Genomic DNA, 114,230 nt, shown 5'->3' on the forward strand with positions numbered 1-114,230 from the left:
ACCGCAAGATCGGCAAGCAGCTCGACCTGTACCACATGCAGGAAGAAGCGCCGGGCATGGTGTTCTGGCACAACGATGGTTGGACCATTTTCCGCGAGCTGGAAACCTTCATCCGCGGCAAGCTCAAAGAGTACGACTATCAGGAAGTGAAAGGCCCCTTCATGATGGATCGCGTGCTGTGGGAGCGTTCAGGTCACTGGGAGAAATACGCCCAGGCCATGTTCACCACCCAGTCCGAAAACCGCGAGTACGCCATCAAGCCGATGAACTGCCCGGGTCACGTGCAGATTTTCAACCAGGGTCTGAAATCCTACCGCGATCTGCCGCTGCGCATGGCCGAGTTCGGCTCCTGCCACCGCAACGAGCCGTCAGGCTCCCTGCACGGCCTGATGCGGGTTCGGGGTTTCACCCAGGATGACGCCCACATCTTCTGTACCGAAGAGCAGATCATGGAAGAGGTGTCTGCGTGCATCCGCATGGTCTATGACGTCTACGGTACCTTCGGTTTCGAAAACATCGTGGTCAAGCTCTCGACCCGTCCGGAGCAGCGTATCGGCTCTGATGAAGCCTGGGATCGTGCCGAGGCTGCGCTGGCCGAGGCGCTGGAACTCAACGGCCTGAAGTACGACCTGCAACCGGGCGAGGGGGCTTTCTACGGTCCCAAGATCGAGTTCACCCTGCACGATTGCCTTGATCGTGCCTGGCAGTGTGGTACCGTGCAGCTCGACTTTGCCCTGCCGGGCCGTCTTGGCGCCACCTATGTGGGCGAAGACAACGAGCGCCACATCCCCGTGATGATCCACCGCGCCATTCTGGGCTCGCTGGAGCGCTTCATCGGGATCCTGACGGAAGAGTACGCCGGTCTGTTCCCGACCTGGCTGGCTCCGACCCAGGCCGTGGTCATGAATATCACGGATAACCAGGCCGATTATGCTGTGAAAGTTGCCAAGGCATTGAATGATGCGGGCCTTCGCGCAAAAGCGGACTTGAGAAATGAGAAGATTGGCTTTAAAATCCGCGAGCATACTTTGAAGCGAGTACCCTTCATGCTGGTCTGCGGCGACAAAGAAGTAGAAGCCGGCAAGATTGCAGTGCGTACTCGTAAAGGGGCTGACCTGGGCTCTTATCCTGTTGAAGAGCTGATTGCTCTGTTGACCCAGGAAGTTCAGACCCGCGGACAAAAGAAAGTGGAGGAATAAGCTATAAAAGGCGGAAAAAAACTGGGCAAGCAACCGCAAGCCCGCGCTCACCGGATCAATGAAGAGATCCGTCTGAAAGAAGTTCGTCTGACTGGTCTGGATGGTGAAGCCATTGGCATCACCTCCATTCAGGATGCGCTGAACTTGGCCCTTGAGGCAGGAGTGGATCTGGTCGAGATCAGTCCGAACGCTGAGCCGCCCGTTTGCCGGATCATGGATTACGGCAAATTCCTCTACGAAAAGAGCAAGACCACCAAAGAACAGAAGAAAAAGCAGAAAGTCGTCCAGGTCAAGGAAATCAAATTCCGTCCTGGCACCGACGAAGGCGACTATCAGGTAAAACTACGCAACCTGGTTCGCTTTCTGGAAGACGGGGACAAGGCAAAGGTCACCCTGCGCTTCCGTGGTCGTGAAATGGCCCACCAGGATCTTGGTATCAAGGTTCTCGAGCGCGTCAAGAACGATCTGGAAGAGCTGGCCGTAGTCGAATCGTTCCCGAAAGTCGAAGGTCGTCAAGCTGTGATGGTCCTCGCACCCAAGAAGAAATCTTAAGGCCCACAAGAAATTGACTCATGGGGCTGGCCCCATGAGTCGGTTCGCCTTGCGATTTTGTTGTCACTCACAATGCGGAGTATGAAATGCCGAAGATGAAAACCAACCGGGGCGCCGCAAAGCGCTTCAAGAAGACTGGCTCAGGTCGCTTCAAGTGCAAGCACAACCACCTGCGTCACATCCTGACCAAGAAGAGCAGTAAGCGTAAGCGTCAGCTGGGACCGAAGTTCTTTGTTTCCGCTGCCGACCACAAACGTGTTGTCGCTTGTCTGCCGTACGCATAAGGGGGGATGTGAAAAATGCCAAGAGTTAAACGTGGTGTGACCGCTCGCGCTCGTCACAAGAAAGTAATGAAAGCCGCCAAGGGTTACTACGGCGCCCGTTCCCGTGTCTACCGCGTAGCGGTACAAGCGGTAACCAAAGCTGGTCAGTATGCCTACCGTGACCGTCGCCAGAAGAAGCGTCAGTTCCGTCAACTGTGGATTGCGCGTATCAACGCTGCAGCCCGTCAGAACGGTCTGTCCTACAGCCGTCTGATCGACGGTCTGAAGAAGGCTTCCATCGAGATCGATCGCAAGATCCTGTCCGATATCGCCGTTCACGACAAGCTGGCTTTCACCGCCCTGGTTGAAAAAGCTAAAGCAGCTCTGGTCTAATCCAGCTCTGTTATAAAAATAAAGGAGGCTCAGGCCTCCTTTTTTGTTGCTCATTTTTGAGCGTTGGCAGGCAGCATGCCACGTTCATGAATGCTTTATCCTTCCATATGCCAACAAACTAGAACAAACAACGCTTGCCTCAATCCTGTTGCATCTGGCTTGTGGCTTTCTCCATATAACAAAATGATTTGCAGGGAGAAAAGCCCGTCATAACTATGGTCAGCCAAGGGGCTTTTTTTGTATTATTCCCCTCTTGACCTTATTTAGCCTAAAGGCTCCTGTTCCGGGAGTGGTGACGAGGAAGACATGCAACAGCTTGAAGAAGTAGTCGGCCAGGCCAAGGCCGAAATTGAGGGCGTAAGCGACATCGCCGCCCTTGACGAAATCCGGGTCAAATATCTGGGTAAAAAGGGCTTTTTTACCGAGCAGATGAAGGGCCTGGGCGCCCTGTCCGCTGAAGAGCGTCCCGCCGCGGGCGCCGTGATCAACCAGGCCAAACAGCAGGTTCAGGATGCCCTGAACGCGCGTCGTGAAGCCCTCGAAGTCGCCGTGCTGAACCAGAAGCTGGCCGCCGAGACCATCGACGTCAGCCTGCCGGGCCGCCGCATCGAGAATGGAGGTCTGCACCCGGTGACCCGTACCATCGAGCGCATCGAGCGCCTGTTTGGCGAGATGGGCTTCAAGGTTGCCCGTGGTCCCGAGATTGAAGATGGCTTCCACAACTTCGATGCGCTGAATATCCCGGCTCACCACCCGGCGCGTACCGATCACGACACCTTCTACTTCAATCCTGATCTGATGCTGCGTACCCACACCTCCGGTGTGCAGATCCGCACCATGGAACATCAGCAGCCGCCGATCCGCATCATCGCGCCGGGCCGCGTCTATCGTAACGACTACGACATGACCCACACCCCGATGTTCCACCAGGTCGAAGGCCTGCTGGTCGACGAGCATGCCAGCTTCACCGAGCTGAAAGGCATCCTGCACGACTTCCTGCGCAACTACTTCGAGGAAGACTTGACCATTCGCTTCCGTCCTTCCTATTTCCCGTTCACCGAGCCGAGCGCCGAAGTGGACGTGATGGGCAAGAACGGCAAGTGGCTGGAAGTGCTGGGCTGCGGCATGGTGCACCCGAACGTGCTGCGTTCGGTCGGCATCGATCCGGAAAAATACTCCGGCTTTGCCTTCGGCATGGGCGTTGAGCGCCTGACCATGCTGCGTTACGGGGTCAACGACCTGCGTGCCTTCTTCGAAAACGACCTGCGCTTCCTCAAGCAGTTCAAGTAAGGGCGAGAGAACATGAAATTCAGTAAATCCTGGGTGATGGAGTGGGTCCGCACCGAGTTGAGTGACAATGCACTGGCCGAGCAGATCACCATGGCCGGTCTGGAAGTGGACGCCGTGGAAGCGGTGGCCGGCCAGTTCAACAATGTGGTGGTGGGTGAAGTGGTCGAGTGCGCCCAGCACCCGGACGCCGACAAGCTGAGGGTGACCAAGGTCAACGTGGGCGAGGCCGAGCTGCTGGACATCGTCTGCGGTGCACCGAACTGCCGTGCCGGCCTCAAAGTGTGCGTGGCCAAGGTCGGGGCGACCCTGCCGGGTGATTTCACCATCAAGAAAGCCAAGCTGCGCGGCCAGCCGTCCCACGGCATGCTCTGCTCCTTCAGCGAGCTGGGCATCGACGTCGAGGCTGATGGCATCATCGAGCTGCCGCTGGATGCCCCCATCGGGACCGATATCCGTGAATACCTCGCGCTCAACGACGTCAGCATCGATGTGGATCTGACCCCAAACCGTGCCGACTGCCTAGGCATCGCGGGTCTGGCCCGTGAAATCGGCGTGCTCAACAGCGTGGACGTGGTCGAGCCGACCTGGGCGCCGGCTGTTGCCACTATCGATGCTACCTTCCCGATCCGGGTTGAAGCGCCGGCAGATTGCCCCCGTTATCTGGGCCGTGTCATCAAGGGGCTGAACCTGCACGCCCAGAGCCCGCTCTGGATGCAGGAGAAGCTGCGCCGTGGCGGTATTCGTTCCATCGACGCCATCGTTGACATCACCAACTACCTGCTGCTGGAATACGGTCAGCCGATGCACGCCTTCGACCTGGCGACGCTTGAAGGGGAACTGGTGGTGCGCCGCGCCAAGGCCGACGAGCCGATGACTCTGCTCGATGGCAACGAAGTGAAGCTCAAAGAGACCACGCTCGTGATTGCCGATGCCAAAGGCCCTGCCTGCATGGCCGGCATCTTCGGCGGCGATCGCACCGGTGTCTCCGAGACCACCACCGACATCCTGCTGGAGTGTGCCTTCTTCGCGCCGCTCTCCATCACCGGCCGTGCCCGTGCCTACGGTCTGCACACCGACTCCTCCCACCGCTTCGAGCGCGGGGTGGATCCCGAGCTGCAGGCCAAGGTGATGGATCGTGCCACCCGTCTGCTGCTGGATATCTGCGGCGGCGAAGCGGGCCCGGTTATCGAGGTCAAATCAGATGCCCATCTGCCCAAGGCTGCCCCCATCAAGCTGCGTCGCACCAAGCTCGACAAGGTGATCGGCATCAGCGTGGCGGATGCGCAGGTGGTCGAGATCCTGACTCGCCTTGGCATGCAGGTCACTGTGGACGCCGACGGCTGGACCGCGCTGGCACCCTCCTGGCGTTTCGACATCGCCATCGAGGAAGACCTCATTGAGGAAGTGGCCCGCATCTACGGCTACAACAACATCCCGAACCTCAAACCCGCCGCCTCTCTGGCGATGGTGGAGCAGGCAGAAGGGCAGGTGACCCTGAAGCGGGTGCGCGACCTGCTGGTTGATCGCGGCTTCCAGGAAGCGATCACCTACAGCTTCGTCGATCCCAAGGCTCAGCAGACCCTGTTCCCGCAGAGCGATGCCATCGTGCTGCCGAACCCGATCTCCGTCGAGATGTCCGCCATGCGCGTCTCTCTGTTCCCGGGTCTGGTGCAGGCGGTGGTCTACAACCAGAACCGTCAGCAGCCGCGCGTGCGCCTGTTCGAGCAGGGCCTGCGTTTCATCAAGGACGAGAATGCCGAGAACGGCATCCGTCAGGAGCCCATGCTGGCCGGCATCATCACCGGCAACCAGGGGGACGAGCACTGGGATGTCAAGGCCCGTCCCGTCGACTTCTTCGATTTGAAGGGTGACCTGGAAGCGGTGTTGGATCTGACTGCCGAAGGGGCTACCTTCACCTTCGAGCGCACCGAGCACAGTGCCCTGCATCCGGGCCAGAGCGCAGCCATTCTGCGCAATGGCGTCGTGATCGGCCACATCGGCGTGATCCATCCGAGCCTCGAGAAGAAGCTGGGGCTCAAGAGCCGCGCTGTCATGTTCGAGCTGGAGCTGGACAAACTGACGCCGGCCAAGGTGCCGGTTGCTGCCGAAGTATCCAAGTTCCCGGCCAACCGTCGCGATATCGCCGTGGTGGTTGACAGACAGATCCTGGCAGGCGACGTTCTGGCAGTAATTAAAAAAGTTGGCGGAAATCAGTTAGTTGGAATAAACTTGTTCGACGTATACCAGGGCGCTGGTATGGCAGAGGACAAGAAGAGCCTGGCCATCAGCCTGGTGTTGCAAGACACCCAGCGCACCCTGGAGGAGAAAGAGATCGCCGAGACCGTGGACAATGTCGTGCGGGCCCTCGGTGAAGAGTTGAATGCATCCTTGAGGGATTGATCTATGGCGCTTACCAAAGCCGACATTGCAGAGCACCTGTTCACCCAGCTCGGGATGAGCAAGCGTGAAGCCAAAGATATGGTGGAAGCCTTCTTTGAGGAGATCAGACAGGCGCTCGAGCGTGGCGAACAGGTCAAGATTTCCGGCTTCGGTAACTTCGATCTTCGCGAGAAGAACCAGCGTCCCGGACGCAACCCCAAGACGGGGGAGGATATTCCCATCAGCGCCCGTCGCGTGGTGACCTTCCGGCCCGGCCAGAAGCTCAAGGCCAGGGTAGAAAATGTTGAACCCAACGAGTGACAAAAAGCCAGGCAATCGCCTGGCTTTTCCATTCCGATGATAAAAATCCTTCTGTTGTCCGGCGCGCTGCTGACCTTGCCACTGCGTGCCGCCATACTCCCGCTGTCACCGGATGCCCAGGCTTATGCCGATTCGCTCACCGGACTGACCTTCTGTTACCCGGCCCTGCAACGTCCTCCCTATCTGGAGGCGGAGGGGGGCTTGCTTATCGATCGCATGACGCGGTTGGCAGAGCTGTTGCCGGTACCGGTACATGTCGAGAAGCGGCCGAGCTGGGCAGCCATGACGCAGGATCTGCTGAACGGGCGCTGCGATCTCATTCCTCACGTCGGGCCTGCCCGGTCGAACTCGAGCAATACCGTCTTGAGCCGCGCCATGCTGGAAGCGGAGTCTGCCATCCTCTATCGGGGTGAGCTCGATCAGGCGCAGTTTCTGGTGTCACCCATCTGGCAGGCCCAGGAGGCACTGAAGCGTCTCTATCCTGGTTCATCCCAGCAACTACTGACCGATGCCGAGAACTGGTATGGCGCCCTGGTGGCCGGCAAGGGCAGCGCCTATCTCGGTGATTATCTGCAACTGCGCTACCTGATGCGGGAGTACCCGGATGAAGGGCTGCGCCTTCGTCGTCTTCGCAGCGACGATCTGGTCATCAGCTACCGGCTGATGATGCGCAACCAGCCCGAGTTGCTGGAGCTGGTGGATACGGCCATCCGCTATTTGCCGCCGGGCAGTCTCTACCGGGATCTGGGCAAGTATCTGCCTCAGGGTGAGCAGGATGTGAATCCCCTGCATTTTACCGACAAGGAGCAGGCCTGGCTGGTCGGCAAGGCCCACACCATCAAGATGGTGGCGGATCCCGGTTTCATGCCATACAGCGGCGTCAACCAGCAGGGAGAGCTCATCGGCTGGAGTGCGGATGTCTTGCGGGAAGTGAGTCGGCAGACGGGACTGCGCTTCGAGCTGGTGCCCGCCGCCAGCCGGGAGGAGGCGTTGGCATTGCTGCGCAGTGGCGATGCCGCCATGATGGTCGGACTGATGGAGTCTGCCGCCCTGAACAAGGAGTTCGACTTCACCAGGATGGTGGCGACCAGCCGCTATGCCCTGGTCAGTCGCAGCAAGAGGGGGCCTGTCTCCCTCGCGGACGTGAGTGGCAAGGTGGTGGTCCCGAGAATGCTCTATGATCCCGGCCTGCTTGCCCGGTTCGGCCAGCATGAGTGGGAGGTCACCGACAACCTGCTGCAGGGATTGGCGGCGGTGCGGCATGGGGATGCCCAGGCCATGCTGGCGGAGTTGTACCAGCTCCAATATCCCATTCGAAACAACCAGTTGAGCGAGCTGACCATCACCGAATTGCCGGAGCGTTTCGGCCTCGGCTTTGCCATCCGGCCGGAACAGACCAGCCTGGCGGGGGTGCTGGATCAGAGCCTGATGACCCTCAATGATCGGCAGGTGGACGATCTGGTGCAACGTTGGCGCCGCCTGGTGGTCAACCAGCAGAAGGGCGTTAGCTACGGTTTCTGGCTTGGCTCCGTGTTGCTGGCACTGCTGATCAGCATGGCGGTGATCTGGTCAGTCTGGCGATCCCGCCAGCAACTGGCCCAGGAGGCCCGCGAGCGTCACAAGGTGGAGCAGGCGCTGGCGCTGGAAAGCAAGTTCAGGGAGTCTCTCTTCCAGGCGCTCCCCGTTCCCGTGTTCTTGCGCAATGACAAAGGGGAGGTGATCAAGCGCAACAAGCGGGCCAAGCGCATGGAGGCGCGCTACGCCGCCGATCTGGTGCTGCCCGCGCCTCAGTTGCAGGGCGCCGAAGGAGAGCTGGCGCTGCACGAGCAGGTCTACTCCTATGCCCAGATCCCCTTGCGACTGGGGCCCCAGGCACCGGCAGGGGATCTTATCGCCCTCTCCGACATCAGCGCCCTGCGCGAGCGTACCCGCCTGCTGCGTCAGGCAGAGCGGCGCCTGCGCGCCCTCACCAATACGGTGCCCGGTGTGGTGTTGCAATTCACCCTGCTGGGGGGAGCCATCACCCGGGTGGAGTTTGTGAGCCGGGGCAGTCACGAGCTGCTGGGGCTGGCGAGCCAGCAGATCCGGGTCAATCCCAACGAGACCCTGACCCGTATCTCCCATCAGGACAGGCGCGAGATGCGAGCTCCCATGCTGGCCATGCTGCAAGCCGGACGACCGTTCTCCTATCTGCTGCGCTATGAGCACCCCGCCAAGGGAACCCGCTGGCTGCAATTTTCCGGCAGGGGGCGCCGTCAGGGGGAGGGGTGGCGGATCTACGGGGTGGTGCAGGATGTGACGGCCAGGGTGGAGCAGGAGCACTCCCTGCAACTTTCCCACGAGCAGGCCCAGCAGGCCGTGCTTGCCAAGGGGCGCTTCCTGGCCGCCGTGAGCCACGAGATCCGTACCCCCATGAACGCCATGCTCGGCCTGCTGGAGTGGCTCGAGCAGACCGAACTCAATGCAGAGCAGGCCTCGGTTCTGGCCCATGTCAGACAGGCGGGCAATGAACTGCTCGGACTGCTCAATGACGTGCTCGACTTCAGCCGCAACGAGACGCGCCAGTTGCGCCTTTCCGTGCAGCCCACGGATCTGGTGGAGCTGTGCGAGCACGTGGCGGCGGTGCACTGGTCCAAGGCGCGATCCCGCCATCTGCAGCTGCGCCTGGCGCTCGACCCGGCGCTGCCCGCCTTGATGGAACTCGATCCCCACCGGGTGCAACAGGTGCTGCACAACCTGCTCTCCAACGCCATCAAGTTCAGCGAGCGGGGAGAGGTGGTGCTCTGGGCCCGGCGGCAAGGGGAGTGGATTTTGTGCGGGGTGGATGACGAGGGGCCCGGGATCAGTGCCGAACTGTTGCCCCGGTTGTTCCAGCCCTTCGAGCAAGGGGAGGAGCCTAGCCAGCCCAGAGCCCAGGGGACCGGGCTTGGGCTGGCCATCTGCCGTCAGCTGATGGAACAGATGGGGGGCGAGCTCCGGGTTGAACCTCTGGCTCGCGGGGGCAGCCGTTTCCTCTGTTCCTTGCCCCTCAGGCATGCGCAGGAGAAGGCGCCCTGGCAACCGCGCGTCAAGACGGTCTCCCTGCAACTGTTGCCCGGGGAGCTCGAATATATGCGGGCCTGGCTCGCAGCGTTTGGCGTGGCCGAGGATCCGGCTGCACCTTGCCTTGGGGCCATGCAGGACGATGGGGGCTTGCGCGCCTGGTACTGGCAGGGGGAACCCTGGATTCCGGGCTCCGTGGTCAGCCTGCTGCAACCCAGACTCGTCCGTGGCGCCGAGGAGATCACGGATCTGCCGGGGGCAGGCAGGCGGGTGCTGCTGGTGGAAGATCACGAAGTGAACAGAATGCTGATCAGCATGCAGCTGGGTCAGCTGGGTGCCCGGGTATTGAGCGCGGCCAATGGCCGTCTGGCACTGGAGATCCTGCAATCGGAGTCGGTGGATCTGGTGCTGACGGACCTGCAGATGCCGGTGATGGACGGCGCCGAGCTCTGCAGGCAATTGCACGCCGATGAACGCTGGCAGCATCTGCCCGTCTACGTCATCACCGCCGATCTCAGCGAGCAGGCGGCGCAGCGACTGGCGGAATGCGGCTGTCAGGGCCATCTGGACAAACCCGTCTTGCTCAGGGATCTGGCCGTGTTGCTGCGTACCGTCTTTGGCCCCCATGACGGGGGGAAGGCACCGCAGCCAACGGCAGCCCTTTCCCTGCCCGTGTCCCTCAGCCCGGCCCTCGTTGACATCTATCTGGCATCGGTTCACCAGGATCTGGCCGACATTGAGCGGTGTGTCACACAAGGGGACGAGAAGGCCCTCAATACGGCTTTACACAAGATGAAGGGGGCCGCCAAAATGGTGGGGGCTACCCCCCTGGTAGAGGTGATCGACCGTTGGCAGGAGGCCCCCGGACATCCCCTTGCAGCCGCCCTGAGGCAGTGCGTGGAAGAGGTCTGCCGACAACTGGGCGAGAGAGCATGACATGATCATCACAGATGAAGAGTTGATGGCCTTGCTGGAGTCTGATGACAGCCAGGAGCCAACGTTTTACCCGGTTAGCGTCTATGCCCTGGACGCCGTCTCCCATCAGGCGGTTAAGGGGGCGGGCCTGCCGGCCTATGCCAATCTGCACCGCACCCGACCCGATGCCGGCTGGCAATGGGAAGGGCTGTTTGCCGCCGGGGCCATCGCCCTGTTTGATCCTGCCTCTCATCAGGGGGCCGACTATCTGCCTCATCTGCTGGCTCCCGGGGCGGGGATCTATCGCCTCAGCGATCCCTGGCTCGAGGGGTTGCAGGCACGGGAGCAGGGGTGGCGTGCCTGGCTCGCCCAGTGCCAGATCCTGCTGCTCGAAGATCACCCCTTCCAGGGAGCCTGCATTCAGCAGGAGATCCAGGGACTGGGGTTGCCCTGCCATTGGGTTCAGGATGGCGAAGGGTGCCTCAAGGCGCTGGAAGAGGGGGGCGTGAGATTGCTTATCTGTGATCTCAGTCTGGCGGAGCAGGATGCCATCAGCCTGCTGATGAGCCATCCCCAGTATCGCCACAGCGGTCTGCCCATCATCCTGCTTTCCGCTCATGATCAAACCCTGATAGACGGCGCCCGGCGTCTCCTGCACGATGCGGGTTTCAATGTGCTGGCCGCCCTGGCCAAGCCGCTGCAAAGCGACGATCTGCTGCGTCTGCTCAAGATGCTCTATCTTGGCCCCCAGCGTCAGCGCAGGCTGGGCGGGCTCAAGCGCACCGTGCGTAGCTGGCAGGGAGAGGCGAGAGGACAGCTTGGGCTGCTGGCAGATGCGGCCTCCTGCACGCTGCCGATCTGGCTGAGCCTGAGCGGCCTTTCCCCTCACTGGGAGCCGCTCAAGCTCTGGCTCGAGCAGCATGGACGAGAAGCAAGCGAGCTGACCCTGGTCATCCACCGACGGGATCACCTGCTGAGCCAGGCAGACCGTTTCGCCCTTGTGCTGCAGGCGAGCCTCGCAGGGGCCAGACTCGCGCTGCTGCTCGATCATGCCCAGCACCTGCCGTTTGATCTCATCGAGCGTCTGCCGTTGCAATCCCTGCTGCTCGGGCAACACCTGCTGCCCGAGCTGGAGGCGATGGCTGCCGACTCCTTGCTGGCCCGCTTCATCCAGCGTTCCCGGGAGCTTGGCATCGCGCTCTACCTCGACGACCCCTTCAACCTGCAGGATGCCGCCCAGTGGCAGGATCGCGGCGTGGCAGGGCGCTGGTGAATGGCTCGCTATCTTTGCTGGCCGCTCGATGAGACGCGCTTGTGGCAGGGGATGACGGGTTGGACGGCTCCCGCCTCACGGGGCGACCTGCCGATGACGATGGTAGTGGGGGGGCTGATTTGCCGCTTGCAGGAGCTGGCGGGCAGCGACCCGAAGCGAATAAGCGCGGCTTATGACGCCCTGAGCGAGCAGAGCGTCTATTTGCGCTTCATGCGGGCCAAGCAGCCTGCGACGACCGAGCAGCTCGCCTTCTTTCTCGACTACCCCAGAGAATCCCAGATAGGATTGCTGCTGACCGACGAGCAGGGGGCGCCGCTTGCCATGGCCCAGTCCGTTCGCCGGCGCCTGCACCCGGACAGGGCCGAGTTCTCCTGCATTGTCGCGGATCATTTTCAGCATCGCGGCGCCGGGCGTCGCATCCTGCTGGCGCTTGCGCGGCTGGCATACGGGGAGGGGATCCGGGAGTGGACGGCGGAAGTGCTCGGCCAGAATCGCCCCATGCTGGCCCTGCTCAAGGGGCTCGGGTTGCCGCTTACCCTGGTGACAGGACGGGAGATGGTCTTTGCCAGGCTGGATCTCGCGCCCATGGCGAGCTTTGTGCTCCCATCGGCCTAAGACCAAGGGCGAATGGGCCGCTTCTTGCTCCTGTGCTAAGGTCAGCCTGTTACCCGTTGGAGGAGAACAACCATGGTGCAGTCAGCCAAACATATCGTGATCCTCACCGGTGCCGGCATCTCGGCCGAATCCGGTATCAAGACCTTCCGGGCCTGTGATGGCCTGTGGGAAGAGCACAGAGTGGAGGACGTGGCCACCCCTGAAGGCTATGCGCGGGATCCCGAACTGGTACAACGTTTCTACAATGCGCGGCGCCATCAGTTGCAGCGCGCCGAGATCCACCCCAATCCGGCCCACTATGCATTGGCCCGTCTGGAGCGCCTGCTGCCGGGGCGCGTCACCCTGGTCACCCAGAACATCGACAACCTGCACGAGAGTGCCGGCAGCAAGAACCTCATCCACATGCACGGCGAGTTGCTCAAGGCCCGCTGCCCGGGCTCGGGTCAGGTGATCGAGTGGCGCGGGAATCTCCATCAGGAAGAGCTGTGTTCCTGCTGCCAGTTTCCCCACCCGCTGCGCCCCCATGTGGTCTGGTTCGGGGAGATGCCCCTCGGGCTTGACCGCATTTACTCGGCCCTGGCCCAGTGCGATCTCTTCATCTCCATCGGGACCTCCGGGGCGGTCTACCCTGCCGCCGGATTCGTCCATGAGGCCGGCCTGAACGGTGCCCATACGGTGGAGCTCAATCTGGAGCCGAGCGAAGTGGGCAGCCAGTTCGATGAAAAACGTTATGGTCCGGCTTCCTTGCTGGTGCCCGCTTTTGTGGATGAACTCCTGCAAAGTTGCGGTGTGCATCAGCCTCTCACCGTCGAGGGACATAACTGGATGGAGATGCGGGGCCCATAATTATTGATTTTTCACACAGTTGCATTGACCCACTGAAATCGCCACACTGACACCTAACTTCAAGATGCAGCTGGCACAACATGTCATGAACTTTCCAATGCGCGGGATGGCCTCTCTCCTGCTGGTGCTTTTCTCGTTCGGTACCCAGGCTTCCTCCTCTTCGCTATTGCAACTGATCCTGCCGGACAAGCGGGAAATCACCCTGGATGAGGCGGCGTTGGCCGCCTTGCCACAAGTGGAGTTCGAGACGGCGACGCCCTGGACCCTCGGCACTCACCGCTATCGTGGCCCGACCCTGAAGAGCGTGCTGGCGGCGCAGCAGGTGGATAGTGCCAGCGCCATCGATGTTGCCGCACTCAATGGCTACCAGCAGCGGGTTGATCTCTCCCTGTTTGCCAAGGTACCGCTGACCCTGGTGCGTTACCAGGATGACAAACCGCTCACCCGTCGCAATAAAGGGCCGCTCTGGCTGCTGGTCCCCCTCTCGGCCCATCCCGACATGGATGTGTCCGCCATCCACAACAACATGGTCTGGCAGGTGATCCGCATCGAGGTTGTCCCGTGACGCGACGACAGCGAGATAACCTGCTGCTTGCAGCCATTTCCCTGCTGTTTCTCTTCTCGTCCCTCTGGGGGCTGCTGCTGCAGAGTCGGCACGAGCAGCTCGTTGACATGTTCTACCGCAACACCCACTGGAACATCAGCCAGGTAATGCAGGAGTCCCAGCGATTTCTCTATGATGTGCGCCTCTACCGTGCCGGTGCGCTCGACATGGCCGCCCTGAGCCTGGATTACGACCTGCTGTGGAACCGGCTGGATGTGTTCCTGATCAGTACCGAGACCGCCGATGCGCGAGCGAGGCATGGGTTGGGGGAGGTGCTTGAACGGCTCTTTGACGAACTCAAGGCGCTGGATCCCCAGATGCAGTCCGGAGAGCTGAAGAGGGGGAAAGCCCTCGATCTTGCCCTCGTCCGGCTGACCGGCTTGACCCATCAGGTGGAGCAGATTGGAGATCAGATCCTCTCCGGCCAGGAGCGGGAAGCCTCCCTCAACCAGTTGCGCCAGAGCCTGTTCTGGATCCAGATCTGGCAGTTGATCCTGCTGGTGATGGGCTGTGTGCTGGTCTTTGCCCTCATTCGAACCAATCTGCAGAATCGTCGCCTCTCCCTGCTCGATCCCATGACCCGGCTTGGCAACCGTCGGGCCTTGCAGGGGCAGCTCAGGCAATCCCTGCTGCAAGATCGGGTCCAGGCGCTGGCGGTGCTGGATCTGAAGCGGTTCAAGCAGGTCAATGATCTGCTCGGATACCAGGTTGGTGATCGTCTGTTGCAGGCGGTCGCGGCCCGGTTGCGTCAGGCATGCCCCGGCCGGGCGTACCGGTTGGGGGGCGATGAGTTCGCCGTGGTGCTGGACGACGAAGAGGGAGATCTCGATGCCCGCATGGCGGCCATGGTGAGCCTGTTGCAGTTTGAGTTCGTGACCCGGGAAAGCAGCTTTGATCTGGCGTGTCGCTTCGGAGTGGCCAGGCGCGAGGGTGGCGAGGATGCCGATGAGCTATTGGAGCAGGCCATATTGGCATTGAACGAGGCCAAGCGTGAGGGGACCATCCTGGTGTGGTATCAGAGTGCGATGAAGGCTGACCTCCACATGGCCCAGCGGCAGCTGCACCAACTGCGGGAATGGCTGGCGGGGGCAGCCCCTTCCCCCCTGAAGACCCTCTGCGAGGCGATGAGAGACGAGCAGGGCGTGCCGGTGACGGCGGTCAGCCTGCGCTGGCGGGTGAGCCAGCAGCCCTGTGACGTGGGCTGGATGCAGGAGCGTGGTGTCCTTGGGCCCGTGATGGCACGATGGCTGACAGAAGAGCCATGCAGTGGCACCTTGCTGGTAAGGCTTCATCAGCCTGCCCAGCTGGCCCCTCTGCTGGCGAGCCTGCCCCCCTTGCCACAGGGAAGGCTGATCCTGGCATTGCCTGCGCTGATACCGGATGCCACCCTGCTTGAGAAGATGCGCGAGTGTGGCTGCATGCTGGCGCTGAGCGAGCTTGGCAGCAGCGCCCCCGAACTGCTGCAGGCGGGCTGGCCAATTCGCTACTGGCTGCCAGCACCCTCCGGGTACGAGGCGCTGCTCCAGCCGTTGGCAACGGCGCTGGGGCTGCTGCGCCTGGCTCCCCGGGGAGAGGCGCAGCAAGAGGATGATCTCAAGCTGAGTTGAGTGGTGGCTTATGCAGTCTCGGGGCCGATACCAAGGAGACAATACACAGAAGGGCGGCTCATGGCCGCCCTTCTGCTGCTTGCTGGCACTTAAACTGGTTTGCTGTCCGGTGAGGAAAAGGGAGCGCAGGAGTGTCTGATCACCAGGTCCGGATCCACGGTGATCATGCGGTTTGCGATGGGCTCGCCGTTGATGCGCGCCAGCAGCCGGGTGACGGCGAGGCGGCCCAGCTCCTCTTTCGGTTGATTGACCGTGGTGAGCGGGGGGGACATGAACTGGGCCAGCGCCACGTTGTCATAGCCGACGATGGAGAGATCGCGGGGGATCACCAGCCCCGCCTGATGGGCGGCACTGATGACCCCCATGGCCATCATGTCGTTGCAGACAAACAGCGCGGTTGGACGCTCTGGCAGTGCCAGCAGGCGGGTCATGGCGGCGGCACCGCTGGCGCAGTCAAAGTCTCCCTCCTGGATCCAGCCCGGATTGACGGTGAGCCCGGCCTCCTGCATCGCCTGCTCGAAACCCGCCTGGCGCTGGTTGGCCGGGGCGCGGCTGTGGGGGCCCGTGATGCAACCGATGGCAGTGTGACCCAGCCCCAGCAGATGGCGGGTTGCCAGGTAGCCGCCGCGATGGGAGTTGTCGGCGATGAGATCCACCTCGCCGTTCTCCATGCCCCAGTCCATCACCACGACCGGCAGGCTCTTGAGCCAGTCGAGCTGGTTGAACACCTCCTGCTGCCCTTCACTGCACATGATGAGCAGGCCGTCGACCCGTTTCCTGAGCATCATCTTGAGGTAGGAGAGCGCCGTCTCGGCCTGTCCTTCGGTGTTGCCCAGCATCAGGTTGTAACCCTGCTCGAAGCAGTAGCGCTCCACCCCGCGCACCACCTCGGCGAAGAAGGGGTTGCTGGAGGTGGTGACCAGCATGCCGATGCTGTTGGTCTCCTTTACCTTGAGGCTGCGGGCCACCAGGCTCGGGGCATAGTTGAGATCGCGCATGGCGGCGAAGACCCGCTCACGGGTCTCCTCGGCGACGAAGCGGGTCTCGTTGATGACGTGGGAGACAGTGGTGGTCGACACCCCCGCCAGCGCGGCCACCTCCTTGATATTGGCCATCAGTGCCCCTGCGCAGTCTGTTCAAGGAGGAAGGCATCGACCTCCTGCTTGCTCGGGATGGAGCTCTGGGCACCAAACCGGGTGACGGAGAGTGCCGCCGCCCCGTGGGCAAAGCGTACGGCCGCGTCAAAGTCGGCGCCGGCGAGCTCGGCCGCCAGGAAGGCGCCGTTGAAGGTATCCCCGGCCGCCGTGGTATCCATCGCCTTGACCCGAAAACCCGGCATGAGCGCCTGTTGCTGCCCCTTGCTGCAATAGACCCCCTGCGACCCCAGGGTGATCATCACCTCACCGATGCCCATCTGGTGGAAGCGGGCGGCAGCCTCCCGGGCGCTCGCTTCGTCGGTCACCTTGACGCCGGTCAGCAGCTCGGCCTCGGTCTGGTTGGGGGTGATGAGATCCACCAGCGCCAGCAGATCCCTTGAGAGCGGGCGCGCGGGGGCGGGGTTGAGTACCACCCGGGTGCCGTGGGCACGGGCCAGACGGGCCGCTTCCTCCACGCTCTCGAGCGGCACTTCCAGTTGCAGCAGCAGGGTGTGGGCGGCGGCGATCATCGCCTCGTGACCTTGCACCACAGTCGGGGTGAGGGCGCCATTGGCTTCGGCGGAGATGCCGATGCTGTTCTCCCCCTCGTCGCTCACATAGATGATGGCGATGCCGGTGGGGAGCCTGGGGTCGAGTTCGACGGCGCTGACATCGATGCCGTCGTTGGCAAACCCGGTTTTCATCTGGTGGCCGATGGCATCATCACCGATGCGGGCGATGAAGGAGACAGGGGCGCCGAGGCGGGCGGCGGCCACCGCCTGGTTGGCGCCCTTGCCGCCGGGCACCACCTGATAGCTGTGGCCGGTCAGAGTTTCACCGGGGCGGGGAAAGTGGGGGACGCGCAGCACATGATCCGCATTCACGCTGCCGAGGACTACGAGACGATTCATTCCTATCACCCTTGGTTGAGTACATCCTGGTCTGGGTGGGCCCAGACCAGGGGGCACTGGCGGAAAAAGAGAGGGGAGGCGAACCTCCCCCAACAACTTACTTGTTGACGATTTGCAGCGGTACCGGGATGGATTTTTCCACCGGTTGACCCTTGAGCACCTTGTCGGCGGTTTCCACGCCGATGGCGCCGATGAGGGCGGGCTGCTGGGCCACGGTGGCGGCCAGTTTACCCTTGGCCACGGCGGCTTTGCCATCGTCGGTGCCGTCAAAGCCCACGATCATCACCTCTTTGCCAGCGGCCTGCACGGCGCGGATGGCACCCAGCGCCATCTCGTCGTTCTGGGCGAACACTGCCTGCACGGTCGGATGGGCGGCCAGCAGGTTCTCCATGACGTTCAGACCCTTGGTGCGATCAAAGTCGGCGGGCTGGGAGGCCAGCACCTGCAGCTTGTTGGCGGTGACCGCCAGGGCGAAGCCTTCGCCGCGATCACGGGCGGCGGAGGTACCTGCGATCCCTTCCAGCTGGATCACCTTGGCACCGCTGCCCAGCTTCTCGGCGATGAAGTCGCCAGCCAGCTTGCCACCAGCCACGTTGTCGGAGGCGATGTGAGCCTTGACGTCACCCTGGGCTGCGCCGCGGTCCAGGGTCAGCACCGGGATGTTCGCCTTGTTGGCCAGGCGAATGGCGTTGCCCACCGCTTCGGAGTCGGTCGGGTTGATCAGGATGGCGTTGACCTTGCGCACGGTGAGATCTTCCACGTTGGAGAGCTCCTTGGCCGGGTCGTTCTGGGAGTCAAGCACCACCAGCTCGTAGCCAAGCTCCTTGGCCTTGGCTTCGGCGCCCTCCTTCATGGTGACGAAGAAGGGGTTGTTGAGGGTGGAGACCACCATCGCCAGGGTGTGATCCGCGGCTTGGGCGGTGCCCAGCACGGACATGATGGCGGCAGCGAGCAGGGTATTGAGCTTTTTCATCATTTCATTCCTTGTGTGTGGCGTGGCTTGTTAACGGTTGCTTTTGTTATCGATCATCACGGCAAGCAAAATCACGCTGGCCTTGGCGATCATCTGGTAATAGGAGCTGACGTCGAGCAGGTTGAGGGCATTGTTGAGGAAGCCGATGATGAGGGCACCGATCAGGGTTCCCATGATGCGGCCCTTGCCCCCCATCAGGCTGGTGCCCCCCAGCACCACGGCGGCGATGGCATCCAGCTCGTACCCCATGCCGGCAGTGGGCTGGGCGGACGAGAGGCGGGATGTGACGATGAGCCCGGCCAGTGCCGACAGCATGCCGCACAGACCATACACCGCGAGCTTGACCCGATCCACATTGATACCGGAGAGGCGGGTGGCCGATTCGTTGCCGCCGAGGGCATAGATGTAGCGGCCCAGGCGAGTGTGGTTGAGCAGGTACCAGGCCAGCAGGAAGACGATGGCCATCAGCCAGATGGGCACCGGCAGACCCAGCAGGTAGCCGGTCCCGAGCCAGGCGAAGTGATCGGCGCCGTCACTGAAGCCGGTGGAGATGGGGCGCCCCTCGGTGTAGACCATGGTGACGCCGCGCAGGGCGGTCATGGTGACCAGGGTGGCGATGAACGCCTGTACCTTGCCCTTGGCGATGATGAGGCCGCTGATGCTGCCAAGCAGGGCGCCGGCACCCAGGGTGAGGGGGATCACCAGGCCGATGGGCAGCTCCATGGCCACCATGGTGGCGGCCAGGGCGCCGCACAGGGCCAGTACCGAGCCGACCGACAGATCGATGCCGGCGGTCAGGATGACCAGCGTCATGCCGACCGCCATGATGGCGTTGACCGATGTCTGGCGCAGGATGTTGAGCAGGTTGTCGGCGGTGAAGAAGTTGGGGCTCAGGAAAGAGACCACGCCGATCAGCACCAGCAGCGCGACCAGGGACTTGTTCTCGATCCACCAGGCCTTGCTCATGACGCCGCGGCGGGAAAGGGTTTGGGTTGTCATTGTGCTGCCTCTTGCTCTGCTTGCCACTGTTTACCGACTGCCGCTGCCATCAGCTTCTCCTGATTGGCATCGCGGGTGTTGAATTCTGCGCTGATGCGCCCTTCGTGCATCACCATGATGCGATCACTCATGCCGAGCACTTCCGGCATCTCGGAGGAGACCAGGATGATGCTCATCCCCTCCTTCTTGAACTGGTTGATCAGCTGATAAATTTCCTTCTTCGCCCCCACGTCGACGCCGCGGGTCGGCTCATCCAGGATCAGCACCTTGGGCCGGGTCAGCAGCCCCTTGGCGATGGCCACCTTCTGCTGGTTGCCGCCGGAGAGCAGTTTTATCAGCTGATCCTGACTCGGGGTCTTGATGTTGAACAGACGCACATAGTCCCCTACCGCCTGGCGCTCGGCCTTGCCGTCAATCTTGCCGCCACGAATGAACTCGCCGAGGGCGCACAGGCTCATGTTTTCGCGCACCGACAGCTCCAGCACCAGGCCGTCGCCCTTGCGATCCTCGGAGATATAGGCGATGCCGGCGGCCAGACCATCGGCCGGGCTTCTGGGTACCAGGGCGTGGCCATCCACCGTCACCTGGCCAGCGCTGATGGGGCTGGCGCCATAGATAAGCTTCATCAGCTCGGTGCGGCCGGAGCCCATCAGGCCGCTAAAGCCCAGAATTTCCCCCTGACGCAGGGAGAAACTCACCCCGCGCACGCCGGGGCCAGCCAGATCCTTCACCTGCAGGCTGACCGGGCCAAGCTCGCGGGCGAGGCGCGGGTACTGCTCCTCCAGCCGGCGACCCACCATCATCTCGATGATCCTGTCTTCATCCAGATCGCTCACCGCCTGCTCGCCGATCCACTTGCCATCCCGCAGCACGGTGACCCGATCGCAGATTTCGAAGATCTCCTTCAAGCGATGGGAGATGTAGACGATGCCGCACCCCTGCTCGCGCAGTTCACGAATGACGGTGAAGAGCTGCTCGGTCTCGGTGTCGGTGAGGGCATCGGTGGGCTCGTCCATGATGATGACGCTGGCATCGAACGACAGCGCCTTGGCTATCTCCACCATCTGCTGTTCACCGATGGAGAGACTTCCGAGTCGGGTATCCGGGCCGTGTTTGACGCCAAGCCGTGCCAGCAGGGTGTTGGCCCGTTCGCGCAGCTGCTTGTGGTCGATGCTGCCAAAACGGGTGCGCGGTTCGCGGCCGAGGAAGATGTTGGCGGCAATCGACAGCTCCGGCAGCAGGTTCAGCTCCTGGTGGATAATGCTGATCCCCTGATCCTGGGAGTCGCGGGGGCCCTTGAAGTGAACCGGCTGTCCGCGATAGCTGATGCTGCCCGCATCGGCCTGGTAGATGCCGGTCAGCACCTTCATCAGGGTCGACTTGCCAGCGCCATTTTCGCCGAGCAGGGCCATCACCTGGCCCGGATAGACCCGAAGACCCGCTTCGTCGAGGGCGCGTACCCCGGGGAAGGTCTTGACGATCCCGGTCAGCTCCAGAATGGGTGAGAGGGGGGAGGTTGTGCTCATTTGCAGCTTCCTTGAAGAGGCCTTCTTTGAAGAATTCAGAACGCCACACCGGCGCAGAGGATCAGGTTGGCGTAGGGAGTCACCTCGCCGCTGCGCACGATAGCCTTGCTCTGGCGGGAGCGAGCCTTGAACGCTTCGTGCAGGCAGTACTCGATGGTGATGGGCTTGCCTTGAGCCGCGGCGTGGGCCTCCAGCTGATCCACCAGCGCCTGATGGGCGGCGGGACTGATCTGCTTGATCTCTGTTGCCATGATCACCTTCTCCACCACCAGATCGGTGAGCAGGGCGGTCAGTACGGTTTCAAGGCTAGGGGTGCCCGCCATCAGCGCCAGATCGATGCGCTCGGGGCCTGCCGGAATGGGCAGGCCAGCGTCGCAGACGGTGATCTCGTCGGTGTGGCCCATCTGCGCGACCAGCGCGCTTAAGGGAGCATTGAGCAGCTTGCCTCGTTTCATACAGCACCTCGGCGGCCTGGGACCGCATATGGATATTGAGTTGGGCAATCGGTTACGCAACCGGTTGCGTCATTAGGGCGAAAGATAGGTGTTAACCGTTAACGGGTCTAGGCAGTGATGACGAAAATGTGAAAACGATCTCAGTGACAGGGCAATTTCAGAAGAAACGGGTGCCAGAAGAGCACCCGTCTGAGAGGCGTCGCCGGATGTTGCCCGTACAAAAAGGCGTACCCGGCGCGAGGAGATCAGAGGGCGAGCGCCGCCTGGACTGCGGGGCGGGCCAGCATGCGCTGATAGTGATCCGCCACCTTGGGAAACTCGCTGATGGCAACCCCGTCGCTCTCGAGCCAGCCTGCAATCACGAAGAGGTAGATGTCGGCCAGGCTGAAGCGCTCCCCCAGTACCCAGGGGCCGGCCAGATAGTGGCGCTCAATCTGGTCAAAGCCATCGCGCATGTTCTGGGGCATCTTGGCTTGCATGGCAGCCATGGCCTGTTCATCGTCGGCCCAGCGGCCGGGACGGCGTCCATGGGCATGGGCGACATGGACGGTGGAGACGAGGAAACTGTGTACCTCCTGCATCCTGGCCAGGAGGAAGGGGTCATCCAATGGGGCCAGCCCGGCGTTAGGAAAACGCTGGGCCACGTAGAGCAGCAGAGCCGGTGTTTCGGTCAGCACGCCATGCTCCGTCACCAGTGCCGGGACTCGCCCCTTGGGATTGATGGCGAGGTAGTCGGGGCTGCGCTGTTCACCAGCGGCCAGATCCAGGCGCTTGACAAGGTGAGGGGCACCGGCCTCCACCAGAGCGATGCGCACCGCCATGGCACAGGTACCCGGGGCAAGATAGAGCGTCAGTTCGGACATGACCGTTTTCCTTGTGTGAGAGAGAAGAGCCAGTGGACATCTCGTCCGCCAGCGCGCGCCATCATCCTACTCCCGTTGGACAGAGGGGCCAAGGGTGAGGGGAACTTCATCAAGAAGGGCTGCAAGGCCTTTGGTATCAATGGCTTTCTGAACGGAAGATAACAGGAAAAACGGCTACGCATGCCGGTTCAAACCGCTATAATGTGCCACCTTGGATCAGTCGTCAGTGAATGTTGGACAGTCAATTGAGTAATAGAATGCGGATCGGTGGAACCCTCGAACAGTCCCTCAGCCAGGGATATCGTCTGGACCTGCAAGGGGTGTTGAAAGAGGGGTGGCAACAGACTCGTCGCACCGGTTTCGGATTGGCGCTGGCCATCGCCGGGGTCATGGCAATCTGGATCCTGCTGAGCAATACCTTGCTGACGCCCTATGTCGCCCGTGAAGGAGGGGATATGGATATGGCCCTGATCCTGAGCCTGCTGGTCACGGTGATCATGTCACCCATGACCTCCTCCCTCGACATGCTGGGGTTGCAGCAGTCGGTGGGGGTGCGCGCCCGGCCGAGCCAGGTGTTCGACTTCTTTCGCCACTTCCTGCGCCTGGGCAGCCTGAGTCTGCTTGGCAGCCTCATCACCAGCCTGTTTGGCCCCCTGTTCGAGCTGCTGGGCGTGCCGGTGATGCTGGCCTTCATCCCTTCCGCCCTGGTGGGCATGGGGCTGGTGTTTACCGTGCCCCTGGTGCTGGAGCGCGGTCTTTCCCCGGCTCAGGCCATTCTGGTCTCCCTCAAGCTCTTTGCCCGGGGCTGGCTCAGCATAGTGCTGCTGCACGGGGTCATGCTGGCACTCTTCTTCCTGGCGCTCATCCCCATGGGGCTGGGACTTATCTGGGTGGCGCCGCTCTACTTCAACTGCAAGGGCATTCTCTACCGGGATCTGTGTGGGGTGGCAGTCGAAGTGACCGAGGTTGCCAGTGGCAACGACGGGCAGGGCCCGGATCATTTCAACGCATAACGGGATACCAGGGGTCAGCCGGTGTCGACCCGCCGGGAGCATGATGCAAAAGGATGGCATATGAACAAGCGATACGGGATGGCGGCGCTTCTGCTGGTACCCATGCTGGGACAGGCTGAGCCGTCCCTTGAACTCGACTACGGCACCTTCTACAGCCAGATGAAGACCTTCGCCAAGGGGGAGTTCGGCCACGCCAGACTGGGCTTTTATCTGGCCAGTCAACAGAACGGTCGGCGCTGCGGTCTCACCTCGGCCCGGGTCTCGACCCCGGACAGGGATGTGCCCGCCGAGGTCACGGTGGATGGCGAACTGCGTCTGCCCTATGACGATGATCTCAACCTCGACAAGGCGATCGTGGTGGTGGGGCTCACCGAGGCCCACGCCGCCTGCGATCTGTCGGTACAGGTGATGGCCGACGCCCCCGCCACACCCGAGGTGCCGCTGGCCGAGCTCGTCTCGCGCCAGCAGCAGATGCAGCGATTGCTCGACAAGATGGCCGGCATGGTCGGCCAGTATTTCCTGCCCAAGATGGAAGGGGTGCGGATCTCCATGGTGGCGCCCGCAGGCACAGCCTACCTTGTGGAGGGTGCCCGTCAGGAGGCCGTCTCCTGGCAGCAGGGGCAACTGCTGCTCAGCAATGCGCAGCTGAAGGGGTTTGCCCAGGGCAAGCTGCAACTGCAAGGGGAGATCCTGCGCCTGACCCCCTGGCTGCACAAGGGGTAGCGACCCGAGTCCGCAGATTGCCAGAATGAAAAAAGGAGCGCCTGGCGCTCCTTTTCTGTGGGTGACGGGGCTTAGCGCACCTCAATCACGTCCAGCATGTCCATCTCGTCGATGTCCAGCAGCGGCGCCTTGGGCAGCTCGGGCGGATCAAATGCCTTGTCGCCACCGTCGATGATGCCGGAGTCGCGGTTGATGCTCTTGAAGTCAAACAGCTGGTGATCGAGCAGGTGGCTCGGGATCACGTCCTGAATGGCGGTGAACATGGTCTCGAGACGACCCGGGAAGCGGCGATCCCACTCCTGCATCATCTGTTTGATGGCCTGGCGCTGCAGGTTCTCCTGGGAGCCGCACAGGTTGCAGGGGATGATGGGGAAGGCCTTGACCTCGGCATAGCGCACCAGATCTTTCTCCTTGCAGTAGGCCAGGGGGCGGATCACCACGTTCTTGCCATCGTCGCTCACCAGCTTGGGGGGCATGGATTTGAGCTTGCCACCGTAAAACATGTTGAGGAACAGGGTCTCGAGGATGTCGTCACGGTGATGGCCAAGGGCGATCTTGGTGCAGCCCAGCTCCTGGGCGGTGCGATACAGAATGCCGCGGCGCAGGCGGGAGCAGAGCGCGCAGGTGGTCTTGCCCTCCGGTACTTTCTCCTTGACGATGGAGTAGGTATCTTCTTCCACGATCTTGAAGTCGATGCCGAGAGTGCTCAGGTATTCGGGCAGCACGTGCTCGGGGAAGCCGGGTTGCTTCTGATCCAGATTGACGGCCACCAGATCGAAATGGATGGGGGCGCTGGCCTTCAGGCTCATCAGGATGTCGAGCATGGCAAAGCTGTCCTTGCCGCCAGACAGGCAGACCATGATCTTGTCACCCTCTTCAATCATGTTGAAGTCGGCGATGGCCTGGCCCACGTTGCGTCGCAGGCGTTTCTGCAGCTTGTTGAAACTGTATTTCTCTTTGGCGTTAAGCTCTTCTAGCATGGCCTCAAACCCGGGACAAAAATAAGCGGCTTATTATAGCCATGTCCCGGGGGAGGGCAAGAAACGCTTATGCAGGATGACGCCTGTCATCCACAGGGCAGCTGTAATCGTCGGGTTTGAGGATGAGAATGTCGCAGTTGAGCCTGTCCACCACGTGCTCGGCGGTGTTGCCAAGCAGGGCGGCAGAGAGGCCGGTACGGCCGACGCATCCCATGATCATCAGGGTGGCATTCAGATCGTCCGCCATGTCCGGCAGCACCTCCTCCGGCAAGCCTTCCGCCACCTTGGTCCACATGTGGTTGATGCCGAACTGATCGGCATGTTCCCGCAGCAGATCTTCATGGTGTTTGCGAATGGCATCGTTGTAGGCGTTGGGATCGAACTCTGGCAGTTCGATGGCGACATTGACAGGAGTGCCCGGGTAGGTGTTGACCAGATAGAGACTGGCACCAAGCAGCTCGGCGATGGCGATCCCCTCGCGGGTGATCCGCTCGTTGAGCACCTTCTGCTCCTTGTCATCGCTCGAGCAGTTGATGGCGGCAATCAGGTTGCCCCCCCGTTGCCAGTGCCCTTCTTTTACCAGCAGAACCGGACAGGGGCATTTGCGCAGCAGGTGCCAGTCGGTGGGGGTGAAGATGAAAGTTTGCAGGAAGGAGTGCTTGTGAGTCGCCTTGACGACCAGATCGTGACGCTGCTCCAGCACTTCCTGAATGACGCACTCGAAGGGACGGTTGTGCCAGAGCACTTTCACTTCGCATTCCAGCCCTCTGGCCCGATAGGGAGTGAGGATCTCGTCGAGCCACTCCCGACGTTGGGCGATGACACCATGGCGCATCTCTTCCCGCTCGTCTGCCGAGAGCATGGCGGTCATCTCGTAAGAGAAGTCGTAAATCGTCAGGAGCAGGGTCAGCTGGGCGCCCTCATCCAGCTCGGCGACCTTGACCGCGCGCTCGAGCGCGATCTGGCGCTCCTCCTCGGGATTGATCACCACCAGAATGTTTCGGTACTTGACCATGTTCTCCTCCTTGGCAAAAAGGCCAATGATGGCAACTCTTTAGCTATTACAGCTTAGTCCAAGGGGGGAGGCGGGAAGGTGTGCCGGATCAAATTTCAGGGTGCTCCGATCCGGCAAAAGAGGAAATAAACGGGGATTAACCGCAGGGAGGACGAGTGGCTCCGGCCATGACGCCCAAAGCAACGTTGTCCAGTACAGTAATGTATTTGCCTTTGACGCTGATGAGACCGGATTTCTGGAAACGACCCAGCAGGCGGCTGATGGTCTCGACAGTGAGACCGAGGTAGTTGCCGATGTCCCCACGGGTCATGGAGAGGCGGAACTCCTTGGCGGAGAAGCCGCGCTCGGAGAAACGAACCGAGAGATTGTGCAGGAAGGCAGCGAGGCGCTCTTCGGCGTTCTTTTTGGAGAGCAGCAGTATCATCTCCTGGTCGCCCATGATCTCGTTGCTCATCAGCCGCATGATCTGCTGGCGCAGTTTGGGCATCTTGCCAGAGAGGTCGTCGAGCACATCGAACGGTATTTCACACACCATGGCGGTTTCCAGCGCCTGGGCGAAGGAGGGGTGGGCCTGCTTGTGGATGGCATCGAAACCGACCAGATCACCGGCGAGGTGGAAGGCGGTGATCTGTTCGTCACCCTGTTCGGTGATGGTGTATGACTTGATGGTCCCGGAACGTATGGCATAGAGCGACTTGAGCTCATCGCCGGCCTTGAACAACTCTTCACCCTTCTGGATCGGCTTTTTGCGCTCGATGATGCTGTCCAGCTGATCAAGCTCGTTGTCGTTCAGAGTGAAGGGGATGCAGAGCTGGCTGATGCTGCAATCCTGGCAATGAATTGCACAGCCACCGCTCTGAATACGTCTGCCAGGTTTCTTGTCCGGGATCATAGGCTCAAATGAATAATTGATTTATATCAAACAAGTTTACCACCATCTCATCCATTTTGGATAGGGTTTCAAAAGGACGCCATCCCGATCCAGAGGGTGTGGATCCCGTAGGCAATAAGCAGCAAGGCGCCCCCAAGGCGCAGGCTGCGCAGGGTGAGCCAGTAGCGCAATCGGTCTGCCAGCCCCCCCAGCGCAAACAGGGTCGGCAGCGTGCCGAGGCCGAAAAAGAGCATGATGAGTGCCCCGCCACTCGCGGAGCCTGCGGCAGCGCTCCAGGTCAGCATGGAGTAGACGAGGCCGCAAGGGAGCCAGCCCCATATCATGCCAAAGGGGAGAGCCTGCCAGGCTGATGTAAACGGGAGAAACCTGCCTGCCAGCGGCTTGATGAGAGGCCAGAACTTCGCACCGATGCGCTCGAGCAGCAAGACGCCATGCCACCAGCCAGCCAAGTAGAGGCCGAGCGCTATCATCAGCAGGGCGGCGATGAGGCGAAGCCCTGCCAGGGCGTGTTTGCCAGCGCCTATCTCCGTGGTGGTGGCGAGCAAGCCGCCCACAAGCGCGCCCGCCAGCACATAGCTCAGGATGCGCCCCAGGTTGTAGTTGAGCAGATAACCGAGCCTGCCCAAAAAATGCTGCTTCTCGGTAGGTATGGCCATGGAGAGCGCTGCGGACACGCCGCCGCACATGCCGATACAGTGGCCGGCACCGGCAAGCCCGACCAGCAGGGCGCCCATGAGGTCAAGGCTGCTGGTCATGGGGCCTGCTTTCCTGTTCTGCTTGTTGTTCAGGGGGGGGCAAGGGGCGTTGCTCCTCGTCAAACAGGATGTTGGAGCCCTGCCTGTCGAGATCCTCGAACTGCTCGGAGCGGATGGCCCAGAAGAAGACGGCGCCGGCGATGACAACGAACAGGATGGCGATGGGGATGAGGACGAAGATGATGTTCAAGGTGCGGACCCTGTGGTGAAAGGGGGATGATAACCCGGCGAGGCAAGAGGTGCCGCCACCCGGGAGGATGCCAGACGGCTGCTCACCGGTTGAGCCGCATGGAGTTGGTGACCACGATGAGGGAGCTCAGGGACATGCCTGCCGCCGCCAGATAAGGGGGGAGCCAGCCACTGGCCGCCAGCGGCAGCACCAGCAGGTTGTAGCCGATGGACCAGGCAAAGTTCTCCTTGATGATCTTGCGAGTGCGCAGGGCCAGGGCCCGGGCGGCCAGCAGACGGGAGAGATCGTCGGCCAGCAGGATGGCGTCGGCACTGTTTTTGGCCAGATCCGTGCCCCCCGCCATGGCAAAGGACGCGTGGGCGCCGGCCAGCACAGGGGCGTCGTTGATGCCATCTCCCACCATGATGCTGATATCCCCGGCCGCTTCCCGGGCCTTGAGATAGGCCAGCTTGCCATCCGGGGTGACCCCTTTTACCAGCTCATCGACCCCCAGCTCGCGGGCCAGCATGTCCGCCTGGTCCGAACCGTCGCCGGTGAGGATGGTGGTTTGCAGGCCGGCCGTCTTGAAGGCCTGGATCAGTGCCTTCGCATCGGGGCGCAGTGTGTCGGCCAGGATGAAACGGGCCAGCAGGCCGTGTTCATCGGCCAGATAGATGGCCAGCCCTTGAACGGCATTCTCTTCTTGCGCCAGTTCGAGCCAGCGTGCACTGCCGATGCGGTAATGCTTGCCCTCAATCACTCCCTGCACGCCGTGGCCGATGACGGGGGTGACGTCGCTGGCGGTGAGCTGCACCCCGTCCGCCAGTGGTTTGCTTCGAAACGCACGGGCGATGGGATGCTCGGAGTAGGTTTCCAGGGCATGGGCGAGTGCGAGGCAGCGGGCTGCGTCGAGCTCGCCGAGGGGCTGGGTGCTCACCAGGCTGATGTTGCCCGTGGTCAGGGTTCCCGTCTTGTCCATCACGATGCGGTTGGCCCGGGTTAGAATGTCCAGCACGTGGCCGCGGCGCAGCAGGATGCCGCTGCGGGTCAGGTTGGCAGTGGCCGAGGTCAGTGCGGTCGGGGTGGCCAGCGAGAGGGCGCAGGGACAGGTCGCCACCAGCACCGCCAGGGTGACCCAGAAGGCCCGCTCGGGCTGATGAAAATGCCAGAAGGTCCAGACCGCAGCCGCAATGATCAGGAGCACCAGGATAAAGTGGCGCGACAGCACGTCCGCCAGTTGGGCTATGGCGGGCTTGTCGTCCAGAGCATGATCCTGCAGGCGCATGATCTGGGCCAGGCGCGACTCTTCAATGGAATGGCTGACCCGGATCTCCAGGGGGGCATCGGTGTTGATGGTGCCTGCATAGACGGGATCCCCGGCCTGCTTGAGCAGAGGCAACTGTTCGCCAGTCAGCATGGATTCGTTGAGGCTGGCCTGGCCCAGGGTGACGATGCCGTCGGCTGGCAGAGTGGCCCCTGCGAGTACCCGCACCCTGTCTCCAACTCGCAGCGTCTTGGCGGCCACCTCGTGTTCGCCGTCATCATCGATGCGGGTTGCCATGATGGGTACCAGGCGCGCCAGGTTGGAGCTCGACTCCGACGCCTTGCGCCTCGCTCGCAGTTCCAGCAGACGGCCCAACAGCAGGAAGAAGACGAACATGGTGATGGAGTCGTAATAGACCTCACCTGTGTTGAAGACCGTGGCCCAGATGGAGGCGACGAAGGCGCCGATCAGTGCCAGCGACACCGAGACATCCATGGAGAGGTGCCCCTGCTTCAGGCTGCGCCATGCCCCCACGTAAAAAGGCTGGGCCGAGTAGATCATGATGGGGGTGGAGAGCAGGAGGCTTATCCACTTGAAGTAGATCATGAACTCCTCTTCCACGCTGATGAAGAGGTCCATGTAGAGTGCCACGGCGCACATCATCACCTGCATGGATCCAAGCCCGGCCAGCGCCATGCGGAACATGTAGCTGCGCACCTCTTTGGCGTAGAGTGCTTCCTGCTGATGAGTCTGGAAGGGATAGGCGCGATAGCCGACCCTGGCAAAGCCCTTGAGAATGTCGCTCAAAGAGAGTTGGGCCGGATCCCACTTGATGCGGGCGCGATGGGTGGTGGTATTGACGTTGATGTAACGCAGACCGCGCAGGGTCATCAGGTGCCGCTCGATGAGCCAGGCACAGGCGGCGCAGGTCAAGCCTTCCACCGTCAGCTGGATCTCGCGCGTCGTTTCGCGACCCGTACCGGTGTCGGTGACGAACTCCTGCTGCACCTCCGCCAGATCGTAGTGGGTGAGGGCGGCGAGCTCTTCGGGCACCAGCTCCCCCTTGATGCCGGGAGCGGTGCGGTGTTCGTAATAACTGGCGAGGCCGCATTCGAGAATGGTCTGTGCCACGGCCTGGCAGCCAGGGCAGCACATCGGCTGAACGATGCCTTTGATCTCGAGAGTAAAGTTACTGCCAGTGGGAACCGGTTCACCACAGTGAAAACAGCCGGTCATGGTGATCATCCCTCTTTGATGCAGCCCTGCAGGCCGGGTCGGGGAGAAGGGCGGCTGACCGGCGTGCCGATCACCCTGCCTTCGTGATTCAACGTCCCTTGGGATCGAGCTCAATCGCTGCCTGAGTCGGCAGTTGTGCCGTCTCCTGGAGGCGCCATTCATGGTTGAAGGCATCGACCCGCACGTGCCACTTGCCGGTGAGGGGCTTGTCCAGCATCAGGCGATAGACTCCCTTGCCATCGGCCGTCAGCAGATGTTCGCTGTCCAGGCCCGCCAACGTGGGATGAAACAGGGAGAGGTGCAGTGCTTGTCCTGGTGGGATCTTCCCTGCCAGGGGAGTCAAGGTCAGCTCCTTGTCGCTGACATTGAGGGCGATACGGATGCCGAGCGCCTCGGCGCGATCGAACTTGCTGAGATCCTGGTTAATCTCCTTGCCCTGCTTGTAGTAGTCCTCCGCCACCAGGTTGACCCCATCCTTGCTGGCAATGATGGCGGTGGCGATGCTGCCTACCACGGCGGCACAGGGGAGGGCGATGATGAACCAGGGCCAGAATTGGCGATACCAGGGTTGGGTCATGATGCTACCGAAACAAATGGTTAACGAAATGGCGGTAATTCAGCCAACACAAGATAACAAAAAGCCTCGAAGAGTCGAGGCTTTTTGCTGATTAATCACGTGCTTATCACATGTTACTGCTGATTTTGCCGATCGTTGTGGGACAAGCTGTAAACGTAGGAGGCGAGCAGGTGTACCTTGTCTTCCCCCAGAATGTCCTTCCAGGCCGGCATCACGCCGTGGCGCCCGTGGGTGATGGTCTGTTCGACCACCTGACGGGAGCCGCCATAGAGCCAGATGTTGTTGGTGAGATCCGGTGCGCCGAAGGCGATGCCGCCCTTGGCATCCGGGCCGTGGCAGGCGGCGCACATGGCAAAGCGTGCTTCCCCTTTCTTGGCTTCCACCAGATCAACCTTGCGACCGGAGAGGCTCAGCACATAGGAGGCCACCTCCTTCACCCCGTCCTGACCCAGGATCTCGCCCCAGGCGGCCATGATCCCCTGACGACCGCCCATGATGGTGGTCTTGATCTGGTCGGGTGCGCCGCCCCACTGCCATTCGCTGTCGGTCAGGTTCGGGAAACCGCGGCCACCGCGGGCATCGGAGCCATGACACTGGGAACAGTTTTGCAGGAACAGGCGCTGACCCACCTTCAGGGCTTCCGGATCCTTGGCGATCTCGGTGATCTCCTTGTAGCTCTTGCCGTCAGCCTGATAGGTCAGCTCGCGGAACTTGGCGCCGTAGATCTCGTCGGCCTTGGCAAGTTCCCGGTCGTATTCCACCGCGCGTCCTTCGGCCTTGGCGGAAGCCGCCGCTGCCTTGGACTCGGCCAGGGAACGCACATCCTGGTTGGAGCTCTGCCAGCCCAGCAGACCCTTGAAGTTGCCAAGGCCCGGGAAGGCGAGCAGGTAGATGAGCCCGGTGACGATGAAGAAGAGGAACATATAGGACCACCACTTCGGCAGGGGATTGTTGATCTCCTCGATGCCGTCGAAGGTGTGACCCATGGGTTTGCCCTCGTCGGCCCCCATCTTGTCCTTCATGCACCAGGCCAGCAGCAGGAAGCAGCCGAGAATGGTGCCAAGGCTTATGACGGTCACAAAAATGCTAAACAGAGTGCTCATTATTGCTTCGCTCCTGCGTTCTTGTTATCAGCACTGGGTTGCTCGTCATCGGCAAAAACCAGGTTGGCGGCCTCGTCGAAAGAAGCCTTGCGGCGCTTGCTGTAGGCCCAGACGATGATGCCAATCATGATGACCATCAGCAGCAGGGTGTACAGGCCGCGAAATGTGCCGTAATCCATATCCCGACTCCTTATTTCAGGGCATGGCCCAGTGATTGCAGATAGGCGATCAGCGCATCCAGCTCGGTCTTGCCCTTGACGGCCTCACCGGCACCGGCGATGTCGGCATCGGTATAGGGCACGCCGAAGTGATCCCGGAACAGAGCCAGCTTCTTGCCGGTCAGCTCGCCGCTCAGCACATTGGTCTCGAGCCAGGGGAAGGCCGGCATGTTGGACTCGGGCACCACGTCGCGCGGGTTGATGAGGTGGGCGCGATGCCAGTCATCGGAGTAGCGGCCGCCGACCCGGGCCAGATCCGGACCGGTACGCTTGGAGCCCCACAGGAAGGGGTGCTCCCACACGCTCTCGCCGGCAACCGAGTAGTGGCCGTAGCGTTCGGTCTCGGCGCGGAACGGGCGGATCATTTGGCTGTGGCAGACGGTGCAGCCTTCGCGGATGTAGATGTCGCGTCCTTCCATCTGCAGGGCGGTGTAGGGCTTGAGGCCCTCCACCGGCTCGTTGGTCTGCTTCTGGAAGAACAGGGGGGTGATTTCCACCAGGCCCCCCAGGCTGATGGCGAAGATGATGCCAATGACCAGCATGGGGACGCTTTTTTCAAAAATCTCGTGACGGTTGTTGTTGCTCATGCTTTAAACCCCTTCAAATCAGGCTGGCTGTGCGACGGGTTCCAGGGAACCCTTGGGCGCAGTGACGGTGCGGTAGGCGTTGTAGGCCATCAGCAGCATGCCGGTGACGAAGAAGCAGCCACCCAGGAAGCGCACGAAGTAGAAGGGATAGGAAGCTTGCAGCGCCTCCACGAAGCTGTAGGTCAGGGTGCCGTCGTCGTTGACCGCACGCCACATCAGGCCCTGCATCACACCGGAAATCCACATGGCGACGATATAGAGCACGGTGCCCACGGTGGCCAGCCAGAAGTGGACGTTGATGAGTTTGATGCTGTACATGCGCCCCTGCCCGAACAGGTTCGGGATCAGGTGGTAGACGGCGCCAATGGACACCATGGCAACCCAGCCCAGGGCACCGGAGTGAACGTGACCGATAGTCCAGTCGGTGTAGTGGGAGAGGGCGTTGACGGTTTTGATCGCCATCATGGGGCCTTCAAAGGTCGACATGCCGTAGAACGACAGGGAGACGATCAGGAAGCGCAGAATGGGGTCATAACGCAGCTTGTGCCAGGCACCAGAGAGAGTCATGATGCCGTTGATCATGCCGCCCCAGGAGGGCACGAACAGGATGAGGGACATCACCATGCCCAGCGACTGGGCCCAGTCAGGCAGGGCGGTATAGTGCAGGTGGTGCGGACCGGCCCAGATATAGAGGGAGATCAGCGCCCAGAAGTGCACGATGGAGAGGCGGTAGGAGTAGACGGGGCGACCCGCCTGCTTGGGCACGAAGTAGTACATCATGCCAAGGAAGCCCGCCGTCAGCAGGAAGCCCACCGCGTTGTGGCCATACCACCACTGCACCATGGCATCCATGGCGCCGGAGTACATGGAGTAGGACTTCATGCCGGAGAGGGGCACTTCCATGTTGTTGACGATGTGCAGCACGGCAACCGTGATGATGAAGGCACCGAAGAACCAGTTCGCCACATAGATGTGGGAGGTGGTGCGCTTGACCAGGGTGCCGAAGAAGACGATGGCGTAACTCACCCAGACCACGGCGATGGCGATGTCGATGGGCCACTCCAGCTCGGCGTACTCTTTGGAGGTGGTGTACCCCAGCGGCAGCGAGATGGCTGCAGAGAGAATGATCGCCTGCCAGCCCCAGAACACGAAGGAGGCGAGGGGACCACCAAACAGCCGGACCTGACAGGTGCGTTGCACCACGTAGAAGGAGGTGGCCATCAGGGCGCTGCAACCAAATGCGAAGATGACCGCATTGGTATGCAGGGGACGCAGACGGCTGTACGTCAGCCAGGGGGTGTCGAAGTTGAGGGCAGGCCAGATCAGCTGGGCTGCAATCAATACACCCACCGACATGCCGACGATACCCCAGACAATCGTCATGACGGTGAACTGGCGCACAACGGTGTAGTTGTACTCAGGGTGGTTTGTTGTATGGCTCATCGTTGTATTCCGCTTCCGATGCTGTTGTTTGTGTTGCCCGGTGTCCTGGGCCATTTTCACCCCGGTTTTGCAAAATCCTCTCGTTAACATCTGTTAATAAAAGGAAAAGCAAAAGGTGGTTAAATGAAAATCCATTGAGAATGATACTGAAGTGACCGGTAAAATAACAGTACAAACAGTGATATATTTGGCTTCAGCGGGTCTCATGTCCGCCAGTTTTTACCTTGCGCCAGATCACGAAAATTACATTTTCAAAGTACCTTACAGAGCTGTTTTTTCATGAAAGAGAGACTCACTTCACGCAAAATCGTCCACCTGTCCATGGTGCTGGTCATTTTGCTCTCCCTGATGGCCTATCGAACCTGGTTTTCAGGCACTGGAAGCGACCATGAAGAGGGCACCAATGTTCAGATTTGTGATCTGTCCCACAGCCCCTGCCGCCTCATCGTCGGGGATCGCCCGCTGACGGTCAGCATCGATGGCTTGCCGATCCGCCCTGAACATGACTTTGTCCTGCGCCTTCAAGGGGGTGTGCCGACCATCACGCCGGTCAAGGCCTGGTTCGAGGGCAAGGAGATGTTCATGGGGCTCATCCCCGTGCTGTTTGAACCCAGCCAAACGGGGTGGCGAGGGGTGACCCAGGTGGGAAGTTGTACGACCGAGGCGATGGACTGGCTCCTGACCATCGAGTGGAGCAATGGCCAGCGCCATCAACTGACGTTGGGCGCGGCACGTTGAACGGACTCTCATCGGGCCCCAGGAGGGGGGATAATTGAAAATTGATTTGAAATTTTCAGGCAGGACGGTACCTTGCATTGATTATCAAGGAGTGAAGTTCATTTAATCATGATTGAAAAACAAGCATTTTATCGCACGCTCAACCAGCAGGCCCAAGCATTGCTGGAGGGCGAACCCGACATGATCGCCACCCTGGCCAACCTGTCTGCCCTGCTCAATCAGGAACTGGCTGACATCAACTGGGTTGGTTTCTACCTGCTGCAGGGCGAGACCCTGGTGCTCGGCCCGTTCCAGGGCAAGCCGGCCTGTGTGCGCATCCCGGTCGGGCGCGGCGTCTGTGGCACTGCGGTTGCCGAGGGCAAGACCCAGCTGGTGGACGACGTGCACCAGTTCGCGGGGCACATTGCGTGCGACGGTGCCAGCAACTCGGAAATCGTGATCCCGCTGCGCCGTGGCGGGGAGATCATCGGGGTGCTGGACATCGACAGTCCAATTTTTAACCGCTTTGAGGAGCAGGACCGGATTGGCCTCGAAGAAACGGTGCAAATTTTGGAAAGCATGCTCTAAGTCATTGCTAGATGGTTCGCAAAAGGTCCCAAGCTCTCTATAATGGGGCCTTTGTTGTGTTCGGGCATGCCCGTGCGTCTATATGAAAGCCAAGGTTATACATGGAAAACACTGAAAAGCTGAAGAACAGTAAAGAGATCGTCGCCTACCTGGTCGAGAAATTCCCGGCCTGCTTCATCGCTGAAGGAGAGGCCAAGCCACTCAAGATTGGCATCTTCCAGGATCTGGCCGCGCGTCTTGCTGATGACGAGAGAGTCTCCAAGACCATGCTGCGCTCTGCTCTGCGTCAATACACCTCCAGCTGGCGTTACCTGCATGGCCTCAAGGCTGGCCAGGCCCGTGTCGATCTGGACGGCAACCCGGGCGAGCTGCTCACCGAAGAGCACATCGAGCATGCCAAACAGGCGCTCAAGGAGAGCAAGGAACGTGTCTTTGCCAGCCGCCGCACCAACACCAAGGAGAAGGAAGACAAGCCCAAGCAGCCGCGTCGCAACGCGCCGCGCAAGGCTGACGCTCCCCGCTCCGACAAGCCCAAGTCCGCCCCTGCTCCCAAGGCTGCACCGGTCGCCGATGCGCCGCTGGTGAAAGTGGATGCCGCTACTCTGAAAGTCGAGCAGGGCGTGCGCGTCGTGCTGGGCAAGTCCCCCGTGCCTGCGACCATCAAGGAAGTGACCAAGGATGACGTACAGGTTCAATTGCAGACCGGCATGATGTTGCGGGTCAAGTTCGAGCATCTGGTTCTCTAAGGAGACGAATGTTGAAGCATGGCGTGATTCGTTTTTCACTCGTTGCCTGTAGCCTGGCGCTTGCCGGGCTCGCACAGGCCATCGAGCCGGTGCTCAAGGAAAGTGATTTGCCTGTGTTGGCTCAAGAGAGCCAACATGCTACGGCCAGCAAGCGAATTGCCAATCTGTTTACCCGCTCCCACTACAAACAGTTCAAGCTGGACGACGCCTTTTCCTCCGTGATCTTTGACAAGTATCTGGAGAATCTGGACTACAGCCGCAACCTGTTTTTGGCCTCTGACATCAGCCGTTTTGAGAAATATCGTACCGGTTTTGACACCGACCTCGAGCGAGGGCGACTGGCTCCGGCCTACGAGATGTTCAACCTGAGTCAGCAGCGGCGGTACGAGCGGTTCGAATACGCCCTCAAACTGCTCGACACTCCCTTCGATTTTACCCAGAAAGACAATTACGTCTTCGATCGGGAAGGGGCTCCCTGGCCCAAGGATGAAGCCGAGCTCAACGAGCTGTGGCGTCAGCGGGTCAAGTTCGATGCCCTGAGCCTCAAGCTCAGCGGCAAGGAGTGGCCCGAGATCAAGGAGCTGCTTGGCAAGCGTTACAACAACGCCATCAAGCGGATGTCCCAGACCGAGAGCGAGGACGTGTTCCAGCTCTTCATGAACTCCTTCGCCCGCGCCATCGAACCGCACACCAGCTATCTGTCTCCGCGCAGTGCCGATCGGTTCAACACCGAGATGAACCTCTCGCTGGAGGGGATTGGGGCCGTGCTGCAGGCGGAAGATGACTTTACCGTCATCCGCTCCCTGGTGCCAGGCGGCCCGGCGGCCAAGTCCAATCACCTGAAACCCGATGACAAAATCACCGGGGTGGGGCAGGACGACGGCAAGATTGTGGATGTCATAGGCTGGCGTCTTGACGACGTGGTCGAGCTCATCAAGGGGCCCAAGGGCAGCAAGGTGAAGCTGGAGATCCAGCGCGGCAAGGGTGCGACTGCCAAGACAGAGCTGGTGGAGCTGGTGCGTGACAAGGTGCGTCTGGAAGACAGAGCCGCCAAGTCCAAGGTGATCACCGCCGAGGGCAAGAAGATCGGCGTGCTCGAGATCCCGAGCTTCTACGTCAACCTGCACGACGACGTGATCAAGGAGATCTCCAGCCTCAACAAGCAGAAGATCGACGGCCTCATCGTCGATCTGCGCGGCAACGGCGGCGGTGCCCTGACGGAAGCCTCCGCCCTGAGCGGTCTCTTCTTCGCCAGCGGCCCCGTGGTGCAGATCCGTGATCACATGGGTCGCATCACCGTCAACGGCGACGACGACGGCAATGTCTACTACGGTGGCCCCATGTCGGTGATGATCGACCGCTACAGCGCTTCGGCCTCCGAGATCTTCGCCGCCGCCATGCAGGACTATGGTCGTGCGCTGATCCTCGGCGAAAACTCGTTCGGCAAGGGGACGGTGCAGCAGCATCGAAGTCTCGCAAAGGTCTATGACTTCTACGAGCAGCCGCTGGGTCACGTGCAGTACACCATCGCCAAGTTCTACCGTATCGATGGCGGCAGTACCCAGAACAAAGGGGTTGCACCCGATATCGCCTTCCCGACCGCAGTGGCGCCGGGTGAGACGGGGGAGAGCCGCGAGTTCAACGCCTTGCCTTGGGACAAGATTGCCTCGGCCAGCTACGAGCGACTGGGGGACTTCTCCAGCCTGCTGCCCAAGCTGAAAGCGGCCCACGAGGCACGGATCACCAAGGATCCGGAATTTGCCTATGTGCTGCAGGACATCAAGGAGTATCAGGCGGACAAGGACAAGAAGTCGGTCTCCCTGAACGAAGCCGAGCGGCTGGCTGAACAGGCCAAACAGGACGAAAAGGCGCTGGCGCGAGCCAACGAGCGGCTGACCCGTCTTGGCAAGCCGACGGTGAAGAGCCTGGATGAACTGCCGACCGATTTCGAGGCACCTGACGAATACCAGGTGGAAGCGGCCAACATCACGGCGGATCTGGCCACCCTCAGCAAGAAGAGCTGATGCTGGCAACGAAATGACAAGGGCGACTCGGGTCGCCCTTTCTTTTGCCTGAATGCAAACTATTTGACCCTGTCCGAGCCTTGTGACAGCCTCTGACACGTCAATAACAAAGCGTGGAAGCACACAATAATGACTGAACAACCTCAGGCCATGACGGCCAAATATCGCCAGGATTACCAGGCTCCCCTCTATTGGTGTGACAGCCTGGATCTCGATTTTCAGCTGCAAGAGCCCCTGACCCGGGTCACCGCCATCTCCCGTTTGCGTCGCAGCGGCGATCACAACGAGCCCCTGGTGCTGGACGGCGAGGGGCTTGACCTTGTCAGTGTCAGTGTGGATGGCGTGCCCTATCAGCAATCCGAGCAGGGAGAGAGCAGCCTGACTCTGTTCAACCTGCCGGCCGAGTGCGTGCTGACCGTGGTCACCGACATTGATCCCGCCGCCAACACGGCACTGGAGGGGCTCTACAAATCCGGCGATGCCTATTGCACCCAGTGCGAGGCCGAGGGATTTCGTCGTATCACCTATTACATGGACAGGCCGGACATCCTGGCCCGTTACAGTACCCGCATCACCGCCGACAAGGCCAAGTACCCCTATCTGCTCTCCAATGGCAACAAGGTCGCGAGCGGCGATCTGGACGACGGTCGCCACTTCGTGCAGTGGCAGGATCCCTTCCCCAAACCGAGTTACCTGTTTGCCCTGGTGGCCGGTGACTTCGATGTGGAACGCAACCACTTCATTACCAAAAGCGGCCGCCAGGTAGCGCTCGAGATCTTCGTGGACAAGGGCAACCTGGACCGCGCCGGTTTCGCCATGGAGAGCCTCATCAACTCCATGCGCTGGGACGAGCAGCGTTTCGGCCTCGAGTATGACCTCGACATCTACATGATCGTGGCGGTGGACTTCTTCAACATGGGAGCCATGGAGAACAAGGGGCTCAACATCTTCAACTCCAAGTTCGTGTTGGCCAACCCGGCCACTGCCACCGATGCGGACTACCACGGCATCGAGCGGGTGATCGGCCACGAATACTTCCACAACTGGACCGGCAACCGTGTCACCTGCCGCGACTGGTTCCAGTTAAGCCTCAAGGAGGGGCTGACGGTGTTCCGGGATCAGGAGTTCTCTTCCGATCTGGGGTCGCGCGGCGTCAACCGCATCAACAACGTGCGCACCGTGCGCGGTCCGCAGTTTGCCGAAGATGCCGGCCCCATGGCCCACCCCATCCGCCCGGATGTGGTGATTGAGATGAACAACTTCTACACCCTGACCGTCTACGAGAAGGGCTCTGAAGTGATCCGAATGATGCACACCCTGCTGGGGGAGGACGCCTTCCAGGCGGGCATGCGCCTCTACTTCGAGCGTCACGACGGCTCTGCCGCCACCTGCGACGACTTCGTGCAGGCGATGGAGGATGCCTCCGGGGTGGGTCTCGCTCGCTTCCGCCGCTGGTACAGCCAGTCCGGCACCCCCGAGCTCACCGTGACCGACGAATACGATGCCGAAAGCGGTGTCTATCGTCTGCACGTGAGCCAGCACACCCCGCCGACCCAGGATCAGCCACAAAAGCTGCCGCTGCATATCCCCCTCGACATCGAGCTCTACGATGAGCAGGGGGCCGTCATTACGCTGCAATATCAGGGCAAGGCCATCGGCAATGTGCTGGACGTGCTGGAAGCACAGCAGACTTTCGAATTCGATCGGGTGCCGGTCAGACCGGTCCCCTCCCTGCTGCGGGACTTCTCCGCCCCGGTCAAGCTGCACTATGACTACAGCGACGAGGCCCTGGCCTTCCTGATGCGCCATGCCCGCAACGAGTTTGCCCGCTGGGATGCTGCCCAGATGCTGATCAACAAGGCGGTGATCGACGGGGTTGCCCGGGTCCAGCACGGGCAGGGGATTGAACTCTCCCACACCCTGCTGGCGGCCTTTGTCGCCATTCTGGACGAGGCTGCACTGGATCCTGCCCTCAAGGCAGAGATCCTGGCCCTGCCGGGGGAGGCGACCCTGGCCGAGCTGTTTGAGGTGGCCGACATCGACGCCATCCACCAGGTGCGCAACGGCATTCAGACCGCATTGGCCCACGCCTTTGGCGACCGCCTGCTGGCGTGCTACGAGAGCCTGCGTCTGCCGGCTTATCAGGTGGTCCATGCCGACATGGCCAAGCGGGCCCTCAAGGGCGTGGTACTGGGTTATCTGGCGGCGCTGGATGCCGCGAAGGCCGATACCCTGGTGCGCGAGCAGTACGGGGCTGCCGACAACATGACCGACACCCTGGCGGCGCTCCAGGTGGCCAACAGCCATCTGCTGCCGTGCCGCGCCGCGCTCTTGGCCGACTTCGAAGGCAAGTGGGCCCATGATGGCCTGGTACTGGACAACTGGCTGCGGCTGGTGGGGGCCAAGCCGGCCAAGGATGTGCTCGATGACGTGAAGCAGGCGATGGCGCACCCGACCTTCAGCATCCGCAACCCGAACCGGCTGCGGGCGCTCATCGGCAGCTTCGCCATGAACAACCAGGTGCAGTTCCACGCTGCCGATGGCAGCGGCTATCGCTTCCTGACCGATCTCTTGATCGAGCTCAACGAGGTCAATCCCCAGGTGGCGTCCCGCCTCATCACCCCGCTTATCCAGTTCAAGCGGCTCGATGAGGGGCGCAAGGCGCTGGTTCGCGCCGAGCTGACCCGCCTGGCCAACCTGGACGGGCTGGCGCGGGATCTGTTCGAGAAGGTGAGCAAGGCGCTGGCACAGTAAGCGTCACGACGGCGGGCAGGGGAGTCTGGGCTCTCCTGCCCGTTTTTCATGGATGACCAGGAGGTGACATGAGGCAATACACTTTTCGGCTCTCCCTTGGCCGCGACGAGATCATGTTGATGTACCAGGGGCAGGTGAACCGCCTGGTGGTACGTACCGAGCAGGGTCTGACCCTGGAGCTGGGGTTGGAGAAAATCCGGCGTTTTGTGTCGGAGAGCGGCGTTCACGGCTACTTTCGACTGAAAACCCAGGATGATCATCGCTTCATTTCCCTGGAACGCATAAATTAACAAAACTTGAACATCAATCCGGGTAAATATCTGCTTTAAGTCACTATCTATCCGGTAAATGGCGCGGCATCCAGTGCGATTTTCTGAATTTTGCCAACTTGGCAAAATTTATCACAACCCAAGCCGTGATCTGCCCCTTGTTTTTAACATCCCGTTATCACCTTTGCTCGCCTTCCTTGATCCAAGCCATTACACTTCGCTGCAACTCTGTACCGGTGGGCATCCTGGGTGGATGTCGCCGTGTCTGTGATGTCGTCCGATAAGGAAACTAGCAATGGCATTGAAAGACGCCCCTACCTCCGTTCTGCTCGAAAACGTTCTCAGTCTGATCCACCAGAAATTGCCGAAAAACAGTGCCTCCCTGGTCGAATGTTTCGTTGCCAAGTTCTACGGCAACATGGCCAGCACTGATCTGCATGACCGCAATGACAGCGATCTCTATGGCGCCGCCCTCAGTCTGTGGAATGCCCTCAACCACCGTACCGGCATCGAGCCCTATATCCGGGTCTACAACCCCGAGCTGACCCGCCACGGATGGCAGTCTCCCCATACCATCGTCGAGATCATCCTGCAGGATTCCCCCTTCCTGGTGGACTCCATCCGCATGGCCCTCAAGCGTCTCAATATCACCGCCCACATGATGCTGCACCAGCCGCTGCACCTGATCCGCGGCGAAGGCGGCAAGATTGGCGCCATCCTGGATCTGGACAACACCGCAGAGCAGACCTCGGTGGAAACCGCCTTCCTCATCGAAATCGATCACCTGACCGGTGAAGAGGAGATGGACGCCCTGACTGCCGAGCTCAACTCGGTGGCGCGGGAAGTGGCCCTGGCGGTGGGAGACTGGCAGCCCATGCTGACGCGCCTGAACGAGATCATCGAGGAGCTGCCCAAACGCAAGAACCCGGTCAGCCAGGCCGAGGTGGACTCCTGCGTCGCCTTCCTCAAATGGGTGGCCGCCCACAACTTCACCCTGATGGGTTATCGTCGCTACGACGTCAAGGCGGTGGAGGGGGATCACGAGATCCTGCCGCAGCCCGAGTCCAGCCTGGGGCTGATGAAGAACTCCATCAAGGACGAAGGCCAGCGCCTCGGCACCATGCCCGCCAGCGCCCGTCACGCGGCCCTCAGTTCCGACTTGCTGATCCTCACCAAGTCCAACAGCAAGTCCCGGGTGCATCGTCCGGCCTATGTGGACTACATCGGCATCAAGCGTTTCGACGAGCACGGCAAGGTGGTGGGAGAGGATCGCTTCATCGGCCTGTATGCCTCCTCCATCTACAACACCAGTGCGACCCAGATCCCCCTCATCAGCCACCGCCTCGAGCGCATCATGGTCGCCTCCGGCTTTGAAACGGGCTCCCATGCCTACAAGGCGCTGCTGAACGTGCTGGAAACCTACCCGCGCGACGAGCTGATCCAGGCCCGTGAAGAGGAGCTGCTGGCCACCGGTCTCGGGGTGCTGGAGATGCAGGAGCGGGACATGCTGCGCCTGTTCGTGCGCCGCGACGTCTACGGCCGCTTCTTCTCCTGCATGGTCTATGTCACCAAGGAGCGCTACAACACGGCGCTGCGGGTCAAGACCCAGCAGATTTTGCAGAAATATTTTGGCAGCAGCATCGATGTGGAGTTCAACGTCTACTTCACCGAGGGTGTGCTGGCACGGACCCACTACATAGTGCGGGTCAACAACAACAACGTGGATGTGGATGTGAACGAAGTACAGAACAACCTGATTGAAGCGGCCCGCAGCTGGGATGACCGCCTGGATTCCGTGCTGCTTTCCCACTATGGCGAGGCCCGCGGCAACGAGCTGCGCCGCCGTTTCAGCACCGCCTTCCCCCGCGCCTACAAGGAAGATGTGCTGCCGGGCTCTGCCGTGGCGGACATCATGGCCCTGGATGGATTGAGCGAGGCCGAGCCGCTTGGCATGCTGTTCTACCGCGCCCAGGAGGAGGAGAACGATCGCCGGGTACGCCTCAAGCTGTTCCACCGAAGCGAACCCATCCACCTCTCCGACGTCCTGCCCATGCTCGAAAACATGGGGCTGCGCGTCATCGGCGAGACCCCGTATCAGGTACGGACCCCCACCGGCGAGGTGTTCTGGATCCTCGATTTCTCCATGCTGCTGCGGGGCGAGCAACCGTTCGATCTGGAGCAGAGCCAGCAGCGCTTCCAGCAGGCTTTCGCCGCCATCTGGAACAAGACCCTGGAAGATGACGGCTTCAACCGTCTGGTACTGGGGGCCGGCCTCACCGGTCGTCAGGTATCCGTGCTGCGGGCCTATGCCAAATACATGCGCCAGACCGGCGTCTCCTTCAGCCAGTCCTATATCGAGGAGACCCTGACCCGTTATCCGGATATCGCAGAGCTGCTGTTCACTCTGTTCGAACAGCGCCTGGATCCGGCCATCAAGCAGGATGCCAAGGTGCCATCGCAAGATGCCAAGGCATCCGCCAAGCTGCACGAGGAGCTTGCGGCCAAGCTGGATCAGGTCGCCAACCTGGATGACGATCGCATCATTCGCCGTTATGTGGAGATGATCGACGCCACCCTGCGCACCAACTACTACCAGCTGGACAAGGCGGGCAACATCAAGCCCTACATCTCCTTCAAGCTGGCCCCCTCCAGCATCACCGACATGCCGCTGCCGCTGCCGAAGTTCGAGATCTTCGTCTACTCCCCGCGAGTGGAAGGGGTACACCTGCGCTGGGGCAAGGTGGCCCGTGGCGGCCTGCGCTGGTCCGATCGCAAAGAGGACTTCCGCACCGAAGTGCTGGGTCTGGTGAAAGCCCAGCAGGTGAAGAACACCGTCATCGTGCCGGTGGGTGCCAAGGGCGGCTTCTATTGCAAGCAGATGCCAGCGGGAGCGCCCCGTGCCGTCATCCAGGAGGAGGGCAAGGCCTGCTACCGTCTGTTCATCCGCGGCCTGCTCGATGTGACCGACAACATCATCCAGGGCGAGGTGATCCCGCCAAAATCCGTGGTGCGTCACGACGAGGATGACTACTACCTGGTAGTGGCGGCCGACAAGGGCACCGCCACCTTCTCCGACATCGCCAACGAGATAAGCCTCGAATACGGCCACTGGCTCGGCGATGCGTTCGCCTCCGGCGGCTCGGTCGGCTATGACCACAAGAAGATGGGCATCACCGCCCGCGGCGCCTGGGAATCGGTCAAGCGCCACTTCCGTGAGATTGGCATCAACTGCCAGACCACCGACTTCACCTGCGTGGGGATAGGTGACATGGCCGGCGACGTGTTCGGCAACGGCATGCTGCTCTCCGAGCACATCCAGCTGGTGGGCGCCTTCAACCACATGCACATCTTCGTCGACCCGACCCCGGATGCGGCCAGGAGCTTCGTCGAGCGCAAGCGCCTGTTCGAGCTGCCGGGCTCGAGCTGGGATGACTACAACCGTGAGCTCATCTCCAAGGGGGGCGGCATCTTCCTGCGCTCTGCCAAGTCCATCAAGCTGAGCCCGGAAATGCAGACCCTGCTCGGCACCGACAAGAGCGGCATGGCCCCGAACGAGCTGATCAAGGCGCTGCTCTGCCTGAACGTCGACCTGCTCTGGAACGGCGGCATCGGCACCTATGTGAAGAGCGCCCGCGAGAGTGACGCCGACGTCGGGGATCGCAGCAACGACGTGCTGCGGGTCAATGGGCGTGATCTGCGTGCCCGCATCGTGGGCGAGGGTGGCAACCTGGGCTTCACCCAGCTTGGCCGGGTGGAGTATGCCAGTCAGGGTGGGCGCATCAACACCGACTTCACCGACAACGTGGGCGGGGTGGATTGCTCCGACAACGAGGTCAACATCAAGATCCTGCTCAACCAACTGGTGGCCGCCGGGGATCTGACCCTCAAGCAGCGCAACCAGATGCTCTACGAGATGACGGATGCGGTGGCCCAGGTGGTCATCACCAACGCCTATCGCCAGTCACAATCCATCTCGGTGACCGCCTTCCGTGGTGCCGAGCAGTTGAAAGAGCAGCAGCGTTTCATCCAGGGGCTGGAGCGGGAAGGCAAGCTGGACCGTGCGCTCGAGTTCCTCCCCTCCGACGAGGAGCTCTCCGAGCGGATGGCGGCAGGGCAGGGGTTGACCCGACCCGAGCTGGCGGTGCTGGTGGCTTACGGCAAGATGGTGCTCAAAGAGCAGCTCAACTGCCCGGAAGTGACCGAAGAGCCCTTCCTCGCCAACATGCTGGTCACCAGCTTCCCGACCCAGTTGCAGCAGCAATTTGGCGCGGCCCTGGCCCAGCATCCGCTGCGAGGCGAGATCATCGCGACCCGGGTGGCTAACATGCTGGTCAACGACATGGGGCTCAACTTCGCCAGCCGGATGAAGGACGAGACCGGTGCCTCGGTGGCGGAAGTGGCCTGCTGCTTCGCCATGGCCCGGGAAGTGTTCGGCCTCGGCGCCCTGTGGCGTGACATCGAAGGGTGTGACAACGGGGTGGATGCCCAGACCCAGCTCGAGCTGATGTTCTACAGCCGCCGCATCGTGCGCCGCGCCACCCGCTGGTTCCTGCGCGCCCGCAACCGCAGCTGGAGCATCGGCGAGAACATCGCCTTCTTCCGCCCGGCCTTCGAGACCTTGAGTCAGCACCTTTATGAGGTAATGGACGAGAGCGAAGTGGCCGAACACAGCCAGGCGGTCGCCGCCCTGATGGAGAAACAGGTGCCGGAGGCCATCGCCCGTCGCGTGGCCCACATGAGCAGCCTCTTCTCCTGCCTGGATCTGGCGCAGATTGCCGCGGAGCACAAGACCGACATCCTGCGGGTTGCCAACGTCTACTACCGCCTGGGCGCCAAACTGGATCTGCACTGGTTCCTCGAGCAGATCAACCATCAGCCGGTGGGCAATCACTGGCAGGCGATGGCGCGGGCCTCCTTCCGCGAAGATCTGGACTGGCAGCAACGCAGCCTCACCTCCGTGGTACTGGAAGGGTGCAAAGAGCAGGGGGAATGCGCTACCATACTGGCCGACTGGATTTCGGAGCATGAGCAACTCTTGTCCCGTTGGACCCACATGTTGGCCGACTTCAAGACCACGAGCACGCACGAGTTCGCCAAGTTCTCGGTGGCCTTGCGAGAGTTGAACCTGCTCCAGTTGAATTGCCGAACCTCGGCATAACCCCAAAAGCCCCGGCCAGTTGCCGGGGCTTTTTTTAAGGAGCAAGCATGCTGTACCCACTCGCCAGGCATTTCCTGTTCAAACTCAATCCGGAGCAGGCTCACGATCTCTCCATCAAATATTTGCCCCGCCTTCTCGGTACCCCGCTTGATTGTTTCTTCCGCCACTCTCTGCCCAAACGCCCCGTCACCGTCATGGGGCTTAATTTTGCCAATCCGGTGGGGCTGGCCGCCGGTCTGGATAAAGACGGGGAGTGCATCGATGCCTTCGGCGCCATGGGGTTCGGTTTCATCGAGGTTGGTACCGTGACCCCCAGACCCCAGAGCGGCAATGACAAGCCTCGTCTCTTCCGGGTGATCCCGGCCGAGGGGATCATCAATCGCATGGGATTCAACAACAAGGGAGTCGATCACCTGGTGGCCAAGGTGAAAGAGGCCAAATATCAGGGGGTAATCGGCATCAATATCGGCAAGAACAAGGACACCCCCATCGAGCAAGGCAAGGATGATTACCTTCTCTGCATGGACAAGGTGTATGACCATGCCGGTTATATTGCGGTCAATATTTCCTCGCCAAACACCCCGGGTCTGCGTCAATTGCAATATGGCGATGCACTGGATGAACTGCTGGCCGCATTGAAACAGCGCCAACAGGAGCTGGCCGAGAAATATAAAAAGTATGTGCCGCTGGCCGTGAAAATTGCCCCGGATCTGTCACTCGATGAAATAGATCAGGTAGCCGCCTCTTTGATCAAGAACCGTATTGACGGTGTCATCGCCACCAATACCACTCTGGAGCGGGAGATGATATATGACATGCCCCATGCCGCAGAGGCCGGCGGGCTTAGCGGCCGCCCGCTCCAGCACAAGAGCACCGAGGTGATCCGCCACCTGGCCAAGGCCCTCGACGGCGCCCTGCCCATTATCGGTGTGGGTGGTATCGACAGTGCCATGGCGGCTCGGGAAAAACTGGCAGCGGGTGCCAGTCTTGTCCAGATTTACAGCGGCTTTATTTATAAAGGGCCGGGTCTGGTCAAAGAGATCGTTACCCATATTTAAAAAATAACCTGTTGCCCTTATTTAACGTTGCTCAAATTCTCGACATGGAATAAAGTCGAGGGACGGCTTAGATAAGGGCACCACCATGTGTATTCAACCCAATGACAATTGGCAGTGGCATTATGACGCTCAGGATGATCGCCTGATGCTGGATTTGTCCGATCGCATGATATTTGCCACCGAATATAAAGGTCGGCAACTTGTTCCCTGTTCTTTCACCACCCAGCCTTTTTGTGTGGATGATGCCGCCCTCTATTACCAGTTGATGGACAAGGCCGCTGAACTCGACTGGAGTACGCCCCACCAGGTCCAGCTGGTCCTCAATGCCATCGCCGTCAGCCGTTTTTATAAACCCCTGATGCCGCAAAGCTGGTTCTTTCATGAACAGCAGGCTCATGTTATTCCGGAGATGGGATCCCTGGTGTGGATGGATACTCCCCACGGTCGGGGGGAATTCATGGTCATCGAAGCCGGCGATCAGGCGAGCGTTTGCCTGAACCTGACCGACGAACTGGTGCTGACCAACAGCAAGACGCTGCCGCGCTTTGCCGTGATCAAGGTGATGAATAACCGGATGCAAGCCAGAGTCCGGGCACAGACACAATATCGGGAAGTGGGCTGACGACGGGGCCGTTATATGGCGACGAATAAGTCCGTTATAGGCCTGCTATATTGGTCTGATATTTAAGCGCTCAGTCTCTCTCTTGTTCCATTATTTGTCTTTTTCCTTCGTCTGGTCGTCACGACCATTTTCTGCCTGGTCCGGGCAAGATTTTCGAATTCTTTACGAATGTGATGGTAGACAGCTGCCAGCCAAGAGCGGGATCCTGTCGCCTGCAAGGGGGAGGGGAGCGTTTGCCGCACCTCTTGCCGTTTATATGGCGCCTTTGTCCAAGGTTCGAGTGCCGAGTGCGGGCCGATAAGGTATAATGCGGCACTATTTTTATGGCATCCCCGTGAGCGTGATGAAAGAATTTTTTGCAACCTGCCCCAAGGGGCTGGAAAACCTGCTGGCCGTCGAGCTGACCAATCTGGGTGCGGAGCAGGTCCGTGAGACCGTGGCCGGCGTCCACTTCAAGGGCGAACTGGCCATCGGCTACAAGGCCTGTCTGTGGAGCCGCTTTGCCTCCCGTATCGTGCTGGTGCTCTCCGAGTTCCAGATGAACGACGATCTGGACCTCTACCTCGGGGCCCATACCATTCCCTGGGAGGAGCACTTCTCCGGTACCGCCACCATCGCGGTGGACTTTACCGGTACCAACGCCTCCATTCGCAATACCCAGTACGGCGCCCTGAAGATCAAGGACGCCATCGTCGATCGCTTCACCAAGCGCGGTCACGTGCGCCCGGATGTGGACAAGAAGTCCCCGGACATTCGCATCATGGCGCACCTTGGCAAAGGCAAGGCCAATATCACGCTGGACTTGTCAGGCCCGGCGCTGCACCAGCGCTTCTATCGCCAGGGCACCGGCGAGGCGCCCCTCAAAGAGAACCTGGCTGCGGCCATGATTGCCCGCAGCGGCTGGGCCGGCGAGCCCATGATGGACCCCATGTGCGGCTCCGGTACCCTGCTGATTGAAGCGGCCTTCATCGCTGCCGACATGGCGCCGGCCCTGCGCCGCGAGCGCTTCGGTTTCGATCGCTGGCTGCAACACGATGGTGAACTGTGGCAGAGTCTGATGATGGAAGCCCAGGTGCGTGCCAAGCGCGGCATGCAGCGCTGCGAGGTGAAACTGTTCGGTTGCGATGCGGATACCCGGGTCCTGATGAAGGCCCGTGACAACGCCAAGGCCGCCGGCGTGGCCCATCTCATCACCTTCAAGCAGGCCGATGTCACCAAGCTGGAAAACCCGCTGCCGATGCCGGCTGTGGAAGGGGAGAGCCGTCAGGTCGGCATGCTTATCTCCAACCCGCCCTATGGCGAGCGTCTTGGGGAGTTCCCGGCGTTGCTGGAAGTGCATCAGGCCCTTGGCGATGCCCTGCGCCGCGGCTTCCAGGGGTGGAAGGTCACCATTCTCTCCGCCTCTCCCGAACTCCTGAGCTGCCTGCGCCTGCGTGCCGACAAGCAGTATCGCCTGTTCAACGGCGCCCTCGAGTGCCAGCTGCGCAACTATCAGATCGCCCTCGATGCCGTCGCTTCCCAGAAAGAGGTGGCCCAGGACTTTGCCAACCGTCTGCGCAAGAATCTGAAGACCCTCGAGAAATGGGCGAGCAAGGAGAACCTCGATTGCTACCGCCTCTATGACGCGGACTTGCCGGAGTACAACGCCGCCATCGACCGCTATCAGGACTATCTGGTGGTACAGGAGTACGCGGCGCCCAAGGACATTCCCGCCCAGAAGACCCGCCAGCGTCTGCTGGACATGGTGCAGGCCGCCATCAAGGTGACCGGCATGGACGGCGAGAAGGTGATCCTGAAGGTGCGCGAGCGCCAGGAAGGCAAACAGCAGTACCAGAAGCTCTCCGAAGAGCAGCACCGGATGGAAGTGCAGGAGTACGGTGCACGCCTCTGGGTCAACCTCTACGACTATCTGGACACCGGCCTCTTCCTCGACCACCGTCAGACCCGCCGCATGCTGGGCCAGATGGCTCGGGGCAAGCGCTTCCTGAACCTCTTCGCCTACACCGGCAGTGCCACCGTGCACGCGGGGCTCGGCGGCGCCCGCGAAACCACCACGGTGGACATGTCGCGCACCTACCTCAACTGGGCCCAGGACAACATGCGCCTCAACTCGCTGGTGGGCCGCGAGCACAAGTTCGTGCAGGCGGACTGTCTGAAGTGGTTGTCGGAAGCCGACGAGCAGTACGACCTCATCTTCATCGATCCGCCCACCTTCTCCAACTCCAAGCGGATGGACGAGAGCTTCGACGTGCAGCGGGATCACCTGCTGTTGATGCAGCACCTCAAGCGCCTGCTCGCGGCGGACGGCACCCTGGTCTTCTCCAACAACAAGCGCCACTTCAAGATGGACTTGGCCGGCCTTGACGCCATCGGTCTCAAGGCGCAGAACATCACGAACAAGACCCGGCCCAAGGACTTCGAGCGCAACCAGCATATCCACAACTGCTGGATCATCACCCACGCCGAGGCACAAGGCTGATGCTGACCCTGTTTCACACCGACGGCTGCCACCTGTGCGAACAGGCGTGGGCGCTGGTGGAACAGGCCGGGATGGCCGCGCAGACCCGCCGCTGCGATATCCTGGAGGAGGAGGCCTGGCTCGAGGCTTACCGGGTGCGCATCCCGGTGCTGCAAGACAGTGCCGGCCGGGAGCTGGGCTGGCCCTTCACCCTGAGGGAGCTGCAAGGCTGGCTGGCACAGGGGTGAGCAGGATTTGACGACAAAACGGGGGCAGACTCACGCTGCCGCCCGTTTTTTCATAAGCAACAAGGAACAAACATGGCTCTTTTGACATTGCACGGCGCGTCCCTGTCGTTCAGTGATTTTCCGCTGCTCGACCATGCCGAGCTCACCATAGAGCGGGGCGAGCGCCTCTGTCTGGTGGGTCGCAACGGGGCGGGCAAGTCCACCCTGATGAAGGTGATTGCCAGCGAACTGCCGCTGGACGACGGCCGTCTGGTGTTGCAACAAGATTTGAAAGTGACCCGCCTCGAGCAGGATCCGCCCGCCTCGAGCGAGATCACCGTGTTCGATTACGCCGCAGAAGGGCTGGCCGGGGTAGGGGAGCTGCTCAAGCAGTACCACCATGTCTCCCACGCCCTGGCGCACGACCCTTCCGATGCCAACATTCGCACCATGAGCCAGTTGCAGGAGCAGCTCGACTATCAGAACGGCTGGCAGTACGAGACCCGCATCAATCAGGTGCTGACCCTGCTCGATCTCGACCCTGATGTGACGCTCGACAGTCTGTCTGGCGGCTGGCTGCGCAAGGTGGCTCTGGCCCGCGCCCTGGCGTGTGACCCGGATCTGTTGCTGCTGGACGAGCCGACCAACCACCTGGACATCGATGCCATCAACTGGCTGGAAGAGTTCCTCAAGGACTTTCGCGGCGCCATCGTCTTCATCTCCCACGACCGGGAGTTCATCCACAAGCTGGCGACCCGGATCATCGATCTCGATCGCGGCGTGATCACCTCCTGGCCCGGCAACTACGACGAATATCTGCAAGGCAAGGAGGAGTGGCTGCGGGTCGAGGAGCTGAAAAACGCCGAGTTCGACCGCAAGCTGGCCCAGGAAGAGGTATGGGTGCGCCAGGGGATCAAGGCGCGTCGTACCCGCAACGAGGGACGGGTGCGGGCCCTCAAGGCGATGCGCATGGAGCGCACCCAGCGCCGGGAACTGCAGGGCAAGGCCAAGCTGCAACTGGACGAGGCGGGCCGCTCCGGCAAGCTGGTGTTCGAGACCGAGGGGCTGGGGCTGGACTTTGGTGATCGCACCCTGTTCCAGGGACTGGATCTGCAGGTGCTGCGCGGGGACAAGATTGCTCTGGTGGGCCCCAACGGCTGCGGCAAGTCGACCCTGATCAAGCTGCTGATGGGCCAGCTCGAGGCGAGCCGTGGCTCGGTGCGCCAGGGGACCAACCTGGAAGTGGCCTACTTCGATCAATACCGTGAGCAGCTCGATCCCGAGAAGACGGTGGTGGACAACGTGGGGGAGGGCAAGCAGGAGGTGATGGTTCGCGGCCGCTCCCGTCACATCCTCGGCTATCTGCAGGACTTCCTGTTCGAGCCCAAGCGGGCGCGCACCCCGGTCAAGGCCTTGTCAGGGGGCGAGAAAAACCGTCTACTGTTGGCCAAACTCTTCCTCAAGCCCAGTAACTTGTTGATTCTGGATGAACCAACCAACGACCTGGATGTCGAAACGCTGGAATTGCTGGAAGAGCTGCTCACCGATTACCCGGGCACCCTGCTGCTGGTCAGCCACGATCGCCGTTTCATCGACAATACCGTGACCGGCTGCTGGCTGTTTGAAGGGGATGGACGGATCAGCGATTATGTCGGGGGCTACGCCGACATGATGGCCACACGAGCCTTGCAGGCCGCCCAACAGACGGCCAAGCCGGCCCCGGTCAAGGTGGCAGAGCCTGTCGCGTCGGCAGCGGAGCCTGCGAAAAAAACACGAAAACTCTCTTACAAGTTGCAACTGGAGCTGGATAATCTGCCAGCCCGGCTGGAACAGTTGGAAATGGAACTCGATGCCCTGCAGGCCGAGATTAACCACCCCGGTTTCTTCTCCCTGCCAGCAGAGCAGACCCAGCCCAAACTGGATGCATTGAATGCGGCAGAGGCCGCATTGGAACACGCCTTCTCCCGTTGGGAGGAGTTGGAAGCGTTGAAACATCAAGACTAAGGAAGTAGATGAAAAAGCAATTATCCATGCTGGCCATCCTGGTCGGCGCCAGCCTCAACGCGCAGGCGGCACAAAGCTCCTTTTTCACCATCGTCGATGACGAAGTCAAAGGCTATGCCAGCGGGATCAGCGGCGATGCCAACGGCCTCATCGGGCTCAACACCAAGAACAACATGGCGGAATACTTCTCCACCGTGCGGTTTGCCGACTTCCTGGTCGATCGTTTCCGTTTCGAGCAGGGTTGCATGCTCTCCAACTCGGTCTGCAACTCCTTCTGGAGCGACAACTCGGGCTTTGCCTACCAGTGGCGTCGCGACTTCCTGGACAAGGTGGATCAACGCAGCAACCTGGGCTACGTGACCAGCTCCGAGGTCGATGGCCTGGTGACGGCCCTCGGGGATGTCCCGGAGGATCGGGTCGGTTACAAGATGAATGGCAAACTGCGTACCGCCTTTGCCGTGGTCAATGACGGCAACCCGGTCGAGCTCAAGGATGCGGCCAGCACCCACGGCCTGAGCGTACCCACCTCCATCAAGAAGCTGGACAACGGTCAGTATCTGGTGACCGGTACCGCGGCCAGCGACAAGTATCGCCACAAGGTGGGCGGTGACTTCTACAAGTGGTGTTTCGAGACGGGCAATGACAGCCAGTACGGTGACTTCCGCTACTGCCCCGGGGTCGATACCCAGGCGAGCTTCTGGCTGCTCAACAGCTCGGGCGGGTTCAACAAGCTGATGCAGGCCGGTACCTATGGCCATCAGCGTGACGAGGTGCTGCAAACCGCCTCTGCACTGGGCGTGGCCAAGTACAACGGCACCCTCTACGGCGTGGGCTACAGCTCTACCGGCGAGGTGGGCACCGGTGATCTGGATGGTCGCAACCTCGCCAGCTACTGGATCCTGGATACGGCTGCCGGCACCGTGGGCACCACCAAGATCATCCCGCTGCCGGATGGCGAGCCTGGCAAGGACGATGCCAAGCTGCAACACAGCTGGGCCGTGGCCGTCAACGACAACGGCTACGTGATCGGCAACCAGCGCTATCGCATCAACAAGGGCCAGAACCGCCCGGTGGAGATGTTCCTGTTCAACCTGAGCAAGCCGGGTACGGCGGCCAGCCTTCCTCTCCAGGACAAGCCGGTCTCGGGGGCAGGCTCGGAAGCGGCCGCCATCAACGAGCACAACATGGTGGTCGGCTGGCGCGACTCCCGCCATCAGACCCAACCGGTGGTCAATGGCACCAACCGCATGCAGGAAGCCTTCCTGCTGAACGCGGCCGCCCCGGCCAACAGCTGGTATCTGAATGATCTCATCTGTGGCAAGGATGACGCCGGCAACAAGCAGTGTGCCCAGAACGGCAAGTACTATCACATCGCTTATGCCAGCGGCATCAGCAGCGACGGCACCATTGCCGCGACGGCGTATCGCTATGACAGCGAGAGCGACCTCAACAAACGCGCCAACGCCACCGTGGTCGCCGTCAAACTGACGCCGGCCGTGGCGGATTATCAGGGCAATGCCCCGGCCAGCTATGTGGTCAGCAATGCGCCGGTCAACAACCAGACCGGTCAGGATGGTGGCGAGGGCGGTGGTGGCAGCCTGTTCTGGTTGACTCTGCTGGCGCTGCCCTTTGCCTGGCTGCGTCGCTATCAGCGATAAATAAGTGTCATCAAAAATTAATGCAGTTCAGTATCTTGTGTCACAACCCCTGAATAGCATGGAATTTTTTGTTTGACCCTGCCTCCCCCCTGGGGTAAAGATGAAGGCGACCGGTGAAAAACTGGTCGCTTTTTTTGTTCCACGAAGAGGGTCGTAGATGATGAAGAGACAGAAACGGGACCGTCTGGAGAGAGCTCGCGCTCGTGGTTATCAGGCTGGCGTAGTCGGCAAACAGAAAGAAGCGTGTCCGTACCAGTGCCTGGATGCCAGGGGCCATTGGCTTGGTGGTTGGCGCGATGCCATGGAAGGGCGAGGCTCAGGCCTCTTCATGAAGTAACCGATACTTCATCACTCATTACAAAAGGAAAGGGGCCATCGTGGCCCCTTTACGTTGTCTCTGCTCACCCAGGAGCAGGATCAGAATGCGGTGGTGTCTTTGAACAGGCCCACTTTCAGATCGGTGGCGCTGTAGATGGGGCGACCATCCACTTCCACGACGCCATCGGCAATGCCCATGACCAGTTTGCGGTTGATGACGCGCTTGAAGGTGATCTTGTAGGTGACCTTCTTGGCCGTCGGCAGGATCTGGCCGGTGAACTTGACTTCACCGACACCCAGCGCACGTCCTTTGCCAGGACCCCCTTTCCAGCCCAGGAAGAAGCCGACCAGTTGCCACATGGCATCCAGGCCCAGGCAGCCGGGCATGACGGGATCGCCGGGGAAGTGGCAGTCGAAGAACCAGAGATCCGGCGTGATATCGAGTTCAGCCAGGATTTCACCCTTGCCGTGCTCGCCGCCATGGTCGTTGATCTTGACGATGCGATCCATCATCAGCATGTTGGGGGCGGGCAGCTGGCTGTTACCTTCACCAAATAATTCGCCACGGCTGCAGGCAAGCAGCTCTTCACGGGTAAAGGACTCTTTGCCTTGTTCGCACAGGGAGAGGCGGGGATCAGTGGTGTCGTTATCTAGGGTCACGCTGTTTATCCTTCATATGGGTCAAAGCCGGGCCAATTTAGCTTACAGATGTTCGCTAAACAACTCCGATCACTTCATTTAACGGCCAAGCAGCCGGTCCAGCAGGCTGCGCAGCAGGCCGCCACTCTTGGTTGCCGTGCCATTGAGTTCGTCCAGTCTCTCCTGGATGCGACCAAACAGGGTATCCGGCATGTCCGGTTCGCCAGCAACGCAGCCGGTGAGCAGCTCGATTGCCTCTTCCACGTGATCCACCGGGTGGATGTGGAACTGGCCGGCCTCTACTGCCGCGATCACTTCATCAGAGAGGTTGAGCTGCTGGGCGTTTGTGCCGGGCAGCAGAATGCCTTGCTTGCCGGTGAGGCCGTGGATCTTGCACACCCGGAAGAAGCCTTCGATCTTCTCGTTCACGCCACCAACGGCCTGCACATTGCCGAACTGGTCGACCGCACCGGTCACGGCGAAGTGCTGGTAGATGGGCTGGCGGGCGAGGGCGGAGAGGAGGGCACATAGGCCGGTCAGGGAGGCGCTGTCACCATCGATCTCGTGGTATGACTGCTCGAACACCAGGTTGGCCGAGAGCGGCGAGGGGTTCTCTGCGCCGAACTTGTTGGAGAGGTAGCCGTGGATGATCATCATGGCCTTGGCGTGAATATGCCCGGCGAGCTCCGCCTTGCGCTCGATGTCAGCCACATCGCCATCCCCGAGGTGGACGGTCGCGGTGAGGCGTACCGGCTCCCCGAAGTCATAGGGATGGCCGGCCACCTGGATGACGGAAAGGCCGTTGATCTGGCCAACCTCTTCACCGTCGGTCTGCAGCAGGATCTGGCCGTCGATGACACCCTGATCCGATTGCTCCACCAGATAGTTGAGGCGGTAATCCTGTTCTTCCAGGGCGAGCAGGATATGTTCGTCAGTGACGCTGGTCGCTTCCAGCTCGCGGGCCAGGCTGTCGGCCATGCGCATGATGGCGCCGAGCTGTACCTCGGAGAGGGATAGCCACTCCTGGTGGTCACACAGGCGGCTGGCATGGCGACAGAGGGCGAGGAGGGCACCTGGGGTGAAATCCAGCAGCGCCCAGCGCGCTCGCAGCCAGGCGAGATATTGCAGGAAGGCGGGGAGATCTTCCTCGATGTTCACTTCGGAGACCAGATCGGCACGCAGGAAGATGCGCTCCGCCATGTCCCTGTCCAGCATCTGGAATTCCGCCACGTCCAGCCTGTCACCGACCAGGATCAACTTGAACCGGATGGGGGTCGCCTCCGGGGTGAAGAAGGGCGTCAGCGTCTTGCCTTCCTGATAGGCATTCCAGTCCAGCTCGCCCTTTTGCATGGCGTTCTTGAGCTTGAACCAGAGATGAGGCTGATCCAGCAGCTCATCAAGCTGAAGTACCAGGTAACCACCGTTGGCTTCCCGCAGCAGACCGGGTTCCAAAAGATGCTGGTTGGCGTAGACGGAGCCTTGTTCCGTCTGATAGTTGATGGAACCGAACAAGGTATCCCAGTTCAGGTCGCGGCCGTAGACGACAGGGGCTTGCTGCTCCTCATGATGGATCAGCAGGTTGATGAGCACTGGGTGCTGGAACTCGAGGCCCTGGGCGACATGGGCGGCCAGATCGGAGAGGAAATCCACGATCTTGGGGTCGTTGTTCTGTTTGCGGATGATCCGGGTGACCAGCCGCTCGGCGTCGAGATGGTGGCTCATCAGCTTGAGCAGCTCTCCGACCATCTCGCAGAACTCGAAACCCGAGCCCGGTTGCAGGCGCAGCCAGATGGGCTTGAAAGGGTTGTTGAGATTCTCGGTATAACAGAGATCGAACAGGTCGCCATCCTTGCCATTCGAAGAGGCGATCAGGGTCTGGCAGACATTCTCGTAATCTGCACCGGGGAAACCGTTGAGGATCATGACCGGGCAGTCACCATCAAAACTGGCCAGCCGTTTGATACCCGAAATCGCTCTGGGTTGCAGGGCGGCAAACGGAATGGGGTCGAGTTCGCCAAGTGTGGGGAACTGCTCAATCGAGAAAGCGGGTTTTAATTGTTCTGATGTTAATTCAGCCACTTAAGACATCCGGTCGGGGATAGGATCAATTGCCACCATTATACACAGTTCGGTTGAGGGTGACAGAATACCAAGATATTTAATTTAACATAATATACATTATGCGCGGTCGCATAGGCCGCTGAATCGGGCCGTGCTGGACGTTCCCGGGCGTGCTAAGGCATTTGCCTACCTCAGGGCCGGAAAGCCTCAAAAGCCGGTTTTGCAGGGAAAGGAGTTGAACCTGCATCACAGCAGGATCTCAAACAAGTTTCGGCGGGCCCACCTACGTCACGACAATCTACTGCAGTAGAGCCGCCTTATACTCGCCATGGCCTACGGCCGCTCGTGACCATAGACATCATCAACCTGGATAGTCATGAACTCACGCATCAGAGAACTGGTTTGATATGAAGACACAAAGCTAACAAGAAGCTCGAACACAAGCACACCATCAGAACCCTCGCAAGACCAGCGCTGTAACTCACGGGGAGTGATTAAGGAGTCAAGCAGCGGCAAAGCCTCAGATGGTCGACGAAAAACCTCAAAACCATTAGTCATATCAAACAGATACGACAAGGCGAGTTTCATGACTTCATCTTCACGAACAGACTCTGACATATCAGAGATCATGTAACGGGCCTTAACCCCCATGCGTAGCAAAAGTAAATTCATAAATGCACCACTTAAGTAACGGTTACTTAAAAGTAGTACCGCCACAACCGCGGTCAAGCGCCGAAATGGGTAGATTTACGGGCCTTGGCCTTGGCAATGGCCTTCTACGCTCAAGGCCATCTGTCCACTCGGCGAAGTAAGCGATGAGTGTCACGACACCCAGGCAGATGAACGGCGACAAGCAGACAACTAGGACAATGGCCCAGAGACCAAAGCCAAGTTTGCTGGCGGCCAGGAGCATCAGAAGCGCAAAAGAAGCAATGAACGTGAGCAGCATACGGATGAACATGTTATTTCCCTCCCTTGAGAGCATCACCACCAAAAGCAGAGTCGAGTTCAGGGTAAGGAAGAACGTCAGGGACATAAGCCCAATCGACAACAAGCTCTTTTGAGCGGGTCAACTCCTCCCTAGTGTGCCACTGAGAAGGCTTTACCTTGAGAATGGCAATGAGCATCTCGGAAGAAGTGCCCCAGTTGTACCAGGAACGTGTATGGTCGCGGTAACGTACAACAACGCTGCGGCCGGGATCCGGTAATTCTGTTTTTGGGTGAAAGGAAAGATGGATACCACCTGATGACTGAGTTTCGGTAACCGTTACGATTTTCAACTTTTGGCGCTCACGGTAGCGGCGTTGCTTCTCTGCTGGGGTAAGCGGCGCATCCCCAATGCAAGGACGCCCCGGGGCGCGACTGACGGCGAGTTCGAGCTGCACTTCCTTTTGCTTGGCCATGTTCATCACTCCATTAAGTAACTGTTACTTAACTGTAGTTCAGGCCAAGAAATGTGCAAGGTAAAGTAACAGTTACTTAATGCCGATAACCCTATTTATCGGCATCAGAGATAACAGGTCAGGATTCCTGAGTTGCCTGCTCCAGTGGCGTTGAACGTTCACCACCACCTGAACCACTGATGGCTGGCTTTTCGTTGTAAGGATCATACACGCCGCCCCCATCAAGCCGTTCCCGACACTGGGAGTCGGTCATCTGGATCACCGTCATCTGCTCCGTGTAGCAAGCGCATTTCGTCTCAGATGCCACACAGGCCACTACTCTGGGCATATTGCGCACTACCCTCATGCGGTCATATGCCGGTGCTGTCCAAGGTTCCCCATAAACACGTGGAACGAACGCTTCCCTGGGGTCCACCTCCTCCACCGGTACAGGTGCTGAGATAGGCGCTGCGCCTGACACGGGCTGCATACCAGAAAGAACTTGAGCCCCCTGCCCTGCTGCTTGGACAAGCGCCGGTGTTTCATCTTTGTGGGTGGCTGACCAGAGCCGGTTATACATGTAGTAAGAAAGCCCACCAATGGCCAGAACGCAGAAGGCCAAGACCTTAACCGAACCAGGAATGCGGTATTTCACCTTGACGTGCAAGCTGGCCGACTTGTAAAGGTCGAAAGCGTCCTTTGGATGCTTCCAAGAAAACTTGGTCATCGCATTGCGCCATGCTGTGTCGGGCTGTGCCTGGCACTCGCTGTACTCGTAGACCTTCACCCCTAGCGCAGTACGGCGAACGTGGATGTGCTTCCCTACCAGGCGACGCACGTTGGCATGAACCAGACTCGGATGCTGGGTCATGATGGTGAAGTCGAGGCCGCGGTGCCGGTGAGTCTCAAGCTCTGCAATCGACGGATGCGGGAGCTTACCAGCAGACTCAGGGCGCCAGACGCGCTGGACCTCATCAATGAAGATGTGCGCCCCCTGGGGAGCCCAAGTCGGCCAGTCCAGTACGTCAGGCGCTACCTCATGACGAGGAAGCAGGTCAGGGATGCCATCCACAAAGATAGGTCGGTCGGTCTTCGACTCAGGAAGCAGTATCTGACTGACACAGTAGAGCGTCTTCCCTGCCCCGGGAACACCAGTAATAAGCGTGATCATTTGAGTTGGAACCTCTTCATGGCCATGAACGTCAGGCGAGCGGTAACACCACCGGCCAAGATGCCCAAAGCAGAGTTAACACCAGCGATAGCCAGGAACTGGAGCACCACAGACGGCGCACCCAAGTAAACAGATTGCGCATGAGACAACGCAGCTGTTACCCCAGCCTCGACCCCCAAGAAAGTCACAATGCCGATCCCGAGCTGTGCGAGTACACGCATGACCAGGGGACCAGAAATGGACATCAACCAAGCAGCAATAGGCATCAGTCAGTTCTCCCAAGCGCAATGAAGATGGCAGTCATCAAAGCGAACGCGATGATGATGGGACGTAACAAGGCGAGAAAGTCGCAAGTTGGCTGGTAATCAAAGGTGATCACCTTGCCGGTGAACAAGGTAACGGAAGGACTGGCAGGACACGCGCCATTGGAAGCGCCCCAAGATTGGTTGGTATCGAGCTGGAATTGCTTTTCATCAGGCTCGATAGGTTCGACCTCTTCGGGGTTACCCATTTCCTGACAGGCAATCGAGAAAGGGTTGTCATCGCAGAACTTGGTCTGTTCTTTTGGCTGTGTATTTTCGCTTGCAGGGGTGTCATCAGGCTTTACAGTTGGGTCAGTCTGCCCCTCAAGCTTGACCGGGCCAATATCAACGCGAACGCGAGTAGGCTGGCCAGATGTAGAAGATGGAGAAACATCCATGCGATCTCGCCACCACTGGCCATCCTTGAAATAAGGGTCTCCCAACCACTCGGAATAGGGTGTAAAGGAAACGGATTTGAATGGTATTGGGTAATCTTTCAATGATGGAATATTCGCGAGGCCAGAAATAATTAAAGGAATGGTTAGGGCGGGGAGACCATCCCAATCCGTGTTTTGTGCAGGGGGATGGGCAGCACATGAAACAAGTGATGCAGTTGAGGCATTGCAGCCATAAGTATAAAGGGTGGTCGTAAGTTGATTGCCGCCAGTTTTCAACCTTAGAACGCAATATGTACCTAGCGTGACAGGGGTACATACAACCTCCCATTTCGGGTCGCCTGCAAGATACTGTTTATACGCATTGGAATTCCCCCATAGACAACTCAAGGATGCATTATTACCAGCACCGGCGCAGGAAGTGCCATTAGGGGACTGAAAATAACCGGTAATTGTAGAGGGGTCATCATAGGCAACGGGAATTGTCCAATTATTGCCCTGTGATTCTATGCCGTTATCATTGAAAAACTGATAAAGGTCATAAGCAGTGGCAGCGAGGGCGATGGGGCCTAAAGCCTTAGCCGCGCCCTTTACAGCAGTGCCGAGAGCCAAAGTATCGGCAGCCATTGCAACAGGTAGATTGCGGGTTGTACCATGAACGGTAACGGCGCCAGTGGTGCGTACAAAACCCTGAGTGTCCATCACGCCCGCTGTTGTCCAAACGCCATTTGACTGTTTTACACCCTCAATGGTCATCGTGGTATATGAAGCAAATACGGATGGGCTAATAAAAAGTGCGGCAATTAATAGGCGTTTCATTTAAGCCCCCAAAATATAATTGCAGCAGAGCCGAGTATTGCCGCTGTTAAATACATCGCATAGATGGTCATGTTATTGCCCTCCCCCGTATCCGCCTTGGTCAACTCCATTTCTAAGCACTACCAGCGCCCACGACGCCGCCCACGCAAGGACAACAAGACCTGAAAGTACCGCGGAATCAGCCATATCAATAAGCTGGCATTCAATCTGTGTAGGAGCGAACGATACTGAAGTTCCCTGCGTAGTCGTCGTAATAATGGTGTTACCCTGGACAACGCTCGAATAAGCGATGGGTATGCCGTCATGAAGGGTAACTCCCTGCGAATTAGCGGCGACCGCCTGCAAAAAAGATTCGGGGGTCTCATAGCAAGCCCCATTGTATTGGAATGCCATAAGACCCCCGTTATTAAAGTAACTGTTACGTTACTTGGCGCCGCGCAGATATTTGATGGCAGCGATGGCAATCACGACCAGGAGGCCGAGGGTTGCCACAGCAGCGCCATCAGTTGCGGCATCGGTCAGGGCGGTGGTCACATCCGCAGGAACAGCAGCGAAGGACGGGGAAGCCACGGCTGCAACAGCCAGACCAGCGGCGGCGCGTTTCAGGTTCAGAATGGTAGTTTTCATGGTGATGTCTCCTTACGGTTGGTTGAGCTTCCTGCCCTTCACCTGGAGCAGGGGCTTAGGGTTCAAGCACTCTTTGCATGAGCGGGTTGGCCTACCGGTTTCCAGCCGGTGACCAAGAGCTTGGTCTGCTTGAGGGAGATCTGCGGCGAGAAGGTCAGCTCGATAAGACCCGGCAGAACGCCACCATTGCGAGCGGCTGCATGGATCTCTTTGGCCAGCTTATTGCCGTCGGCGGTATCGACCGGGAACTTGCCGATATCGACCCCAGCGAAACCGCTATCGAACTGGACTTCATCCTCGACTACGTGGACATTGGCCCAGTCAAAGGACTCTTTACCCTGCTCTTCCATGCGACCGAAACGCACCTGGAGCACGTGGAAAACCTTGCTCATTCCTGACATATCTCTTCCTCTCTGCTGATGTTGCGGCCCCGAGAGTCGGTGGCCTTATGTACCCAATACCAAAGCCGGTCTAAACGCTGCTTGGTAAGGCTGATTCGTCCACGAAGGCCAACGGCCTTGGCGATTTGGTCGGGGTCTTGCTCGGCGTCATACAGCTCGGCCCGCAGGCCATCAAGGATGATGGAGAGCTTGCGGTGCTCTGCATCGGCGTATGACCGGGCATCGAATTCAGGATTGGGAGCGGCCCCCAGGTAGTCGGCGAAGTCGGCCAGCAGTTCGTCGTCGTCGTACTGCGGGCGCTGCTCAGGTTCGGGGAGGTTGTGCTCCTGCCGGTACTCGTTGACGTTGCCGCGAACGAGTTCCCAGGTGCCATCGTCGAACACGGCCAGATGGATTTGCTCACCCCCTGCCCCGCCCAGTTCGCCATTGAGGCGGATGGGACGACCGGCGACCAAGTGGGAAACGCAGTAACGGGCAACGTCGAGCGGCTGGCCGGAGAGCTTGGCGACCTCGGCGGCAATGAGCTGTTCACGGGACTGGCCGAGCTTCTGCACGAAGTCCTTGCCGCACATGTTGCCAAGGGTGCTCATGTCGCCCTGGGTGTCGAGCACGGTCCCCACCGGTTCGACGTAGCCCGCAGGCCGCTGGTCGGCGAAGTCCATCTTGATGAGGTGCAGGAGCTTGGCGGTTTTCTTGTTGCGCAGGTTCTGGAGCTGGGCCTTGGTCAGGCCGATATCGAGGAGCGCTTTGACGCTGTCATAGAACGAACTGGAAGCGGTTAGACGCTTGGTTTTGTCCCACCCTTCGGTTGCCAGCAGGCGATAGAACATCATCAACCGGTCGGCCCGTGTGAAGTTCCACTTCTCAGTCACAGAGCCATCATCGTTTGAAAACTGTTTACACCTTCCATAAGAAATGCGGAGCTTGCGCTGCACCTCAAGGTCTTGTGTGAGGTGGACCTTGCTGTCACCCAGAGCGGTCATCATGTCGGTGAACATGTTGCGCCAAGCCCACTCACAGAACTTCATACCCTCGCGCTTCTCGAAGTCGGCCACCCAGGCAAGGAACTGCCACACGTTGCGGGGGATCTTGTTCTTCTCAAACCAACGGGTATATCCCCTGCCCTCAAACCGGAGACGGTGCTGGGCGAATTGCTGGAGTTCGGGGGACTGCATGGACTTGATGACGGAGTTATAACGGCTGGTCTTCTCTTTGCGGGCAGCCGCCTGGAGACTCTTGAGCTGCTTCTCCATCTCATGGTCTTTCGCGTAGACGACAAGCACATGAGCCCGACCAGCGTCCTGCATCTCTGATGTGCGGCGGTTGAAGTAGATAGTCGAGGCGTAATCGGACTCTTTGGAGGGACGCAAATGACGGTGTGAGAGCTGACCAATAGCCGTTAGGCAGTTAGCCATGGTCTCGGCATCGGGAAGTTGGATGCTGTAGGTACAGTCAACGCGGCGGATGTGAGCAGAGCCGAAATCGAGCATCTCAGCGATTCCGGGCAAGGCTCGAGTGAAAGCCGCGATAAGTTCGAGGATGCCAGTAGCAGCACAGTCTGGCCCGTAGACGTTGTGGCCCTGTAGCAACTTAGCCGGTGACCCTTTGATAGCAAAGCAAGGCCAACTTCTATTGAGCTGGGCCTGATGGAGCTTACAGGTAATGTCAGTGAAGCTCGAAGGGACTGACTCCCAGGGATGGTACAGATCATGGAGTTTCCCCTCCGGGTCAATTGAAAAGTCGACTCTCTTCGAGCCCAGCTGTAGTCCACGGCGCCCACACTCTTCCAGGTCAACAACTCCCACGATGTCAGCAGCACCAGCGCCAACGCGCTGCACGGTGCAGAACTGAGTCTTGAAGGGGATATGTATTTCCCAGAAGTCGTACATAGGGCCATCCATGCAATCATATGAACCCAAATATACAACCGCATAAGCATGCACGCAACTAAGTGGGGTAAAATCTGCATACGTGAGATCAAAAGGAACCGTAATGGAGCGCATAGGGCACAACATCAGGCGCATGCGTGATGCCGCAAACTTAAGCCAGCAGCAGTTGGCTGAAATAGCCGGTATCTCGAAGTCGCAGTTGTCGAGGTTGGAAAGCGGTGAACAAGATAACCCTCAGATCAAGACACTCATCCCGATAGCGGCGGCCTTAGGCGTATCGCTGGAAGAGATCGTCTATGGCGAATCATCAAAGACCATGGACTTTTTGACCAAGGCAATAGACGAACTCCCCCAGGAAGACAGGGCAGCCCTCAGGAAGCTCATTCGAGGCTGGGTACTCATCTCGCACAACGAGAAAATGGACAAGCAAAGCTAAAGCCCGCCTTTAATGCGATAACCCATTGAAAAACCTAAAAGAATGGCCCGCTGCTGCGTCCGGCTCTCGGAGTCAAAGCCACAGTTAGAGTTCGTGGCTTCGCCGACTCGGGGGGGCCCGGGCGCCCCCGCCCTGGGCGCGCCTTCGGCATCGCCCCAGGCGTGTGCACCCCAACCCCCTCCAGAAAGGCGAGCACACCTCTCACAGAGGCTTTATTCGGACGGAAAAGGTAACGGTTACTTAAAGGGTGGTTTCATGCGGTCGCGCACAATGCAGGTTATATTCAACGCCCCCTGCGGGGCTCCCTGCTGCTGCGCAGACTAGCAGGGAGGCAGCGCTAAACATAACCACAGGACATTATGCGCGGTCGCATAGGCCGCTGAATCGGGCCGTGCTGGACGTTCCCGGGCGTGCTAAGGCATTTGCCTACCTCAGGGCCGGAAAGCCTCAAAAGCCGGTTTTGCAGGGAAAGGAGTTGAACCTGCATCACAGCAGGATCTCAAACAAGTTTCGGCGGGCCCACCTACGTCACGACAATCTACTGCAGTAGAGCCGCCTTATACTCGCCATGGCCTACGGCCGCTCGTGACCATAGACATCATCAACCTGGATAGTCATGAACTCACGCATCAGAGAACTGGTTTGATATGAAGACACAAAGCTAACAAGAAGCTCGAACACAAGCACACCATCAGAACCCTCGCAAGACCAGCGCTGTAACTCACGGGGAGTGATTAAGGAGTCAAGCAGCGGCAAAGCCTCAGATGGTCGACGAAAAACCTCAAAACCATTAGTCATATCAAACAGATACGACAAGGCGAGTTTCATGACTTCATCTTCACGAACAGACTCTGACATATCAGAGATCATGTAACGGGCCTTAACCCCCATGCGTAGCAAAAGTAAATTCATAAATGCACCACTTAAGTAACGGTTACTTAAAAGTAGTACCGCCACAACCGCGGTCAAGCGCCGAAATGGGTAGATTTACGGGCCTTGGCCTTGGCAATGGCCTTCTACGCTCAAGGCCATCTGTCCACTCGGCGAAGTAAGCGATGAGTGTCACGACACCCAGGCAGATGAACGGCGACAAGCAGACAACTAGGACAATGGCCCAGAGACCAAAGCCAAGTTTGCTGGCGGCCAGGAGCATCAGAAGCGCAAAAGAAGCAATGAACGTGAGCAGCATACGGATGAACATGTTATTTCCCTCCCTTGAGAGCATCACCACCAAAAGCAGAGTCGAGTTCAGGGTAAGGAAGAACGTCAGGGACATAAGCCCAATCGACAACAAGCTCTTTTGAGCGGGTCAACTCCTCCCTAGTGTGCCACTGAGAAGGCTTTACCTTGAGAATGGCAATGAGCATCTCGGAAGAAGTGCCCCAGTTGTACCAGGAACGTGTATGGTCGCGGTAACGTACAACAACGCTGCGGCCGGGATCCGGTAATTCTGTTTTTGGGTGAAAGGAAAGATGGATACCACCTGATGACTGAGTTTCGGTAACCGTTACGATTTTCAACTTTTGGCGCTCACGGTAGCGGCGTTGCTTCTCTGCTGGGGTAAGCGGCGCATCCCCAATGCAAGGACGCCCCGGGGCGCGACTGACGGCGAGTTCGAGCTGCACTTCCTTTTGCTTGGCCATGTTCATCACTCCATTAAGTAACTGTTACTTAACTGTAGTTCAGGCCAAGAAATGTGCAAGGTAAAGTAACAGTTACTTAATGCCGATAACCCTATTTATCGGCATCAGAGATAACAGGTCAGGATTCCTGAGTTGCCTGCTCCAGTGGCGTTGAACGTTCACCACCACCTGAACCACTGATGGCTGGCTTTTCGTTGTAAGGATCATACACGCCGCCCCCATCAAGCCGTTCCCGACACTGGGAGTCGGTCATCTGGATCACCGTCATCTGCTCCGTGTAGCAAGCGCATTTCGTCTCAGATGCCACACAGGCCACTACTCTGGGCATATTGCGCACTACCCTCATGCGGTCATATGCCGGTGCTGTCCAAGGTTCCCCATAAACACGTGGAACGAACGCTTCCCTGGGGTCCACCTCCTCCACCGGTACAGGTGCTGAGATAGGCGCTGCGCCTGACACGGGCTGCATACCAGAAAGAACTTGAGCCCCCTGCCCTGCTGCTTGGACAAGCGCCGGTGTTTCATCTTTGTGGGTGGCTGACCAGAGCCGGTTATACATGTAGTAAGAAAGCCCACCAATGGCCAGAACGCAGAAGGCCAAGACCTTAACCGAACCAGGAATGCGGTATTTCACCTTGACGTGCAAGCTGGCCGACTTGTAAAGGTCGAAAGCGTCCTTTGGATGCTTCCAAGAAAACTTGGTCATCGCATTGCGCCATGCTGTGTCGGGCTGTGCCTGGCACTCGCTGTACTCGTAGACCTTCACCCCTAGCGCAGTACGGCGAACGTGGATGTGCTTCCCTACCAGGCGACGCACGTTGGCATGAACCAGACTCGGATGCTGGGTCATGATGGTGAAGTCGAGGCCGCGGTGCCGGTGAGTCTCAAGCTCTGCAATCGACGGATGCGGGAGCTTACCAGCAGACTCAGGGCGCCAGACGCGCTGGACCTCATCAATGAAGATGTGCGCCCCCTGGGGAGCCCAAGTCGGCCAGTCCAGTACGTCAGGCGCTACCTCATGACGAGGAAGCAGGTCAGGGATGCCATCCACAAAGATAGGTCGGTCGGTCTTCGACTCAGGAAGCAGTATCTGACTGACACAGTAGAGCGTCTTCCCTGCCCCGGGAACACCAGTAATAAGCGTGATCATTTGAGTTGGAACCTCTTCATGGCCATGAACGTCAGGCGAGCGGTAACACCACCGGCCAAGATGCCCAAAGCAGAGTTAACACCAGCGATAGCCAGGAACTGGAGCACCACAGACGGCGCACCCAAGTAAACAGATTGCGCATGAGACAACGCAGCTGTTACCCCAGCCTCGACCCCCAAGAAAGTCACAATGCCGATCCCGAGCTGTGCGAGTACACGCATGACCAGGGGACCAGAAATGGACATCAACCAAGCAGCAATAGGCATCAGTCAGTTCTCCCAAGCGCAATGAAGATGGCAGTCATCAAAGCGAACGCGATGATGATGGGACGTAACAAGGCGAGAAAGTCGCAAGTTGGCTGGTAATCAAAGGTGATCACCTTGCCGGTGAACAAGGTAACGGAAGGACTGGCAGGACACGCGCCATTGGAAGCGCCCCAAGATTGGTTGGTATCGAGCTGGAATTGCTTTTCATCAGGCTCGATAGGTTCGACCTCTTCGGGGTTACCCATTTCCTGACAGGCAATCGAGAAAGGGTTGTCATCGCAGAACTTGGTCTGTTCTTTTGGCTGTGTATTTTCGCTTGCAGGGGTGTCATCAGGCTTTACAGTTGGGTCAGTCTGCCCCTCAAGCTTGACCGGGCCAATATCAACGCGAACGCGAGTAGGCTGGCCAGATGTAGAAGATGGAGAAACATCCATGCGATCTCGCCACCACTGGCCATCCTTGAAATAAGGGTCTCCCAACCACTCGGAATAGGGTGTAAAGGAAACGGATTTGAATGGTATTGGGTAATCTTTCAATGATGGAATATTCGCGAGGCCAGAAATAATTAAAGGAATGGTTAGGGCGGGGAGACCATCCCAATCCGTGTTTTGTGCAGGGGGATGGGCAGCACATGAAACAAGTGATGCAGTTGAGGCATTGCAGCCATAAGTATAAAGGGTGGTCGTAAGTTGATTGCCGCCAGTTTTCAACCTTAGAACGCAATATGTACCTAGCGTGACAGGGGTACATACAACCTCCCATTTCGGGTCGCCTGCAAGATACTGTTTATACGCATTGGAATTCCCCCATAGACAACTCAAGGATGCATTATTACCAGCACCGGCGCAGGAAGTGCCATTAGGGGACTGAAAATAACCGGTAATTGTAGAGGGGTCATCATAGGCAACGGGAATTGTCCAATTATTGCCCTGTGATTCTATGCCGTTATCATTGAAAAACTGATAAAGGTCATAAGCAGTGGCAGCGAGGGCGATGGGGCCTAAAGCCTTAGCCGCGCCCTTTACAGCAGTGCCGAGAGCCAAAGTATCGGCAGCCATTGCAACAGGTAGATTGCGGGTTGTACCATGAACGGTAACGGCGCCAGTGGTGCGTACAAAACCCTGAGTGTCCATCACGCCCGCTGTTGTCCAAACGCCATTTGACTGTTTTACACCCTCAATGGTCATCGTGGTATATGAAGCAAATACGGATGGGCTAATAAAAAGTGCGGCAATTAATAGGCGTTTCATTTAAGCCCCCAAAATATAATTGCAGCAGAGCCGAGTATTGCCGCTGTTAAATACATCGCATAGATGGTCATGTTATTGCCCTCCCCCGTATCCGCCTTGGTCAACTCCATTTCTAAGCACTACCAGCGCCCACGACGCCGCCCACGCAAGGACAACAAGACCTGAAAGTACCGCGGAATCAGCCATATCAATAAGCTGGCATTCAATCTGTGTAGGAGCGAACGATACTGAAGTTCCCTGCGTAGTCGTCGTAATAATGGTGTTACCCTGGACAACGCTCGAATAAGCGATGGGTATGCCGTCATGAAGGGTAACTCCCTGCGAATTAGCGGCGACCGCCTGCAAAAAAGATTCGGGGGTCTCATAGCAAGCCCCATTGTATTGGAATGCCATAAGACCCCCGTTATTAAAGTAACTGTTACGTTACTTGGCGCCGCGCAGATATTTGATGGCAGCGATGGCAATCACGACCAGGAGGCCGAGGGTTGCCACAGCAGCGCCATCAGTTGCGGCATCGGTCAGGGCGGTGGTCACATCCGCAGGAACAGCAGCGAAGGACGGGGAAGCCACGGCTGCAACAGCCAGACCAGCGGCGGCGCGTTTCAGGTTCAGAATGGTAGTTTTCATGGTGATGTCTCCTTACGGTTGGTTGAGCTTCCTGCCCTTCACCTGGAGCAGGGGCTTAGGGTTCAAGCACTCTTTGCATGAGCGGGTTGGCCTACCGGTTTCCAGCCGGTGACCAAGAGCTTGGTCTGCTTGAGGGAGATCTGCGGCGAGAAGGTCAGCTCGATAAGACCCGGCAGAACGCCACCATTGCGAGCGGCTGCATGGATCTCTTTGGCCAGCTTATTGCCGTCGGCGGTATCGACCGGGAACTTGCCGATATCGACCCCAGCGAAACCGCTATCGAACTGGACTTCATCCTCGACTACGTGGACATTGGCCCAGTCAAAGGACTCTTTACCCTGCTCTTCCATGCGACCGAAACGCACCTGGAGCACGTGGAAAACCTTGCTCATTCCTGACATATCTCTTCCTCTCTGCTGATGTTGCGGCCCCGAGAGTCGGTGGCCTTATGTACCCAATACCAAAGCCGGTCTAAACGCTGCTTGGTAAGGCTGATTCGTCCACGAAGGCCAACGGCCTTGGCGATTTGGTCGGGGTCTTGCTCGGCGTCATACAGCTCGGCCCGCAGGCCATCAAGGATGATGGAGAGCTTGCGGTGCTCTGCATCGGCGTATGACCGGGCATCGAATTCAGGATTGGGAGCGGCCCCCAGGTAGTCGGCGAAGTCGGCCAGCAGTTCGTCGTCGTCGTACTGCGGGCGCTGCTCAGGTTCGGGGAGGTTGTGCTCCTGCCGGTACTCGTTGACGTTGCCGCGAACGAGTTCCCAGGTGCCATCGTCGAACACGGCCAGATGGATTTGCTCACCCCCTGCCCCGCCCAGTTCGCCATTGAGGCGGATGGGACGACCGGCGACCAAGTGGGAAACGCAGTAACGGGCAACGTCGAGCGGCTGGCCGGAGAGCTTGGCGACCTCGGCGGCAATGAGCTGTTCACGGGACTGGCCGAGCTTCTGCACGAAGTCCTTGCCGCACATGTTGCCAAGGGTGCTCATGTCGCCCTGGGTGTCGAGCACGGTCCCCACCGGTTCGACGTAGCCCGCAGGCCGCTGGTCGGCGAAGTCCATCTTGATGAGGTGCAGGAGCTTGGCGGTTTTCTTGTTGCGCAGGTTCTGGAGCTGGGCCTTGGTCAGGCCGATATCGAGGAGCGCTTTGACGCTGTCATAGAACGAACTGGAAGCGGTTAGACGCTTGGTTTTGTCCCACCCTTCGGTTGCCAGCAGGCGATAGAACATCATCAACCGGTCGGCCCGTGTGAAGTTCCACTTCTCAGTCACAGAGCCATCATCGTTTGAAAACTGTTTACACCTTCCATAAGAAATGCGGAGCTTGCGCTGCACCTCAAGGTCTTGTGTGAGGTGGACCTTGCTGTCACCCAGAGCGGTCATCATGTCGGTGAACATGTTGCGCCAAGCCCACTCACAGAACTTCATACCCTCGCGCTTCTCGAAGTCGGCCACCCAGGCAAGGAACTGCCACACGTTGCGGGGGATCTTGTTCTTCTCAAACCAACGGGTATATCCCCTGCCCTCAAACCGGAGACGGTGCTGGGCGAATTGCTGGAGTTCGGGGGACTGCATGGACTTGATGACGGAGTTATAACGGCTGGTCTTCTCTTTGCGGGCAGCCGCCTGGAGACTCTTGAGCTGCTTCTCCATCTCATGGTCTTTCGCGTAGACGACAAGCACATGAGCCCGACCAGCGTCCTGCATCTCTGATGTGCGGCGGTTGAAGTAGATAGTCGAGGCGTAATCGGACTCTTTGGAGGGACGCAAATGACGGTGTGAGAGCTGACCAATAGCCGTTAGGCAGTTAGCCATGGTCTCGGCATCGGGAAGTTGGATGCTGTAGGTACAGTCAACGCGGCGGATGTGAGCAGAGCCGAAATCGAGCATCTCAGCGATTCCGGGCAAGGCTCGAGTGAAAGCCGCGATAAGTTCGAGGATGCCAGTAGCAGCACAGTCTGGCCCGTAGACGTTGTGGCCCTGTAGCAACTTAGCCGGTGACCCTTTGATAGCAAAGCAAGGCCAACTTCTATTGAGCTGGGCCTGATGGAGCTTACAGGTAATGTCAGTGAAGCTCGAAGGGACTGACTCCCAGGGATGGTACAGATCATGGAGTTTCCCCTCCGGGTCAATTGAAAAGTCGACTCTCTTCGAGCCCAGCTGTAGTCCACGGCGCCCACACTCTTCCAGGTCAACAACTCCCACGATGTCAGCAGCACCAGCGCCAACGCGCTGCACGGTGCAGAACTGAGTCTTGAAGGGGATATGTATTTCCCAGAAGTCGTACATAGGGCCATCCATGCAATCATATGAACCCAAATATACAACCGCATAAGCATGCACGCAACTAAGTGGGGTAAAATCTGCATACGTGAGATCAAAAGGAACCGTAATGGAGCGCATAGGGCACAACATCAGGCGCATGCGTGATGCCGCAAACTTAAGCCAGCAGCAGTTGGCTGAAATAGCCGGTATCTCGAAGTCGCAGTTGTCGAGGTTGGAAAGCGGTGAACAAGATAACCCTCAGATCAAGACACTCATCCCGATAGCGGCGGCCTTAGGCGTATCGCTGGAAGAGATCGTCTATGGCGAATCATCAAAGACCATGGACTTTTTGACCAAGGCAATAGACGAACTCCCCCAGGAAGACAGGGCAGCCCTCAGGAAGCTCATTCGAGGCTGGGTACTCATCTCGCACAACGAGAAAATGGACAAGCAAAGCTAAAGCCCGCCTTTAATGCGATAACCCATTGAAAAACCTAAAAGAATGGCCCGCTGCTGCGTCCGGCTCTCGGAGTCAAAGCCACAGTTAGAGTTCGTGGCTTCGCCGACTCGGGGGGGCCCGGGCGCCCCCGCCCTGGGCGCGCCTTCGGCATCGCCCCAGGCGTGTGCACCCCAACCCCCTCCAGAAAGGCGAGCACACCTCTCACAGAGGCTTTATTCGGACGGAAAAGGTAACGGTTACTTAAAGGGTGGTTTCATGCGGTCGCGCACAATGCAGGTTATATTCAACGCCCCCTGCGGGGCTCCCTGCTGCTGCGCAGACTAGCAGGGAGGCAGCGCTAAACATAACCACAGGACATTATGCGCGGTCGCATAGGCCGCTGAATCGGGCCGTGCTGGACGTTCCCGGGCGTGCTAAGGCATTTGCCTACCTCAGGGCCGGAAAGCCTCAAAAGCCGGTTTTGCAGGGAAAGGAGTTGAACCTGCATCACAGCAGGATCTCAAACAAGTTTCGGCGGGCCCACCTACGTCACGACAATCTACTGCAGTAGAGCCGCCTTATACTCGCCATGGCCTACGGCCGCTCGTGACCATAGACATCATCAACCTGGATAGTCATGAACTCACGCATCAGAGAACTGGTTTGATATGAAGACACAAAGCTAACAAGAAGCTCGAACACAAGCACACCATCAGAACCCTCGCAAGACCAGCGCTGTAACTCACGGGGAGTGATTAAGGAGTCAAGCAGCGGCAAAGCCTCAGATGGTCGACGAAAAACCTCAAAACCATTAGTCATATCAAACAGATACGACAAGGCGAGTTTCATGACTTCATCTTCACGAACAGACTCTGACATATCAGAGATCATGTAACGGGCCTTAACCCCCATGCGTAGCAAAAGTAAATTCATAAATGCACCACTTAAGTAACGGTTACTTAAAAGTAGTACCGCCACAACCGCGGTCAAGCGCCGAAATGGGTAGATTTACGGGCCTTGGCCTTGGCAATGGCCTTCTACGCTCAAGGCCATCTGTCCACTCGGCGAAGTAAGCGATGAGTGTCACGACACCCAGGCAGATGAACGGCGACAAGCAGACAACTAGGACAATGGCCCAGAGACCAAAGCCAAGTTTGCTGGCGGCCAGGAGCATCAGAAGCGCAAAAGAAGCAATGAACGTGAGCAGCATACGGATGAACATGTTATTTCCCTCCCTTGAGAGCATCACCACCAAAAGCAGAGTCGAGTTCAGGGTAAGGAAGAACGTCAGGGACATAAGCCCAATCGACAACAAGCTCTTTTGAGCGGGTCAACTCCTCCCTAGTGTGCCACTGAGAAGGCTTTACCTTGAGAATGGCAATGAGCATCTCGGAAGAAGTGCCCCAGTTGTACCAGGAACGTGTATGGTCGCGGTAACGTACAACAACGCTGCGGCCGGGATCCGGTAATTCTGTTTTTGGGTGAAAGGAAAGATGGATACCACCTGATGACTGAGTTTCGGTAACCGTTACGATTTTCAACTTTTGGCGCTCACGGTAGCGGCGTTGCTTCTCTGCTGGGGTAAGCGGCGCATCCCCAATGCAAGGACGCCCCGGGGCGCGACTGACGGCGAGTTCGAGCTGCACTTCCTTTTGCTTGGCCATGTTCATCACTCCATTAAGTAACTGTTACTTAACTGTAGTTCAGGCCAAGAAATGTGCAAGGTAAAGTAACAGTTACTTAATGCCGATAACCCTATTTATCGGCATCAGAGATAACAGGTCAGGATTCCTGAGTTGCCTGCTCCAGTGGCGTTGAACGTTCACCACCACCTGAACCACTGATGGCTGGCTTTTCGTTGTAAGGATCATACACGCCGCCCCCATCAAGCCGTTCCCGACACTGGGAGTCGGTCATCTGGATCACCGTCATCTGCTCCGTGTAGCAAGCGCATTTCGTCTCAGATGCCACACAGGCCACTACTCTGGGCATATTGCGCACTACCCTCATGCGGTCATATGCCGGTGCTGTCCAAGGTTCCCCATAAACACGTGGAACGAACGCTTCCCTGGGGTCCACCTCCTCCACCGGTACAGGTGCTGAGATAGGCGCTGCGCCTGACACGGGCTGCATACCAGAAAGAACTTGAGCCCCCTGCCCTGCTGCTTGGACAAGCGCCGGTGTTTCATCTTTGTGGGTGGCTGACCAGAGCCGGTTATACATGTAGTAAGAAAGCCCACCAATGGCCAGAACGCAGAAGGCCAAGACCTTAACCGAACCAGGAATGCGGTATTTCACCTTGACGTGCAAGCTGGCCGACTTGTAAAGGTCGAAAGCGTCCTTTGGATGCTTCCAAGAAAACTTGGTCATCGCATTGCGCCATGCTGTGTCGGGCTGTGCCTGGCACTCGCTGTACTCGTAGACCTTCACCCCTAGCGCAGTACGGCGAACGTGGATGTGCTTCCCTACCAGGCGACGCACGTTGGCATGAACCAGACTCGGATGCTGGGTCATGATGGTGAAGTCGAGGCCGCGGTGCCGGTGAGTCTCAAGCTCTGCAATCGACGGATGCGGGAGCTTACCAGCAGACTCAGGGCGCCAGACGCGCTGGACCTCATCAATGAAGATGTGCGCCCCCTGGGGAGCCCAAGTCGGCCAGTCCAGTACGTCAGGCGCTACCTCATGACGAGGAAGCAGGTCAGGGATGCCATCCACAAAGATAGGTCGGTCGGTCTTCGACTCAGGAAGCAGTATCTGACTGACACAGTAGAGCGTCTTCCCTGCCCCGGGAACACCAGTAATAAGCGTGATCATTTGAGTTGGAACCTCTTCATGGCCATGAACGTCAGGCGAGCGGTAACACCACCGGCCAAGATGCCCAAAGCAGAGTTAACACCAGCGATAGCCAGGAACTGGAGCACCACAGACGGCGCACCCAAGTAAACAGATTGCGCATGAGACAACGCAGCTGTTACCCCAGCCTCGACCCCCAAGAAAGTCACAATGCCGATCCCGAGCTGTGCGAGTACACGCATGACCAGGGGACCAGAAATGGACATCAACCAAGCAGCAATAGGCATCAGTCAGTTCTCCCAAGCGCAATGAAGATGGCAGTCATCAAAGCGAACGCGATGATGATGGGACGTAACAAGGCGAGAAAGTCGCAAGTTGGCTGGTAATCAAAGGTGATCACCTTGCCGGTGAACAAGGTAACGGAAGGACTGGCAGGACACGCGCCATTGGAAGCGCCCCAAGATTGGTTGGTATCGAGCTGGAATTGCTTTTCATCAGGCTCGATAGGTTCGACCTCTTCGGGGTTACCCATTTCCTGACAGGCAATCGAGAAAGGGTTGTCATCGCAGAACTTGGTCTGTTCTTTTGGCTGTGTATTTTCGCTTGCAGGGGTGTCATCAGGCTTTACAGTTGGGTCAGTCTGCCCCTCAAGCTTGACCGGGCCAATATCAACGCGAACGCGAGTAGGCTGGCCAGATGTAGAAGATGGAGAAACATCCATGCGATCTCGCCACCACTGGCCATCCTTGAAATAAGGGTCTCCCAACCACTCGGAATAGGGTGTAAAGGAAACGGATTTGAATGGTATTGGGTAATCTTTCAATGATGGAATATTCGCGAGGCCAGAAATAATTAAAGGAATGGTTAGGGCGGGGAGACCATCCCAATCCGTGTTTTGTGCAGGGGGATGGGCAGCACATGAAACAAGTGATGCAGTTGAGGCATTGCAGCCATAAGTATAAAGGGTGGTCGTAAGTTGATTGCCGCCAGTTTTCAACCTTAGAACGCAATATGTACCTAGCGTGACAGGGGTACATACAACCTCCCATTTCGGGTCGCCTGCAAGATACTGTTTATACGCATTGGAATTCCCCCATAGACAACTCAAGGATGCATTATTACCAGCACCGGCGCAGGAAGTGCCATTAGGGGACTGAAAATAACCGGTAATTGTAGAGGGGTCATCATAGGCAACGGGAATTGTCCAATTATTGCCCTGTGATTCTATGCCGTTATCATTGAAAAACTGATAAAGGTCATAAGCAGTGGCAGCGAGGGCGATGGGGCCTAAAGCCTTAGCCGCGCCCTTTACAGCAGTGCCGAGAGCCAAAGTATCGGCAGCCATTGCAACAGGTAGATTGCGGGTTGTACCATGAACGGTAACGGCGCCAGTGGTGCGTACAAAACCCTGAGTGTCCATCACGCCCGCTGTTGTCCAAACGCCATTTGACTGTTTTACACCCTCAATGGTCATCGTGGTATATGAAGCAAATACGGATGGGCTAATAAAAAGTGCGGCAATTAATAGGCGTTTCATTTAAGCCCCCAAAATATAATTGCAGCAGAGCCGAGTATTGCCGCTGTTAAATACATCGCATAGATGGTCATGTTATTGCCCTCCCCCGTATCCGCCTTGGTCAACTCCATTTCTAAGCACTACCAGCGCCCACGACGCCGCCCACGCAAGGACAACAAGACCTGAAAGTACCGCGGAATCAGCCATATCAATAAGCTGGCATTCAATCTGTGTAGGAGCGAACGATACTGAAGTTCCCTGCGTAGTCGTCGTAATAATGGTGTTACCCTGGACAACGCTCGAATAAGCGATGGGTATGCCGTCATGAAGGGTAACTCCCTGCGAATTAGCGGCGACCGCCTGCAAAAAAGATTCGGGGGTCTCATAGCAAGCCCCATTGTATTGGAATGCCATAAGACCCCCGTTATTAAAGTAACTGTTACGTTACTTGGCGCCGCGCAGATATTTGATGGCAGCGATGGCAATCACGACCAGGAGGCCGAGGGTTGCCACAGCAGCGCCATCAGTTGCGGCATCGGTCAGGGCGGTGGTCACATCCGCAGGAACAGCAGCGAAGGACGGGGAAGCCACGGCTGCAACAGCCAGACCAGCGGCGGCGCGTTTCAGGTTCAGAATGGTAGTTTTCATGGTGATGTCTCCTTACGGTTGGTTGAGCTTCCTGCCCTTCACCTGGAGCAGGGGCTTAGGGTTCAAGCACTCTTTGCATGAGCGGGTTGGCCTACCGGTTTCCAGCCGGTGACCAAGAGCTTGGTCTGCTTGAGGGAGATCTGCGGCGAGAAGGTCAGCTCGATAAGACCCGGCAGAACGCCACCATTGCGAGCGGCTGCATGGATCTCTTTGGCCAGCTTATTGCCGTCGGCGGTATCGACCGGGAACTTGCCGATATCGACCCCAGCGAAACCGCTATCGAACTGGACTTCATCCTCGACTACGTGGACATTGGCCCAGTCAAAGGACTCTTTACCCTGCTCTTCCATGCGACCGAAACGCACCTGGAGCACGTGGAAAACCTTGCTCATTCCTGACATATCTCTTCCTCTCTGCTGATGTTGCGGCCCCGAGAGTCGGTGGCCTTATGTACCCAATACCAAAGCCGGTCTAAACGCTGCTTGGTAAGGCTGATTCGTCCACGAAGGCCAACGGCCTTGGCGATTTGGTCGGGGTCTTGCTCGGCGTCATACAGCTCGGCCCGCAGGCCATCAAGGATGATGGAGAGCTTGCGGTGCTCTGCATCGGCGTATGACCGGGCATCGAATTCAGGATTGGGAGCGGCCCCCAGGTAGTCGGCGAAGTCGGCCAGCAGTTCGTCGTCGTCGTACTGCGGGCGCTGCTCAGGTTCGGGGAGGTTGTGCTCCTGCCGGTACTCGTTGACGTTGCCGCGAACGAGTTCCCAGGTGCCATCGTCGAACACGGCCAGATGGATTTGCTCACCCCCTGCCCCGCCCAGTTCGCCATTGAGGCGGATGGGACGACCGGCGACCAAGTGGGAAACGCAGTAACGGGCAACGTCGAGCGGCTGGCCGGAGAGCTTGGCGACCTCGGCGGCAATGAGCTGTTCACGGGACTGGCCGAGCTTCTGCACGAAGTCCTTGCCGCACATGTTGCCAAGGGTGCTCATGTCGCCCTGGGTGTCGAGCACGGTCCCCACCGGTTCGACGTAGCCCGCAGGCCGCTGGTCGGCGAAGTCCATCTTGATGAGGTGCAGGAGCTTGGCGGTTTTCTTGTTGCGCAGGTTCTGGAGCTGGGCCTTGGTCAGGCCGATATCGAGGAGCGCTTTGACGCTGTCATAGAACGAACTGGAAGCGGTTAGACGCTTGGTTTTGTCCCACCCTTCGGTTGCCAGCAGGCGATAGAACATCATCAACCGGTCGGCCCGTGTGAAGTTCCACTTCTCAGTCACAGAGCCATCATCGTTTGAAAACTGTTTACACCTTCCATAAGAAATGCGGAGCTTGCGCTGCACCTCAAGGTCTTGTGTGAGGTGGACCTTGCTGTCACCCAGAGCGGTCATCATGTCGGTGAACATGTTGCGCCAAGCCCACTCACAGAACTTCATACCCTCGCGCTTCTCGAAGTCGGCCACCCAGGCAAGGAACTGCCACACGTTGCGGGGGATCTTGTTCTTCTCAAACCAACGGGTATATCCCCTGCCCTCAAACCGGAGACGGTGCTGGGCGAATTGCTGGAGTTCGGGGGACTGCATGGACTTGATGACGGAGTTATAACGGCTGGTCTTCTCTTTGCGGGCAGCCGCCTGGAGACTCTTGAGCTGCTTCTCCATCTCATGGTCTTTCGCGTAGACGACAAGCACATGAGCCCGACCAGCGTCCTGCATCTCTGATGTGCGGCGGTTGAAGTAGATAGTCGAGGCGTAATCGGACTCTTTGGAGGGACGCAAATGACGGTGTGAGAGCTGACCAATAGCCGTTAGGCAGTTAGCCATGGTCTCGGCATCGGGAAGTTGGATGCTGTAGGTACAGTCAACGCGGCGGATGTGAGCAGAGCCGAAATCGAGCATCTCAGCGATTCCGGGCAAGGCTCGAGTGAAAGCCGCGATAAGTTCGAGGATGCCAGTAGCAGCACAGTCTGGCCCGTAGACGTTGTGGCCCTGTAGCAACTTAGCCGGTGACCCTTTGATAGCAAAGCAAGGCCAACTTCTATTGAGCTGGGCCTGATGGAGCTTACAGGTAATGTCAGTGAAGCTCGAAGGGACTGACTCCCAGGGATGGTACAGATCATGGAGTTTCCCCTCCGGGTCAATTGAAAAGTCGACTCTCTTCGAGCCCAGCTGTAGTCCACGGCGCCCACACTCTTCCAGGTCAACAACTCCCACGATGTCAGCAGCACCAGCGCCAACGCGCTGCACGGTGCAGAACTGAGTCTTGAAGGGGATATGTATTTCCCAGAAGTCGTACATAGGGCCATCCATGCAATCATATGAACCCAAATATACAACCGCATAAGCATGCACGCAACTAAGTGGGGTAAAATCTGCATACGTGAGATCAAAAGGAACCGTAATGGAGCGCATAGGGCACAACATCAGGCGCATGCGTGATGCCGCAAACTTAAGCCAGCAGCAGTTGGCTGAAATAGCCGGTATCTCGAAGTCGCAGTTGTCGAGGTTGGAAAGCGGTGAACAAGATAACCCTCAGATCAAGACACTCATCCCGATAGCGGCGGCCTTAGGCGTATCGCTGGAAGAGATCGTCTATGGCGAATCATCAAAGACCATGGACTTTTTGACCAAGGCAATAGACGAACTCCCCCAGGAAGACAGGGCAGCCCTCAGGAAGCTCATTCGAGGCTGGGTACTCATCTCGCACAACGAGAAAATGGACAAGCAAAGCTAAAGCCCGCCTTTAATGCGATAACCCATTGAAAAACCTAAAAGAATGGCCCGCTGCTGCGTCCGGCTCTCGGAGTCAAAGCCACAGTTAGAGTTCGTGGCTTCGCCGACTCGGGGGGGCCCGGGCGCCCCCGCCCTGGGCGCGCCTTCGGCATCGCCCCAGGCGTGTGCACCCCAACCCCCTCCAGAAAGGCGAGCACACCTCTCACAGAGGCTTTATTCGGACGGAAAAGGTAACGGTTACTTAAAGGGTGGTTTCATGCGGTCGCGCACAATGCAGGTTATATTCAACGCCCCCTGCGGGGCTCCCTGCTGCTGCGCAGACTAGCAGGGAGGCAGCGCTAAACATAACCACAGGACATTATGCGCAGTGTCGTGTTTTATGAGTCCCAGGGAATGGTCAATCAAGGATTGCCTTTAGGTCCAACATCTTGGTTATGAGTGCAGCTTTATTTGTTCACCACTGGTTATCAATCATATGTTCGGTCCTGGTCGAGCAAGTGATCCAGCGGCTTGCGGCTGGCACTCTCGTGACGTTCCCGGTTACCGGTATGCAGGTACTTGGAGGTGGTGTCGATGCTGTCGTGTCCCGCATCGGCTTGTACGTGGGATAAAGGCCGTCCGTGCAGATTGATGTCATGGGTGATGCCGGTGTGACGAATGGAGTGCGGCGTCAGGGTTCGCATTTCAGCAGCATCCTGATCAAAACCATCTTGTTCGGCAAGGCTTGCGGCCTGTTCAAATACCGCCATTACCAGGTCTCGTAGCTGGCGGATACCCAGATTGGCATTGAGTTCGCCTTGTTCGCGGCCATGGGCCGCCGCCTTGTGGCGTACGAACAGCGGGGTCTGCTCTCCGGGGGCCGGCAGTGGCGAAAGGCCAAGAAAGGTACGATAGCGAGCCAGGGCTTCGAGCAGAGCCTGAGAAACGGCCACGGTGCGACGTTTACCGCCTTTGCTGCGGGGAATGTCATAACCCCAGACGCCCGTTTTGGCGTCACGTCGAAACTGGCCCATGACGGGGCTGAAACCCGGCCTGGCCGCCACCTCGGAAATCCGCAGATAACAGGCATACATCAGACAGATGAGAAAGCGGCTGCGCTCATGTTGGGCCGGGCATTCGACAGCGAGCTGCTCGGCGGCTTGCATCACATAGGACCATTGCAGTTCGGTGAAGGATTGCGCGTCTTCACCAGCCTCTTGGGGGCCCGCACGTTTAACCCGCTGCAGCAGGAGAGCCGGATTGCGATCCATGTACTCCTCCTGGATGAGAAACTGGAAGAAGGCGGACAAAATGGCGAGTTTTGTCTTCATCGCCTGCTCACTCAGTCGATACGGCAGCTCCCGGCCCAGTTCCCGCTTGCCAAGAAACGGACGCCACAGGGGGTTTGGCAACCGTTCCCCCCACTCCTTGTCGAGCACGAACTGGGCGACGTTGCGGTAGGCAATCAGTCCGGACGGTGGTGCCTGGCAATAGTCGAGATAGCGCATCATGATGCGCCTGGTGAGATCCCTGGGGCTGATGGCCACCTCGCAAAAACACCAGTGCAAAAAAGTGGTGAGCTCACTGCGATAGGTCTTGTAGTTGTTTTCGCTGTGGCGCTGCTCCAGCAGCCAGTCGACGGCCAGCTCATAGACGATCCCCGCGTCGGGGACCTTGCCAAGACTCAGGGTGGCGAGGTACTGGTTGACCTGGGGATTGCCCGCCTCAAGGTGGTCCACGCTATCGAACAGCGGCATGGCGGGTGGAAGTGCTGGCTGAGTCATGATGGTGTGTGATGTCGGTTGAATGTTTTGAACGGGGCCGCGCCCCCCTGATGCCGATAAATGGGGTTATCGGCATCAGGGCTTGCAGTGCGCCTTGGGGGCAACGACCTGAGGCATCTTGCTGTGATACCCCATGATGACGAGCAATCGGCATATTCAATAAATATGCGGTGTGGTTGGAAAATTTTCGGGGAAAATAGTCGTGACAATGGCTTAAGTTGCACTTTTCATGAATGAGAGAGCGGCTTCTGCCTCACATCCCCTTCCCCGCCCTTTCGTCTCAAGCCACGCTCTTCAGGGGCTTCCCCTTTGGCTGTTCAGTATCCTGCTTGTCTTCTTTGGGGGAATTCCCCTGCCCTTTTCCACCGCGCAATACCTGCTGCAACTGATCCCGCTGCTCGGCCAGATAAAAGGCCAGACTCTCCTGCTGTTCCGGTGCAAGCGCGACCGGCGCGCCCGCCAGCAGTGTCATCAGCTCATCGGCGGTGTCCAGCAGTTTGTCATAGGCATCCGCCTCTTTCTTGCTGGCAAAGGTCATCTTCTCCACTCCCCCACGTACCACAACATACTTGATCTCAACGGCCATCGCGGCGCCCTCCTGATGATAGTGATCGCAAGTATATGTACGTATATACAGTATTGCAAATACCCTCAGCATGTCGTCATGCATCGCCAGCCCCTGCTTGGCTGGCGGCGGCCAGTTCACAGCGGAAAACACGTCTTTTCAAAGGGGGCTGTGCAGCGCGGCAAGACAGGGCAGGCGTTTTAAGGTAAATTTCATCAATTCCTTCAACAGGTTGAATCGTATGTCGGATCCGCACTCGGTGATTGTCTGTCCGGCCTGTGACTTGCTGATCGAACGCAAGTTGCTGCCGCTGCGCCGTCACGCCCATTGCCCCCGCTGTCATCAGCATCTGTATGGGCGCTATGCCTTTCGCCCTTCCCAGTTGATGGCGCTGACCATCACCGGATTCCTGTTGCTGCCTTCCGCGTTTTTTGAGCCTTTGATCTATCTTCGTCTGGCGGGTGTGAACTCGGACGCCAACCTGATCAAGGGAATTATGATGCTGTATGCCGAGAGCGAGCTCTGGGTCGCAACACTGGTGCTCTGGTGCGCCGTGCTGGCGCCGACAGGGCTGCTGCTCGGGATCTTTGCCCTCGCCTCCGGCCTGGCCAAGCGCTGGCATCTGCTGGCGTGGACCCTCAAAGCGGTCGAGGTATTTCGTCACTGGGCCATGCTGGAGGTGTACATCGTCAGCCTGCTGGTCGCCCTGTTCAAGCTTATCGACATCGCCGACGTGCGCCTGGGAGGCGGTCTGCTGAGCCTGGGTTGTCTGATGCTGCTCAACATGACGCTGCTGATCCTCTTTGATCCTGCCCCTTACTGGGAGCGGATTCCGCTGCAACATGCTTCCCGGGAGCCGGACCATGTCCCCGATCAGCGCCCGTGAACTGGGGCTTTGCCGCTGCCATACCTGCGGGTTGCTGGTGCGCCATCAACACGGCATGAGCTGCCCTCGTTGTCACACTCCCTTGCAGATGCGCATCCCCCATTCCCTCGCCTGGTCATGGGGCCTGCTGGCGCTGGCCACCTTCATGTTGTTGCCTGCGAACCTGTTGCCCATCACCCACTTTTACAACAAGGGATTATTGCAGTCCGATACCATTTTCAGCGGTATCATGGCGCTCTATCGCAGCAAGATGTCCGGCATCGCCACCATAGTACTGACCGCGAGCATCATCGTGCCCATCGGCAAGATCCTGGGCCTTGGCTGGATCTGCTGGCAGTTGCAGCGCAGCAAGCCGGTGCGCCGAAAACGCCAGCTTGTCATGTACCGCATCATCGATTTCATCGGACGCTGGTCCATGCTGGACCTGTTCGTCATCTCGCTGATGGTGGCTCTGGTGGATCGCGGCGTGCTGCTCAACGTGCGTGCCGGCCCCGGGGCGACGGCATTCGCCGGCGTGGTGGTGCTCACCATGATGTCGGCCAGGATGCTCGATACCCGCCTGTTGTGGGACAAGGCGGCCCGTTAATGTTTTTTGTGTCGAACGCGCTGTGCATCACAGCCAATGTAAGGAGTCGGTATGGTCGGGGCTGAGCCCGTCATTGAGAAGCACCGCTGGTTATCACCGGTCTGGTTGCTGCCCTTCATCGCCCTCTTGCTGGCGGGAGGCTTTCTCTACCAGCAGTGGACGAGCAGTGGTCAACTCATTCGCATCAACTTTGCCCAGGGCAACGGTATCTTGCCGGGCAAGACCCAGTTGCGCTATCAGGGGGTCGCCATCGGCGTGGTCCAGGAGCTGGAATTGGCACAGGATGGTCGCAAGATTGCGGTGCTGGCCAAGGTGGACAGCCGTGCCCGCTCCCTCATACGCAAGGGCTCCGACTTTTGGCTGGTGAGTCCGAAGGCGTCACTGACCGAGATCTCCGGCCTGGACACCCTGGTGTCCGGCAACTACATCAACCTGCAACCCGGACGGGAGAACAACCCGCTGGAGGATGAGTTCGATGCCCTGGATGGCCCTCCCCCCGGTTATCAGGCCCAAGGGCGCACCCTGCACCTGACAGCCGATTCTCTGGGGTCGGTGGGCATCGGCGCCAAGATCTATTTCCGCGGGCTGGAGGTGGGCAGTGTCATCAACACCCGTCTTGGGGAAGAGAACCAGAACGTGATCCTGGATCTGGTGATCGAGCCGCGCTTCGAGCACCTCGTCAAGGCGGATACCCGCTTCTGGAACATCAGCGGCATCAAGGGCTCCTTCAGCCTGGCTGGCGTCAGTGTGGAGGCGGGCAGTCTCACCTCCATCCTGAGCGGCGGCATTGCGTTTGACTCCCCCAAAGATTCTCCCGTGGCGCAAAAGGGGGTCAATTTCATCCTCTACAAGGGGCTGGCCGAGGCCGCCCGGGGTGAGCGCATCACCATCCAGGCGGGGACTCTGCCCATCAAGGAAGGGATGCCCATCCTCTATGAGGGCATCGAGATTGGACGAGTCGACCCTATTCGCCTCACCGAGCAGGGGCGAAGCGTGACGGCCCTCATCAACCCCGAGCAGGCGTTCCGGGTGACCGGCAAGAGTCGCCTGGTGTGGGAGACGGTCTCTCTCTCCCCTGCCGGGATCAAGCATGCGGATCGCCTGCTGGCCGGGCCCGCCATTCGTCTGGACTATGAACCCGGTAAACGGGTCAACACCATGACCCTGGAGAGCCAGGCACAGCGCGGCGGCATCAAGCTGACCCTGCAGGCAGAGGATCTCGCCGGTTTGAGCGAAGGGGCTCCGCTCTGGTTCAAGGGGTTGCAGATAGGTCAGCTCGGGGCACTGACCCTGGATGCCGGCGGCAATGCCAGTGTCGAGCTGCTGGTGAACGAGCGTTATCGCCATCTGTTGCAACGGGCTCGCTTCTATCGCGCCGCCCCCTTGCAGGTGGAGGCGGACCTCAGCGGTATCAAGGTGGAGACCAGCCCGGCCAGTGCCTGGTTGGCGGGGGGCATCAAGCTGGTACAGGCTGCGAAGGGTGACAGGATTGACCGCCTCTACCCCAGCCAGGAGCTGGCCCTGCTTGGGAGCCGCCATGCCAAAGCGGTCAGCTGGACGCTGCGTGCCGCTCAGGCTGATGGTATCGGTGTGGGCTCCCCCGTCCTCTACCTGGGACTGGAAGCGGGCAAGGTCAAGGCGCTGGATGCCGATGGTCGCGGGGTGGCCATCACCCTGGAGATCGATGCCATCTATGCTCCTTTGCTCAAGCAGCAACCTCAGTTCTGGAAGAAGGCCGCCATCGACGGCAAGATCCGGCTCGACGGCGTGCAGGTCAAGATGGGAAACCTCGCCACCCTGCTGCGTGGTGCCATCGAATTCGACAAGCTGGGGACAGGTCGCAGCAGTCATCAGCTCTTTGACAGCAAGGAGCAGGCAAGCTCCCAGGTGCGCACCCTCACCCTCACGGCAGATCACAACCCGGGTCTCGGGGTCGGCAGCCCCATCCGCTATCGCGGAGTGGACATCGGCAAGGTGGAGCAGGTGGAACTGGATCCGACCCTGGGCCAGGTGAGCTTCAAGGCCGAGCTGAATGAGCAATATGCCGCGCGCTTCCTGCAATCCGGGGCGCGCTACGCCCTGGTGCAGGCCAAGGTCGGGCTGGGGGGCGTTGCCCACCTCGATACCCTGATCAAGGGGGCCTTTGTGGAGGCGACACCGGGCCGGGGGGCTGGCAAGGAGACCTTCCCCTTGAGCCAGAGTGGCTCCGCCGGTCTTGCCCTGACCCTCAAGAGCCCCTCCGTCGATGGCATCAGCGTGGGCAGCCCCCTGCTGTTTCGCAAGATGGTGGTGGGCAGCGTCACCGGCATGACCCTGGCCCGGGATGGCAGTGAGGTGCTGATCGATGTGAATGTGGATGGACAGTACGCCCATCTGATACGCGCCAACAGCCGCTTCTGGAATGTCTCCGGGGTCAAGGCCGATATCGGGCTGACCGGTGGCACCATTGAGGTCGAAACGGTGCAAAGCCTGCTGGCGGGCGGGATTGCCTTCAATACGCCGGAGCGGGAGATGGGCGCGACCGTCAAGGCGGGCCATCGTTATCCGCTCCATGCCAAGGCGGAAAAAGAGTGGCTGGAGTGGAGCCCCCGCATCTTGCCCTGAGTTATTCCCCTGCTCGTCAAAAACCGGCCTTGTGCCGGTTTTTTTATGGCCTCATGGACTCCCCCATCAAGAAGGGCCGCGCACTGTGGTAAGATGTCGCCCCTCATTTTGGGTCAGCGAGATTGCGCCGTGCACGACAACACCTACCTCCCCGATCACTTCCTGCGTCATATTGCGGAGTTCATGCCATCCCATCTCTCCATGGAGGCATTCGTGGCGAGTTGCCGGCAGCCGCTGCGGCGCAGCATCAGGGTCAACACCCTCAAGATCACGGTATCCGAGTTTGTCGCCCGCATGGCGCCGCTTGGCTGGCAGCTGGATCCCGTGCCCTGGTGTGAAACCGGCTTCTGGCTCACCCGCAGCGATGAGAGCGTTCCCCTTGGCAACACGGCCGAGCATCTGTGCGGCCTCTTCTACATCCAGGAAGCGAGCTCCATGTTGCCGGTGACGGCGCTCTTTGCCAGTGAGCAAACCAGACGGGATGGCATGTTGCTGGACGCGGCCGCCGCCCCTGGCTCCAAGACTACCCAGATCGCGGCGCTCATGGAGAACCGCGGCATGCTGATCGCCAACGAGTTTTCCAGCAGCAGGCTGAAAGTGCTGAGCGCCAATATCCAGCGCTGCGGTGTGACCAACGTCGGTATGACCCATTTCGATGCCAAGGTCTTTGGCCAATGGCTGCCGGAAACCTTCGACGCCATCCTGCTCGACGCCCCCTGCTCCGGCGAGGGGACGGTGCGAAAAGATGAAGACGCGCTGCGCAACTGGAGCCTGGAGAGCATCGAGGAGATTGCCGCAGTGCAGCGTGGCCTGCTGGAGAGTGCTTTTCACGCCCTCAAACCTGGCGGCGTACTGGTCTACTCCACTTGCACCCTGAGCCTGCAAGAGAACCAGGACGTCTGCCAGTCACTGCAAGAGAAGTTCGGTGATGCCTTCAGCTTTGACTCGTTGGCCGATCTCTTTCCGGGAGCGGAGAAAGCCTGTACGCCGGAGGGATACCTGCACGTGTGGCCCCAGATCTTCGACAGTGAGGGCTTTTTCGTCGCCCGGTTGCGCAAGCATCACTCCGTGCCCAACACCATGTTCAAACCGGGCAAGCTCGGCAAGTTCCCCTTCTCGCCGCTGCCAGAGAAAGAGGCCAGCCCCATGTTGCGGGAGATTGAAGGGAATTTTGGCATCGTGCCCCATGGCCAACTGTTTGGCCGCAATGACGAGATCTGGCTTTTCCCTCACGCCTTCGAGCAGGTACAGGGGAAGCTGCGTTTCGATCGCATCGGCATCAAGCTGGCTGAGACCTTCAAGAAGGGATATCGATTGACCCATGAATGGGCTCTGGCTTACGGCCATGAGGCGAGCAAGGGATGCGTCGAGCTGGATGCCGCCAATGCCCGTGAATTCATGATGGGACGAGATGTCTGGCCAGAGCAGGATGCCGGGACTGGGGAAGTGATCGTTCGTTACCAGGGGCACCCGCTCGGCATGGGGAAATGGGTGGGGAGTCGCATCAAGAATGCCCTGCCCCGGGAGCTGGTACGGGACAACAACCTGTTCAATGCGTGAGAGTGGGGTTGCTCGAGCAAAAACAGCGCCTGTTCGAGTCTGAAAAACCCCCACTCTGGTTGAACTTTTATCCGGTTCTTGAAATGCCTAGAGCCTTGTCTAAGCTTAAGGCTATCCGCATACCAGTTAGCGCACGGCTCTGCAAGGAGCCAATTCCCCTATGCCAGGTACAAGGAATTCGTACCTGGCTTTTTTTGTCTTCCTTTTTCAACCATGCCGGCACGATACCATCGTCTATTCGAGCATGTCTGCCGACTCGGGAATATCGCTCTGCTGCGCGTTGGTCGTTTGTTGCAGTTCGTGCTGATAGAGCAGATCGATCGCCTGCTCGATGATGGAGGCCTGACTGTCTTCCAATTGTTGCCCCAGCATGGCCAACCGCTCTGCATGACGATTGCTTATCCAGCATTGCAACCGGCAGTGGGTTTCCTGCTTGCGCTTCACGTGCTGGCGCTGCCGTTCGGCGTTCTCTTGAGCGGCGCTTTTCTTCAATTCCTGGCTGCCATCACCCTCTGACATATTATTGTCGCGAATGTTATCTCTCATTTTTCGTTGGCATCTTCTACGAAAGTAAATCGGATTACGACTCTCCCACCGTCATGATGTCTGTGGAGGACGACATGAATATACCACCAGATCAACAGGATATCATTTAACATAAAAAATGGAGAGGCGCGGTTTTCTTGTAAACGTTAAGTAGTAATGTCATGTTTACGACAAATTGAAGTGTCACTCCGGGTTGCTAAGCTGGTTAGTTACCGACCATGCCAAGGGCATCCCTGATGAGACGCAACGAGATCTGGTTTAGCATGAGAGAGATCGACCGGCTCAAGACTATCCAAGCAATCGTGGATGGCCATCTAACGGCAAGCATCGGGGCTCAGCGGCTGGACTTATCTGTTCGCCAAATTTACCGATTAGTTGATCGGTATAAGTTATCCGGGCCACCGGGGCTGCGTTCACAACATATTGGCAAGCCCAGTAATCATCAGCTTCCCGTTGGGGTGAAGGATCGTGCTGGGGTTGTGGGTGCCGCGTCGGCAGCGTCCCCCCAGGATCCAACAACCTCGCTACCGGCGAGCCTGCTTTGGTGAGCTTATCCAAATTGACGGCTGTGATCATCGCTGGTTTGAAGATCGGGCGCCAGCCTGTACTGCCATCGTGCTTGTGGACGATGCGACCAGCCAGATCACCGCTCTGCGTTTTGTACATTCCGAGTCTACCTTCGCCTACTTTGGCACACTGCGTGATCACCTGGTCGTTCACGGTAGGCCGCTGGCATTTTACAGCGACAAGGCCAGCGTGTTCAGGGTCAATCACAAGTCAGCTCGCGGAGAGGGACAAACACAGTTTGCCCGTGCTCTGAACGAGCTCAACATCGATGGCTTCTGTGCACACAGCAGTGCGGCCAAGGGCCGTGTAGAGCGAGCACACTTGACCTTGCAAGACAGATTGGTGAAGGAGCTGAGATTGGCGGGGATCAGCTCGATTGTCGATGCCAATGCATGGCTACCGGGCTTCATCGTTGATTACAACCAGCGTTTCGGTAAGGCCCCTTTACATGAGCTGGATGTGCATCGGCCCTTGGGCCCACAGGACGATCTGGAGCACACGCTGATCTGGAAGGAGCCGAGACAGGTATCCAAGCGGCTTACTACTCAGTATGACAAGGTGCAATATCTGTTGCTTGATACCCCCGCCCAACGCCGCCTGATCGGTCGAGAAATCACGGTGTACCACTATTGCGATGATCGGGTTGAGTTACGTGGGCCAGAGGGTGAGCTTTTGGAATACTGCATTAATGATCACCTCGCGCCCGTGAATCAGGGGGCCATTGTTGATAACAAGCGGCTTGGCCATGTTCTGCAAATGGCGCAGGAAGTGCAAACCATGCGCGATGATGTGCGCTCACGCAGCTTGCCAGCCAGCCCGACCACGAACCGGCGGCGTGGGCCACATCCTGACAAGGTAAAACCCAATAGGCTAGGAGAAGAGCAGTATTACAAAGCCCTGATGGAGGTCAGTGGTGAGCGGATGAACACGCAACCAGATAAGTTCGAGCTGGCAGACCTAGCAAAGGAGGCTCTATCGACAGTTGTGAAACGCAAGCGTGGGCGTCCCCAGATCACCGGCCCCAGCGAAACGTCCCCCTCACCGGCAACTAGTGCCGCAATTGCCGAATGGCAACGTCTGCAACAGATCAAACAATAGATAAAGCCTTTATTGTGGGTAAAATCTATTACAAATATTTCCCATCTGAAGATTCAGTGCTAGTCTTGTGAATGAGGGGGGCGCCGCCCCTCGTTTAGCGAATCACTTGGCGAATTCAATCAGCAACCAAAAGAGATCGCGAACAATGTTCGAGGCCGGCCATGGCCTTCCACCATTGTAAAAAAACAGGAACTACCACAAGGAGACGCGCCTAGGGCCGCAAGCACCAAAGCGCGATTAGAGCATGACTTATACAACGACTATTACCGCCATATCACAAAGGGCGGCCCGCGAAGGGCTTGGAACGCCAGAGACATTTAAAGGGGGGGTCTACGTAACAAAAAATGGAGTTGCGGAGCTGTTCATACAGACCGCAGAAGAGCGGGCGATGGAGCTGGAATCTCTGCATAGTGAGAACGAAAAAAAAGCGCTGCTACGGCTGGTTATGCTGGCACAGCAAGATGTCAATAGCGGCAGGACTTTCTCCGCCGAGGAAATCAAGGAGAGGATGCGCCATGCCAGAAAGTAAGGGGCTAACCCGTGTATTCGATAAACTTCACTCAGGCGGCCGACGACTGCCTAAACGAAATAGCGTCATTCAACACCCATCGGCTTGGTAAGGAGGGGGCTTGGGATCTGGCAGATTCACTAGTTGATGACATTATGGTCACTCTCTCCGAGCAGCCACTAATGTACCCCATATGCAGCCAACTTGCTGATTATGGCCTTGGATACCGCGAACGAGTAGACGATCGGGGGTTTCGCGTTCTCTTCTTAGTCAGTGGCGACAGAGTAGATGTGCTACTGATACTTCACCAACGCCAAAGCATTCAGGACGCCTTAGTTAGACACCTATTGGCTTATAGATAGCACATAACCCCCGGTTCATGCCGGGGGTTGTCTAGGCTTGTCTGAGCTTCCCACACGAGCAAAGTGACTAGGCAAAACTACCATGGTGATGACCTTTTAACGGGAGTTCAGTCGTCAGATTCAACCGTTATGTCATATTTAACACCGAGGTGATCACACAGGGCCTGGAATACACAGCCATCCCCGTAAGTGTGAAACTCATAGGTTCGGTTACCCAAGCAGGCCGCTTGCCCCTCTTCAATTAGCGGCTTCAGCTCTTGCCACATCCAGCCAGCCGGTTCAGTCAGCAATCGAATCGTCATAGCCATGTCTGCCATGATATAGCTCCAACTTCAGCTTGTTGGTTTGATGTTCAGACCAATCCTGCTTCTGGCCTTAGCGACATCACCAAGAACGATGGCAAGCAGTTCAGGGTCTCCGGTCTCTATTGCTTCATTGAGATAAACGGTTATCTCTAGCTCGTTCATCAGGTATTCTGAGGGCTCGTATCTACTGAATTCTTCTTTCATAGCTTACGTTTCCATAAATTCAGTTTAGTACTGCGCCATGTATCACCAGCTCCAAATGAAGATAATAGCACAACAAGTAACGTTGGTTTGAATTGTGAAATTTCAACGCCAGCGATCAAAATTGTGAGACTCCTGTGGCCCTTCATTACACTTGTGTTGTCGTGACTCTTTATTCAGCATTCCCTCTATTTTATGACATTTCTATTTGACGGAATGCACGGCATTTCTACATGTTTTTGACACTTATAACAACCCATCTAGGGCGTGATCCGAGAACTTGTGTGCATCATCGAAATATTCCTGCAAGGTGCGCATGTCCTTGTGTCGGGTCACCTCGATGATCTTGTTCATCGGTTTGCCCGCCGTTACCGCAGAGGTGATGAACCCCCGCCGCAAACTGTGGCCACTGACGTGGAGATCGTCGATGGCCTGGCCGGTTCGCCGCTTGATCATCAGGTTGATACCTTGCGGCCCCAGGGGGTCTGCCATCAGCTGTCCCCAGCGATTCATCCGGCGAAACAGGGGGCCCTCAGCAATCCGGCTTTTTTTCAGCCATTGTTGCAGTGCAGACACTGGGCAATACCGGGTGCCTGGAATGAGTGCTATCTCCGATTCATGGAGCTGATGTTTGCTTGGCTTGAGACGAAGGCGTATCCCCTGCCCCACAAACTGCACGTCATTCACCTCGATCCTTGCCGCTTCCGACCGGCGCAAGGCGCCACTGAACATCAGGAGCAACAGGGTGTAATCCCGAAGTCCCGCCAGGTTGCTTGTATCTATCTCGTCCAGCACGCAGGCCAATGGTTTCAGGGTCAGCGCCCCCGTTTTGCGTTTGCGGTTATCACCGAGCCGTACTATGCCCCGCATCATCTCCTTTATCTCCGCATGCTCGGTCGGCATGGGGTGGATCCCCTTCTGCTTGAAGGCATAGCGAATGCCGGCAAGCCGTCTTACCAGGGTGGCCGGTTTGCGAGGTTCCCCGTTGCGAAGTTCCCCCTTCCCTTCTTCCTTGTCGAGCCAGACCCAGTTGGCCAGGATGCCGTCGGCCTGATCCGCCAAAAAATTCATGATGTCGTGGTGTGTCGTCTGCAAGGGATCCAGCCCGTGGAGCTGGCACCAGGAGACAAAGATGCGGGTATCTGCCTGATAGGCATTGAGGGTGGAGTCGGCTTTGGCGCTGCGCAGGAAGCGTCTTGCCCGGCTGTTCAGCTGAGGATCGAAGACGCTCTGCAAAGATTGCTGAACTGGGTTTTGAAGGCGTGGGTAGTTCACTTAACTCTATGATTTAAAGCGGAGTTTCGATGGATCTTACAGGATCATCCAGATCTATCAAGTATCGATAATGAATATTATCGATACTTATGAAGAGTGCTTTAACCCATTTCAGCCCCTCATTTAGTCCTCAAGCATTCTGTCATCCCTGCTCTGTTTTATCAGGTGCTGGCGATTTGATCTCGTCAGCATCCACCATACAAAGTGAGAGATAACAACTTGGCATGATTGTTTTTGGATGGATCGTGATAGTGCAGATTGTCATAGTAAAACGCCCCGCTATGCGGGGCGTTGTCTGTTATCGCTTTGCCAACTTGAACAATTCGAAGAAATTGTGGCTGGTGGCCTCCGCCAATTCAGCGAGCGGAATCTGGCGAAGATCCGCGATAAATTGGGCAACGTCGCGAACAAAGGCCGGCTCGTTCTCCCTCCCCCGGTGCGGAACCGGTGCCAGATAGGGAGAGTCGGTTTCAACCAGCAGTCGCTCCAGGGGCAACGCCTTGACCACGGCCTGCAGGGCTGAGGCGTTCTTGAAGGTGGCTATCCCCGAGATGGAAATATAGAACCCCATTGCCATCGCGGCCTCGGCCATTTCGAGGGACTCGGTGAAGCAGTGCAGCACTCCGCCCACCTGTTCGGCCCCCTCCTCTCGCATGATCCGCAGCGTGTCTTCCTGGGCATCCCGGGTGTGGATGATGAGCGGTTTGTTCAGTGCCCGGGCTACCCGGATATGTTCGCGGAAAGAGGCTTGCTGTACATCCTTGTTTTCCGGTGAATAGAAGTAGTCGAGCCCGGTTTCGCCGATGGCCACCACTTTCTCATCGGCCGCCTGAGTCAGCAGCAAGGCAGCATCCACCCCGGGATCCTGATTGAGCGGGTGAACACCGCAGGAGGCAAACACCTGGGGATGGGGGGCGATGGCCTCCATCATGGTCGGGAACTGGGCCTGAGTCACACTCACGCAGAGAAAATATCCCACGCTCTGCTGCGCCGCCTTGGCCAGTACATCGGCCATGTCGGTCTGCTTGGAGCCATAACTCAAGCGATCGAGATGGCAATGGGAATCAACGAGTAACATAGACAACCTTGTTTATAACCAGCGATTGAGCCAGTTCATCAAATGGATGGTGGGATTGGAAAGCTGTCCTGGCTGACAAGCCTCTTTCAGCATAACCAGCTGCTGTTCGGCTTCCAGGAGCCGTTCGCTGGAGTGTTTCTCTGCCAGTTGCTGGCTGAGTGATGCAAGATCCGGCATTGCCAGTTGATGATGGCCGCAGCAAGCCTGAAGCTTGAGGGCATCACACAGGAAGAGCTGCAACCAGTGCAGCCGGACCTGAGTATCCTCGGCCAACTGGGCACAGACATTCGCCGCACGGGTGGGGGCCGATGCCAGCGAGACAAATCCGTCGAGCAATGCCCGTCTGGCATCATCTTGCTGTGCTTCGATGTAGCTCAGCACCCGCAGCGGCGCACCCTGGCAGATCCGCACCTGGGCCTGGGTGGCCTGATGGCCCTGCTCGGCGAGCCAGGCAAGGGTCTCCCCCTCAGAGGGAAGCTGGCAGACATGTTTGTGACAACGGCTCAAGATGGTGGGGAGCAGGCGAGATACCCGGGATGCGATGAGCAGCAACAGACTGTCGCCAGCCGGCTCTTCCAGCGTCTTCAGCAAAGCATTGGCGGCGGACTCCGTCATGCGCTCCGCCTCCTGAATGATCACCACCTTGCCGCGACCGAGCTGGGACGTGCTCTGGAGGCGGCTGCAAATCTCCCGGATGGCTTCGACACCTATGGTCTTGCCCTCGGGCCCCAGGGTGCCAAGATCCGGGTGATGCCCCTTCTCAAAAAGCTGGCAGGAGTGGCACTGACCGCAGGGCTCACCTCGTTGTGGATACTGACACAGGTGCAGTCGCGCCAGTCGCTCTGCAAGCTGCTCCTTGCCAAGGCCGGGATCGCCTAGCAGCAACCAGGCGTGGCCGAGCCGTCCGGCCCGGGCCGTCTCGCTCAAGGCATGCCAATCCGGGATCAGCCAGGGATACATAGCCCCTCGCTTGCCAGATAATGCTCAAGGGCTGCCTCGATGGCGGCTTTGACATGCGCCGGGGGCAATCCGGCATCGATGACCTGGATGGAATCATCGGCGGCCGCCAACTCGAGGTAACGCTGGCGGGTACGTTCAAAGAAACCGATCTGCTCCAGCTCAATCCTGTCCAGCTCGCCGCGATGGCGGGCCCGCTGCAGGCCGATGGCAGGATCGATGTCCAGATAGAGCGTCAGATCCGGCTTGAAATCCCCGAGGACCGCCCGTTTGATGGCGCCGATGAGGTTCGCATCGATGCCGCGGCCACCCCCCTGATAGGCCAGGGAGGAGAGATCGTGGCGATCGCCCACTACCCAGATGCCGTCTGCCAGGGCAGGCTTGATCCGGGTCTCCACCAGTTGTACCCGGGAGGCGTACATCAACAGCAGCTCGGCCTCGACGGTCAGGCGCTCGTCGTGCACTTCCTTGACGATGGCCCGCATGCGTTCCGCCAGCGGCGTGCCGCCCGGCTCCCGGGTGCACTCGATCCGCGCAACTCCGTGGGCTTGCAGATAGTCGGTCACATAGCGCACCGCAGAGCTCTTCCCTGCCCCTTCCAATCCTTCAATCACGATAAATTTAGACATTAGGGTTTCTTCAATATGTATTCACGCACCGCCCGATTGTGTTCATCGAGGGTCTTGGAGAAGTAGTGGGCACCGCCCCCCTTGGCAACGAAGTAGAGATAGTCGGTCGATTTGGGGTTGAGCGCCGCTTCGATGGAGGCCTTGCCCGGCATGGCGATGGGCGTCGGAGGCAGACCGTCGATCACATAGGTGTTGTAGGGGTTCACGTCGGTCAAATCGCTGCGGCGAATGTTGCCATCGTACCTCTCCTTCACCCCGTAGATGACGGTAGGGTCGGTCTGCAACTTCATGCCAAGGCGTAGACGGTTGACGAACACAGAGGCAATCTGGGCCCGTTCATCCGGTTGACCCGTCTCTTTTTCAATGATGGAGGCCATGATGAGCGCCTCATAGGGTGTCTTGTAGGGCAGATTGGCCTGACGCTTCTCCCAGGAAGCCTCCAGGAACGTTTTCATGTCCTGATAGGCGCGGCGCAGGATGGAAAGATCGCTGGCATGAGTGGTATAGGCGTAGGTTTCCGGCAGGAACCACCCCTCCAGCTTGCCATTTTCGATGCCGAGTTCCTGAGCCAGTTCGGTTTCGCTCTGCTCCAGAGTCAGGCGCTCCAGATAGGGGGCGCTGGAAAGTTGCTTCAGCCAATCCTCAAATCGGGACCCTTCGACAAAGGTCAGGCTGAAGTGAAACTCCTTGCCGGAAGCAAAGAGAGAGAGAGTCTCCTTGAGCGGCGCCCCTTCCTTGATTTCATAGGTGCCGGACTTGATGGCCACCAGTTCGGGATGACCGCGCAACCAGAGGCGCACCGCCCAGGGGCTGGTTTCCCCCTCCCCCAGTTCGGCAATCAGGCGCGCCGCATGGGCGCCTTTTTCGACGGTAAAGAGGCGGGTTGGCCCCTTGTTGGTGAGCGTCTCCACCTGTTGCCACTTGTGATACACGTACCCCCCGGCAACGGCGACAGAGAGTGCCGCCCCCGCGAGCAGGGTGTAAAGCCGATTAAACTTCAATGACCAAGCGCTCCTGTAAACGGCGGATCAATACCGGGCTGGGATAGTGCATATCCCCGATGCTGGTGACCGGGACTATGCCCATGAGGGTATTGGTCAGCCAGACCTCTTCCGCCTGCCAGAGTGACTCCAATGGAGCCTCAACGACACGCAGTTCAATGCCCATCTGTTTAAGCATCGTCATCACGCGCTTGCGCATGATGCCATCGATCCCGGCGCGGGTGAGATCCGGTGTGAACACCGTCCTGCCGCGACGCCAAAACAGATTGGCGCTGACCCCTTCTACCAGAAATCCCCGGCTGTTCAAGACTATACCTTCGACCCCGCCACGCGCAGCAAGTTCGCGCTTCAGCATCACTTGTTCGAGGCGCCCCAGCGTCTTGAGACCGGCGAGCATGGGACTGTCCCCAAGCTGCTGCTGGCATACCAGGGCATTGATGCCGGTTTGCTGCCAATCATGATAATGCTCAGGATAAGGTGCCAAAGAGACGATGCGAGTGGGCGTGTCACAGCCTGCGCCGTCATATCCCCGCCCACCGGCGCCCCGGGTCAGCATTATCTTGACGACAGCCTGTGTCTGCCCAGAAGCAAGCTGCGCCGCCTCGTCGGCAAGCAGGTCCCAGGAGTGCTCGCCAAAACCAAGCCGGGCGTTGGCATGTTGCAGCCGGGCCAGATGGTCCTGCCACCAGAGTACCTTCCCTTCCCTCACCAGCATGGTGGTGAAATGACCATCTCCGTATGCCAGTCCACGATCCCTGGCTGACAGTGTTTCTGTGGGTATTCCATTAATCAGCAAGGGGATCCCTCCGATAAAAAAGGCCCGATACTGCCGTATCGGGCCTTATCATTCGCCCAGAGCGAATTATACGCGTTTGAAGATCAGGGAGCCATTGGTGCCGCCAAAACCGAAGGAATTGGAGAGGGCATATTCGAAGCTGCCAGCCTTGGCAACATGCGGCACCAGATCCAGGTCGCACTCATCATCCGGGTTGTCCAGGTTGATGGTGGGAGGCACCATCTGGTCACGCAGAGAGAGCACGGTGATGATCGCCTCGATGGCGCCAGCCGCACCCAACAGGTGGCCTGTCATGGACTTGGTGGAGCTGACCATCAGGGCGCTGGCATGTTCACCAAACACCTTCTTCATGCCGCGCAGCTCTGCCACATCCCCAAGGGGGGTAGAGGTACCGTGGGCATTGATGTAACCGATCTGCTCGGGTGCGATGCCAGCATCCTTGATGGCGTTCTTCATGGCGCGTGCGCCACCATCGCCATCCGAGGGAGGAGCCGTCATGTGATAGGCATCCCCACTCATGCCAAAGCCGACCAGCTCGGCATAGATCTTGGCGCCGCGGGCCTTGGCATGTTCATACTCTTCCAGCACCAGCACACCGGCACCGTCGCCCAGCACGAAACCGTCGCGATCCTTGTCCCAGGGGCGGCTCGCCTTCTGTGGTTCGTCATTTCGGGTGGAGAGCGCCTTGGCAGCGGCAAAGCCGCCCATGCCCATGGGGGTGGAGGCTTTCTCGGCACCACCGGCGACCATCACATCCGCATCGCCATAGGCAATCATCCGGCCAGCCATGCCGATGGCATGGGTACCCGTGGTACAGGCGGTAGTCACGGCGATGTTCGGGCCCTGCATGCCTTTCATGATGGAAAGATGACCGGACACCATATTGATGATGGTGGACGGAACGAAGAAAGGGCTCAGCTTGCGGGGGCCGCCATTGATGAGGCTGCTGTGGTTCTGCTCAATCAGACCCAGACCGCCGATACCAGAGCCGATGGCAACGCCTACCCGCTCCGCGTTCTCTTCGTTGATGATCAGGCCGGAATCTTCCAGGGCCTGAACACCCGCCGCCACGCCATACTGGATGAAGAGATCCATCTTGCGGGCTTCTTTGCGGTTAATGCCGAACTCTTCGGGGTCGAAATCCTTGACCAGGCCTGCGAAACGGGTTGCGAACTCGCTTGCATCAAAGTGGTCGATGAGGGAAATGCCGCTCTGCCCGTTGAGCAGGGCTTGCCAGCTGGATTCGGCAGTGTTGCCTACCGGGGAAAGCATCCCCAAGCCGGTCACCACGACTCTGCGTTTTGACACTGAGGTAGTCTCCGAGAGGTGTTTTGAAAGGGGTAAACATAAAAGAAGCGGCCCTTGGGCCGCTTCTTTCAGAACAGGAACTTATTCCTGATTAGCGGTGATGTAGTCGATAGCCGCTTGAACAGTGGTGATCTTCTCGGCTTCTTCATCAGGAATTTCGGTATCGAATTCTTCTTCCAGCGCCATTACCAGTTCAACGGTATCCAAAGAGTCAGCGCCCAGGTCGTCGACGAAGGAGGCAGCGTTCTTCACGTCTTCTTCTTTAACACCCAGTTGTTCGATGATGATTTTCTTTACGCGTTCTTCGATGTTGCTCATGACCTGAATTTTCCTTTAAAAATACGCTATTGCGTCTGGTTGGGGTAGTGTATTCAATTGACGTGAGTTTGCAAGTGACTTGCCGCTGGTCAAACCACGAAATGTGCCAAACTTCGGCGTATTATCGCAAATTTGAACAGAACTCACGACAAATTGATTACACCATGTACATCCCGCCATTAACATGCAGGGTTTCGCCGGTAATATAGGCGGCATCATCCGATGCCAAGAATACCACAGCGGCAGCAATTTCTTTCGGATCGCCCAAACGGGCAGCAGGCACCTGATTCATGATGCCGGCGCGCTGCTCTTCATTGAGCGCCTTGGTCATGTCGGTCTCGATGAAACCGGGAGCAACCGCATTCACCGTGATGCCACGAGAAGCCACTTCACGGGCCAGCGACTTGGTAAAGCCAACCAGACCAGCCTTGGCAGCAGCATAGTTGACCTGACCGGCGTTGCCCATGGTGCCGACCACGGAACCGATGCTGATGATGCGACCGTTACGCTTCTTCATCATGGCACGCAATACCGGCTTACTCAGACGGTACAGGGAGGTGAGATTGGTGTCGATGATCTCGTTCCACTCGTCATCCTTCATCCGCATCAGCAGGTTGTCGCGGGTGATGCCGGCGTTGTTGATCAGGATGTCGATGTCGCCAAAACGCGCCTTGATGGCGGCGAAGACGGTTTCGATGGATTCCTGACTGGTCACGTTCAGTGCCATGCCGCAGCCTTGCTCACCCAGGTAAGCACTGATCGCCTCGGCACCGCTCTCGCTGGTCGCAGTACCCACGACCTTGGCACCACGAGCAGCAAACGTCTCCGCAATCGCACGACCAATGCCACGGCTGGCGCCAGTGACCAACACAACCTTATCGGTAAAACTCATGACTTGCTCCTGTTTACTTGATCTGGGCCAGCGCCTGCTCGAACGAGGCGGCGTCGTTGGCGTGAATACCTTCCACTCGCGCATCGATACGCTTGGCCAGGCCGGTCAACACCTTGCCCGGGCCCATCTCGATTTCGAGGGTAACACCGTCGTTGGCCATGCACTCTACCGTTTCAGTCCAGCGAACCGGGCTGAACAGCTGACGCACCAGGGCTTGCTTGATGGCGGCCGGATCCTGCTCACAAGAGACGTCGACATTATTGATGACGGCGATGGCAGGAACCTTGATCTCGATCCCATCAAGGGCGGCGGCCAGCTTTTCTGCGGCCGGTTTCATCAGGGCGCAGTGGGAGGGCACGGAGACCGGCAGCGGCAGGGCACGCTTGGCGCCTGACTCTTTCATCAGCACGTTGGCACGCTCGACCGCCTCTTTGTGGCCGGCGATGACCACCTGGCCCGGAGAGTTGAAGTTGACCGGAGAGACCACCTGCCCCTGGGCCGCTTTCTCACAGTTGGCAGCGATGCTCTCGTTGTCCAGACCGATGATGGCAGCCATGGCACCGGTGCCTTCCGGTACGGCTTCCTGCATGGCCAGACCACGCAGTTCGACCAGTTTGACGGCATCGGCAAACGCCAGCGCGCCGCTGCACACCAGGGCGGAGTATTCCCCCAGGCTGTGGCCGGCCATCACGGCGGGGGTTGCCCCCCCCTGTTGCTGCCACAGGCGCCACAGCGCGACGGAGGCGGTCAACAGCGCTGGCTGGGTACGCCAGGTCTTGTTCAGATCCTCGGCCGGGCCTGCCATCACCAGGGCAAACAGGTCATAACCCAGCACCTGGCTCGCCTCGGCGAAGGTCTCTTTAATCACGGCGTGTTGCTCGGCCAGCTCGGCCAGCATGCCGACGCTCTGGGAGCCTTGTCCCGGGAAGGCAATGGCAAATCGGGTCATCATTGATTCCTTTAAGGTAAGACGAATTCGGTAAGCGGGCGCCCGAGGACCGGGCACCGCTCGGTATCAGAGGCGAACCAGCGCAGAGCCCCAGGCAAAACCGCCGCCGAAGGCTTCCAGCAGGACCAGCTGACCGGGTTTGATGCGACCATCGCGCACCCCTTCATCGAAGGCGATGGGCACGGAGGCCGCGGAGGTATTGCCATGACGATCCAGGGTCAGGATCACCTTGTCGAGCCCCATGCCGAGTTTCTTGGCGGTGGCATTGATGATGCGGAAGTTGGCTTGATGGGGCACCAGCCAGTCCAGCTCGCTCGGCTCGACGTTGGCCGCAGCCAGGGTTTCGGTCACGATCTCGCTAAGGCGTGTCACCGCCACCTTGAAGACATCGTTGCCCTTCATGTACATGTAGGCTTCGAGCTCAGCACCCGGCATGCCGCGACGGGGCTGCGGCAGTTTGAGCAGCTCGCCATAACGGCCATCGGCATGCAGATGGGTGGAGAGGATGCCAGGAGTATCGCTGGCACCGATCACCACGGCCCCTGCCCCATCCCCGAACAGGATGATGGTGCCACGATCCTCGGGATCGCACATGCGTGACAGCACGTCCGCACCGACAACCAGCACGTGGCGAGCCGCGCCGGATTTGACGAACTGATCGGCGATGGCGAGAGCATATGTAAAGCCGGCACAGGCGGCGGCTACGTCAAACGCCGGGATCCCCGGTACGTCAAGCAGCCCCTGCAGTTCACAGGCAGCAGCTGGGAAGGCATTCTCTGCGCTGGTGGTGGCCAGCACTATCATGTCCAGATCGGCGGCAGTCAGACCTGCCGCATCGAGCGCACGCAAGGCCGCCTGATGAGAAAGGGTCGCGACGGTTTCGTCGGCTCCGGCGATACGGCGTTCACGGATCCCGGTGCGTTCCACGATCCATTCGTCACTGGTTTCAACCATCTGTTCAAGATCGGCGTTGGTACGAACCGAACTCGGCAGATAACTGCCAGTACCCAGAATTTTGCTATGCATAGAGTTTTATAAATCCCTGTCGGAAAAGACAGATTCAAGGCGATCTGCAATTTGCAATGGAAGTTGATGTCTGGCTTCTTGTGCGGCCAGCAGAATCGCATGACACAGAGCGCGGCGCTCGGCCCGCCCATGGCTTTTTACCACAATGCCGCGCAATCCTAACAGACTCGCGCCATTATACTGGTCGGGGTTCAGGTAAGAGAAACGCCGTTTGAACATAAATCCGGCGAGTCGACCAAGAAAACTGCGTTTTTTGCGCGGATATCCGGCCAGTTCGGCCATCATCCGCACCACCCCCTCCGCGGTCTTGAGCGCAACGTTGCCCACGAAACCGTCGCAGACGATCACGTCGCACTCGCCGCTGAAGATCCTGTCACCCTCGATAAAACCGACAAAGTTCAGGGCGGAGCATTGGCGCAGCAACTCGGCGCTGTGGCGCACCAGGTCGTTGCCCTTGATCTCCTCCTCCCCCACGTTGAGCAGTGCCACTCTGGGTGAAGGTATCCCCTCCACCTTCTCTGCGACCACGGCGCCCATCACGGCAAATTGCAGCAAGGTGTCGGCATCGCAGCTCACGTTCGCACCCAGATCCAGCATCACGGTCCGTTTTCCACCCAATGTGGGCAGCGCCTTGATGAGGGCTGGCCGGTCAACACCGGGCAAGGATTTGAGCACGCACTTGGCCATGGCCATCAAGGCACCGGTGTTACCGGCACTGACACAGGCATCGGCAGCGCCGCTCTTGACCAGATCCAGGGTCACGCGCATGGAGGAGTCTTTCAGGGTACGCAGCGCCACGATAGGCTTTTCGCCCATGCCCACGACCTGGGAGGCATGCACGAGACTAACGCGAGGGTGGTTGAGCAGGCCATGTTGCTGCAGAAGAGTGGTAGTCTGGTGTTGATCACCGACCAGAACAAGTTTTAGCTGGGGTAGAAGAGACAGTGCCTGCACGGCGGCAGGCACTGTTTCCGAGGGGCCGATATCTCCCCCCATTATGTCTAGCGCGACAGTTTGCGTAGACAAAGGCAATCCTTAAGCGATTACCTTTTTACCGCGGTAGAAACCATCGGCAGTCACGTGGTGACGACGATGAATTTCGCCACTGGTCTGATCAACAGTCAGGGCAGCGGTGGTCAGCGCATCGTGGGAACGACGCATGCCACGCTTGGCGCGGGTTTTACGGTTCTGTTGTACGGCCATGGTAGGCTAACTCCTAAAATTCACTTACGTTTGAGCGCTTCAAGAACTGCAAAGGGATTCGGCCGCTCATCAGCAGGTTCGATTTCACCCCAGGTCATCTCCATGTTTCCTCTGGGACACACATCCATCGGATGCATGGCTACCTGAGGCAACGAGAGGATGAGTTCATCCTCCAGGATTTGATGAAGATCTATCTCGCCGTTTTCGTCCAACTCAATGGGCTCATAAGCTTCCGGCAGTTCTTCCTCGTTTGTTCTTTCGAACAGCGGAGTGTAAATAAAACTAGCTTCACAAAGGTGTTCAAATGTCTCACCACAACGCTGGCAAACCAGGTCGACCTTGGCATGGGCAGTGCCTTTCATAACGGTCAACTTCTGGACATCTTTGCCAAAGTGCAGTGTGACATCCACATCACTTCGCAAGCCTTCGGTTGATTCCTCCAGCCTGGGCATCTGCGACTTTTCCACTATCCCGACATAATCGAGTAGCTTCAAGGCATTACGGACTGGATCAACCTTAACGGGCAACTTCACCTTTTGCATAGGGCGCGAATATTATAGGTCCAACAAGGGATAGTCAAAGGAAAAAGTCCTTACCGCCGATGATTTTACCTTCACAGGCCCCTGCAAGAGGAACTTGTGCTCATCGGTGGCCGATTATGCCATATCGTGCAGGATCTGGCACAGGATCCTGTTCCCCTCCCCTGTCTGCCCACCGGATGTGCTCCTTGGTGTCTCATCAGGTGGCAGAACAGCGCGGGTCGCTCCCCAGCAGGCCTGGTGTCGCAGCCACTCTGGGCTCGGCTTCCATCAGTCGGCGTATGGCTTTGAAACTGCCCACGGCAGCCTTGATAGCAATGGGATTGACCAGCCAGCCCGGCAAGTTGTTGCCCGGGTTGGTATAGGTTTCGAGCCGAACGAGTGTGCTGCCATCCCGTTGGGGGAGCGCCTCCCACCGTCCGGCGCTTTCCTGGATCCGGAACAGCCCTGCATGCAATGGCAGGGCATTCGGCTCTGCCCACACCTCGAGAGTCAGGCTGCAATCAATGCGTCGACTCAGATGGGAGCGGGTGATGAGCTCCCTGTCTTGCACCGGCCAGGGAGATGCCAGGCGGGTATAGACCAGATCATCGTCGGGACCCGATCTGGCCAGCACCCTGACTTCACGGCTCTGGGGCAACCACTCTTCATGGCGCGCCGTGTTGCGCAGCACCGTGATCAGCGCGCCAGGATCGGCATTCACCCGCATCTCCAGACGTAAGGCCTGAAAAGAGGTCGGAGGATGTGGCTGGGTCCAAAGCATCACCCCCTCATCCCCCTGGCGAAGTTGCCATGTCCCTGCCCAGCTGGCGAAGGAGATCAGTGCCATGACCAAGGCCGCATATCGTGTCATCACGCTCAATTCCGATCTCTTGTGTTTGTGCTGTGGTTTCCTCAGCATGCATGCTTCCCGCTAATTAGGCGAGTCCCGCTGTAGACATCTCCTGTTTGCGTGGCCCCATCTGCACAGATAGAATCAACCAATTGATTTATAAATGGATATCATCAAAACATGCAGCCTTCCTTGATCCTCGCGTCCACCTCGTCCTACCGCAAGACCTTGCTGGAAAAACTCGGTCAGCCATTTCACTGTGCTGCGCCTCAAGTCGATGAGACGGCGCGACACGGGGAGACCGCAGAAGCTCTGGTCAGCAGATTGGCGTTTGCCAAGGCGAATGCCGTTGCCGCTGACCGTGATCAAGGATTGATCATCGGTTCAGATCAGGTGTGCGTCTGTGACGGGCAGATCCTCGGCAAACCCGGCACGGTGGAAAAGGCGGTCGAGCAGTTGCTGCGGGCACAAGGCAAGCGCGTCATCTTTTACACCGGGCTCTGTGTGATCAATGCTGCGAATGGCCATGCCGAGCAGCTCGTCGAGCCTTTCACCGTGCATTTTCGCTCGCTCGACGAAGCCGCCATCCGTCGCTATGTGGAGGCCGAACGTCCTCTGGATTGTGCCGGCAGCTTCAAATGCGAGGGAATGGGCATCGTCTTGTTCAAGGCGCTGGAGGGGCGCGATCCCAACGCCCTTGTCGGTCTTCCCCTGATAGGCTTGGTTGATCTCCTGGGTCGCCACGGCCTGGCTCTGCCATAACAAGAACTCTGCCATGAAAAACGGGAGCCTTGGCTCCCGTTTTTCATGGCTGTCAGCGTGGCAGCTTGGCGAGGAACGCCTCAAGCTCCGGTGACAATGGCGCTTCCACCTGCATCTCCCGCTCATCTACCGGATGAGTAAAGGTGAGCTTCCAGGCGTGCAGGAACAGACGCTTTAGCCCCTGCCCCCGCATTTTTTCATCAAACCCGGCCTCACCATATTTGTCATCGCAGGCGATGGGATGGCCGGCGTGCTGGGTGTGGACACGGATCTGGTGGGTACGGCCAGTGATGGGGCTGCACTCGACCAGAGTGGCTTCGGCAAATTGACGGGCAATCCGGAACCGGGTCTCGGAGGGTTTGCCATCGCTGCTGACCCGCACCACCCGCTCGCCGGATTGCAGATCATTTTTGCGAAGTGGCGCATTGACCACCTTGACGTGGGGTTGCCACTGGCCGCGCACCAGCGCCAGATACTGCTTGCGCATGGTCTTGACCCGCAGCTGCTCGTGCAGGCTGCGCAGGGCACTGCGCTTCTTGGCAACCAGCAGCACACCGGAGGTGTCGCGATCCAGCCGGTGCACCAGTTCGAGGAAACGGGCTTCGGGGCGCAGGGCACGCAGCCCTTCGATGACGCCAAAGCTGAGGCCGCTGCCGCCGTGCACTGCCATGCCGGACGGCTTGTTGAGCACTATCATGGCATCGTCTTCAAACAGGATCTGGCTCTCCAGACGCTGGATGCTGCCGAGGTTGGCAGAAGGCAACTCATTCTTCTCGGCCACACGCACGGGGGGCACCCGCACCTCGTCACCGGCACAAAGCTTGTATTCCGGTTTGATGCGCTTCTTGTTGACCCGCACCTCCCCTTTTCGAAGGATGCGATAAATCAGGCTCTTGGGGACGCCCTTTAACTGAGTCTTGAGAAAATTGTCGATGCGCTGCCCGTCATGCTCAGCTTCGATGGTGAGCAGCTGCACTTGTTGATGTATCTGTGTCATGGCGCGGATTTTAACACCGCCGACAGCCCTTGGCTGCATGCTTTGTTAAAAAATGGCGTCTTGCTATAAAAGTGGTTTAAATGGGATAATAAACAAGGTTTTGTCATTGTGTTCAAGCCTTGTACTAAGTGGCCAAAATGTATGCCACCCAATCCCGAAACACCGTGTATACAAGAACATGACGGTTCCCGGGTGCGAGGTACAACGCATGGAGAACACAAACAGAACCGACGTAAATTGTCTCCACATCGGTATCCTTAATTCACGCCCTCTCGAGAAGGCTGAACCAGAGTGCCCTTAGTTTGCGCCTCATGCATACCCCAACCGGGAGGTTGCCCCAGCATGCTGAAGACCCGAGGCCGGCGCCGGCAGGACCCAGTGGAGGAATCAAAATGACAAAATAATGAGAACTCAATGAAAAGAATGCTAATCAACGCGACTCAGGAAGAGGAGTTGCGCGTAGCGCTGGTTGACGGACAACAGCTCTACGATTTGGATATTGAAAGTCCGGGACACGAGCAGAAAAAAGCGAACATTTACAAGGGCAAAATCACCCGAGTAGAACCCAGTCTCGAAGCTGCTTTTGTTGACTATGGCGCCGAACGCCACGGTTTCCTGCCGTTAAAGGAAATCGCCCGCAATTACTTCCCCTCCGGTTACTCCTATCAGGGTCGTCCCAACATCAAAGAAGTGGTCCGCGAAGGCCAGGAAGTGATTGTCCAGATCGACAAGGAAGAGCGTGGAACCAAGGGTGCAGCCCTCACCACCTTCATCAGTCTGGCTGGCAGCTACCTGGTGCTGATGCCGAACAACCCCCGTGCCGGCGGCATCTCCCGTCGCATCGAGGGTGACGAGCGGACCGAGCTGAAGGAAGCCCTGAGCGGACTGACCGTGCCGGACGGCATGGGCCTCATCGTGCGCACCGCCGGTGTGGGCAAGTCCCCGGAAGAGCTGGAGTGGGATCTGAACGTTCTGCTCAATCACTGGGACTCCATCCACAAGGCGTCACAACAACGTTCCGCTCCGGTGCTCATTCACCAGGAGAGCAACGTCATCGTGCGCGCCATCCGTGACTATCTGCGTCGCGATGTGGGCGAGATCCTGATCGACAACCCGGTCATCTTCGAACGCGCCAAGTCGCATATCGAGCTGGTCCGTCCCGATTTCCTCAATCGCGTGAAGCTGTACAAGGGTGATGTCGCTCTGTTCAACCACTTCCAGATCGAGAGCCAGATCGAATCGGCCTTCCAGCGCGAAGTGCGCCTGCCCTCCGGCGGCAGCATCGTCATCGACCCGACCGAAGCACTGACCTCCATCGATATCAACTCCTCCCGCGCCACCAAGGGCGGCGATATCGAAGAGACCGCCCTGCAGACCAACCTGGAAGCGGCCGACGAGATTGCCCGTCAATTGCGTCTGCGTGACCTGGGTGGCCTGATTGTCATCGACTTCATCGACATGACCCCGGTTCGCCATCAGCGCGAAGTGGAAAACCGTCTGCGTGAAGCGGTGCATCAGGATCGTGCCCGCATCCAGCTGGGCCGTATCTCCCGTTTCGGTCTGCTGGAGATGTCTCGCCAGCGTCTGCGTCCCTCCCTCAACGAGTCCAGCAGCCATATCTGCCCCCGTTGCCAGGGTCAGGGGGTCATCCGTGACAATGAATCCCTCGCCCTGTCCATCCTGCGTCTCATCGAAGAAGAGGCCATGAAGGACAACACCGAGCAGGTGCATGCCCAGGTGCCGGTCGATGTGGCCGCCTATCTGCTCAACGAGAAGCGTACCTCCATCGCCAATCTGGAACAGCGCAATGATGTGCGTGTCTACATCATTCCGAACCAGCATCTGGAAACCCCGCACTACGAAGTGACCCGCATCCGTCAGAACGAGATCCCGGAAGCGGCCAGCTACGAGCTCAAAACCGAGATTGCCAAGCCGGTCTATCAGCCGCGCCAGGCTCAGGTAGTCGAGCGTGAACAACCGCTGCTGCAAGGGTTTGCCCCGGCTCCTCAGCCGGTTGCGCCCGCCGCCCCGGCTCCTGTTGCGACTCCCGCTCCGGTTGCAGAACAAGTCGGCTTCTTTGGCAAGCTGGCCAAGGCCTTCTCCGGCCTGTTCGGTGCCTCCTCCGATGCGGCTCCGGCCGAGGTGAAGGCGCCTGCCGACAAACCGGCCGCCCAGCGCGAAGCTCGCAAGGATGACGGGCACCGTCACCAGCGCGATGAATCCCGCAGCCGTGGTCAACGTGGCCGTCGTGACGACAACCGCGGCAGTCGCAATGCCGAGGCCGGCGAGAAGCGTGAAGGCGCAGCCAGCCGCGAGAGCAGTGATCGCAATCGTCGCCCGCGCAAAGAGCGTGAGCCGCGCCAGGAACGGGAACCCCGTGGTGACGTGCGCACCGAACAGCGCATGGAGCGTGAGCCTCGCGAACCCCGCCAGGAGCGCGAACCTCGTGCCCCGCGTCCGGCTCGTGAACCTCGCGCCCCCCGCGAACCCCGTGCCGAGGTGATCGTCGAGGCGGTTGATACCGTTGATACTGCGGTCGCCAGCGCTGAACCGCGTCAGGAAAAAGAGCAAAAAGTGGCCGAGCGCCGCGAACGTCGCCAACTGCGCAAGCAGATCCGTGTCGATGTCGCCGCGACCGACACCCCTGCCCTGCCGACTGACGAGCAAATCATCGATGTCGCCGACGTGCAAGCCGCCGCTGAGCAGCAAGAAGAGCAAGGCGAAGGTCAGCGTCGTTCCCGCCGTACCCCGCGCAATCAGCGCATCGAAGGGCAACGTCGCAAGCGCATCAACGAAGAGGCTCGTGGCCAGCGTGAAGACGAAGCACAAGGTGAAGTGCAGCTGACTGCCGCGGCCCAGGCCGATGCGGCTCAGGTGAAGGTGAAAGAACCGGTTGTGCCTGTCATCACCATTCCGAGCGCAGAAGCGGTTGCAGCCGCCCTGCAGGCCTCCGCCGCTCTGACCGAGCACGTGGTGGCTGAAGCCGTTGCTGAGGAAGCGGCAGAGCAAGCACTGGCAGCCCAGGCAGTGGACGCGCCCTCCACTGACGAAGTTGAACAGGCTGCGCAAGCAGACGCTGAACCCGCTGCCGAAGTGGCAGTTGTCGAACCCGAGATGGTCGAACCTATCGTCGACACCACCTCTCATGACGAACCTGTAGCCGTGATCGACGCTGTCGAGCAGACCCAGCAAGTGGAGGCCATCCCAGAAGAGGTTGCACCGGTTGCTGAAGCGGCACCTGTCGTGATCGCTGAGGAGACGGCCACCGCCGAGGCGGAGGTCGTCGAGATGCCGGCTGCCGTGGTGCAAACCGAGCCAGCAACCAGCCCCGAAGTGAAGGTCAGCAAGGGTGCCGGTGTATTGGCCCGTGCCCGCAAGGCTTATGCCCCCATGGCAACGCCGGCTGCGGCTCCTGCCCCGACACCCCGTGAACCCGTGGAGTACGCTCCCCTGGTACGCAGCGAAGTCGTCACTTCCGGTCGCCACGGTGGCAGCACCGCTGCCAGCAACGTGGCAACCAGCCCGGCCGGTCGCCCCTGAGCAGACTCGTTAGTCTGAATAAAGAGCCACACATTGTGTGGCTCTTTTTTGTCTCTTTTTTGTCTCTTTTTTGGGGCTGACATCGCCTTGCTCTCCCCCCCTGCCCGTTCGATATCCGCCGCTTTCCCGATGTTCAGCGACCACACACACCCAGTCCAAGCAAGACGTGAATAACACACCAGACAGAGGATTCATCTCTGTCAAAGCACCATGACATGCTCTGCTTGTGGATAGGTCAATGCATTGACAGCATATGATGCCATTGGCAAACAGTCTGGCAGCCCCTTTGACTGCTCTGTCGGTGTGTTCGTGGTGGCTGAGACAGCCCAGGTTGAACGGGAATGCCAGACATAGGGCAACCTGTAGCGCTCTTCACTCCCATCATTTCTGGTGAGGAACATAGACATGTTGGACACCCTCCCTTCAGCTTCACGTGCAAGCGTCAGCTCGTAACAAGGCGTCACACAGGCAGGTTCCCCTCACTGTGCACAACGAGTGGTTCAGGGATGTAGAGAAGCCAAAGAGGTGATAGATAATGTCATTCAACTTCTTGTCTGATGGCATATAGCTATTACTCATTGAACTATTGCCGCATGACGTGACATTCACCAGGCAACAAAAAAGGGCCCGAAGGCCCTTGTTTCATTTCCAATGACTGTCGCGCTTATCCGCCAAAGAGATGGTTGTTCAGCAGGAAGAGACCGCCGGAGAGCAGCATGGTGAGCGGCAATGTCAGCACCCAGGCCAGCAGAATGGTCTTGATGGTCTGGCTCTGCAGGCCGGACTTGTTGGCCACCATGGTCCCCGCTACCGCAGAGGAGAGAATGTGGGTGGTGGACACCGGCATCCCGGTCAGACTCGCAATCCCGATGGACGCGGCGGCCGTGATCTGGGCTGCAATGCCCTGGCTGTAGGTCATGCCGGAGGAACCGATCTTCTCCCCTACCGTGTAGACGATACGACGCCAGCCCACCATGGTGCCGCAACCGAGCGCCAGGGCGATGGACACGATGACCCAGGTCGGCGCATATTCGGCCGTTGCGGTCAGATCCTTGCGCCATTTGGCGAGATCGGTCAGCTCCTTGGCCGGCAGCGGCAACTTGGAGACCTTGCGGGCAGTGTCGTCGATGCACAGCAGCAGACGACGCACCTCGCGGCGATCCACCAGGTTCATCTCCTCGTAGGTGCGCACCTGGCCCAGACGCTTGTCGAGGGTCGCCATGGCCTGCAGGGCCTCCCCTGCCGCACAGTGGCTCATCAGCTCCTCCTGGGCTTTGGCAGGCACACTGAAGTTCACCAGATGGGAAACCTGATCCTGGTTACGCTGGTAGATCTCCATGATGCGCTGGTTGGCATCCTGGGTTCTGTCCAGATCATAGGAGCGGCTGTTCATGTCCAGCGCAAAATAGGCAGGCGCCATGCAGATCAGCACCAGCATCACCAGACCGATGCCTTTCTGACCATCGTTGGAGCCGTGCACGAAGCTCACCCCCATTGCGGAACAAATCAGTGTGACACGGGCCCAGAACGGTGGATGCTTCTTGCCGTCCACCAGCAGGCGCTCTTCCGGGGTCTTGTGGATCTTGCTGCCAAGCCATACGCGCTTCATGGCGAACAGCAGCAAGGCGGCAATGATGAAGCCCACGGTGGGAGAGATGATGAGAGAGAGCATGATGTCGATGGCTTTGCCGACGTTGATACCCTCTTTCAGGGGTTGATGGCTGATCAGGGCATAGGCACCGCCTACCCCCAGGATGGAACCGATCAGGGTGTGGGAGCTGGATGCCGGAATGCCGAAGTACCAGGTTCCCAGGTTCCAGACGATGGCCGAGAACAGCAGGGAGAACACCATGATCAGACCCTGGGTGGAGTCCATGCCAAGCAGCAGATCGATGGGCAGCAGATGAACGATGGCGTAGGCCACCCCCAATCCACCCAGCATGACACCGGCGAAATTGAACAGACCGGAAGCCACCACCGCCATATGAGCCGGCATCGCCTTGGTATAGATAACCGTTGCTACCGCGTTGGCGGTATCGTGAAAGCCGTTGATGAATTCATAGGCCAGCACAAAAAAAACGGCCAATACCAAACCGATTGACCACCACAAACCCAAACCACTAAACATTTCAAACATAAAAACGAACCTGTTTATGAGTTGCGGCGGATTATGCCAGAAGGCTCGATGCGCCATACCCGTTGTTGAAATATTTCAGCAAAAAAAAAAAAGGGCATTCCGTCAGAAAATGTCTTAGGGCCTGTAGGAACGGGGCTTGTCGAGGATTAATTTAAGTCCATTCCATTGCTGTGGATAGGCGCCAATCAAAGCCGAAGCATGGCTCAATGTCCCGAAAAAGGCCGCTTTTCAACCCGCTCGACACGCCCGTTTCCTTTTGTCAGATAAAAAAGAGGGTGCCTTGGCACCCTCCTCGATAGACAAGCCGCACGGTGCGGGGATCAATCCTGGTTGATCCGGCTGGCCACAGCCCCTTGCTGACTCTTGTATTTGGCATTTTCCCGTTTGTTGTACGGGCGAGCCGCGGTACCTGACAGCATCTCGAAGTTCAGGGCACCGATCTTCATCTTGGGACGCAGGGCCAGAGGCAACTTGCCGCCGTTGTAAAACTCCAGCACGATGCGACCGGACCAGCCCGGATCGATGCGGTGGGCGGTGACGTGCACCATGAGGCCCAGGCGAGCCAGGGAGGAGCGACCATCCAGCCAGCCGACGATATCGGCGGGCAAGGTAACCGATTCATAGGTCACCGCCAGCGCCAGCTGACCCGGGTGCAGATAGAAGGCTTCACCGTCCGGCACGTGGATCTCCTCGCTCATCACCCGCTCGATGGCATCGGCCATCTCGATACTGGTCCCGCCAAGGTCGATATAAGGCGCGGTATGATCGCGAAACACCCGAAACTCGTTGCCCAGCAGCACATCGACGCTGACGCCGCTGATCCGCTCAACACCGGGCCGCGGCTCGATGACGATCTTGCCTTCATCCAGGTGCCGTTCGATATCGGTATCACAAAGACGCATTCTGCGACTCTCCTGACAAAAGATTCATTAAAAAAAGCCGGGCATCACCCGGCTTGTTTTCTCTCAACCAATCAACATATGGCGGATACGCGCCTTGAGCATGTCGATGGCGATGCGGTTCTTGCCGCCACGGGGCACGATCACGTCAGCATACTGCTTGGACGGGTCGATGAACTGCATGAACATGGGACGCACAGTCTTCTGATACTGCTTGAGCACGGAGTCCATGGTACGACCGCGCTCCTGCACATCGCGCACCAGACGACGCAGCAAACAGATGTCGAGCGGGGTATCCATGAAGATGGAGGCGTCCATCAGTTCGCGCAGGCGGCTGTCAGTCAACAGCAGTATCCCTTCGAGGATAATGACACGGCGCGGTGCAAAGGTGGTGACCTCGGTCATGCGCGTGTGCTCGGTATAGGAGTACTGGGGGATGTTGACCGCCTCCCCTTGCGTCAGCTGGGTCAGATGCTGCACCAGCAGATCGTGATCCAGGGCATTGGGGTGGTCATAGTTGGTCTTGACCCGCTCTTCCATGGTCAGGTGGGTCTGATCACGGTAGTAGCAATCCTCGGTGATCACACCAATCTGACCCGCTCCCAGCTCGGCCACCAGCTCTTCATAGATGGTTTGGGCGATAAGACTCTTGCCGGACGCGGATGCACCAGCAATACCGATGATCACGCAGGAATGTTGAGTATCAGACATTGAAAATACCTAAAGAGAAGAGCACTGGGGATTGTTTAAACCGATCCATTATATGAAAAAGGGGTGGCCATGCCCACCCCAAATCCGTCCCCCTTGGCCGAACGCCGATTATTCGTCCAGCGCCACCGTGTAGAGCGGGGTCGCAATCGGTTTTGCGCTGAAATAGAGCTCGGCTCCTACTCGGCGAGCCAGTTTCAGGTAAGTCTGTGACAGCTCGCCATCCGGCGCACCGAACACGGTGGGGCAGCCGTCATCCATGTGCTGGCGAATGTCGATATGCAGCGGCAACTGACCAAGCAGCGCCACGTGATACTGCTCCGCCATCTTCTGGCCACCGCCGGTACCGAACAACGGCTCGTGATGCCCGCAGGCACTGCAGACGTGGTAACTCATGTTCTCGACAATGCCAAGCACAGGCACATTGACCTTGTTGAACATGGCAATCCCCTTGCGGGCATCTGCCAGCGCCACATCCTGGGGCGTCGTGACGATCACCGCCGCCGTGGTGGGCACCTGCTGGGCCAGCGTCAGCTGGATATCGCCAGTGCCCGGGGGCATGTCCACCACCAGGTAGTCCACCTCGCCCCAGCGGGTCTCGTGCAGGATCTGCCCGAGAGCCTTGCTCGCCATGGGACCGCGCCAGATGG

General features: G+C 58.7%; 114 protein-coding genes (2 of these 114 running past the window's edge). 42 read left to right on the top strand and 72 right to left on the bottom strand.

Translation table 11 applies throughout. The features are described 5' to 3' along the window. The 13 genes from thrS to I6L48_RS13780 all read left to right on the top strand — a co-directional run. Positions 1–1,199 carry the 3' portion of a threonine--tRNA ligase gene (thrS, locus tag I6L48_RS13720; RefSeq protein ID WP_010674801.1) on the top strand. Its footprint begins 730 nt before the window's first position, so 1,199 of the gene's 1,929 nt are visible here — the last part of the coding sequence; the start codon falls outside the window, past its left edge; the stop codon is at positions 1,197–1,199. Positions 1,200–1,220: 21 nt separating this feature from the next. After that, positions 1,221–1,751, top strand: coding sequence for a translation initiation factor IF-3 (gene infC / locus I6L48_RS13725; RefSeq protein WP_185219337.1), 531 nt, complete (start codon positions 1,221–1,223; stop codon positions 1,749–1,751). 86 nt (positions 1,752–1,837) lie between these two features. Continuing rightward, entirely contained in the window at positions 1,838–2,035 is a 198-nt protein-coding gene (gene rpmI, locus I6L48_RS13730) for a 50S ribosomal protein L35 (protein WP_005300673.1), read from the top strand. 15 nt (positions 2,036–2,050) lie between these two features. Then, positions 2,051–2,407 carry a 50S ribosomal protein L20 gene (gene rplT / locus I6L48_RS13735; protein WP_010674800.1) on the top strand — a complete coding sequence of 119 codons (357 nt, stop codon included), beginning with the start codon at positions 2,051–2,053 and terminating at the stop codon, positions 2,405–2,407. Positions 2,408–2,713: 306 nt separating this feature from the next. Then, positions 2,714–3,697, top strand: a complete 984-nt coding sequence (gene pheS / locus I6L48_RS13740; protein ID WP_041215128.1) for a phenylalanine--tRNA ligase subunit alpha — start codon at positions 2,714–2,716, stop codon at positions 3,695–3,697. 12 nt (positions 3,698–3,709) lie between these two features. After that, positions 3,710–6,097: a phenylalanine--tRNA ligase subunit beta gene (gene pheT, locus I6L48_RS13745; RefSeq protein WP_113070236.1), complete on the top strand. Its 2,388-nt coding sequence runs from the start codon at positions 3,710–3,712 to the stop codon at positions 6,095–6,097. Between the two features lie 3 nt (positions 6,098–6,100). Further along, positions 6,101–6,397 (top strand): integration host factor subunit alpha, encoded by a 297-nt coding sequence (ihfA, locus tag I6L48_RS13750; protein WP_005300715.1) that lies wholly within the window; start codon positions 6,101–6,103, stop codon positions 6,395–6,397. Positions 6,398–6,451: 54 nt separating this feature from the next. Beyond that, positions 6,452–10,375 (top strand): transporter substrate-binding domain-containing protein, encoded by a 3,924-nt coding sequence (locus I6L48_RS13755; RefSeq protein WP_216988076.1) that lies wholly within the window; start codon positions 6,452–6,454, stop codon positions 10,373–10,375. A 1-nt stretch (position 10,376) separates the two neighbouring features. Next, positions 10,377–11,627 (top strand): response regulator, encoded by a 1,251-nt coding sequence (locus tag I6L48_RS13760; RefSeq protein ID WP_039040767.1) that lies wholly within the window; start codon positions 10,377–10,379, stop codon positions 11,625–11,627. Beyond that, positions 11,628–12,242 carry a GNAT family N-acetyltransferase gene (locus I6L48_RS13765; protein ID WP_216987338.1) on the top strand — a complete coding sequence of 205 codons (615 nt, stop codon included), beginning with the start codon at positions 11,628–11,630 and terminating at the stop codon, positions 12,240–12,242. Between the two features lie 72 nt (positions 12,243–12,314). Continuing rightward, a complete protein-coding gene (gene cobB, locus I6L48_RS13770; RefSeq protein ID WP_216987339.1) occupies positions 12,315–13,088 on the top strand; it encodes a Sir2 family NAD+-dependent deacetylase in 774 nt (257 codons plus the stop codon). A gap of 97 nt (positions 13,089–13,185) precedes the next feature. After that, positions 13,186–13,653, top strand: coding sequence for a hypothetical protein (locus I6L48_RS13775; protein ID WP_162183363.1), 468 nt, complete (start codon positions 13,186–13,188; stop codon positions 13,651–13,653). Then, a complete protein-coding gene (locus I6L48_RS13780; RefSeq protein ID WP_113070242.1) occupies positions 13,650–15,299 on the top strand; it encodes a diguanylate cyclase in 1,650 nt (549 codons plus the stop codon). Before I6L48_RS13775 ends, I6L48_RS13780 begins: the two co-directional genes overlap by 4 nt. Before the next feature lie 89 nt (positions 15,300–15,388). Here I6L48_RS13780 and I6L48_RS13785 read toward each other — a convergent pair whose 3' ends face one another. The 7 genes from I6L48_RS13785 to I6L48_RS13815 form a co-directional block, all read right to left on the bottom strand. Then, positions 15,389–16,414 (bottom strand): substrate-binding domain-containing protein, encoded by a 1,026-nt coding sequence (locus I6L48_RS13785; RefSeq protein WP_041211440.1) that lies wholly within the window; start codon positions 16,412–16,414, stop codon positions 15,389–15,391. Continuing rightward, positions 16,414–17,346: a ribokinase gene (gene rbsK / locus I6L48_RS13790; RefSeq protein ID WP_113070243.1), complete on the bottom strand. Its 933-nt coding sequence runs from the start codon at positions 17,344–17,346 to the stop codon at positions 16,414–16,416. The genes I6L48_RS13785 and rbsK overlap by 1 nt, the downstream gene beginning before the upstream one ends. Positions 17,347–17,443: 97 nt before the next feature. Then, the gene (gene rbsB, locus I6L48_RS13795) at positions 17,444–18,319 is read right to left on the bottom strand and encodes a ribose ABC transporter substrate-binding protein RbsB (protein WP_010674790.1); all 876 of its coding nucleotides are present in this window, start codon (positions 18,317–18,319) and stop codon (positions 17,444–17,446) included. A 30-nt stretch (positions 18,320–18,349) separates the two neighbouring features. Beyond that, positions 18,350–19,318 carry a ribose ABC transporter permease gene (gene rbsC / locus I6L48_RS13800; RefSeq protein WP_039040774.1) on the bottom strand — a complete coding sequence of 323 codons (969 nt, stop codon included), beginning with the start codon at positions 19,316–19,318 and terminating at the stop codon, positions 18,350–18,352. Further along, positions 19,315–20,844, bottom strand: a complete 1,530-nt coding sequence (gene rbsA / locus I6L48_RS13805; protein ID WP_216987340.1) for a ribose ABC transporter ATP-binding protein RbsA — start codon at positions 20,842–20,844, stop codon at positions 19,315–19,317. The genes rbsC and rbsA overlap by 4 nt, the downstream gene beginning before the upstream one ends. Before the next feature lie 35 nt (positions 20,845–20,879). Next, positions 20,880–21,299: a D-ribose pyranase gene (gene rbsD, locus I6L48_RS13810; protein ID WP_113070245.1), complete on the bottom strand. Its 420-nt coding sequence runs from the start codon at positions 21,297–21,299 to the stop codon at positions 20,880–20,882. Between the two features lie 245 nt (positions 21,300–21,544). Continuing rightward, positions 21,545–22,162: a glutathione S-transferase family protein gene (locus tag I6L48_RS13815; protein ID WP_039040777.1), complete on the bottom strand. Its 618-nt coding sequence runs from the start codon at positions 22,160–22,162 to the stop codon at positions 21,545–21,547. Positions 22,163–22,419: 257 nt separating this feature from the next. Between I6L48_RS13815 and I6L48_RS13820 the strand changes: the two genes are divergently transcribed. Both I6L48_RS13820 and I6L48_RS13825 read left to right on the top strand, forming a co-directional pair. Continuing rightward, entirely contained in the window at positions 22,420–23,175 is a 756-nt protein-coding gene (locus I6L48_RS13820) for a hypothetical protein (RefSeq protein ID WP_162726197.1), read from the top strand. A gap of 60 nt (positions 23,176–23,235) precedes the next feature. Next, the gene (locus I6L48_RS13825) at positions 23,236–23,898 is read left to right on the top strand and encodes a DUF2987 domain-containing protein (RefSeq protein ID WP_042017087.1); all 663 of its coding nucleotides are present in this window, start codon (positions 23,236–23,238) and stop codon (positions 23,896–23,898) included. Positions 23,899–23,969: 71 nt separating this feature from the next. Here I6L48_RS13825 and ttcA read toward each other — a convergent pair whose 3' ends face one another. The 11 genes from ttcA to ccoN form a co-directional block, all read right to left on the bottom strand. Then, a complete protein-coding gene (gene ttcA, locus I6L48_RS13830) occupies positions 23,970–24,878 on the bottom strand; it encodes a tRNA 2-thiocytidine(32) synthetase TtcA (protein WP_010674783.1) in 909 nt (302 codons plus the stop codon). A gap of 67 nt (positions 24,879–24,945) precedes the next feature. Then, entirely contained in the window at positions 24,946–25,893 is a 948-nt protein-coding gene (gene uspE, locus I6L48_RS13835) for a universal stress protein UspE (protein ID WP_039040780.1), read from the bottom strand. Positions 25,894–26,029: 136 nt separating this feature from the next. Further along, positions 26,030–26,785, bottom strand: coding sequence for an FNR family transcription factor (locus I6L48_RS13840; RefSeq protein ID WP_041215139.1), 756 nt, complete (start codon positions 26,783–26,785; stop codon positions 26,030–26,032). 68 nt (positions 26,786–26,853) lie between these two features. Then, entirely contained in the window at positions 26,854–27,540 is a 687-nt protein-coding gene (locus I6L48_RS13845; protein WP_113070249.1) for a sulfite exporter TauE/SafE family protein, read from the bottom strand. Next, entirely contained in the window at positions 27,524–27,730 is a 207-nt protein-coding gene (gene ccoS / locus I6L48_RS13850; RefSeq protein ID WP_045524885.1) for a cbb3-type cytochrome oxidase assembly protein CcoS, read from the bottom strand. The genes I6L48_RS13845 and ccoS overlap by 17 nt, the downstream gene beginning before the upstream one ends. Positions 27,731–27,812: 82 nt before the next feature. Next, positions 27,813–30,209, bottom strand: coding sequence for a heavy metal translocating P-type ATPase (locus I6L48_RS13855; RefSeq protein ID WP_113070646.1), 2,397 nt, complete (start codon positions 30,207–30,209; stop codon positions 27,813–27,815). Positions 30,210–30,297: 88 nt separating this feature from the next. Continuing rightward, complete coding sequence (locus I6L48_RS13860; RefSeq protein ID WP_039040784.1) at positions 30,298–30,786, bottom strand: FixH family protein; 489 nt, start codon at positions 30,784–30,786, stop codon at positions 30,298–30,300. Between the two features lie 113 nt (positions 30,787–30,899). Continuing rightward, positions 30,900–31,889 carry a cytochrome-c oxidase, cbb3-type subunit III gene (gene ccoP / locus I6L48_RS13865; RefSeq protein WP_113070250.1) on the bottom strand — a complete coding sequence of 330 codons (990 nt, stop codon included), beginning with the start codon at positions 31,887–31,889 and terminating at the stop codon, positions 30,900–30,902. Continuing rightward, positions 31,889–32,068 (bottom strand): CcoQ/FixQ family Cbb3-type cytochrome c oxidase assembly chaperone, encoded by a 180-nt coding sequence (locus tag I6L48_RS13870; protein ID WP_010674775.1) that lies wholly within the window; start codon positions 32,066–32,068, stop codon positions 31,889–31,891. The genes ccoP and I6L48_RS13870 overlap by 1 nt, the downstream gene beginning before the upstream one ends. Positions 32,069–32,079: 11 nt before the next feature. After that, a complete protein-coding gene (ccoO, locus tag I6L48_RS13875; protein ID WP_010674774.1) occupies positions 32,080–32,694 on the bottom strand; it encodes a cytochrome-c oxidase, cbb3-type subunit II in 615 nt (204 codons plus the stop codon). An 18-nt stretch (positions 32,695–32,712) separates the two neighbouring features. Beyond that, the gene (gene ccoN / locus I6L48_RS13880) at positions 32,713–34,137 is read right to left on the bottom strand and encodes a cytochrome-c oxidase, cbb3-type subunit I (protein ID WP_010674773.1); all 1,425 of its coding nucleotides are present in this window, start codon (positions 34,135–34,137) and stop codon (positions 32,713–32,715) included. A gap of 279 nt (positions 34,138–34,416) precedes the next feature. Here ccoN and I6L48_RS13885 point away from each other — a divergent pair, with 279 nt between their 5' ends. From I6L48_RS13885 to rmf, 14 genes are all read left to right on the top strand, one after another. Continuing rightward, complete coding sequence (locus I6L48_RS13885; RefSeq protein WP_048207708.1) at positions 34,417–34,875, top strand: hypothetical protein; 459 nt, start codon at positions 34,417–34,419, stop codon at positions 34,873–34,875. A 108-nt stretch (positions 34,876–34,983) separates the two neighbouring features. Next, a complete protein-coding gene (locus I6L48_RS13890; protein WP_113070251.1) occupies positions 34,984–35,442 on the top strand; it encodes a GAF domain-containing protein in 459 nt (152 codons plus the stop codon). A 101-nt stretch (positions 35,443–35,543) separates the two neighbouring features. Beyond that, the gene (proQ, locus tag I6L48_RS13895; RefSeq protein ID WP_010674770.1) at positions 35,544–36,188 is read left to right on the top strand and encodes an RNA chaperone ProQ; all 645 of its coding nucleotides are present in this window, start codon (positions 35,544–35,546) and stop codon (positions 36,186–36,188) included. Between the two features lie 8 nt (positions 36,189–36,196). Next, a complete protein-coding gene (gene prc / locus I6L48_RS13900; RefSeq protein ID WP_041211433.1) occupies positions 36,197–38,212 on the top strand; it encodes a carboxy terminal-processing peptidase in 2,016 nt (671 codons plus the stop codon). Between the two features lie 129 nt (positions 38,213–38,341). Continuing rightward, positions 38,342–40,966, top strand: coding sequence for an aminopeptidase N (gene pepN / locus I6L48_RS13905; protein ID WP_216987341.1), 2,625 nt, complete (start codon positions 38,342–38,344; stop codon positions 40,964–40,966). Between the two features lie 68 nt (positions 40,967–41,034). Next, positions 41,035–41,256 (top strand): DUF2835 family protein, encoded by a 222-nt coding sequence (locus I6L48_RS13910; RefSeq protein WP_010674767.1) that lies wholly within the window; start codon positions 41,035–41,037, stop codon positions 41,254–41,256. A gap of 274 nt (positions 41,257–41,530) precedes the next feature. Continuing rightward, on the top strand, positions 41,531–46,393 hold the full coding sequence (locus I6L48_RS13915) for an NAD-glutamate dehydrogenase (protein WP_216987342.1): 4,863 nt from the start codon (positions 41,531–41,533) through the stop codon (positions 46,391–46,393). A gap of 47 nt (positions 46,394–46,440) precedes the next feature. Beyond that, on the top strand, positions 46,441–47,451 hold the full coding sequence (gene pyrD, locus I6L48_RS13920) for a quinone-dependent dihydroorotate dehydrogenase (protein WP_143237545.1): 1,011 nt from the start codon (positions 46,441–46,443) through the stop codon (positions 47,449–47,451). Between the two features lie 85 nt (positions 47,452–47,536). Then, on the top strand, positions 47,537–48,073 hold the full coding sequence (locus I6L48_RS13925) for a cell division protein ZapC (RefSeq protein ID WP_041211431.1): 537 nt from the start codon (positions 47,537–47,539) through the stop codon (positions 48,071–48,073). A 307-nt stretch (positions 48,074–48,380) separates the two neighbouring features. After that, positions 48,381–50,552, top strand: coding sequence for a bifunctional 23S rRNA (guanine(2069)-N(7))-methyltransferase RlmK/23S rRNA (guanine(2445)-N(2))-methyltransferase RlmL (gene rlmKL / locus I6L48_RS13930; protein WP_052814621.1), 2,172 nt, complete (start codon positions 48,381–48,383; stop codon positions 50,550–50,552). Further along, positions 50,552–50,779, top strand: coding sequence for a glutaredoxin family protein (locus I6L48_RS13935; RefSeq protein WP_042017071.1), 228 nt, complete (start codon positions 50,552–50,554; stop codon positions 50,777–50,779). Before rlmKL ends, I6L48_RS13935 begins: the two co-directional genes overlap by 1 nt. Positions 50,780–50,851: 72 nt before the next feature. Beyond that, a complete protein-coding gene (locus tag I6L48_RS13940) occupies positions 50,852–52,762 on the top strand; it encodes an ABC transporter ATP-binding protein (RefSeq protein ID WP_029314544.1) in 1,911 nt (636 codons plus the stop codon). A gap of 8 nt (positions 52,763–52,770) precedes the next feature. Further along, positions 52,771–54,420 (top strand): DUF3466 family protein, encoded by a 1,650-nt coding sequence (locus tag I6L48_RS13945; RefSeq protein ID WP_216987343.1) that lies wholly within the window; start codon positions 52,771–52,773, stop codon positions 54,418–54,420. A 160-nt stretch (positions 54,421–54,580) separates the two neighbouring features. Continuing rightward, positions 54,581–54,757, top strand: coding sequence for a ribosome modulation factor (rmf, locus tag I6L48_RS13950; protein ID WP_010674759.1), 177 nt, complete (start codon positions 54,581–54,583; stop codon positions 54,755–54,757). Positions 54,758–54,837: 80 nt separating this feature from the next. Here rmf and fabA read toward each other — a convergent pair whose 3' ends face one another. From fabA to I6L48_RS14005, 11 genes are all read right to left on the bottom strand, one after another. Then, entirely contained in the window at positions 54,838–55,398 is a 561-nt protein-coding gene (gene fabA, locus I6L48_RS13955) for a 3-hydroxyacyl-[acyl-carrier-protein] dehydratase FabA (protein WP_010674758.1), read from the bottom strand. 78 nt (positions 55,399–55,476) lie between these two features. Next, on the bottom strand, positions 55,477–57,456 hold the full coding sequence (locus I6L48_RS13960) for a Lon protease family protein (RefSeq protein WP_113070254.1): 1,980 nt from the start codon (positions 57,454–57,456) through the stop codon (positions 55,477–55,479). A 315-nt stretch (positions 57,457–57,771) separates the two neighbouring features. Beyond that, a complete protein-coding gene (locus I6L48_RS13965) occupies positions 57,772–58,110 on the bottom strand; it encodes a hypothetical protein (RefSeq protein WP_216987344.1) in 339 nt (112 codons plus the stop codon). Between the two features lie 22 nt (positions 58,111–58,132). Continuing rightward, entirely contained in the window at positions 58,133–58,399 is a 267-nt protein-coding gene (locus tag I6L48_RS13970) for a hypothetical protein (protein ID WP_216987345.1), read from the bottom strand. Between the two features lies 1 nt (position 58,400). Beyond that, positions 58,401–58,841: a hypothetical protein gene (locus I6L48_RS13975; RefSeq protein ID WP_216987346.1), complete on the bottom strand. Its 441-nt coding sequence runs from the start codon at positions 58,839–58,841 to the stop codon at positions 58,401–58,403. 118 nt (positions 58,842–58,959) lie between these two features. Further along, the gene (locus tag I6L48_RS13980) at positions 58,960–59,991 is read right to left on the bottom strand and encodes a zonular occludens toxin domain-containing protein (protein WP_216987347.1); all 1,032 of its coding nucleotides are present in this window, start codon (positions 59,989–59,991) and stop codon (positions 58,960–58,962) included. Beyond that, a complete protein-coding gene (locus tag I6L48_RS13985) occupies positions 59,988–60,257 on the bottom strand; it encodes a DUF2523 family protein (RefSeq protein WP_216987348.1) in 270 nt (89 codons plus the stop codon). Before I6L48_RS13985 ends, I6L48_RS13980 begins: the two co-directional genes overlap by 4 nt. Beyond that, positions 60,257–61,507, bottom strand: a complete 1,251-nt coding sequence (locus I6L48_RS13990) for a virulence factor TspB C-terminal domain-related protein (RefSeq protein WP_216987349.1) — start codon at positions 61,505–61,507, stop codon at positions 60,257–60,259. The genes I6L48_RS13985 and I6L48_RS13990 overlap by 1 nt, the downstream gene beginning before the upstream one ends. A 423-nt stretch (positions 61,508–61,930) precedes the next feature. Continuing rightward, a complete protein-coding gene (locus tag I6L48_RS13995) occupies positions 61,931–62,134 on the bottom strand; it encodes a major capsid protein (protein ID WP_216987350.1) in 204 nt (67 codons plus the stop codon). Between the two features lie 62 nt (positions 62,135–62,196). Next, the gene (locus I6L48_RS14000) at positions 62,197–62,526 is read right to left on the bottom strand and encodes a hypothetical protein (protein WP_216987351.1); all 330 of its coding nucleotides are present in this window, start codon (positions 62,524–62,526) and stop codon (positions 62,197–62,199) included. Further along, on the bottom strand, positions 62,523–64,424 hold the full coding sequence (locus tag I6L48_RS14005) for a phage/plasmid replication protein, II/X family (RefSeq protein WP_216987352.1): 1,902 nt from the start codon (positions 64,422–64,424) through the stop codon (positions 62,523–62,525). Before I6L48_RS14005 ends, I6L48_RS14000 begins: the two co-directional genes overlap by 4 nt. Before the next feature lie 103 nt (positions 64,425–64,527). Here I6L48_RS14005 and I6L48_RS14010 point away from each other — a divergent pair, with 103 nt between their 5' ends. Continuing rightward, the gene (locus I6L48_RS14010) at positions 64,528–64,860 is read left to right on the top strand and encodes a helix-turn-helix domain-containing protein (protein ID WP_216987353.1); all 333 of its coding nucleotides are present in this window, start codon (positions 64,528–64,530) and stop codon (positions 64,858–64,860) included. Between the two features lie 573 nt (positions 64,861–65,433). Here I6L48_RS14010 and I6L48_RS14015 read toward each other — a convergent pair. From I6L48_RS14015 to I6L48_RS14055, 9 genes are all read right to left on the bottom strand, one after another. Further along, a complete protein-coding gene (locus I6L48_RS14015) occupies positions 65,434–65,772 on the bottom strand; it encodes a hypothetical protein (RefSeq protein WP_216987344.1) in 339 nt (112 codons plus the stop codon). 22 nt (positions 65,773–65,794) lie between these two features. After that, positions 65,795–66,061 (bottom strand): hypothetical protein, encoded by a 267-nt coding sequence (locus tag I6L48_RS14020; RefSeq protein WP_216987345.1) that lies wholly within the window; start codon positions 66,059–66,061, stop codon positions 65,795–65,797. Position 66,062: 1 nt separating this feature from the next. Continuing rightward, entirely contained in the window at positions 66,063–66,503 is a 441-nt protein-coding gene (locus I6L48_RS14025) for a hypothetical protein (RefSeq protein WP_216987346.1), read from the bottom strand. A gap of 118 nt (positions 66,504–66,621) precedes the next feature. Next, the gene (locus I6L48_RS14030; RefSeq protein ID WP_216987347.1) at positions 66,622–67,653 is read right to left on the bottom strand and encodes a zonular occludens toxin domain-containing protein; all 1,032 of its coding nucleotides are present in this window, start codon (positions 67,651–67,653) and stop codon (positions 66,622–66,624) included. Beyond that, positions 67,650–67,919, bottom strand: a complete 270-nt coding sequence (locus I6L48_RS14035; RefSeq protein ID WP_216987348.1) for a DUF2523 family protein — start codon at positions 67,917–67,919, stop codon at positions 67,650–67,652. Before I6L48_RS14035 ends, I6L48_RS14030 begins: the two co-directional genes overlap by 4 nt. Continuing rightward, a complete protein-coding gene (locus I6L48_RS14040) occupies positions 67,919–69,169 on the bottom strand; it encodes a virulence factor TspB C-terminal domain-related protein (RefSeq protein ID WP_216987349.1) in 1,251 nt (416 codons plus the stop codon). Before I6L48_RS14040 ends, I6L48_RS14035 begins: the two co-directional genes overlap by 1 nt. Before the next feature lie 423 nt (positions 69,170–69,592). Continuing rightward, the gene (locus tag I6L48_RS14045) at positions 69,593–69,796 is read right to left on the bottom strand and encodes a major capsid protein (protein WP_216987350.1); all 204 of its coding nucleotides are present in this window, start codon (positions 69,794–69,796) and stop codon (positions 69,593–69,595) included. 62 nt (positions 69,797–69,858) lie between these two features. After that, positions 69,859–70,188: a hypothetical protein gene (locus tag I6L48_RS14050; RefSeq protein ID WP_216987351.1), complete on the bottom strand. Its 330-nt coding sequence runs from the start codon at positions 70,186–70,188 to the stop codon at positions 69,859–69,861. Next, entirely contained in the window at positions 70,185–72,086 is a 1,902-nt protein-coding gene (locus I6L48_RS14055; RefSeq protein WP_216987352.1) for a phage/plasmid replication protein, II/X family, read from the bottom strand. Before I6L48_RS14055 ends, I6L48_RS14050 begins: the two co-directional genes overlap by 4 nt. A 103-nt stretch (positions 72,087–72,189) precedes the next feature. Between I6L48_RS14055 and I6L48_RS14060 the strand changes: the two genes are divergently transcribed. After that, the gene (locus tag I6L48_RS14060; protein ID WP_216987353.1) at positions 72,190–72,522 is read left to right on the top strand and encodes a helix-turn-helix domain-containing protein; all 333 of its coding nucleotides are present in this window, start codon (positions 72,190–72,192) and stop codon (positions 72,520–72,522) included. A gap of 573 nt (positions 72,523–73,095) precedes the next feature. On the opposite strand, the gene I6L48_RS14065 is transcribed toward I6L48_RS14060, so the two are convergent. The 9 genes from I6L48_RS14065 to I6L48_RS14105 form a co-directional block, all read right to left on the bottom strand. Continuing rightward, positions 73,096–73,434 carry a hypothetical protein gene (locus I6L48_RS14065; RefSeq protein WP_216987344.1) on the bottom strand — a complete coding sequence of 113 codons (339 nt, stop codon included), beginning with the start codon at positions 73,432–73,434 and terminating at the stop codon, positions 73,096–73,098. A 22-nt stretch (positions 73,435–73,456) separates the two neighbouring features. Next, positions 73,457–73,723, bottom strand: a complete 267-nt coding sequence (locus tag I6L48_RS14070) for a hypothetical protein (RefSeq protein ID WP_216987345.1) — start codon at positions 73,721–73,723, stop codon at positions 73,457–73,459. Between the two features lies 1 nt (position 73,724). Beyond that, complete coding sequence (locus I6L48_RS14075) at positions 73,725–74,165, bottom strand: hypothetical protein (RefSeq protein ID WP_216987346.1); 441 nt, start codon at positions 74,163–74,165, stop codon at positions 73,725–73,727. A 118-nt stretch (positions 74,166–74,283) separates the two neighbouring features. Next, positions 74,284–75,315, bottom strand: a complete 1,032-nt coding sequence (locus I6L48_RS14080; RefSeq protein ID WP_216987347.1) for a zonular occludens toxin domain-containing protein — start codon at positions 75,313–75,315, stop codon at positions 74,284–74,286. After that, positions 75,312–75,581, bottom strand: coding sequence for a DUF2523 family protein (locus I6L48_RS14085; protein ID WP_216987348.1), 270 nt, complete (start codon positions 75,579–75,581; stop codon positions 75,312–75,314). Before I6L48_RS14085 ends, I6L48_RS14080 begins: the two co-directional genes overlap by 4 nt. Further along, positions 75,581–76,831, bottom strand: a complete 1,251-nt coding sequence (locus I6L48_RS14090; RefSeq protein ID WP_216987349.1) for a virulence factor TspB C-terminal domain-related protein — start codon at positions 76,829–76,831, stop codon at positions 75,581–75,583. The genes I6L48_RS14085 and I6L48_RS14090 overlap by 1 nt, the downstream gene beginning before the upstream one ends. Positions 76,832–77,254: 423 nt before the next feature. Beyond that, on the bottom strand, positions 77,255–77,458 hold the full coding sequence (locus I6L48_RS14095; RefSeq protein ID WP_216987350.1) for a major capsid protein: 204 nt from the start codon (positions 77,456–77,458) through the stop codon (positions 77,255–77,257). Positions 77,459–77,520: 62 nt separating this feature from the next. Then, a complete protein-coding gene (locus I6L48_RS14100; RefSeq protein ID WP_216987351.1) occupies positions 77,521–77,850 on the bottom strand; it encodes a hypothetical protein in 330 nt (109 codons plus the stop codon). After that, the gene (locus I6L48_RS14105) at positions 77,847–79,748 is read right to left on the bottom strand and encodes a phage/plasmid replication protein, II/X family (protein WP_216987352.1); all 1,902 of its coding nucleotides are present in this window, start codon (positions 79,746–79,748) and stop codon (positions 77,847–77,849) included. The genes I6L48_RS14100 and I6L48_RS14105 overlap by 4 nt, the downstream gene beginning before the upstream one ends. Before the next feature lie 103 nt (positions 79,749–79,851). Between I6L48_RS14105 and I6L48_RS14110 the strand changes: the two genes are divergently transcribed. Continuing rightward, on the top strand, positions 79,852–80,184 hold the full coding sequence (locus I6L48_RS14110) for a helix-turn-helix domain-containing protein (RefSeq protein ID WP_216987353.1): 333 nt from the start codon (positions 79,852–79,854) through the stop codon (positions 80,182–80,184). 466 nt (positions 80,185–80,650) lie between these two features. Here the strand turns inward: I6L48_RS14110 and I6L48_RS14115 are convergent, their stop codons facing one another. Both I6L48_RS14115 and I6L48_RS14120 read right to left on the bottom strand, forming a co-directional pair. Then, the gene (locus I6L48_RS14115; RefSeq protein WP_216987354.1) at positions 80,651–81,946 is read right to left on the bottom strand and encodes a site-specific integrase; all 1,296 of its coding nucleotides are present in this window, start codon (positions 81,944–81,946) and stop codon (positions 80,651–80,653) included. Positions 81,947–82,226: 280 nt separating this feature from the next. Continuing rightward, positions 82,227–82,532 carry a YebG family protein gene (locus I6L48_RS14120; RefSeq protein ID WP_216987355.1) on the bottom strand — a complete coding sequence of 102 codons (306 nt, stop codon included), beginning with the start codon at positions 82,530–82,532 and terminating at the stop codon, positions 82,227–82,229. Between the two features lie 220 nt (positions 82,533–82,752). Between I6L48_RS14120 and I6L48_RS14125 the strand changes: the two genes are divergently transcribed. The 4 genes from I6L48_RS14125 (at position 82,753) to rsmF (ending at position 88,147) form a co-directional block, all read left to right on the top strand. Next, positions 82,753–83,397: a paraquat-inducible protein A gene (locus I6L48_RS14125; RefSeq protein ID WP_010674754.1), complete on the top strand. Its 645-nt coding sequence runs from the start codon at positions 82,753–82,755 to the stop codon at positions 83,395–83,397. Continuing rightward, a complete protein-coding gene (locus I6L48_RS14130) occupies positions 83,375–83,983 on the top strand; it encodes a paraquat-inducible protein A (protein WP_010674753.1) in 609 nt (202 codons plus the stop codon). Before I6L48_RS14125 ends, I6L48_RS14130 begins: the two co-directional genes overlap by 23 nt. Before the next feature lie 51 nt (positions 83,984–84,034). Next, positions 84,035–86,587, top strand: coding sequence for an MlaD family protein (locus I6L48_RS14135; RefSeq protein WP_216987356.1), 2,553 nt, complete (start codon positions 84,035–84,037; stop codon positions 86,585–86,587). A gap of 129 nt (positions 86,588–86,716) precedes the next feature. Then, positions 86,717–88,147 carry a 16S rRNA (cytosine(1407)-C(5))-methyltransferase RsmF gene (gene rsmF / locus I6L48_RS14140; protein WP_216988077.1) on the top strand — a complete coding sequence of 477 codons (1,431 nt, stop codon included), beginning with the start codon at positions 86,717–86,719 and terminating at the stop codon, positions 88,145–88,147. A 234-nt stretch (positions 88,148–88,381) separates the two neighbouring features. Here rsmF and I6L48_RS14145 read toward each other — a convergent pair whose 3' ends face one another. Further along, on the bottom strand, positions 88,382–88,666 hold the full coding sequence (locus I6L48_RS14145; protein WP_113070258.1) for a RepB family protein: 285 nt from the start codon (positions 88,664–88,666) through the stop codon (positions 88,382–88,384). A gap of 290 nt (positions 88,667–88,956) precedes the next feature. Between I6L48_RS14145 and I6L48_RS20975 the strand changes: the two genes are divergently transcribed. The 4 genes from I6L48_RS20975 to I6L48_RS20980 all read left to right on the top strand — a co-directional run bounded on the left by I6L48_RS20975 (position 88,957) and on the right by I6L48_RS20980 (position 91,228). Then, complete coding sequence (locus tag I6L48_RS20975) at positions 88,957–89,241, top strand: helix-turn-helix domain-containing protein (protein WP_216987357.1); 285 nt, start codon at positions 88,957–88,959, stop codon at positions 89,239–89,241. Next, positions 89,162–90,358: an ISNCY family transposase gene (locus I6L48_RS14155; protein WP_216987358.1), complete on the top strand. Its 1,197-nt coding sequence runs from the start codon at positions 89,162–89,164 to the stop codon at positions 90,356–90,358. The genes I6L48_RS20975 and I6L48_RS14155 overlap by 80 nt, the downstream gene beginning before the upstream one ends. A 244-nt stretch (positions 90,359–90,602) precedes the next feature. Beyond that, positions 90,603–90,887 (top strand): hypothetical protein, encoded by a 285-nt coding sequence (locus I6L48_RS14160; protein ID WP_113070259.1) that lies wholly within the window; start codon positions 90,603–90,605, stop codon positions 90,885–90,887. An 11-nt stretch (positions 90,888–90,898) separates the two neighbouring features. Further along, the gene (locus tag I6L48_RS20980; protein WP_113070260.1) at positions 90,899–91,228 is read left to right on the top strand and encodes a type II toxin-antitoxin system RelE/ParE family toxin; all 330 of its coding nucleotides are present in this window, start codon (positions 90,899–90,901) and stop codon (positions 91,226–91,228) included. Between the two features lie 107 nt (positions 91,229–91,335). On the opposite strand, the gene I6L48_RS14165 is transcribed toward I6L48_RS20980, so the two are convergent. From I6L48_RS14165 to I6L48_RS14245, 17 genes are all read right to left on the bottom strand, one after another. Then, positions 91,336–91,545 carry a hypothetical protein gene (locus I6L48_RS14165; protein ID WP_113070261.1) on the bottom strand — a complete coding sequence of 70 codons (210 nt, stop codon included), beginning with the start codon at positions 91,543–91,545 and terminating at the stop codon, positions 91,336–91,338. A gap of 15 nt (positions 91,546–91,560) precedes the next feature. Beyond that, complete coding sequence (locus I6L48_RS14170) at positions 91,561–91,737, bottom strand: DNA-binding protein (protein WP_180321004.1); 177 nt, start codon at positions 91,735–91,737, stop codon at positions 91,561–91,563. Between the two features lie 243 nt (positions 91,738–91,980). Next, complete coding sequence (locus I6L48_RS14175; RefSeq protein ID WP_041215162.1) at positions 91,981–93,009, bottom strand: site-specific integrase; 1,029 nt, start codon at positions 93,007–93,009, stop codon at positions 91,981–91,983. Positions 93,010–93,307: 298 nt separating this feature from the next. Continuing rightward, positions 93,308–94,087, bottom strand: coding sequence for a TatD family hydrolase (locus I6L48_RS14180; protein WP_045524869.1), 780 nt, complete (start codon positions 94,085–94,087; stop codon positions 93,308–93,310). A gap of 12 nt (positions 94,088–94,099) precedes the next feature. Further along, positions 94,100–95,047 (bottom strand): DNA polymerase III subunit delta', encoded by a 948-nt coding sequence (gene holB, locus I6L48_RS14185; protein WP_113070262.1) that lies wholly within the window; start codon positions 95,045–95,047, stop codon positions 94,100–94,102. Next, entirely contained in the window at positions 95,032–95,673 is a 642-nt protein-coding gene (tmk, locus tag I6L48_RS14190; protein WP_113070263.1) for a dTMP kinase, read from the bottom strand. Before tmk ends, holB begins: the two co-directional genes overlap by 16 nt. Next, a complete protein-coding gene (gene mltG / locus I6L48_RS14195; RefSeq protein ID WP_029314535.1) occupies positions 95,673–96,674 on the bottom strand; it encodes an endolytic transglycosylase MltG in 1,002 nt (333 codons plus the stop codon). The genes tmk and mltG overlap by 1 nt, the downstream gene beginning before the upstream one ends. After that, positions 96,664–97,470: an aminodeoxychorismate lyase gene (gene pabC, locus I6L48_RS14200; RefSeq protein WP_041211426.1), complete on the bottom strand. Its 807-nt coding sequence runs from the start codon at positions 97,468–97,470 to the stop codon at positions 96,664–96,666. Before pabC ends, mltG begins: the two co-directional genes overlap by 11 nt. 66 nt (positions 97,471–97,536) lie before the next feature. Next, complete coding sequence (gene fabF / locus I6L48_RS14205) at positions 97,537–98,778, bottom strand: beta-ketoacyl-ACP synthase II (protein WP_039041168.1); 1,242 nt, start codon at positions 98,776–98,778, stop codon at positions 97,537–97,539. Positions 98,779–98,859: 81 nt separating this feature from the next. Continuing rightward, complete coding sequence (gene acpP / locus I6L48_RS14210; protein WP_005300909.1) at positions 98,860–99,096, bottom strand: acyl carrier protein; 237 nt, start codon at positions 99,094–99,096, stop codon at positions 98,860–98,862. Positions 99,097–99,253: 157 nt separating this feature from the next. Continuing rightward, positions 99,254–99,988 carry a 3-oxoacyl-ACP reductase FabG gene (gene fabG, locus I6L48_RS14215; RefSeq protein ID WP_039041169.1) on the bottom strand — a complete coding sequence of 245 codons (735 nt, stop codon included), beginning with the start codon at positions 99,986–99,988 and terminating at the stop codon, positions 99,254–99,256. A 13-nt stretch (positions 99,989–100,001) separates the two neighbouring features. Continuing rightward, positions 100,002–100,937 (bottom strand): ACP S-malonyltransferase, encoded by a 936-nt coding sequence (gene fabD / locus I6L48_RS14220; protein ID WP_113070264.1) that lies wholly within the window; start codon positions 100,935–100,937, stop codon positions 100,002–100,004. Between the two features lie 66 nt (positions 100,938–101,003). Further along, positions 101,004–101,963 carry a beta-ketoacyl-ACP synthase III gene (locus tag I6L48_RS14225; RefSeq protein WP_010674740.1) on the bottom strand — a complete coding sequence of 320 codons (960 nt, stop codon included), beginning with the start codon at positions 101,961–101,963 and terminating at the stop codon, positions 101,004–101,006. Positions 101,964–101,969: 6 nt separating this feature from the next. Then, entirely contained in the window at positions 101,970–102,989 is a 1,020-nt protein-coding gene (plsX, locus tag I6L48_RS14230) for a phosphate acyltransferase PlsX (RefSeq protein ID WP_113070265.1), read from the bottom strand. Between the two features lie 9 nt (positions 102,990–102,998). Then, the gene (rpmF, locus tag I6L48_RS14235) at positions 102,999–103,166 is read right to left on the bottom strand and encodes a 50S ribosomal protein L32 (protein WP_005300935.1); all 168 of its coding nucleotides are present in this window, start codon (positions 103,164–103,166) and stop codon (positions 102,999–103,001) included. Between the two features lie 20 nt (positions 103,167–103,186). Continuing rightward, a complete protein-coding gene (gene yceD, locus I6L48_RS14240; RefSeq protein ID WP_042863864.1) occupies positions 103,187–103,708 on the bottom strand; it encodes a 23S rRNA accumulation protein YceD in 522 nt (173 codons plus the stop codon). 196 nt (positions 103,709–103,904) lie between these two features. Beyond that, on the bottom strand, positions 103,905–104,414 hold the full coding sequence (locus tag I6L48_RS14245; protein ID WP_234916815.1) for a hypothetical protein: 510 nt from the start codon (positions 104,412–104,414) through the stop codon (positions 103,905–103,907). Positions 104,415–104,717: 303 nt separating this feature from the next. Between I6L48_RS14245 and I6L48_RS14250 the strand changes: the two genes are divergently transcribed. Then, positions 104,718–105,299: a nucleoside triphosphate pyrophosphatase gene (locus I6L48_RS14250; protein WP_041215169.1), complete on the top strand. Its 582-nt coding sequence runs from the start codon at positions 104,718–104,720 to the stop codon at positions 105,297–105,299. Between the two features lie 52 nt (positions 105,300–105,351). Here the strand turns inward: I6L48_RS14250 and rluC are convergent, their stop codons facing one another. After that, positions 105,352–106,296 carry a 23S rRNA pseudouridine(955/2504/2580) synthase RluC gene (rluC, locus tag I6L48_RS14255; RefSeq protein ID WP_201889990.1) on the bottom strand — a complete coding sequence of 315 codons (945 nt, stop codon included), beginning with the start codon at positions 106,294–106,296 and terminating at the stop codon, positions 105,352–105,354. 414 nt (positions 106,297–106,710) lie between these two features. Here rluC and rne point away from each other — a divergent pair, with 414 nt between their 5' ends. Then, a complete protein-coding gene (gene rne / locus I6L48_RS14260) occupies positions 106,711–109,836 on the top strand; it encodes a ribonuclease E (protein ID WP_216987359.1) in 3,126 nt (1,041 codons plus the stop codon). Positions 109,837–110,500: 664 nt separating this feature from the next. Here rne and I6L48_RS14265 read toward each other — a convergent pair. The 4 genes from I6L48_RS14265 to apbC form a co-directional block, all read right to left on the bottom strand. Then, positions 110,501–111,973 carry an inorganic phosphate transporter gene (locus I6L48_RS14265; RefSeq protein ID WP_029314527.1) on the bottom strand — a complete coding sequence of 491 codons (1,473 nt, stop codon included), beginning with the start codon at positions 111,971–111,973 and terminating at the stop codon, positions 110,501–110,503. Positions 111,974–112,293: 320 nt separating this feature from the next. After that, positions 112,294–112,875, bottom strand: coding sequence for a dCTP deaminase (dcd, locus tag I6L48_RS14270; protein WP_045524859.1), 582 nt, complete (start codon positions 112,873–112,875; stop codon positions 112,294–112,296). A 63-nt stretch (positions 112,876–112,938) separates the two neighbouring features. Continuing rightward, positions 112,939–113,583 carry a uridine kinase gene (udk, locus tag I6L48_RS14275; protein WP_010674731.1) on the bottom strand — a complete coding sequence of 215 codons (645 nt, stop codon included), beginning with the start codon at positions 113,581–113,583 and terminating at the stop codon, positions 112,939–112,941. Positions 113,584–113,691: 108 nt separating this feature from the next. Next, on the bottom strand, positions 113,692–114,230 hold the end of the coding sequence (gene apbC, locus I6L48_RS14280) for an iron-sulfur cluster carrier protein ApbC (protein ID WP_113070269.1). 544 nt of this gene lie beyond the right edge of the window; 539 of the gene's 1,083 nt are visible here — the last part of the coding sequence; its start codon lies off the right edge, out of view — the gene reads right to left on this strand; its stop codon occupies positions 113,692–113,694.

It is taken from the genome of Aeromonas sp. FDAARGOS 1418, from assembly GCF_019048585.1.
In the GTDB taxonomy this organism is placed as follows: Bacteria; Pseudomonadota; Gammaproteobacteria; order Enterobacterales; family Aeromonadaceae; genus Aeromonas; species Aeromonas caviae.

Excerpts from the sequence above, each read along its gene's own strand:
- rpmI (WP_005300673.1), top strand. The coding sequence starts at position 1,838 with ATGCCGAAGATGAAAACCAACCGGGGCGCCGCAAAGCGCTTCAAGAAG.
- I6L48_RS13815 (WP_039040777.1), bottom strand. The coding sequence starts at position 22,162 with ATGTCCGAACTGACGCTCTATCTTGCCCCGGGTACCTGTGCCATGGCG.
- I6L48_RS14030 (WP_216987347.1), bottom strand. The coding sequence starts at position 67,653 with ATGATCACGCTTATTACTGGTGTTCCCGGGGCAGGGAAGACGCTCTAC.
- I6L48_RS14085 (WP_216987348.1), bottom strand. The coding sequence starts at position 75,581 with ATGCCTATTGCTGCTTGGTTGATGTCCATTTCTGGTCCCCTGGTCATG.
- pyrD (WP_143237545.1), top strand. The coding sequence starts at position 46,441 with ATGCTGTACCCACTCGCCAGGCATTTCCTGTTCAAACTCAATCCGGAG.
- ccoO (WP_010674774.1), bottom strand. The coding sequence starts at position 32,694 with ATGAGCAACAACAACCGTCACGAGATTTTTGAAAAAAGCGTCCCCATG.
- I6L48_RS14050 (WP_216987351.1), bottom strand. The coding sequence starts at position 70,188 with ATGAGCAAGGTTTTCCACGTGCTCCAGGTGCGTTTCGGTCGCATGGAA.
- rbsK (WP_113070243.1), bottom strand. The coding sequence starts at position 17,346 with ATGAATCGTCTCGTAGTCCTCGGCAGCGTGAATGCGGATCATGTGCTG.
- rlmKL (WP_052814621.1), top strand. The coding sequence starts at position 48,381 with ATGCGGCACTATTTTTATGGCATCCCCGTGAGCGTGATGAAAGAATTT.
- acpP (WP_005300909.1), bottom strand. The coding sequence starts at position 99,096 with ATGAGCAACATCGAAGAACGCGTAAAGAAAATCATCATCGAACAACTG.
- rbsB (WP_010674790.1), bottom strand. The coding sequence starts at position 18,319 with ATGAAAAAGCTCAATACCCTGCTCGCTGCCGCCATCATGTCCGTGCTG.
- I6L48_RS14015 (WP_216987344.1), bottom strand. The coding sequence starts at position 65,772 with ATGAATTTACTTTTGCTACGCATGGGGGTTAAGGCCCGTTACATGATC.
- I6L48_RS20975 (WP_216987357.1), top strand. The coding sequence starts at position 88,957 with ATGAGAGAGATCGACCGGCTCAAGACTATCCAAGCAATCGTGGATGGC.
- tmk (WP_113070263.1), bottom strand. The coding sequence starts at position 95,673 with ATGTCTAAATTTATCGTGATTGAAGGATTGGAAGGGGCAGGGAAGAGC.
- I6L48_RS13940 (WP_029314544.1), top strand. The coding sequence starts at position 50,852 with ATGGCTCTTTTGACATTGCACGGCGCGTCCCTGTCGTTCAGTGATTTT.
- I6L48_RS14075 (WP_216987346.1), bottom strand. The coding sequence starts at position 74,165 with ATGGCCAAGCAAAAGGAAGTGCAGCTCGAACTCGCCGTCAGTCGCGCC.
- I6L48_RS14005 (WP_216987352.1), bottom strand. The coding sequence starts at position 64,424 with ATGTACGACTTCTGGGAAATACATATCCCCTTCAAGACTCAGTTCTGC.
- I6L48_RS14100 (WP_216987351.1), bottom strand. The coding sequence starts at position 77,850 with ATGAGCAAGGTTTTCCACGTGCTCCAGGTGCGTTTCGGTCGCATGGAA.
- ttcA (WP_010674783.1), bottom strand. The coding sequence starts at position 24,878 with ATGCTAGAAGAGCTTAACGCCAAAGAGAAATACAGTTTCAACAAGCTG.
- I6L48_RS14250 (WP_041215169.1), top strand. The coding sequence starts at position 104,718 with ATGCAGCCTTCCTTGATCCTCGCGTCCACCTCGTCCTACCGCAAGACC.
- proQ (WP_010674770.1), top strand. The coding sequence starts at position 35,544 with ATGGAAAACACTGAAAAGCTGAAGAACAGTAAAGAGATCGTCGCCTAC.
- rbsA (WP_216987340.1), bottom strand. The coding sequence starts at position 20,844 with ATGAGCACAACCTCCCCCCTCTCACCCATTCTGGAGCTGACCGGGATC.
- uspE (WP_039040780.1), bottom strand. The coding sequence starts at position 25,893 with ATGGTCAAGTACCGAAACATTCTGGTGGTGATCAATCCCGAGGAGGAG.
- I6L48_RS13765 (WP_216987338.1), top strand. The coding sequence starts at position 11,628 with ATGGCTCGCTATCTTTGCTGGCCGCTCGATGAGACGCGCTTGTGGCAG.
- I6L48_RS14010 (WP_216987353.1), top strand. The coding sequence starts at position 64,528 with ATGGAGCGCATAGGGCACAACATCAGGCGCATGCGTGATGCCGCAAAC.
- rpmF (WP_005300935.1), bottom strand. The coding sequence starts at position 103,166 with ATGGCCGTACAACAGAACCGTAAAACCCGCGCCAAGCGTGGCATGCGT.
- fabD (WP_113070264.1), bottom strand. The coding sequence starts at position 100,937 with ATGACCCGATTTGCCATTGCCTTCCCGGGACAAGGCTCCCAGAGCGTC.
- I6L48_RS14060 (WP_216987353.1), top strand. The coding sequence starts at position 72,190 with ATGGAGCGCATAGGGCACAACATCAGGCGCATGCGTGATGCCGCAAAC.
- prc (WP_041211433.1), top strand. The coding sequence starts at position 36,197 with ATGTTGAAGCATGGCGTGATTCGTTTTTCACTCGTTGCCTGTAGCCTG.
- I6L48_RS13975 (WP_216987346.1), bottom strand. The coding sequence starts at position 58,841 with ATGGCCAAGCAAAAGGAAGTGCAGCTCGAACTCGCCGTCAGTCGCGCC.
- I6L48_RS13775 (WP_162183363.1), top strand. The coding sequence starts at position 13,186 with ATGCGCGGGATGGCCTCTCTCCTGCTGGTGCTTTTCTCGTTCGGTACC.
- I6L48_RS14170 (WP_180321004.1), bottom strand. The coding sequence starts at position 91,737 with ATGAAAGAAGAATTCAGTAGATACGAGCCCTCAGAATACCTGATGAAC.
- rmf (WP_010674759.1), top strand. The coding sequence starts at position 54,581 with ATGAAGAGACAGAAACGGGACCGTCTGGAGAGAGCTCGCGCTCGTGGT.
- I6L48_RS14025 (WP_216987346.1), bottom strand. The coding sequence starts at position 66,503 with ATGGCCAAGCAAAAGGAAGTGCAGCTCGAACTCGCCGTCAGTCGCGCC.
- I6L48_RS13785 (WP_041211440.1), bottom strand. The coding sequence starts at position 16,414 with ATGGCCAATATCAAGGAGGTGGCCGCGCTGGCGGGGGTGTCGACCACC.
- I6L48_RS14035 (WP_216987348.1), bottom strand. The coding sequence starts at position 67,919 with ATGCCTATTGCTGCTTGGTTGATGTCCATTTCTGGTCCCCTGGTCATG.
- I6L48_RS13990 (WP_216987349.1), bottom strand. The coding sequence starts at position 61,507 with ATGAAACGCCTATTAATTGCCGCACTTTTTATTAGCCCATCCGTATTT.
- I6L48_RS13845 (WP_113070249.1), bottom strand. The coding sequence starts at position 27,540 with ATGACCAGCAGCCTTGACCTCATGGGCGCCCTGCTGGTCGGGCTTGCC.
- I6L48_RS14040 (WP_216987349.1), bottom strand. The coding sequence starts at position 69,169 with ATGAAACGCCTATTAATTGCCGCACTTTTTATTAGCCCATCCGTATTT.
- udk (WP_010674731.1), bottom strand. The coding sequence starts at position 113,583 with ATGTCTGATACTCAACATTCCTGCGTGATCATCGGTATTGCTGGTGCA.
- rbsC (WP_039040774.1), bottom strand. The coding sequence starts at position 19,318 with ATGACAACCCAAACCCTTTCCCGCCGCGGCGTCATGAGCAAGGCCTGG.
- I6L48_RS13820 (WP_162726197.1), top strand. The coding sequence starts at position 22,420 with ATGCGGATCGGTGGAACCCTCGAACAGTCCCTCAGCCAGGGATATCGT.
- I6L48_RS14105 (WP_216987352.1), bottom strand. The coding sequence starts at position 79,748 with ATGTACGACTTCTGGGAAATACATATCCCCTTCAAGACTCAGTTCTGC.
- I6L48_RS13985 (WP_216987348.1), bottom strand. The coding sequence starts at position 60,257 with ATGCCTATTGCTGCTTGGTTGATGTCCATTTCTGGTCCCCTGGTCATG.
- I6L48_RS14095 (WP_216987350.1), bottom strand. The coding sequence starts at position 77,458 with ATGAAAACTACCATTCTGAACCTGAAACGCGCCGCCGCTGGTCTGGCT.
- I6L48_RS14145 (WP_113070258.1), bottom strand. The coding sequence starts at position 88,666 with ATGTCAGAGGGTGATGGCAGCCAGGAATTGAAGAAAAGCGCCGCTCAA.
- I6L48_RS14115 (WP_216987354.1), bottom strand. The coding sequence starts at position 81,946 with ATGACTCAGCCAGCACTTCCACCCGCCATGCCGCTGTTCGATAGCGTG.
- I6L48_RS13910 (WP_010674767.1), top strand. The coding sequence starts at position 41,035 with ATGAGGCAATACACTTTTCGGCTCTCCCTTGGCCGCGACGAGATCATG.
- I6L48_RS13965 (WP_216987344.1), bottom strand. The coding sequence starts at position 58,110 with ATGAATTTACTTTTGCTACGCATGGGGGTTAAGGCCCGTTACATGATC.
- I6L48_RS13890 (WP_113070251.1), top strand. The coding sequence starts at position 34,984 with ATGATTGAAAAACAAGCATTTTATCGCACGCTCAACCAGCAGGCCCAA.
- I6L48_RS13840 (WP_041215139.1), bottom strand. The coding sequence starts at position 26,785 with ATGATCCCGGACAAGAAACCTGGCAGACGTATTCAGAGCGGTGGCTGT.
- I6L48_RS13860 (WP_039040784.1), bottom strand. The coding sequence starts at position 30,786 with ATGACCCAACCCTGGTATCGCCAATTCTGGCCCTGGTTCATCATCGCC.
- rbsD (WP_113070245.1), bottom strand. The coding sequence starts at position 21,299 with ATGAAACGAGGCAAGCTGCTCAATGCTCCCTTAAGCGCGCTGGTCGCG.
- I6L48_RS13935 (WP_042017071.1), top strand. The coding sequence starts at position 50,552 with ATGCTGACCCTGTTTCACACCGACGGCTGCCACCTGTGCGAACAGGCG.
- I6L48_RS14160 (WP_113070259.1), top strand. The coding sequence starts at position 90,603 with ATGACTTATACAACGACTATTACCGCCATATCACAAAGGGCGGCCCGC.
- I6L48_RS14135 (WP_216987356.1), top strand. The coding sequence starts at position 84,035 with ATGGTCGGGGCTGAGCCCGTCATTGAGAAGCACCGCTGGTTATCACCG.
- I6L48_RS14180 (WP_045524869.1), bottom strand. The coding sequence starts at position 94,087 with ATGTTACTCGTTGATTCCCATTGCCATCTCGATCGCTTGAGTTATGGC.
- rplT (WP_010674800.1), top strand. The coding sequence starts at position 2,051 with ATGCCAAGAGTTAAACGTGGTGTGACCGCTCGCGCTCGTCACAAGAAA.
- I6L48_RS14020 (WP_216987345.1), bottom strand. The coding sequence starts at position 66,061 with ATGTTCATCCGTATGCTGCTCACGTTCATTGCTTCTTTTGCGCTTCTG.
- holB (WP_113070262.1), bottom strand. The coding sequence starts at position 95,047 with ATGTATCCCTGGCTGATCCCGGATTGGCATGCCTTGAGCGAGACGGCC.
- I6L48_RS13870 (WP_010674775.1), bottom strand. The coding sequence starts at position 32,068 with ATGGATTACGGCACATTTCGCGGCCTGTACACCCTGCTGCTGATGGTC.
- I6L48_RS14045 (WP_216987350.1), bottom strand. The coding sequence starts at position 69,796 with ATGAAAACTACCATTCTGAACCTGAAACGCGCCGCCGCTGGTCTGGCT.
- I6L48_RS14065 (WP_216987344.1), bottom strand. The coding sequence starts at position 73,434 with ATGAATTTACTTTTGCTACGCATGGGGGTTAAGGCCCGTTACATGATC.
- yceD (WP_042863864.1), bottom strand. The coding sequence starts at position 103,708 with ATGCAAAAGGTGAAGTTGCCCGTTAAGGTTGATCCAGTCCGTAATGCC.
- I6L48_RS13760 (WP_039040767.1), top strand. The coding sequence starts at position 10,377 with ATGATCATCACAGATGAAGAGTTGATGGCCTTGCTGGAGTCTGATGAC.
- I6L48_RS13825 (WP_042017087.1), top strand. The coding sequence starts at position 23,236 with ATGAACAAGCGATACGGGATGGCGGCGCTTCTGCTGGTACCCATGCTG.
- I6L48_RS14130 (WP_010674753.1), top strand. The coding sequence starts at position 83,375 with ATGTCCCCGATCAGCGCCCGTGAACTGGGGCTTTGCCGCTGCCATACC.
- I6L48_RS14090 (WP_216987349.1), bottom strand. The coding sequence starts at position 76,831 with ATGAAACGCCTATTAATTGCCGCACTTTTTATTAGCCCATCCGTATTT.
- I6L48_RS13970 (WP_216987345.1), bottom strand. The coding sequence starts at position 58,399 with ATGTTCATCCGTATGCTGCTCACGTTCATTGCTTCTTTTGCGCTTCTG.
- I6L48_RS13925 (WP_041211431.1), top strand. The coding sequence starts at position 47,537 with ATGTGTATTCAACCCAATGACAATTGGCAGTGGCATTATGACGCTCAG.
- I6L48_RS14000 (WP_216987351.1), bottom strand. The coding sequence starts at position 62,526 with ATGAGCAAGGTTTTCCACGTGCTCCAGGTGCGTTTCGGTCGCATGGAA.
- rluC (WP_201889990.1), bottom strand. The coding sequence starts at position 106,296 with ATGACACAGATACATCAACAAGTGCAGCTGCTCACCATCGAAGCTGAG.
- I6L48_RS13885 (WP_048207708.1), top strand. The coding sequence starts at position 34,417 with ATGAAAGAGAGACTCACTTCACGCAAAATCGTCCACCTGTCCATGGTG.
- I6L48_RS14055 (WP_216987352.1), bottom strand. The coding sequence starts at position 72,086 with ATGTACGACTTCTGGGAAATACATATCCCCTTCAAGACTCAGTTCTGC.
- ccoP (WP_113070250.1), bottom strand. The coding sequence starts at position 31,889 with ATGAGCACTCTGTTTAGCATTTTTGTGACCGTCATAAGCCTTGGCACC.
- I6L48_RS13995 (WP_216987350.1), bottom strand. The coding sequence starts at position 62,134 with ATGAAAACTACCATTCTGAACCTGAAACGCGCCGCCGCTGGTCTGGCT.
- I6L48_RS14265 (WP_029314527.1), bottom strand. The coding sequence starts at position 111,973 with ATGTTTGAAATGTTTAGTGGTTTGGGTTTGTGGTGGTCAATCGGTTTG.
- I6L48_RS14245 (WP_234916815.1), bottom strand. The coding sequence starts at position 104,414 with ATGCGGGTGAATGCCGATCCTGGCGCGCTGATCACGGTGCTGCGCAAC.
- I6L48_RS14080 (WP_216987347.1), bottom strand. The coding sequence starts at position 75,315 with ATGATCACGCTTATTACTGGTGTTCCCGGGGCAGGGAAGACGCTCTAC.
- rne (WP_216987359.1), top strand. The coding sequence starts at position 106,711 with ATGAAAAGAATGCTAATCAACGCGACTCAGGAAGAGGAGTTGCGCGTA.
- I6L48_RS13855 (WP_113070646.1), bottom strand. The coding sequence starts at position 30,209 with ATGACCGGCTGTTTTCACTGTGGTGAACCGGTTCCCACTGGCAGTAAC.
- ccoN (WP_010674773.1), bottom strand. The coding sequence starts at position 34,137 with ATGAGCCATACAACAAACCACCCTGAGTACAACTACACCGTTGTGCGC.
- I6L48_RS14225 (WP_010674740.1), bottom strand. The coding sequence starts at position 101,963 with ATGCATAGCAAAATTCTGGGTACTGGCAGTTATCTGCCGAGTTCGGTT.
- I6L48_RS14110 (WP_216987353.1), top strand. The coding sequence starts at position 79,852 with ATGGAGCGCATAGGGCACAACATCAGGCGCATGCGTGATGCCGCAAAC.
- I6L48_RS13980 (WP_216987347.1), bottom strand. The coding sequence starts at position 59,991 with ATGATCACGCTTATTACTGGTGTTCCCGGGGCAGGGAAGACGCTCTAC.
- pheS (WP_041215128.1), top strand. The coding sequence starts at position 2,714 with ATGCAACAGCTTGAAGAAGTAGTCGGCCAGGCCAAGGCCGAAATTGAG.
- fabG (WP_039041169.1), bottom strand. The coding sequence starts at position 99,988 with ATGAGTTTTACCGATAAGGTTGTGTTGGTCACTGGCGCCAGCCGTGGC.
- cobB (WP_216987339.1), top strand. The coding sequence starts at position 12,315 with ATGGTGCAGTCAGCCAAACATATCGTGATCCTCACCGGTGCCGGCATC.
- pheT (WP_113070236.1), top strand. The coding sequence starts at position 3,710 with ATGAAATTCAGTAAATCCTGGGTGATGGAGTGGGTCCGCACCGAGTTG.
- pepN (WP_216987341.1), top strand. The coding sequence starts at position 38,342 with ATGACTGAACAACCTCAGGCCATGACGGCCAAATATCGCCAGGATTAC.
- I6L48_RS14165 (WP_113070261.1), bottom strand. The coding sequence starts at position 91,545 with ATGGCAGACATGGCTATGACGATTCGATTGCTGACTGAACCGGCTGGC.
- ihfA (WP_005300715.1), top strand. The coding sequence starts at position 6,101 with ATGGCGCTTACCAAAGCCGACATTGCAGAGCACCTGTTCACCCAGCTC.
- I6L48_RS14070 (WP_216987345.1), bottom strand. The coding sequence starts at position 73,723 with ATGTTCATCCGTATGCTGCTCACGTTCATTGCTTCTTTTGCGCTTCTG.
- dcd (WP_045524859.1), bottom strand. The coding sequence starts at position 112,875 with ATGCGTCTTTGTGATACCGATATCGAACGGCACCTGGATGAAGGCAAG.
- I6L48_RS13915 (WP_216987342.1), top strand. The coding sequence starts at position 41,531 with ATGGCATTGAAAGACGCCCCTACCTCCGTTCTGCTCGAAAACGTTCTC.
- I6L48_RS14125 (WP_010674754.1), top strand. The coding sequence starts at position 82,753 with ATGTCGGATCCGCACTCGGTGATTGTCTGTCCGGCCTGTGACTTGCTG.
- I6L48_RS14120 (WP_216987355.1), bottom strand. The coding sequence starts at position 82,532 with ATGGCCGTTGAGATCAAGTATGTTGTGGTACGTGGGGGAGTGGAGAAG.
- I6L48_RS13945 (WP_216987343.1), top strand. The coding sequence starts at position 52,771 with ATGAAAAAGCAATTATCCATGCTGGCCATCCTGGTCGGCGCCAGCCTC.